The 115,343-nt window shown below is 62.4% G+C and carries 95 protein-coding genes and 2 tRNA genes; 54 read left to right on the top strand and 43 right to left on the bottom strand.

What is annotated here, in order from left to right:
• Positions 1-23: 23 nt before the first annotated feature.
• Positions 24-635, bottom strand: coding sequence for an HAD family phosphatase (locus tag X727_RS148310; RefSeq protein WP_023668391.1), 612 nt, complete (start codon positions 633-635; stop codon positions 24-26).
• A gap of 22 nt (positions 636-657) precedes the next feature.
• The gene (gene mutY, locus X727_RS148315) at positions 658-1,779 is read right to left on the bottom strand and encodes an A/G-specific adenine glycosylase (protein WP_023834463.1); all 1,122 of its coding nucleotides are present in this window, start codon (positions 1,777-1,779) and stop codon (positions 658-660) included.
• 50 nt (positions 1,780-1,829) lie between these two features.
• Between mutY and X727_RS148320 the strand changes: the two genes are divergently transcribed.
• The 4 genes from X727_RS148320 to X727_RS148340 all read left to right on the top strand — a co-directional run bounded on the left by X727_RS148320 (position 1,830) and on the right by X727_RS148340 (position 8,303).
• Entirely contained in the window at positions 1,830-2,336 is a 507-nt protein-coding gene (locus X727_RS148320; protein ID WP_023687168.1) for a DUF721 domain-containing protein, read from the top strand.
• A 167-nt stretch (positions 2,337-2,503) separates the two neighbouring features.
• Entirely contained in the window at positions 2,504-3,235 is a 732-nt protein-coding gene (locus X727_RS148325) for a DsbA family protein (RefSeq protein WP_023687169.1), read from the top strand.
• Positions 3,236-3,304: 69 nt separating this feature from the next.
• Positions 3,305-6,763 carry a chromosome segregation protein SMC gene (gene smc, locus X727_RS148330; RefSeq protein ID WP_023834462.1) on the top strand — a complete coding sequence of 1,153 codons (3,459 nt, stop codon included), beginning with the start codon at positions 3,305-3,307 and terminating at the stop codon, positions 6,761-6,763.
• Positions 6,764-7,994: 1,231 nt separating this feature from the next.
• On the top strand, positions 7,995-8,303 hold the full coding sequence (locus X727_RS148340; RefSeq protein ID WP_023670691.1) for a hypothetical protein: 309 nt from the start codon (positions 7,995-7,997) through the stop codon (positions 8,301-8,303).
• Positions 8,304-8,420: 117 nt separating this feature from the next.
• Here the strand turns inward: X727_RS148340 and X727_RS148345 are convergent.
• Positions 8,421-8,495: transfer RNA gene (locus tag X727_RS148345), tRNA-Gln, on the bottom strand.
• 110 nt (positions 8,496-8,605) lie between these two features.
• Complete coding sequence (locus X727_RS148350) at positions 8,606-8,950, bottom strand: VOC family protein (RefSeq protein WP_023687172.1); 345 nt, start codon at positions 8,948-8,950, stop codon at positions 8,606-8,608.
• 215 nt (positions 8,951-9,165) lie between these two features.
• Here X727_RS148350 and ppdK point away from each other — a divergent pair, with 215 nt between their 5' ends.
• From ppdK to X727_RS148365, 3 genes are all read left to right on the top strand, one after another.
• Positions 9,166-11,871: a pyruvate, phosphate dikinase gene (gene ppdK / locus X727_RS148355; RefSeq protein WP_023826758.1), complete on the top strand. Its 2,706-nt coding sequence runs from the start codon at positions 9,166-9,168 to the stop codon at positions 11,869-11,871.
• A 174-nt stretch (positions 11,872-12,045) separates the two neighbouring features.
• The gene (locus tag X727_RS148360) at positions 12,046-13,146 is read left to right on the top strand and encodes a glycosyltransferase family 9 protein (protein ID WP_023834461.1); all 1,101 of its coding nucleotides are present in this window, start codon (positions 12,046-12,048) and stop codon (positions 13,144-13,146) included.
• Positions 13,147-13,235: 89 nt separating this feature from the next.
• Positions 13,236-14,012, top strand: coding sequence for a polysaccharide deacetylase family protein (locus X727_RS148365; RefSeq protein ID WP_050590348.1), 777 nt, complete (start codon positions 13,236-13,238; stop codon positions 14,010-14,012).
• 165 nt (positions 14,013-14,177) lie between these two features.
• Here X727_RS148365 and X727_RS148370 read toward each other — a convergent pair whose 3' ends face one another.
• Together X727_RS148370 and X727_RS148375 are read right to left on the bottom strand one after the other, a co-directional pair.
• Positions 14,178-14,567 (bottom strand): DUF427 domain-containing protein, encoded by a 390-nt coding sequence (locus X727_RS148370; protein ID WP_023698131.1) that lies wholly within the window; start codon positions 14,565-14,567, stop codon positions 14,178-14,180.
• 160 nt (positions 14,568-14,727) lie between these two features.
• A complete protein-coding gene (locus tag X727_RS148375; RefSeq protein ID WP_023670697.1) occupies positions 14,728-15,087 on the bottom strand; it encodes a hypothetical protein in 360 nt (119 codons plus the stop codon).
• 312 nt (positions 15,088-15,399) lie between these two features.
• Between X727_RS148375 and X727_RS148380 the strand changes: the two genes are divergently transcribed.
• Together X727_RS148380 and X727_RS148385 are read left to right on the top strand one after the other, a co-directional pair.
• Entirely contained in the window at positions 15,400-17,028 is a 1,629-nt protein-coding gene (locus tag X727_RS148380; protein WP_023834460.1) for a fatty-acid--CoA ligase, read from the top strand.
• Positions 17,029-17,150: 122 nt separating this feature from the next.
• The gene (locus X727_RS148385; protein ID WP_023703206.1) at positions 17,151-17,933 is read left to right on the top strand and encodes a DUF1499 domain-containing protein; all 783 of its coding nucleotides are present in this window, start codon (positions 17,151-17,153) and stop codon (positions 17,931-17,933) included.
• 2 nt (positions 17,934-17,935) lie between these two features.
• Here X727_RS148385 and X727_RS148390 read toward each other — a convergent pair whose 3' ends face one another.
• Entirely contained in the window at positions 17,936-18,844 is a 909-nt protein-coding gene (locus tag X727_RS148390) for an MBL fold metallo-hydrolase (protein ID WP_023692735.1), read from the bottom strand.
• A 117-nt stretch (positions 18,845-18,961) separates the two neighbouring features.
• On the opposite strand from X727_RS148390, the gene X727_RS148395 reads away from it, so the two are divergent.
• The 9 genes from X727_RS148395 to X727_RS148425 all read left to right on the top strand — a co-directional run bounded on the left by X727_RS148395 (position 18,962) and on the right by X727_RS148425 (position 27,971).
• Positions 18,962-19,555 carry a biotin transporter BioY gene (locus tag X727_RS148395; protein WP_023703207.1) on the top strand — a complete coding sequence of 198 codons (594 nt, stop codon included), beginning with the start codon at positions 18,962-18,964 and terminating at the stop codon, positions 19,553-19,555.
• A 272-nt stretch (positions 19,556-19,827) separates the two neighbouring features.
• Entirely contained in the window at positions 19,828-20,709 is an 882-nt protein-coding gene (gene rfbA / locus X727_RS148400) for a glucose-1-phosphate thymidylyltransferase RfbA (RefSeq protein ID WP_023698135.1), read from the top strand.
• A 1-nt stretch (position 20,710) separates the two neighbouring features.
• Positions 20,711-21,265: a dTDP-4-dehydrorhamnose 3,5-epimerase gene (rfbC, locus tag X727_RS148405; protein ID WP_023670703.1), complete on the top strand. Its 555-nt coding sequence runs from the start codon at positions 20,711-20,713 to the stop codon at positions 21,263-21,265.
• Between the two features lie 25 nt (positions 21,266-21,290).
• Positions 21,291-22,385 (top strand): dTDP-glucose 4,6-dehydratase, encoded by a 1,095-nt coding sequence (gene rfbB, locus X727_RS148410; protein WP_023725246.1) that lies wholly within the window; start codon positions 21,291-21,293, stop codon positions 22,383-22,385.
• Entirely contained in the window at positions 22,382-23,290 is a 909-nt protein-coding gene (gene rfbD, locus X727_RS148415; RefSeq protein WP_023743690.1) for a dTDP-4-dehydrorhamnose reductase, read from the top strand. The genes rfbB and rfbD overlap by 4 nt, the downstream gene beginning before the upstream one ends.
• Positions 23,287-24,552 carry a class I SAM-dependent methyltransferase gene (locus X727_RS1000000168550; RefSeq protein WP_023834459.1) on the top strand — a complete coding sequence of 422 codons (1,266 nt, stop codon included), beginning with the start codon at positions 23,287-23,289 and terminating at the stop codon, positions 24,550-24,552. The genes rfbD and X727_RS1000000168550 overlap by 4 nt, the downstream gene beginning before the upstream one ends.
• Positions 24,553-24,556: 4 nt before the next feature.
• On the top strand, positions 24,557-25,564 hold the full coding sequence (locus X727_RS1000000166580) for a glycosyltransferase family 2 protein (protein WP_081726137.1): 1,008 nt from the start codon (positions 24,557-24,559) through the stop codon (positions 25,562-25,564).
• A gap of 14 nt (positions 25,565-25,578) precedes the next feature.
• The gene (locus X727_RS1000000166575) at positions 25,579-26,823 is read left to right on the top strand and encodes a glycosyltransferase family 4 protein (RefSeq protein ID WP_032889279.1); all 1,245 of its coding nucleotides are present in this window, start codon (positions 25,579-25,581) and stop codon (positions 26,821-26,823) included.
• Between the two features lie 125 nt (positions 26,824-26,948).
• Positions 26,949-27,971: a sulfotransferase family protein gene (locus tag X727_RS148425; protein ID WP_023743693.1), complete on the top strand. Its 1,023-nt coding sequence runs from the start codon at positions 26,949-26,951 to the stop codon at positions 27,969-27,971.
• A gap of 19 nt (positions 27,972-27,990) precedes the next feature.
• Here X727_RS148425 and X727_RS1000000165620 read toward each other — a convergent pair whose 3' ends face one another.
• From X727_RS1000000165620 to X727_RS148445, 4 genes are all read right to left on the bottom strand, one after another.
• On the bottom strand, positions 27,991-29,106 hold the full coding sequence (locus tag X727_RS1000000165620; RefSeq protein WP_050591296.1) for a class I SAM-dependent methyltransferase: 1,116 nt from the start codon (positions 29,104-29,106) through the stop codon (positions 27,991-27,993).
• Positions 29,107-29,206: 100 nt separating this feature from the next.
• Positions 29,207-30,133 (bottom strand): NAD-dependent epimerase/dehydratase family protein, encoded by a 927-nt coding sequence (locus tag X727_RS148435; RefSeq protein WP_023743695.1) that lies wholly within the window; start codon positions 30,131-30,133, stop codon positions 29,207-29,209.
• Between the two features lie 87 nt (positions 30,134-30,220).
• The gene (locus tag X727_RS148440; RefSeq protein ID WP_023743696.1) at positions 30,221-30,967 is read right to left on the bottom strand and encodes an ABC transporter ATP-binding protein; all 747 of its coding nucleotides are present in this window, start codon (positions 30,965-30,967) and stop codon (positions 30,221-30,223) included.
• Positions 30,968-30,976: 9 nt separating this feature from the next.
• Positions 30,977-31,768, bottom strand: coding sequence for an ABC transporter permease (locus X727_RS148445; RefSeq protein WP_023743697.1), 792 nt, complete (start codon positions 31,766-31,768; stop codon positions 30,977-30,979).
• A gap of 393 nt (positions 31,769-32,161) precedes the next feature.
• On the opposite strand from X727_RS148445, the gene X727_RS148450 reads away from it, so the two are divergent.
• From X727_RS148450 to X727_RS148460, 3 genes are all read left to right on the top strand, one after another.
• On the top strand, positions 32,162-34,150 hold the full coding sequence (locus tag X727_RS148450; protein ID WP_031204331.1) for a nucleoside-diphosphate sugar epimerase/dehydratase: 1,989 nt from the start codon (positions 32,162-32,164) through the stop codon (positions 34,148-34,150).
• A 138-nt stretch (positions 34,151-34,288) separates the two neighbouring features.
• Positions 34,289-35,221 carry a glycosyltransferase family 2 protein gene (locus X727_RS148455; RefSeq protein WP_023743699.1) on the top strand — a complete coding sequence of 311 codons (933 nt, stop codon included), beginning with the start codon at positions 34,289-34,291 and terminating at the stop codon, positions 35,219-35,221.
• A 17-nt stretch (positions 35,222-35,238) separates the two neighbouring features.
• Positions 35,239-35,778 (top strand): sugar transferase, encoded by a 540-nt coding sequence (locus X727_RS148460; protein ID WP_023670714.1) that lies wholly within the window; start codon positions 35,239-35,241, stop codon positions 35,776-35,778.
• Here X727_RS148460 and X727_RS148465 read toward each other — a convergent pair.
• On the bottom strand, positions 35,766-36,701 hold the full coding sequence (locus tag X727_RS148465) for an NAD-dependent epimerase/dehydratase family protein (RefSeq protein WP_023743700.1): 936 nt from the start codon (positions 36,699-36,701) through the stop codon (positions 35,766-35,768). The genes X727_RS148460 and X727_RS148465 overlap by 13 nt on opposite strands.
• Positions 36,698-37,990: an O-antigen ligase family protein gene (locus X727_RS148470; RefSeq protein ID WP_031198404.1), complete on the bottom strand. Its 1,293-nt coding sequence runs from the start codon at positions 37,988-37,990 to the stop codon at positions 36,698-36,700. The genes X727_RS148465 and X727_RS148470 overlap by 4 nt, the downstream gene beginning before the upstream one ends.
• Positions 37,991-38,404: 414 nt before the next feature.
• On the opposite strand from X727_RS148470, the gene cysD reads away from it, so the two are divergent.
• The 3 genes from cysD to cysQ are packed head-to-tail and all read left to right on the top strand — an operon-like array spanning position 38,405 to position 42,049.
• Positions 38,405-39,310 (top strand): sulfate adenylyltransferase subunit CysD, encoded by a 906-nt coding sequence (gene cysD / locus X727_RS148475; RefSeq protein ID WP_023670717.1) that lies wholly within the window; start codon positions 38,405-38,407, stop codon positions 39,308-39,310.
• Between the two features lie 2 nt (positions 39,311-39,312).
• Positions 39,313-41,250, top strand: coding sequence for a sulfate adenylyltransferase subunit CysN (gene cysN, locus X727_RS148480; RefSeq protein ID WP_023684584.1), 1,938 nt, complete (start codon positions 39,313-39,315; stop codon positions 41,248-41,250).
• A gap of 10 nt (positions 41,251-41,260) precedes the next feature.
• The gene (gene cysQ, locus X727_RS148485; protein ID WP_031196090.1) at positions 41,261-42,049 is read left to right on the top strand and encodes a 3'(2'),5'-bisphosphate nucleotidase CysQ; all 789 of its coding nucleotides are present in this window, start codon (positions 41,261-41,263) and stop codon (positions 42,047-42,049) included.
• A 1-nt stretch (position 42,050) separates the two neighbouring features.
• Here cysQ and X727_RS148490 read toward each other — a convergent pair whose 3' ends face one another.
• The 4 genes from X727_RS148490 to X727_RS148505 all read right to left on the bottom strand — a co-directional run bounded on the left by X727_RS148490 (position 42,051) and on the right by X727_RS148505 (position 46,083).
• Positions 42,051-43,193 (bottom strand): DegT/DnrJ/EryC1/StrS aminotransferase family protein, encoded by a 1,143-nt coding sequence (locus X727_RS148490; protein WP_023743701.1) that lies wholly within the window; start codon positions 43,191-43,193, stop codon positions 42,051-42,053.
• 296 nt (positions 43,194-43,489) lie between these two features.
• Positions 43,490-44,413 carry a carbohydrate kinase gene (locus X727_RS148495; RefSeq protein WP_023684582.1) on the bottom strand — a complete coding sequence of 308 codons (924 nt, stop codon included), beginning with the start codon at positions 44,411-44,413 and terminating at the stop codon, positions 43,490-43,492.
• Positions 44,410-44,856 carry an RbsD/FucU domain-containing protein gene (locus tag X727_RS148500; RefSeq protein WP_023684581.1) on the bottom strand — a complete coding sequence of 149 codons (447 nt, stop codon included), beginning with the start codon at positions 44,854-44,856 and terminating at the stop codon, positions 44,410-44,412. The genes X727_RS148495 and X727_RS148500 overlap by 4 nt, the downstream gene beginning before the upstream one ends.
• Positions 44,857-46,083, bottom strand: coding sequence for an ROK family transcriptional regulator (locus X727_RS148505; protein WP_023743702.1), 1,227 nt, complete (start codon positions 46,081-46,083; stop codon positions 44,857-44,859). It lies immediately after the preceding gene.
• 225 nt (positions 46,084-46,308) lie between these two features.
• Here X727_RS148505 and X727_RS148510 point away from each other — a divergent pair, with 225 nt between their 5' ends.
• The 14 genes from X727_RS148510 (at position 46,309) to X727_RS148575 (ending at position 68,361) form a co-directional block, all read left to right on the top strand.
• Positions 46,309-47,325 carry a sugar ABC transporter substrate-binding protein gene (locus tag X727_RS148510; protein WP_023670724.1) on the top strand — a complete coding sequence of 339 codons (1,017 nt, stop codon included), beginning with the start codon at positions 46,309-46,311 and terminating at the stop codon, positions 47,323-47,325.
• Positions 47,326-47,475: 150 nt separating this feature from the next.
• On the top strand, positions 47,476-48,537 hold the full coding sequence (locus X727_RS148515; protein ID WP_023670725.1) for an ABC transporter permease: 1,062 nt from the start codon (positions 47,476-47,478) through the stop codon (positions 48,535-48,537).
• Positions 48,534-49,316 (top strand): ATP-binding cassette domain-containing protein, encoded by a 783-nt coding sequence (locus tag X727_RS148520; protein WP_023670726.1) that lies wholly within the window; start codon positions 48,534-48,536, stop codon positions 49,314-49,316. Before X727_RS148515 ends, X727_RS148520 begins: the two co-directional genes overlap by 4 nt.
• Positions 49,317-49,456: 140 nt before the next feature.
• Positions 49,457-51,919 (top strand): glycogen/starch/alpha-glucan phosphorylase, encoded by a 2,463-nt coding sequence (locus X727_RS148525; RefSeq protein ID WP_023743703.1) that lies wholly within the window; start codon positions 49,457-49,459, stop codon positions 51,917-51,919.
• A gap of 71 nt (positions 51,920-51,990) precedes the next feature.
• Positions 51,991-54,204, top strand: a complete 2,214-nt coding sequence (gene glgB / locus X727_RS148530) for a 1,4-alpha-glucan branching protein GlgB (protein ID WP_023829104.1) — start codon at positions 51,991-51,993, stop codon at positions 54,202-54,204.
• Between the two features lie 59 nt (positions 54,205-54,263).
• A complete protein-coding gene (gene glgC, locus X727_RS148535) occupies positions 54,264-55,529 on the top strand; it encodes a glucose-1-phosphate adenylyltransferase (protein WP_023715696.1) in 1,266 nt (421 codons plus the stop codon).
• Between the two features lie 19 nt (positions 55,530-55,548).
• Entirely contained in the window at positions 55,549-56,994 is a 1,446-nt protein-coding gene (gene glgA / locus X727_RS148540) for a glycogen synthase GlgA (RefSeq protein WP_023684577.1), read from the top strand.
• A gap of 3 nt (positions 56,995-56,997) precedes the next feature.
• Positions 56,998-58,626 carry an alpha-D-glucose phosphate-specific phosphoglucomutase gene (locus tag X727_RS148545; protein WP_023834456.1) on the top strand — a complete coding sequence of 543 codons (1,629 nt, stop codon included), beginning with the start codon at positions 56,998-57,000 and terminating at the stop codon, positions 58,624-58,626.
• A 157-nt stretch (positions 58,627-58,783) separates the two neighbouring features.
• Entirely contained in the window at positions 58,784-60,784 is a 2,001-nt protein-coding gene (glgX, locus tag X727_RS148550) for a glycogen debranching protein GlgX (RefSeq protein WP_023834455.1), read from the top strand.
• Positions 60,784-62,433 (top strand): alpha-glucosidase family protein, encoded by a 1,650-nt coding sequence (locus X727_RS148555; RefSeq protein WP_023834454.1) that lies wholly within the window; start codon positions 60,784-60,786, stop codon positions 62,431-62,433. The genes glgX and X727_RS148555 overlap by 1 nt, the downstream gene beginning before the upstream one ends.
• Before the next feature lie 448 nt (positions 62,434-62,881).
• The gene (locus X727_RS148560; RefSeq protein ID WP_023834453.1) at positions 62,882-64,474 is read left to right on the top strand and encodes a peptide ABC transporter substrate-binding protein; all 1,593 of its coding nucleotides are present in this window, start codon (positions 62,882-62,884) and stop codon (positions 64,472-64,474) included.
• A gap of 174 nt (positions 64,475-64,648) precedes the next feature.
• On the top strand, positions 64,649-65,572 hold the full coding sequence (locus tag X727_RS148565; RefSeq protein ID WP_023684574.1) for an ABC transporter permease subunit: 924 nt from the start codon (positions 64,649-64,651) through the stop codon (positions 65,570-65,572).
• A gap of 9 nt (positions 65,573-65,581) precedes the next feature.
• Entirely contained in the window at positions 65,582-66,709 is a 1,128-nt protein-coding gene (locus tag X727_RS148570) for an ABC transporter permease subunit (RefSeq protein ID WP_023670736.1), read from the top strand.
• Positions 66,710-66,741: 32 nt separating this feature from the next.
• Positions 66,742-68,361, top strand: a complete 1,620-nt coding sequence (locus X727_RS148575) for an ABC transporter ATP-binding protein (protein ID WP_023684573.1) — start codon at positions 66,742-66,744, stop codon at positions 68,359-68,361.
• 41 nt (positions 68,362-68,402) lie between these two features.
• Here the strand turns inward: X727_RS148575 and X727_RS148580 are convergent, their stop codons facing one another.
• Together X727_RS148580 and X727_RS148585 are read right to left on the bottom strand one after the other, a co-directional pair.
• Positions 68,403-68,741 carry a hypothetical protein gene (locus X727_RS148580; RefSeq protein WP_023684572.1) on the bottom strand — a complete coding sequence of 113 codons (339 nt, stop codon included), beginning with the start codon at positions 68,739-68,741 and terminating at the stop codon, positions 68,403-68,405.
• A 168-nt stretch (positions 68,742-68,909) separates the two neighbouring features.
• Positions 68,910-68,986: transfer RNA gene (locus X727_RS148585), tRNA-Pro, on the bottom strand.
• Between the two features lie 200 nt (positions 68,987-69,186).
• Between X727_RS148585 and X727_RS148590 the strand changes: the two genes are divergently transcribed.
• Together X727_RS148590 and X727_RS148595 are read left to right on the top strand one after the other, a co-directional pair.
• The gene (locus tag X727_RS148590; RefSeq protein ID WP_023834452.1) at positions 69,187-70,707 is read left to right on the top strand and encodes a phosphomannomutase/phosphoglucomutase; all 1,521 of its coding nucleotides are present in this window, start codon (positions 69,187-69,189) and stop codon (positions 70,705-70,707) included.
• A gap of 11 nt (positions 70,708-70,718) precedes the next feature.
• A complete protein-coding gene (locus tag X727_RS148595; protein ID WP_023834451.1) occupies positions 70,719-72,956 on the top strand; it encodes a mannose-1-phosphate guanylyltransferase/mannose-6-phosphate isomerase in 2,238 nt (745 codons plus the stop codon).
• Between the two features lie 264 nt (positions 72,957-73,220).
• Here X727_RS148595 and betB read toward each other — a convergent pair whose 3' ends face one another.
• Genes betB through betI form a run of 5 tightly spaced genes read right to left on the bottom strand, consistent with a single transcriptional unit; the run spans position 73,221 to position 79,504 of the window.
• Complete coding sequence (gene betB, locus X727_RS148600; protein ID WP_023754821.1) at positions 73,221-74,684, bottom strand: betaine-aldehyde dehydrogenase; 1,464 nt, start codon at positions 74,682-74,684, stop codon at positions 73,221-73,223.
• A 34-nt stretch (positions 74,685-74,718) separates the two neighbouring features.
• Positions 74,719-76,371: a choline dehydrogenase gene (betA, locus tag X727_RS148605; protein ID WP_023743711.1), complete on the bottom strand. Its 1,653-nt coding sequence runs from the start codon at positions 76,369-76,371 to the stop codon at positions 74,719-74,721.
• 3 nt (positions 76,372-76,374) lie between these two features.
• Positions 76,375-77,379, bottom strand: coding sequence for a threonine/serine dehydratase (locus X727_RS148610; RefSeq protein ID WP_023754820.1), 1,005 nt, complete (start codon positions 77,377-77,379; stop codon positions 76,375-76,377).
• Positions 77,376-78,905, bottom strand: a complete 1,530-nt coding sequence (gene betC, locus X727_RS148615; RefSeq protein WP_023834450.1) for a choline-sulfatase — start codon at positions 78,903-78,905, stop codon at positions 77,376-77,378. The genes X727_RS148610 and betC overlap by 4 nt, the downstream gene beginning before the upstream one ends.
• Before the next feature lie 8 nt (positions 78,906-78,913).
• Positions 78,914-79,504, bottom strand: a complete 591-nt coding sequence (betI, locus tag X727_RS148620) for a transcriptional regulator BetI (RefSeq protein ID WP_023742680.1) — start codon at positions 79,502-79,504, stop codon at positions 78,914-78,916.
• 189 nt (positions 79,505-79,693) lie between these two features.
• Here betI and X727_RS148625 point away from each other — a divergent pair, with 189 nt between their 5' ends.
• A complete protein-coding gene (locus tag X727_RS148625) occupies positions 79,694-80,860 on the top strand; it encodes an acetyl-CoA acetyltransferase (protein WP_023834449.1) in 1,167 nt (388 codons plus the stop codon).
• A gap of 27 nt (positions 80,861-80,887) precedes the next feature.
• Positions 80,888-81,892, top strand: coding sequence for an asparaginase (locus X727_RS148630; RefSeq protein WP_023754817.1), 1,005 nt, complete (start codon positions 80,888-80,890; stop codon positions 81,890-81,892).
• Here the strand turns inward: X727_RS148630 and X727_RS148635 are convergent.
• Complete coding sequence (locus tag X727_RS148635; RefSeq protein WP_023834448.1) at positions 81,885-83,135, bottom strand: TIGR03808 family TAT-translocated repetitive protein; 1,251 nt, start codon at positions 83,133-83,135, stop codon at positions 81,885-81,887. The two genes, X727_RS148630 and X727_RS148635, sit on opposite strands and share 8 nt — an antisense overlap.
• A gap of 138 nt (positions 83,136-83,273) precedes the next feature.
• On the opposite strand from X727_RS148635, the gene greA reads away from it, so the two are divergent.
• Positions 83,274-83,747, top strand: coding sequence for a transcription elongation factor GreA (gene greA / locus X727_RS148640; RefSeq protein ID WP_023670749.1), 474 nt, complete (start codon positions 83,274-83,276; stop codon positions 83,745-83,747).
• A 7-nt stretch (positions 83,748-83,754) separates the two neighbouring features.
• Here the strand turns inward: greA and X727_RS148645 are convergent, their stop codons facing one another.
• From X727_RS148645 to X727_RS148655, 3 genes are all read right to left on the bottom strand, one after another.
• The gene (locus X727_RS148645; protein ID WP_023834447.1) at positions 83,755-83,991 is read right to left on the bottom strand and encodes an AbrB/MazE/SpoVT family DNA-binding domain-containing protein; all 237 of its coding nucleotides are present in this window, start codon (positions 83,989-83,991) and stop codon (positions 83,755-83,757) included.
• 64 nt (positions 83,992-84,055) lie between these two features.
• Positions 84,056-86,176 (bottom strand): methylmalonyl-CoA mutase, encoded by a 2,121-nt coding sequence (gene scpA, locus X727_RS148650; RefSeq protein ID WP_023834446.1) that lies wholly within the window; start codon positions 86,174-86,176, stop codon positions 84,056-84,058.
• Positions 86,173-87,615: a methylmalonyl-CoA mutase subunit beta gene (locus X727_RS148655; RefSeq protein WP_023834445.1), complete on the bottom strand. Its 1,443-nt coding sequence runs from the start codon at positions 87,613-87,615 to the stop codon at positions 86,173-86,175. The genes scpA and X727_RS148655 overlap by 4 nt, the downstream gene beginning before the upstream one ends.
• A 349-nt stretch (positions 87,616-87,964) precedes the next feature.
• Between X727_RS148655 and X727_RS148660 the strand changes: the two genes are divergently transcribed.
• Both X727_RS148660 and X727_RS148665 read left to right on the top strand, forming a co-directional pair.
• The gene (locus tag X727_RS148660) at positions 87,965-89,515 is read left to right on the top strand and encodes a helicase HerA-like C-terminal domain-containing protein (protein WP_023834444.1); all 1,551 of its coding nucleotides are present in this window, start codon (positions 87,965-87,967) and stop codon (positions 89,513-89,515) included.
• Positions 89,516-89,585: 70 nt separating this feature from the next.
• Complete coding sequence (locus X727_RS148665) at positions 89,586-90,455, top strand: aldose 1-epimerase (protein WP_023705454.1); 870 nt, start codon at positions 89,586-89,588, stop codon at positions 90,453-90,455.
• 4 nt (positions 90,456-90,459) lie between these two features.
• Here X727_RS148665 and X727_RS148670 read toward each other — a convergent pair whose 3' ends face one another.
• The 9 genes from X727_RS148670 to X727_RS148715 form a co-directional block, all read right to left on the bottom strand.
• Complete coding sequence (locus tag X727_RS148670; protein ID WP_023687219.1) at positions 90,460-90,936, bottom strand: DUF4189 domain-containing protein; 477 nt, start codon at positions 90,934-90,936, stop codon at positions 90,460-90,462.
• On the bottom strand, positions 90,933-91,628 hold the full coding sequence (locus X727_RS148675) for a hypothetical protein (RefSeq protein WP_023727661.1): 696 nt from the start codon (positions 91,626-91,628) through the stop codon (positions 90,933-90,935). The genes X727_RS148670 and X727_RS148675 overlap by 4 nt, the downstream gene beginning before the upstream one ends.
• A gap of 13 nt (positions 91,629-91,641) precedes the next feature.
• Positions 91,642-92,217, bottom strand: a complete 576-nt coding sequence (locus tag X727_RS148680; protein WP_023670757.1) for an invasion associated locus B family protein — start codon at positions 92,215-92,217, stop codon at positions 91,642-91,644.
• A 9-nt stretch (positions 92,218-92,226) separates the two neighbouring features.
• On the bottom strand, positions 92,227-96,948 hold the full coding sequence (locus X727_RS148685) for a YadA-like family protein (protein WP_023834443.1): 4,722 nt from the start codon (positions 96,946-96,948) through the stop codon (positions 92,227-92,229).
• A gap of 1 nt (position 96,949) precedes the next feature.
• Entirely contained in the window at positions 96,950-97,369 is a 420-nt protein-coding gene (locus tag X727_RS148690) for a hypothetical protein (RefSeq protein ID WP_023687221.1), read from the bottom strand.
• Positions 97,370-97,603: 234 nt separating this feature from the next.
• Entirely contained in the window at positions 97,604-98,539 is a 936-nt protein-coding gene (locus X727_RS148695) for an AraC family transcriptional regulator (RefSeq protein ID WP_348524528.1), read from the bottom strand.
• 809 nt (positions 98,540-99,348) lie between these two features.
• Complete coding sequence (locus X727_RS148705) at positions 99,349-99,549, bottom strand: hypothetical protein (protein WP_023684556.1); 201 nt, start codon at positions 99,547-99,549, stop codon at positions 99,349-99,351.
• Between the two features lie 292 nt (positions 99,550-99,841).
• Positions 99,842-100,651: a L,D-transpeptidase gene (locus X727_RS148710; protein ID WP_023834441.1), complete on the bottom strand. Its 810-nt coding sequence runs from the start codon at positions 100,649-100,651 to the stop codon at positions 99,842-99,844.
• Between the two features lie 175 nt (positions 100,652-100,826).
• On the bottom strand, positions 100,827-101,489 hold the full coding sequence (locus X727_RS148715; RefSeq protein ID WP_023834440.1) for a haloacid dehalogenase type II: 663 nt from the start codon (positions 101,487-101,489) through the stop codon (positions 100,827-100,829).
• A gap of 168 nt (positions 101,490-101,657) precedes the next feature.
• Between X727_RS148715 and X727_RS148720 the strand changes: the two genes are divergently transcribed.
• The 4 genes from X727_RS148720 (at position 101,658) to X727_RS148735 (ending at position 104,801) form a co-directional block, all read left to right on the top strand.
• A complete protein-coding gene (locus tag X727_RS148720; RefSeq protein ID WP_023673688.1) occupies positions 101,658-102,536 on the top strand; it encodes a branched-chain amino acid aminotransferase in 879 nt (292 codons plus the stop codon).
• A gap of 105 nt (positions 102,537-102,641) precedes the next feature.
• On the top strand, positions 102,642-103,244 hold the full coding sequence (locus tag X727_RS148725) for a superoxide dismutase (protein ID WP_023699276.1): 603 nt from the start codon (positions 102,642-102,644) through the stop codon (positions 103,242-103,244).
• 159 nt (positions 103,245-103,403) lie between these two features.
• A complete protein-coding gene (locus X727_RS148730) occupies positions 103,404-103,841 on the top strand; it encodes a cytochrome c (protein ID WP_023834439.1) in 438 nt (145 codons plus the stop codon).
• Between the two features lie 9 nt (positions 103,842-103,850).
• Positions 103,851-104,801 (top strand): cytochrome c, encoded by a 951-nt coding sequence (locus X727_RS148735; RefSeq protein ID WP_023834438.1) that lies wholly within the window; start codon positions 103,851-103,853, stop codon positions 104,799-104,801.
• A gap of 20 nt (positions 104,802-104,821) precedes the next feature.
• Here the strand turns inward: X727_RS148735 and X727_RS148740 are convergent, their stop codons facing one another.
• The 3 genes from X727_RS148740 to X727_RS148750 form a co-directional block, all read right to left on the bottom strand.
• The gene (locus X727_RS148740) at positions 104,822-105,211 is read right to left on the bottom strand and encodes an SET domain-containing protein-lysine N-methyltransferase (protein ID WP_023673684.1); all 390 of its coding nucleotides are present in this window, start codon (positions 105,209-105,211) and stop codon (positions 104,822-104,824) included.
• 146 nt (positions 105,212-105,357) lie between these two features.
• The gene (locus tag X727_RS148745) at positions 105,358-105,984 is read right to left on the bottom strand and encodes a LysE family translocator (protein ID WP_023673683.1); all 627 of its coding nucleotides are present in this window, start codon (positions 105,982-105,984) and stop codon (positions 105,358-105,360) included.
• Positions 105,981-108,128 carry a S9 family peptidase gene (locus X727_RS148750; RefSeq protein ID WP_023673682.1) on the bottom strand — a complete coding sequence of 716 codons (2,148 nt, stop codon included), beginning with the start codon at positions 108,126-108,128 and terminating at the stop codon, positions 105,981-105,983. The genes X727_RS148745 and X727_RS148750 overlap by 4 nt, the downstream gene beginning before the upstream one ends.
• 114 nt (positions 108,129-108,242) lie before the next feature.
• Between X727_RS148750 and X727_RS148755 the strand changes: the two genes are divergently transcribed.
• Together X727_RS148755 and X727_RS148760 are read left to right on the top strand one after the other, a co-directional pair.
• Entirely contained in the window at positions 108,243-108,617 is a 375-nt protein-coding gene (locus tag X727_RS148755) for an SH3 domain-containing protein (protein ID WP_023673681.1), read from the top strand.
• A 412-nt stretch (positions 108,618-109,029) separates the two neighbouring features.
• Positions 109,030-109,455, top strand: a complete 426-nt coding sequence (locus X727_RS148760; RefSeq protein WP_023673680.1) for a MucR family transcriptional regulator — start codon at positions 109,030-109,032, stop codon at positions 109,453-109,455.
• A 126-nt stretch (positions 109,456-109,581) separates the two neighbouring features.
• Here X727_RS148760 and X727_RS148765 read toward each other — a convergent pair whose 3' ends face one another.
• Together X727_RS148765 and X727_RS148770 are read right to left on the bottom strand one after the other, a co-directional pair.
• Positions 109,582-110,010, bottom strand: a complete 429-nt coding sequence (locus tag X727_RS148765) for a SufE family protein (RefSeq protein WP_023684547.1) — start codon at positions 110,008-110,010, stop codon at positions 109,582-109,584.
• A 117-nt stretch (positions 110,011-110,127) separates the two neighbouring features.
• Positions 110,128-110,496 carry a DUF5330 domain-containing protein gene (locus tag X727_RS148770; protein ID WP_023732038.1) on the bottom strand — a complete coding sequence of 123 codons (369 nt, stop codon included), beginning with the start codon at positions 110,494-110,496 and terminating at the stop codon, positions 110,128-110,130.
• A 532-nt stretch (positions 110,497-111,028) separates the two neighbouring features.
• Here X727_RS148770 and X727_RS148775 point away from each other — a divergent pair.
• The 3 genes from X727_RS148775 to X727_RS148785 all read left to right on the top strand — a co-directional run bounded on the left by X727_RS148775 (position 111,029) and on the right by X727_RS148785 (position 113,958).
• Positions 111,029-112,774, top strand: coding sequence for a HAMP domain-containing sensor histidine kinase (locus X727_RS148775; RefSeq protein WP_023732037.1), 1,746 nt, complete (start codon positions 111,029-111,031; stop codon positions 112,772-112,774).
• The gene (locus tag X727_RS148780; protein ID WP_023732036.1) at positions 112,749-113,537 is read left to right on the top strand and encodes a peptidoglycan-binding protein; all 789 of its coding nucleotides are present in this window, start codon (positions 112,749-112,751) and stop codon (positions 113,535-113,537) included. Before X727_RS148775 ends, X727_RS148780 begins: the two co-directional genes overlap by 26 nt.
• Positions 113,538-113,610: 73 nt before the next feature.
• The gene (locus X727_RS148785; RefSeq protein ID WP_023698568.1) at positions 113,611-113,958 is read left to right on the top strand and encodes a DUF1491 family protein; all 348 of its coding nucleotides are present in this window, start codon (positions 113,611-113,613) and stop codon (positions 113,956-113,958) included.
• On the opposite strand, the gene X727_RS148790 is transcribed toward X727_RS148785, so the two are convergent.
• Positions 113,945-114,955 (bottom strand): DUF2336 domain-containing protein, encoded by a 1,011-nt coding sequence (locus X727_RS148790; RefSeq protein ID WP_023732035.1) that lies wholly within the window; start codon positions 114,953-114,955, stop codon positions 113,945-113,947. The genes X727_RS148785 and X727_RS148790 overlap by 14 nt on opposite strands.
• Positions 114,956-115,343 lie beyond the last annotated feature (388 nt).

The raw sequence follows: 115,343 nt of genomic DNA, 5'->3' as shown, positions 1-115,343 counted from the left end.
CTACCTCGACCCCTCTGCGTAGCTCAGGTCGCGATGCCATACCGCTCAAGGTCCGCCTTGAGCGTTTTTGCATCTGTGAACAGCACAGCATTCCAGCCAGCCGCCCTGGCTCCGTCGACATTCCTGGGGCTGTCGTCGATGAACAGCGTGGCGGAGGGCTCCAGGCCGAACGCGACCACGTGATGGTCGTAGATGGCGCGGTCGGGCTTGATCTCACGGATATCGGCCGACACGGTCACGCCGCGCGGGCGGCTAAGGAAATCGAAGCGCAGTCTTGCCTCGGCAAGCGTGTCGGCGGCGAAGTTCGTCAGCATGGTCACGTCGCGGCCGCTCTCGATCAGGCCGAGCATGATGGCGACGCTGTCCTCATAGGCATGCGGCACCATGTCGTTCCAATAGCGCCGGAAATTGCGAATGTTTTCAGCATGATCCGGGTAATCCGCGATCAGCAGCGCTTCCGCCTCTTCCCACGTCCGGCCACGATCCTGCTCGATGTTCCAGTCATGCGTGCAGACATTGTCGAAGAACCACTTGCGCTCTTCGGCATCGGGAATGAGGCGGCTGAACGGAATGTTCGGATCGTAGTGGAGCAAGACGCGGCCGATGTCGAACACGATATGGCGGATTTCAGTCATTTCGGGCCTTTCAAAGCGAATGCTAGTCAATGGGGCGGTGCTTTTTGGTTGCGCCCGGTATCGCTGCTTCGATGACCTTTTTCATGACCGTCGGCAGCGCTTCTCCGGAAATGTCATGGGCCAGCGACCAGAAATGCCCTTCCGGCGCATCACTTTTCACTTGAGCGTGAAAGACTTCGAGTTCGAGCGCGAAATGGGTGAAGACATGCGCGATCTCTCCGGCGCGCCGCCAGTCCGCAGCGAAGGGCGCTGCCTCCGAAGTGGTTGCGCCGTCGATCCGCGCTGTCCAACCTGTGGTCGGCACCTCGGTCATGCCGCCGAGCAGGCCCTTGTCAGGCCGCTTGCGCAGCAGGATGGCGCCGTCGCCGCGCTCGACGACGAAGGCGGCACCCCGCCTGAGTGGTTTGTCAACCTTGGGCAGGCGGACCGGAAAGCGCTCGGGGTCGCCGGACAGGATGGCGCTGCAATCCTCGCGCACCGGGCACAGCATGCAGCGCGGCCGTCTTGGTGTGCAGATCGTAGCGCCCAAGTCCATCATCGCCTGGGCGAAGTCGCCCGGCCTTGTCTGCGGAACCAGTCTTTCGACGAGCGCGCGGATTTCAGGCTTTGCCTCGCTGAGCGGCGTTGCGATCGAATAGAGCCGCGAGATGACACGTTCGACATTGCCGTCGACGACCGCCGCCGGACGGTCGAAGGCGATCGCCGCGATCGCCGCCGCCGTATAGGCGCCGATCCCCGGCAATTCCCTCAATCCCGTTTCGTTGTCGGGAAAACGGCCGCCCTGGCTCGCAACCAGATCGGCGCAGGCCTTGAGGTTGCGCGCCCGTGAATAATAGCCGAGCCCGGCCCAGGCCTTCATCACATCCTCGGCCGGCGCAGCCGCCAGCGCCTTCACATCAGGCCATTTCTCGACAAAGGCGCGAAAATAGGATTTTACCGCTTCGACCGTGGTCTGCTGCAGCATCACTTCCGAAAGCCAGATGCGATAGGGGTCCGGCCGTGCACCGCCGGCCGCGGCGTGCGGCGTGATCCGCCACGGCAGTTCGCGATGGTGCGCGTCGTACCAGGCAAGCAGACGCGCGGCGATCTCTCCCGATAGAGTTGGTCCGGATGCGGCCTTGCGGGTCTGTTCGTGCAGTGCCATTGATCGCGGGCTGGCTCTAGGCTGGTGAGGAGCGTGGCTGGAGAACGTACATGGCAGGGAGAACGCCTTACGGCAATCCCGTTCCGGTGAGCGATCTCGCGACCGCGATCCTCGACCCCGTGCTGCGCAAGCGGGCCGGCATTTCGATCGGGCTGGTGCAGTCATGGGAAGAGATCGCCGGCCCCAGACTCGCCGGCCATTCGCGCCCCGAAAAAATCCAGTGGCCGCGCCGCATGCATGAGGACGATCCGTTCGAGCCGGCGGTGCTGGTCATCGCCTGCGAGGGCATGGCCGCGCTGCACCTACAGCACGAGACCGGCGAGATCATCAACCGCGTCAATGCCTTTCTCGGCTTCAACGCGATCGGCAGGATCCGGATCGTGCAAAAGCCGGTGCTGAGGGACAAAGCCCGGCCGAAACCGACGCCGAGAGCACTGACTTCTGTCGAAAAGGCCAAATTGTCCGATACCGTCGGCAAGATCGAGGATGAAGGCTTGCGCGCCTCGCTGGAGCGTCTTGGCGCCACAATTCTTGGCCAAAGGAAGCGGCCAAGGTAATCAACCGGTAATCAGTCGGTCATGAACGCGTCATCTATCTCGCGCATTCGTGATCCTGCATGTAGAGTTTGGCGATTGGAATGGGGACGGCGATGCCTTAATTCCCGCCAACTCTCGCCTTTTCTAGCCTTTGCGTTGCAAAATCAAACCACAGTCAGGTGATTCGCATGAACCGTAGCTTGTCCCGCAGAAACCTCCTGTCTTCGCTGGCCGTCATTCCGGCAGTGGCTATGCTCGCCGCATGCAGCGATTCAGGCGAGGATGCCAAAGCAGCGGATGTGAAGCCTGCGGCTCCCGCGGTGCCTGCTTCGACGCCTGCCACTCCGGCCGCCGTCAAGGTCCCGGAGTCTTCCGGCAATGTCGACATGGCCGAACTGCTGAAGCCCGGCGCTTTGCCCGACAAGCAGCTCGGCAAGGATGACGCCAAGGTCACCATCGTCGAATATGCGTCGATGACCTGCCCGCATTGTGCGCATTTCGCGGCGACCACCTTCCCTGAGTTGAAGACCAAATACATCGACACCGGCAAGGCGCGTTACATCCTGCGCGAATTCCCGTTCGATCCGAGCGCCGAGGCCGGTTTCATGCTGGCGCGCTGTTCGAAGGACAATTATTTCCCGATGGTCGACGTGCTGTTCAAGCAGCAGGCCAACTGGGTCGGCGTCAACAATACCAAGGATGCGCTGCTGCAGATCTCCAAGCTCGCCGGTTTTACACAGGAGTCCTTCGAGGCCTGCTTGACGGACCAGAAACTTCTGGACGATGTGAGATCGGTCCAGAAGCGCGGCGCCGATGAATTCAAGGTCGACTCGACACCGACCTTCTTCATCAACGGGAAAACCTACAAAGGTGCGATGTCGATTGAGGAAATATCGGCCATCATCGACCCTCTGCTCTGACGTCCAGGCGGCGCCGGAGCGACTGCGCTTTGGCGTCAGCGCACCTTTGTGCCTTCCAGGCAGGCGCGAATGAAGTTTTCGCGCCTTCGCCTCCTCGGCTTCAAGTCCTTCGTCGAACCCGGCGAGTTCGTCATCGAACGCGGCCTGACCGGCATTGTCGGGCCGAATGGCTGCGGCAAGTCGAACCTTGTCGAGGCGATGCGCTGGGTGATGGGCGAAAGCTCATACAAGAACATGCGCGCGTCCGGCATGGACGACGTGATCTTTTCCGGCTCGGGAACGCGCCCGGCCCGCAACACCGCCGAAGTCACGCTGTTCCTCGACAATAGCGACCGGACCGCGCCCGCCGCCTTCAACGACGCCGATGAATTGCAAGTGTCGCGCCGAATCGAGCGCGAAGCCGGCTCGCTCTACCGCATCAACGGCAAGGAAGCCCGCGCCAAGGACGTGCAGCTTCTGTTCGCCGACCAGTCGACCGGCGCGCGCTCGCCATCCATGGTCGGACAGGGCCGCATCGGCGAACTGATCCAGGCCAAGCCGCAGGCGCGCCGCGCGCTGCTCGAAGAAGCCGCCGGCATTTCCGGCCTGCACACCCGCCGTCACGAGGCCGAGCTTCGGCTGAAGGCGGCCGAACAGAATCTGGAACGGCTGGACGACGTCGTCGGCGAACTGGAAAGCCAGATCGAAAGCCTGAAGCGCCAGGCGCGCCAGGCATCGCGCTTCAAGAACCTGTCGGCCGATATCCGCAAGGCGGAAGCCACGCTCTTGCATCTGCGCTGGACCTTGGCCAAAACCCAGGAGGGCGATGCGCGGTCGGCATTGGCGGTTGCCACAGCTCTGGTCGGCGACCGCGCCGCCGCCCAGATGGCTGCCGCCCGTGAGCAAGGCATCGGTGCCCACCGGCTGCCCGATCTGCGCGATGCCGAGGCCGCCGCGGCTGCCGCCTTCCAGCGCCTGTCGATCGCCAAGGCGCAGATCGAGGAGGAGGCAGGCCGCATCCGCGCCCGCCAGGCCGAACTCGAGCGCCGGCTGCAGCAGCTCGACGGCGACATCGCCCGCGAGGAGCGCATGGTCCGCGACAATGCGGATATTCTTGAGCGCCTGCGCGAGGAAGAAGCCACGCTCAACTCAGACAATGCCGGCGCCGCCGAGCGCGAAGCCACGACGCGGGCCGCTTTCGAGCAGGCCGGCGCAACGCTTATAACAAGCGAAGCAAAGCTCGCGGCGCTGACCGCCGAACGAGCAGAGGCCGCCGCCTCGCGCAACCAGATCGAGCGCACGCTGCGCGACACCGCCGAACGCCGCGATCGCTTTGCCCGCCAGCTGGCCGATGTCGACCGCGAGCTATCGGAGATCGTCTCGAAAGTCGCCGGCCTGCCCGATCCCGCCGAGAAGCGCGCTTTGGTCGAGGACGCGCTCGCCCGGTTGGAGGAAGCCGAGGCCGGCGCCATTGCTGCCGAACAGGCGGTCGCCGAGGCGCGCGCCACCGAGAGTGCCGCCCGTCCGCCGCTGCAGGATGCCAGGGCCGAACTCGCCGGCATCGAGACCGAAGCCCGCACGCTGGCCAAGATCCTCAATGCCGCCAGCGGCGATCTTTTCCCGTCGGTACTGGAGCAACTCAGCGTCGAACGCGGCTATGAGACGGCCCTCGGTGCTGCGCTTGGCGAGGATCTCGACGTGCCGCTCGACCGCAGCGCGCCGGTGCATTGGGGCGAAAGCCAGGTTGAACCAGGCGATGCGGCTTTGCCGGAAGGCCTCAAGAGCCTCGCCAGCGTGGTGCGCGCGCCTTCGCAGCTTGCCCGCCGGTTGGCGCAGATCGGCATCGTCGATGCGGCGGACGGCAAACGCCTGCAGACGCTGCTTGCCCCCGGCCAGCGGCTGGTCAGCCGTGACGGCGCGCTGTGGCGTTGGGATGGCTTGACCGCCAGCGCCGATGCACCGACCGCGGCCGCGCAGAGGCTGGCGCAGAAGAACCGGCTGGCCGAGCTCGATGCCGAGGCGGTGCAGGCGACGCAGATGATGCGTGAGGCAGAGGCTGCCCTTGCCCAGGCCGAACAGGCGCTGCGTGAGGCGAGCGAGGCCGAACGCAACGCCCGCCAGGCCGGGCGCGATGCCCAGCACGGCCTGGACGCCGCCCGCAGCGCGCTGGCCGAGGCCGAAAAGGCCGGTGGCGAGCTGGCAAGCCGCCGCGCCGCCCTGGACGAGGCGCGCGCGCGAATCGTCGACAGCCATGAAGAAACGGCCGCCGCCTTCGCCGAGGCCGAAATGCTGCTGCAGGACGCCCCCGATCTCGGCGACCTGCAATTGCAGCTTGAACAATCCGCCGCCAATGTCAGCCGCGATCGCGCAACCTTGGCCGACGCGCGCGCCGTCCATGAAGGCCTGCGCCGCGAAGCCGAGGCGCGCACGCGCCGGCTCGACGCCATCGGCGCCGAGCGCAGCAACTGGTTGCAGCGGGCCGAAAACGCCTCGACGCAGATTGCCTCGCTGGGCGAGCGCAGGGCCGAGGCCGAGGCCGAGCGCGAAACGCTGGCCGACGCCCCCGACGAGATCGACGCCAGGCGGCGCGCGCTGCTGTCGCAGCTGACCGAGGCCGAGACCTTGCGCAAGGCGGCCGCCGACCGTTTGCAGGAGGCCGAGAACAAGCAGGCCGAGCTGGACAAGGCCGCCACCGCGGCCATCCAGTCGCTGGCCGATTCCCGCGAAACCCGCGTCCGCGCCGAAGAGCGATTGACCGCCGCCGATGAGCGCCGGCTCGAGGTCGAGGCGCGCATCCAGGAAACGCTGAACACGCCGCCGCATCTGGTCATTCGCCATACTGGCCTGGAAGCCGACAGCCCGATGCCGGAAATGGCCGAGATCGAGCGCCAGCTCGACCGGCTGAAGGTTGAGCGCGAGCGGCTCGGCGCCGTCAATCTGCGCGCCGAGGAAGAGCAGAAGGAATTGTCGGACCGGCTGGAGACCATCGTCTCCGAGCGCGAGGACATCATCGAGGCGATCCGCAAGCTCAGGCAAGCGATCCAGAGCCTGAACCGCGAAGGCCGCGAACGGCTGCTTGCCGCTTTCGAGGTGGTCAACGGCCATTTCCAGCGGCTGTTCTCGCATCTGTTCGGTGGCGGCACGGCCGAACTGCAGCTGATCGAATCCGACGACCCGCTCGAAGCCGGGCTCGAAATCCTGGCACGTCCGCCCGGCAAGAAGCCGCAGACCATGACGCTGCTGTCCGGCGGCGAGCAGGCACTGACGGCGATGTCGCTGATCTTTGCCGTGTTCCTGACCAATCCGGCGCCGATCTGCGTGCTCGACGAAGTCGACGCGCCGCTCGACGATCACAATGTCGAACGCTTCTGCAACCTTATGGACGAAATGGCCGCGACCACCGAGACGCGCTTCGTCATCATCACCCACAACCCGATCACGATGGCGCGCATGAACCGCCTGTTCGGCGTGACCATGGCCGAGCAGGGCGTCAGCCAACTGGTCTCGGTCGATCTGCAGGCCGCCGAGGCGATGCGCGAGGCGAGCTGACGCAGCATGCTTTGTTGATTTCGTCGGCGATGGCGTCGATCCGACTGTTGCAATAGGACCGTCGCCCTTGCGACCTGCTTGCGACGCGCATTCTGTAAGGTTCGAAGAGAAGGAATTTAAGCGCCACCTGAGAGCGAACGCCAAAGCCCACATGCAAAGCGCCCGGCCAACGCGAAAGCGATGCCTACAAGGCGCAGATGGCAATAGGCTCCGACCGCAATTCAGCTGCCACGTTTATCGGAAGCCCAGGAAGCTCAGTATCGCAATCACGATAACGACTGCTCCGATGAGCCAGATTATGTTGTTCACCGTATCTCTCCCGAACTAGTTGCTGGGAGTGAACTCGTAAGAGCCTACTAATGTTCCCGCATTTTCTGCATCGAAACAAAATGGCGGCCATCGCTTCGTCGATTGCCAGACCAAGGTCCGAACAGGGTATGACTGAAGTCCTGACGTCGGAGCCATAGGCCTGAAGGCGGGCAACCTATGCCCTCCCGATACATTGGAACCGGGCTGCCGAGCATGAGTCCCTTCATCGGTGGTCAATCGGGTGCCCGCCATTCCTGAGAGGTTAGCGGGCACCCGATTGTCGTGACACCGCCAACGGCGTGCGTTTCAATAGCGAGGCTAACAGTGACCTTTGTCCAGAGATCTGTGCGTGACGGCGCAACCCGACCCGCAAACGACAACGACAGTCCTGCGGAGGTTTCTTCCGTTCTTGACCTCATACCATCGGCTGACGACGACAAGGTCGCTGAGCTTGTCAGGCGAACAGAGCGCCTGGCAATCGCAGTGGTTATCGGAATCGCGGTTCTGCTGATCTTGGCGCCGGTGGTTTACCTTGCACTTTCTTACGGGATCTGAGACGGCCCGACTTAGGCGATCTAAGATGGCCTGATTGGTCTCGTAAATCTCACAAATTGTGCCGACGGTCTTCCTCGCAAGACGGGTGTTTCCCGTCACAGATCAGGAGATCGAACGCGACGACATAGAAGGGTCCTGTGCAGCGCTCCTTTGTCGAGTGGCGTAACCCTGGTGGTCGGCTTGAAAGAGCGCCTTTACCAGAAGTTGCCAACAGGAGCTGCTGTCGCAACTTCTTCTTTCGATACGCCGTGTTGCACGGGAGCAGCCGTCACTGATCGCGCCCGTGGACCGACGACGCTACTCGGAACCAAAGGGATGGGACGCGGTTATCCCCGCGAAGGGATAATTAGCAGGTGGAGATATTACAATGAAAACAATGATCGTGAGCGCCTTGGCGCTGTTCATTGCCATGCCGACGATAGCTCCGGCAGCCGAAGCTGACGTGGTCATCACGACCCACCATCGACATCATCACAGGAGCGTAAAGGTCATCAATGACCAGGGTCAACGCCTTCATCACCGCAGACACGGCACGGTTGCCTTCTACGACCACGGCCGCAGACATCATCGCCGGGATACGGTCATCGTGACCGGCTCGATCGAGCGCAGCCATCATCGCTATTATCGACATCATCGGCATCATCCCGTCGTCATCCAGGACGACAACGATTACTGATCCTCTCCGCACGGCCCCGGCTCTGTCAACGGAGTCGGGGTCGCGTGGGAGTCAGATAGCTCCTGACGGGAGCCATCGATAAGGTCGGTAAATCATTGATTCCAAAGGCATGTGATTTGGCTGGGGCGCCAGGATTCGAACCTGGGAATGTCGGTACCAAAAACCGATGCCTTACCACTTGGCGACGCCCCAGCAAGCGAGCTTTGCCCGTTGCGCGCGGCCTTATAAGACGAGCGGCACGAAAGCTCAATGCCGAGTTGGCCACTATGCAAAACTGATCCACCGCTTCGCGCGGGGAAGCGCTATTCGCCCCAGACCGCCAACTCGTTGCCGGCGGGATCGGTGAAATGGAACCGCCTGCCGCCCGGGAACGAGAATATCGGCTTGACGATCGTGCCGCCGGCGCTTTCGACAACGTCGAGGGTTGCTTCCAGATCCTGCGAATAGAGCACCGGCAATGGTTTCGCCGGAGCCTCGCCTGCATCGGCCTGGAAGCCGCCATCGAGCCCTTCGCCGAAGGCTGAATAGGTCGGCCCGTAATCGGTGAACGACCACGAGAAGGCGGCGCTGTAGAAAGCCTTGACGCTGTCCAGCGTCGCGCCGGTCGCGGGCAGTTCGAGATAGTCGAGTTTTCCGTTGAGTTTCATCACGCTGCTCCCAACTTGTTCCCTATATGTTCTATATCCTGGGCAGCGATCCGGCAAGTCTTTTCGACGCAGCTTTTGCTTAATCGATTGTAGTCGCCAGGCTTCGCTGCCACACCTTGCCTTTCGCACTGCAGCATAATAACGCTCGGGTCGGAACGCGGGGGAACCGGGTCTTGGCCCCGGTGTTCTATCTTCCGAGGACTTGGAGGGCGAGCATGACCAAATGGGTCTACACCTTCGGCGATGGCGCCGCGGAGGGACGTGCGGGCGACCGCAACCTTCTCGGCGGCAAAGGCGCCAATCTGGCCGAGATGTGCAGTCTTGGCCTGCCCGTGCCGCCGGGCTTCACCCTCACCACCGAAGTCTGCAACGCCTATTACGCCAATAGCAACAGCTATCCGGCCGCGTTGCAGGCCGATGTCGTCAAGGCGCTGGACCATATCGGGCAGCTGACGGGGCGCCGTTTCGGCGATCCGTCGAAGCTGCTTCTGGTCTCGGTCCGCTCCGGGGCCAGGGCCTCGATGCCGGGCATGATGGACACCGTGCTCAATCTCGGCCTCAATGACGAGACGGTCGAGGCGTTGGCAGCCGATTCCGGCGATGCCCGCTTTGCCTATGACAGCTACCGCCGCTTCATCCAGATGTATTCCGATGTCGTCATGGGTCTCGACCACGAAGTGTTCGAGGAAATCCTCGAGGACCAGAAGGCCAGCCTCGGCCACGAGCTCGACACCGAACTGACAGCGCAGGAATGGCAGAGCGTCATTGCCCTTTACAAGGCCAAGGTCGAGGAGGAGCTCGACAGGCCGTTTCCACAGGACCCGCACGAGCAGCTGTGGGGGGCGATCGGCGCGGTGTTTTCCAGCTGGATGAACAACCGCGCCATCACCTACCGGCGCCTGCACGACATCCCGGAAAGCTGGGGCACGGCGGTCAATGTCCAGGCCATGGTGTTCGGCAATATGGGCGAGACGTCAGCCACCGGCGTCGCCTTCACGCGCAACCCCTCGACCGGCGAAAAGATGCTCTACGGCGAGTTCCTGGTGAACGCGCAGGGCGAGGATGTCGTGGCCGGCATCCGCACGCCGCAGAACATCACCGAGGCGGCGCGCATCGCCGCTGGCTCCGACAAGCCGTCGCTGCAGAAACTGATGCCGGACGCGTTTCGCTCCTTCGTCGACATCTCCGACCGCCTGGAACAGCACTACCGCGATATGCAGGACCTCGAATTCACCATCGAGCGCGGCAAATTGTGGATGCTGCAGACGCGTTCCGGCAAACGCACCGCCAAGGCGGCGCTGAAGATCGCCGTCGAAATGGCGCGCGACAAGCTGATCACGACGGAGGAGGCGGTCGCCCGCATCGATCCGGCCTCGCTCGATCAGCTGTTGCATCCGACCATCGACCCCAAGGCCGCGCGCGATGTCATCGGCGTCGGCCTGCCGGCTTCTCCGGGCGCGGCGACCGGCGAGATTGTTTTCTCCTCGGGCGATGCCGAGGATCTGAAGACGCAAGGTCGCAAGGCAATCCTGGTGCGCATCGAAACCAGCCCCGAAGACATTCACGGCATGCATGCTTCGGAAGGCATCCTGACCACGCGCGGCGGCATGACCAGCCACGCCGCCGTGGTCGCGCGCGGCATGGGCAAGCCTTGCGTTTCGGGCGCCGGCTCGCTGCGTGTCGACTACAAGGCCGGCACGCTGATGTCGATGGGCCAGACCTTCCGCAAGGGCGACATCATCACCATCGATGGCAGCAACGGCCAGGTGCTGAAGGGCGCCGTGTCGATGCTGCAGCCGGAACTGTCGGGCGATTTCGCCGCCATCATGGAATGGGCCGATGCGGTGCGCCGCATGAAGGTGCGCACCAATGCCGAGACGCCGCTCGATGCGCGCATGGCGCGCTCCTTCGGCGCCGAAGGCATCGGCCTCTGCCGCACCGAGCACATGTTCTTCGACGGCGAGCGTATCGTCGCTATGCGCGAGATGATCCTGGCCGATACCGAGAAGGACCGCCGCACCGCGCTTGCCAAGCTGTTGCCGATGCAGCGCTCGGATTTCCTCGAACTGTTCGAGATCATGGCCGGCCTGCCGGTGACGATCCGGCTGCTCGATCCGCCGCTGCACGAATTCCTGCCCAAGACGGAAGCGGAGGTGGCGGAGGTCGCCGCCGCCATGAACGTCTCGCTCGACAAGCTCAGGCAGCGCACAGAAGCCCTGCACGAGTTCAACCCGATGCTCGGCCATCGCGGCTGCCGTCTCGCCGTCTCCTATCCCGAGATTGCCGAGATGCAGGCGCGCGCCATTTTCGAGGCAGCCGTCGAGGCCGGCAAGAAAGCCGGCGCGCTGGTCGTTCCCGAGATCATGGTGCCGCTGGTCGGCCTGGTGAAGGAGCTCGACTACGTCAAGGCGCGCATCGATGCGGTCGCCAAGGCTGTCATGGACGAGACCGGCGTCAAGATCGACTATCTCACCGGCACGATGATCGAGCTTCCGCGCGCGGCGATCCGCGCCCACGTCATCGCCGCTACGGCCGAGTTCTTCTCCTTCGGCACCAACGATCTCACCCAGACCACCTTCGGCATCTCGCGCGACGATGCGGCGTCCTTCCTCGAGACCTATCGGCAGAAAGGAATCATCGAGCAGGACCCGTTCGTCTCGCTCGACATCGAGGGTGTCGGCGAACTGGTGCGCATGGCTGCGCAAAAAGGCAGGGCGACGCGGCCCGACATCAAGCTCGGCATATGCGGCGAACATGGCGGCGATCCGGCCTCGATCCGCTTCTGCGAAGAGGTCGGCCTCGACTATGTATCGTGCTCTCCCTACCGGGTGCCGATCGCAAGATTGGCCGCAGCCCAAGCCGCGGTGCAGATTGCCAAAACAGCAGTGCCGCGCCCCAAAAAGAGCGCCGCGGCATCCTGATTTCGACACAGTCCTTTCGGTATCGATGAAACGGCCACCCCTGGGTGGCCGTTTAGCGCTAAGCTTACGATTTTGTAAGCAAATTCACGCTGATGTGCGCGCCCCAACACGCAATCCCGACATCGTTTCTGCCCAATTTCACGGCCCCCCAACCCGCCCGGTGCCGAGAAAAAGATGTTACAGATTTCGCCCAGACCCTTCCGCTCGATCCTGATTATCCAGACCAAGTTCATCGGCGATGTTGTTCTGTCCTCCACGCTCGCCAAGAACCTGCAGCTCGAATATCCCGGTGTCAGGATCGTCTTCCTCTGCGAGGCGAGCCTCGCCAGTTTCGTGACCGCCCACGGCATCGCCTCGGAAGTCGTGACCTTCCGCCGCGCCGCCATGCGCGGCACCCCGCTGGAGCGTGGACGCGAACTCTATTCGATGATCAGCCAGCTGCGCCAATTCCGTTTCGACCTGACCATCGACCTCACCGATTCAAAGACATCGCGGCTCATCGTCAGGTTCCTCAACGCCAGCACCCGCATCGGCTACAATCCTCCGGAAAGGCCGCTGCGCTGGCATGAGCGCCAGCCCGCCAATGTCTTTGCCGAGCCGTTCGGTTTTGGCGAACGTCACTATCTCTACCGCTACCTTTCGCCGCTCGAGCCGCTCGGCGTCGGCCTGCGCGTGCGGGTGCCGTCGATTCGGCCATTGCCGATGGAGACGGCGAGGGCCCAGGCATTGCTGGACAAACACCATTTGCGGCCAAACGGCTTTATCGCGGTGCATGCCGGCGCAAGTTTTCACGGCCGGCGCTGGCCGCATGAACGCTTTGCCGCCGTGATCGACACGATTTCGCGCGAAACCGGACTGGATTTCGTACTCGTCGGCGGCCCTGACGAGCGCAAGCCGGCCGAGCAGATCCTCGCCAGTGCCGCGTCGATCGTCAACCTCGTCGGCGCGCTGTCGCTGGAAACGCTGCTGGCGGTGTTGCAGCAGGCGCGGCTGTTTGTCGGCAATGAGAGCGGCCCCATGCACATGGCAGCAGCGGCCGGAACGCCGGTTGTCGGCCTGTTCGGCCTGACCAGCCCGGCCGTCTGGGGACCGGTCGGCGTGCCCAGCCTCGCCTTGCAGCCATCCATGCCGTGCAATTGCGTGGCGGGCAGCCTGTGCAATCCGCTCGATCCCAGCAAGGCCTGCTGCGTCTGGCGCCTTGAGGTCGAACCGGTCGTCGCGGCCGTGCGCGAAGTCCTCTCACGGACGCATGTGGAACTGGAACACGCCGTCTGACGGTGCGCGGCGGTCACATTGTCGGGATATCAGCTTTCTCACGGCCACTATCCCAATTTCCGCCTTGTTGCGGGTCCTGGGATGCGGCTATGACAGCGCCGATTCTCAGACAAGACAGGCATCCCTTGCAAAAGCTGTTTTGCGCCTTGGCGCTATCTATCCTGGCCGTGTCCTCGGCCCAGGCCGCGCCGCTTGTCGAGCCGACGCTGCATCTGAAGGCTGAGGATGGTGGCAGTGGCAATGTCGGCCGCGTCGCGCTTACGCTCGACGCCTGCGGCGGCCAGACCGATACGAGGATCCTGTCGGCGCTGGTGGAGAACCGGATTCCGGCGACGATCTTCGTCACCGGCATCTGGCTGAAGCGCAACGCCGCCGTCGTCGAGATCATGCGCGCGCATCCGGACCTGTTCGAACTGGAAAACCATGGCGGCCATCACATCCCGGCCGTCGACACGCCGCGCAAGATCTATGGCATCCGCAGCGCCGGCAGCCCGGAAGCGGTGCGGGCCGAAGTCGAATCGGGCGCCGCCGCTCTCGCTGGCACCGGCGAGCCGGCGCCGAAATGGTTTCGCGGCGCGACCGCCGAATACAGTCCGTCGGCCATCGCCATGATCCGCAGGCTCGGCTTCAAGATCGCCGGCTTTTCGATCAACGGCGATGGCGGCTCGTTGCTTGGTGCAAAAGAAACCGCCCGGCGCATCGCCGCCGCCAAGGATGGCGATGTCATCATCGCCCACATCAACCAGCCGACCCACGCCGCCGGCGAGGGCGTCGTGCAAGGTCTGCTCGCGCTGAAGGCCAAGGGGCTGATGTTCGTGCGGCTGGATGACGCCGACGGTGTCGGCAACGACGGGACGACTGATTAGGATTGGGCGGCGGCAGGCAGTTTCATCGCCTTTGGACTAACGTCGCCGACGTTTGAGATTAGCCGAGGCCTCCAAACGTCGTCATCCCAGGATGAAACAGGAGCGAAGCTCCGTCGCGAAGACCCTGGGATGAAGAAGCGAGCAACGGCGGCTTGAGTCGCTTGCTCAGGCCGGTGCTGCTTCGATAGTGACCCTGTTGGGATAAAACGCGCCGTGGTCGCGAATCTCAGCCATTTCGTCGAAGGGCTGCTCATAGCCCCACATCGCGTCCTTGCCGGTCTCACCGGCCGGCAGCACGCTCCAGTAGCTGGCGTCGCCCTTGTAGGGGCAGTGGGTCGACAGGGTGGTTTTGCCGAGCTGGGTGAAGTCGATGTCTTCGAAGGGGATGTAGAATGCCTGGGGGTAGGGCGGTTCGGACAGAAGCTTCGCCCGCGTCGATGAGGCGATCACCGTATCGCCGGCACGCACGACCACGGTACCGCGATAGGGTTCGACGGTGATGACCTTGCCGGGATTGCTCTGAAAGCCGGGGGCGGGGTTGGCGATCTGGTCCATGCGGGGTTCTCCTTCTTCGATTGGGAGCACAGTCCGATTGAGAGCGTGCGGGATTGCTTCCCATATCTCTAAAATGTGTCTGGAGAACCCGTTGCGCAAGCCTTTGCCAGTAGGCCAGAGCTGGCCTTCCGATCACTAAAAACGATCCCGCGTGGAATGCTCAGGCTGCGGTCTTGAACACGTCCATGAGGCCGGCATAGGCCGCGGCAATACCGGCTACCGGGTTGGTGCTTCTTGACGTCGTCTCGACCTTCAGTGGGCCGCCGCCTGTCGGCAAGGTGAGCAGCAGGAACTGGCGATTGCCGCCGTCGCCGATCGATGCGGCGGCGACATGCTGGCCTTCGCCTTCGTTCTGGACGCACATTTTGAACAGCAGCGTGCCGCCGACCGCCTCAAGGGCGCCGCCGACCACCTCGACAAATTCGTCTTCGGAGACCTTTTTGGCCTCCGGCACGAGATCGGCCAGACTTGCGGCAAGCGTGTCTTCAAGCTCTTTGTCGTCGAGTTGAATATCGTCCAACTGCACGTCTTGGGCCTCGCTGTCATCCAGCTGCCTGTCGTCGATCTGCCTGTCGTCGATCTGCCTGTCGTCGATCTGCTTGTCGTCGAGCTGCGTGTCCATGCGAACCTCTTTCAGTCGCCAATCCGCACCCCTACCCCGTTAACGAACCTTAACGTCGACGATGGCCGGATTGTGGCGGTTTTCCCCGCCTTTCGATCACTGCTTGCTTCAGCCGTTAACGGTTGGAGACGTCATGGCTGGACAATCCGTCCGTTCGTCCCACAATGGAACAAAAGACGGGAAAAACGAGGAAGCAATGGGAGGAACCAGATGCTCGGACTGATGCAGGAATGGCCGCTGCTCTGCCACAAGCTGATCGACAATGCCGAGCGGCAGCACGGGACGCGCGAGATCGTCTCGCGCTCGATCGAAGGTCCTGTCGTTCGCACCACCTATGCTGAAGTTCATCGCCGCGCGCTCAAGGTCGCTCAACGGTTGGAGCGCGATGGCTTTGTGCTCGGCGACCGCATCGCGACCCTGGCCTGGAACACGGCGCGCCACATAGAGGCCTGGTACGGCATCATGGGCATCGGCGCCATCTACCATACGCTTAACCCGCGTCTATTCCCCGAGCAGATCGTCTGGATCATGAACAATGCGCAGGATAGAGGGATCTTCGTCGACCTGACCTTCATGCCGCTGCTGGAAAAGATCGCCGGCGCGGTCAAATCGCTGAAAAAGGTGATCGTCCTGACCGACAAGGCGCATCTGCCTGAAACGACGCTGCCGAATGTGGTTGCCTATGAGGACTGGTTGAACGAGGCCGATGGCGACTTCGCCTGGAAGGTTTTCGGCGAAAACACCGCAGCCGGCATGTGCTACACCTCCGGGACGACGGGCGATCCCAAAGGCGTGCTCTACAGCCACCGCTCGAATGTGCTGCATGCCATGATCGCCGCCATGCCCGACGCCATGGGCCTCTCCGCGCGAGACACGATCCTCCCCGTTGTGCCGATGTTCCATGCCAATGCCTGGGGCCTTGGCCAGAGCGCCCCGATGATCGGCGCCAAGCTGGTCATGCCCGGTTGCAAGATGGACGGCGCCTCGATCTACGAACTGCTCGACACCGAGAAGGTGACCTTCAGCGCCGCCGTGCCGACCGTCTGGATGATGCTGCTGCAGCATCTGGAAGAGACCGGCAAGAAGCTTCCCTATCTCAGCAAAGTCGTCATCGGCGGCTCGTCCTGCCCGCGCGCCATCATCAGGAAATTCCAGGACAATTACGGTGTCGAAGTCATCCATGCCTGGGGCATGACCGAAATGTCACCGCTCGGCACGCTGTGCACCATGAAGCCGCAGTATCAAGCGCTCGAGGGCGAGGACCGGCTCGATATCCAGGGCAAGCAGGGCTACCCGCCCTTCGGGGTCGAGATGAAGGTGACGGATGACGACGACAAGGAACTGCCTTGGGACGGCAAGACCTTCGGCCGGCTGAAGGTGCGCGGTCCAGCCGTCGCCAGCGCCTATTATGGCGGCGTCGGAGCCGAGCAGTTCGACAAGGACGGCTGGTTCGACACTGGCGATGTCGCCCATATCGATTCCGGCGGCTACATGCAGATCACCGATCGCGCCAAGGACGTCATCAAGTCGGGCGGCGAGTGGATATCGACCATCGACCTGGAGAACCTCGCCGTCGGCCATCCCGATGTCGCCGAGGCCGCGGCGATCGGCGTCCATCATTCGAAATGGGGCGAGCGGCCCTTGCTGGTCGTGGTCGCCAAGCCCGGCAAGGAGCCGAGCAAGGCCGATATACTGGCGTTCATGGACGGCAAGGTGCCGAAATGGTGGATACCCGACGACGTCGCTTTCATCAGCGAAATCCCGCACACCGCCACCGGCAAGATCCAGAAGATCACCTTGCGCAAGCAGTTCAGCGACTACCGCCTGCCGACGGATTGACCGGGACCGTGCGTTTCCTTGACCTTCAAGCTACCGGCCGCAAAAACGTTAGGGCAGGGGATGTTCAATTTGAGCATCCTTTGCTCTAAGCGTCTGTGCGGGTTGGGGCGGTGCTGAAGACAATGGAAATTGACGAGCGGCAGACATCGAAGGCGGCCGGCTGGTCGCGGCGCACGGGCGCTTTTGCCCTGGTCCTGCTGCTCACCGTGCTGGCCGGCCATCATTTCGAACTGGTCGAAACGCCGGCCTTCCTGTGGGTGCTGGCGATCGTCGCCTTGCTTGCCGCGTTCGCTTTGCTGTTTGCCGGCCTCGCTTTGTCCCGGCTGTGGCATTTCGGTGACCGTGGCGGCCGCGACCTCTCGGTCGGCGCCCTGCTGGCGCTGCTGGTGCTGACGCCCTACGGCTTTGCCACCTATTTGGCGGCGACCACGCCGCCCCTGAGGGACATTTCGACGGACCTCGACAATCCGCCGGTGCTCGAGACCAGCGACCGCACCAAGGACATGAACGTGCTCGCGCCGCCAACGCCTGGCGAAGTGCGCCTGCAGGCCGACGCCTATCCGCTGGTCACCGGGCACAGCTACAATCTGCCGTTCGAAACCGTCGTCGACGCCGTTGAAACCGTGCTCGACCGCCGCGATTGGCAACTTACTGCGCCATATCCGGTGACGGACGGTCAAGACGAGGTGACGATATCGGCCGTTGCCCGGAGCTTCGTCGTAGGCCTGCCCGCCGACGTCGCCATCCGGGTCAGCAATGATGGCGACACCATCGTCGTCGACATGCGCTCAGCCTCCCGCTACGGCCGCTACGACCTCGGCGACAATGCGGCGCGCATCGTCGGGTTCCTCGCCGAACTCGACCAGGAGGTTGCAGGGCAGGTGGGTGCCGCGCCGGCTGAGTAGTTCTACCCCACCGGCACAAAAACGCCGTCGATGGCCGGGTCACCCTGGGTAGCAACCAGGCCGCGCGCCACCAGGTCCTCGAGATGGGCAAGCACCGACAGGCCGGCGGCGCCATGCAGGCGCGGGTCGGTGTCCCGGTAGATAGCCTTGACCATGTCCGGGATCGTCCGGTCGCTGTCGCGGATCCGTTCGAGGATCGCCCGTTCGCGCATCTTGCGATGGGTCTTGAGGCCGCGCATGAAGCTGCGCGGCGCGGTCACCGGGCCGCCATGGCCGGGCAGCAGCAGGCGATCGCCGCGCGCGATCAGCCTGTCGAGCGAGGCCATGTAGTCGGCCATCGCTCCGTCCGGCGGCGCCACGATCGATGTCGCCCACGCCATCACATGGTCGGCTGAAAACAGGATGCCGGTGCCTTCGAGCGCAAATGCCGCGTGATTGGCGGTGTGGCCCGGCGTCAGCACCGTCCGGATCGTCCAGTCATCGCCCTCGACCAGCGCATTGTCGGGCAACGCGATCTCCGGGACGAAAACCGTGTCGGCGCTGGCGTCGAGCGGGTTGATCTCGCCGATCCGCAGCGGCCTTGCCGGGCGGTGCGGGCCTTCGGCCAGTACAATAGCGCCGGTGTGCGCTTTCAGCCGGGCGGCCAGCGGAGAATGGTCGCGATGCGTGTGGCTGACGAAGATATGGCTGACCGGCCGGTTTGCGATCACCTTGAGCAGCGTCTGGAAATGCGCCTCGTCATCGGGGCCGGGATCGATCACCGCCAGCGTATCGCGCCCGACGATGTAGCTGTTGGTGCCGTGAAAGGTGAACGGGCTGGGGTTTTTGGCGGTGACGCGCAAGACGTCCGGCGCAACGGTGACGCCCTCGCCATATGCCGGATCGAAGCTGGTGTCGAATTTGAGCGCCATGGCGGTGTCGTTGAATCTCTGTTCAGGAAGACGGCAAAACTGATTGCCGCATAACACGGAAGCCAATATAGAAAAACGCAAGGCCGCGATCTGCGGCAATCCGGATTGGGGAAGACCATGGCACTTGCAACGACGATGCGCCCGCTTGTTTCTCTCGCTTTGCCCCAGGAGGGCGCGCAGCGCCTGGCAACCCAGCTTTTGCTGGCGATCGCCGGAACGCTGCTTTTGACCCTGTCGGCCAAGACGAAAGTCGTGCTCGGGCCGGTCGACATCTCGCTGCAGACGCTGGCCGTCCTGCTGATCGCCACTGCATTTGGCCTGCGGCTTGGCGTCGCTACCCTGCTTCTCTACATGGCCGAAGGCGCCATGGGCTTCCCGGTCTTCCAAAGCACGCCTGAAAAGGGCATCGGCATCGCCTACATGATCGGCGGCACCGGCGGTTATCTCGCCGGCTTCGTCGTCATGGCGGCCATTGTCGGCTGGGCCGCCGACCGCGGCTGGGACCGCCACCCGATCAAGTTGTTCAACGCCATGCTGGTCGCCGAAATCGTCATGATGGCCATGGGCTTTGCCTGGCTGGCCACCCTCATCGGCGCGGAAAAGGCGTGGCAGTTCGGCGTTTTGCCGTTCGTCCTCGGCGACCTGATCAAGGTTGCGCTCGCCGCCAGCCTGGTGCCGGCGGTATGGTCGCTGCTGCCCAAGCAGCCCTGAAACCGGACAAATGAATGAGCCGGCGGGTCCAAGGCCCGCCGGCTTTTTGTTGTCACGCGTCCGCCAGCCGATGGTGCAAGCCGGTTGCCAAATCGCCACGCCCATTTGCACCGTCAGCTTGTGCCTGGTCGGTCAAATTGCCGCGAGGCGGCAGATGCAGAGCAATTCTGGCGCCGATCCACGGCCGAGATTGAATTGACAAGCCATTGCGCGAAACCTAAGCACGGGCAACTTGATTTCGAGGCGGGGGCCGGTAATTCAAGGAGAGCTTGTTGAAGGGAATAATCCTTGCAGGAGGCAGCGGGACGCGTCTGTATCCCCTTACATTAGCGATCTCTAAGCAGATTCTGCCGATATACGACAAGCCGATGATTTTTTATCCGCTGAGCGTCTTGATGCTCGCCGGTATCCGCCAGATTTTGATCATTTCGACACCTCGCGACTTGCCGGTGTTTCGGGAGTTGCTGGGCGACGGTTCGGAATTCGGGGTCGAATTCTCCTATGCCGAGCAGGCGCAGCCCAACGGGCTTGCCGAGGCCTTCATCATCGGCCGCGACTTCATCGGCAAGGATAATGTGTCGATGATTCTCGGCGACAACATCTATTTCGGCGAGGGCCTGTCGCAGCTCTGCCGCACTGCTGCGCAGCGCCAAAGCGGCGCGTCGGTGTTCGCCTACCATGTCGAGGACCCGCAGCGCTACGGCGTGGTGTCGTTCGACAAGCTCAGCGGCACGGCTTTGACGATCGAGGAGAAGCCGCGGGAGCCGAAGTCCAACTGGGCGGTCACCGGCCTCTATTTCTACGACAATGAGGTCGTCGACATCGCGTCGACGATCAAGCCCTCGGCGCGCGGCGAACTCGAGATCACGGCGGTCAACAACGTCTATCTCGAGCGCGGGAAATTGCATGTGCATCAGCTCGGCCGCGGCTATGCCTGGCTCGACACCGGCACGCATGACAGCCTGCATGAAGCCTCTTCCTTCGTGCGCACGATCGAGCACCGCCAGGGGATCAAGGTCGCCTGTCCTGAAGAAATCGCTTTCGAGCAGGGCTGGCTGACCGCCGACAAGGTGCTTGAGCGCGCCACGCGCCTGGGCAAGAACGAATACGCCGCCTATCTGCGCCGGCGTGTCACCGAGCTGACGGAGACATAGGGTGCTGGAAGTCAGGCAGCTCGGTTTGGACGGCGTGCTGGAAATCGTGCCGAAGCGGCACGGCGATGCGCGCGGTTATTTCATCGAAACCTGGAATGCCGAGGCCTTTGCCGAGGCCGGCATCGATCTGCGTTTCGTCCAGGACAATCATTCCTATTCGGCTGCCGCAGGTGTCGTGCGGGGGCTTCACTATCAACTGCCTCCACACGCGCAGGACAAGCTGCTGCGCGTAATCAGAGGCCGCATTCTCGACGTGGCGGTCGACATCCGCCGCAGCTCGAAAACCTTCGGAAAATGGGTCGCGCTCGAAATATCGGCCGAGAGAGGCAACCAGATCCTCGTGCCGAAGGGTTTCGCGCACGGTTTCGTCACGCTCGTGCCGGACACCGAGGTTCTGTATAAGGTCACCGACACCTATTCGCCGGCGCATGATCGATCGATCCGTTTCGACGATCCTGATATCGGCATCGATTGGCCGTCGCCGGCCGGCGCCTTCGAGCTCTCGGCCAAGGACCTCAAGGCGTCGGCGCTTGCTGAGGCCGAGGTGTTCGCATGACGCGCGACGATGTGAGGAGAGCGCCATGAATTTTCTGGTGACAGGCGGTGCCGGCTTCATCGGCTCGGCCGTGTGCCGGCATTTGTGCGCCAATCCGGCCTACCATGTGACCAATCTCGACAAGCTCACCTATGCCGGCAATCTGGCCTCGCTGCGCACCATCGAGAATGCACACAACTACAAATTTGCGCAGGCCGACATCTGTGACGAGCGGGCGGTTCTCGACATCCTCCACCGCGACGAGATCGACGTCGTCATGAACCTCGCCGCCGAAAGCCATGTCGACCGCTCGATCGACGGACCCGGCGCCTTCATCGAGACCAACATCGTCGGTACCTACCGGGTGCTGAATTCGGCGCTCGAATATTGGCGCGGCCTTGACGAGGACAGGAAGGCGCGCTTCCGCTTCCACCATGTCTCGACCGACGAGGTGTTCGGCGATCTGCCCTTCGATGGCGGCATGTTCGTGGAGGAGACGCCTTACGCGCCATCCTCGCCCTATTCCGCCTCCAAGGCCGCATCCGACCATCTGGTGCGGGCCTGGTACGAGACGTACGGCCTGCCGGTCGTGCTCTCCAACTGTTCGAACAATTACGGGCCTTATCACTTCCCCGAAAAGCTGATCCCGCTGGTCATCCTCAACGCGCTCGACGAAAAGCCGCTGCCGGTCTACGGCGCTGGCGCCAATGTGCGCGACTGGCTGTTCGTCGAGGATCACGCCCGTGCTCTGGAACTGGTCGCCACAAAGGGCCAGCCCGGCGAAAGTTACAATGTCGGCGGCAATTCCGAGCGTACCAACCTTGGCGTCGTCGAGACGATTTGCGGCCTGCTCGACATCAGGCGTCCGCGCAGCGGCGGCAGGAGCTACCGCGATTTGATCAGCTTCGTCACCGATCGGCCCGGCCACGACCGCCGCTATGCAATCGATGCCTCCAAGATCGGCCGGGATCTCGGTTGGGCGCCGGCGGAGAGTTTCGACAGCGGCCTTGCAAGGACCGTCGACTGGTTCCTCGACAACAAATGGTGGTGGGGACCGATCCGCGAGCAGCGCTACGCCGGCGAGCGGCTGGGGCAAGTCCGGTCGCGCGGCCAGGTTGAAGGCAGGAAGGGCGCGGCGTGAGGCTGGTTGTCACCGGACGCGACGGTCAGGTCGCTGCCAGCCTGCTGGAGGCCGGGCAGAGGCGCGATGGCATCGAGGTCGTCACCCTTGGCCGCCCAGTGCTCGATCTGGCGCGGCCCGATACGGTGTTCGACGCACTCGCGGCAGCGCGGCCGGATATCGTGGTGTCGGCTGCCGCCTACACCGCCGTCGACCAGGCCGAGGACGAGCCCGATCTTGCCTTCGCTGTGAACGCCGTCGGCGCCGGCAAGGTCGCCGAGGCGGCCGCGAAGCTCGGCGTGCCCGTAATCCATCTGTCGACCGACTACGTCTTCGATGGCACCAAGGACGGCGCCTATGTCGAGACCGACGCCACCGCACCGCTCGGCGTCTACGGCGCCTCCAAGCTTGCCGGCGAGCTGGCCGTGGCCGCCGTCAATCCGCGCCATCTGATCCTGCGCACCGCCTGGGTCTACAGCCCGTTCGGCAAGAATTTCGTGAAAACCATGCTGCGGCTGGCCGGCGACCGCGACGAGATCGCCGTGGTCGCCGACCAATGGGGAAATCCGACATCCGCACTTGATATTGCCGACGCGATCCTGCATGCGGCGGCGGTGTTGCGCGGCGACGAGGCGTTTGACGGTTACGGCATCTATCATCTGGCCGGCACCGGGGGGATCAACTGGAGCGGCTTTGCCCGTCATATTTTGGAGACCAGCCGCGCTCATGGTGGTCCTTATGCGCGGGTAGGTAACGTCGAGACCAAGGACTACCCAACCAAGGCGTGTCGCCCTCGCAATTCGCGGCTGTCGACGGCCAAATTCTCTGCCGTGTTCGGATGGACGTCCCCGGAGTGGCCGGAAGCGACGGAAGTGGTGGCACACCGTCTCTTGAGCGGAGAGACGAAACTGGCATTGATAACATGAAAAAGTATCCATCACCTGACGCACTGCAGGACGCGAGGTCGACAAAGGGAAGAGATAAGTCACTTCGCAACATATACGAGGAGCATACCGGAAAAATATCGGACAAATGGTCGATTTATTTGGACGCATATGAAGATATATTTGCGGATTTCCGAAACAAGCCTGTTCGACTTCTGGAAATTGGCGTTCAGAACGGCGGTTCGCTGGAAATCTGGCGGCAGTATTTTCCGCAAGCGGAGCTTATTGTAGGCTGCGATATCAATGCGGCCAGTGGTAAGCTGACCTTCGATGATGAGAAGATCGCAGTTATCGTCGGCGATGCCAACACCGCCGACGTCGAACGCGACATTGTCGCCCAGACCGCAAAATTCGACATCATTATTGATGACGGCTCGCACCGATCCTCGGATATCATACGCTCTTTCGCCCGCTACTTCCCTCATCTTGCGGTGGGAGGCCTGTACGTAGCTGAAGATTTGCACTGCAGTTACTGGGGTAAGTATGAGGGCGGCCTATATGATCCTCTTTCCTCCATGTCATTTTTCAAACGTCTGCTTGACGTGGTCAACTATGAGCATTGGGGACTACACCACCTTCGTGTCGATGTACTGGCCGCGTTTTCTCAGAAGTACGACGCCGTGTTCGAGGAAACTTCCCTGGCTTCGATCCACTCCATCGGGTTCTTGAACTCGCTTTGCATCGTCGCCAAACGTCCGTCACAGGAAAATGTTCTGGGTCCCCGTCGTGTGGAAGGCCGGGTTGCACTTGTCGAGGGCAGCATGCTGGCCCTGAACGGTACGGTAAACATACCGATCGATGAGACCGGGAATCCATGGTCGTTGCGTCGTGCGACAATGGAAGAGGAGATTGAAACCAACCGGGAACTGGTCGAACACCAAATGGCTCGCATAGAGGCGCTCTCCAATGAGATCGCGCAGCGCGATGTCGAGATCGCGAATGAGATCGCGCAGCACGATGCCGAAATCGCGAGGCTGGCGGGCGAGAGCAAGGCTCATGAGGCTCTGGCCGGACAGTTGCTTGCCGAGCGGGAGCAAGCGCGCTCCGAGGAAAAGCGGCTGCGTAGCGTTCTCGATGCCGTTTATGCAAGCACCTCATGGCGCGTAGCCATGCCGATGAGAGCAGCAAAGCGCCTTTTGGTTGGCTTTGGAAAGGTCGGGCGAAAATTAACTCCCGGTGCACATCGGACCTCCAACTCTCCTGTTTCGCGGAATAGGACGAGCGACAATTCGAAAACCGGATGAGACCATGAGCGCCGATCCAAACAATAAACTTCGGGTATTTTCAGCAGCGAAGCCTTTAGTGTCCGTGATTATTCCTGTGAAGAACGGACTGCCGCAATTCAAGCGCGTCATCGAGATGGTTTCCAAACAGGAATTCGAACAGGGATTTGAGGTAATTGTTATCGACTCCGGCTCAAAGGACGGCTCTAAGCAATTGGTGCCGACCAACGACCCTAGATTCAAATTAATCGAGATAGAGCCTTGCTCGTTTGGGCACGGAAGGACAAGGAACCTTGGCGTTCGTGAAGCAAGGGGAGAATTCTGCGCTTTCCTAACACATGATGCTTGTCCCGCCAATTCTTTTTGGTTGAAGGAACTGGTGAGACCGCTCTTGGAGGATGATCAGGTTGCTGGTGTATTCGGTCGCCATGCAGCCTACGAGGACGCAACGCCGTTCACGGCTTGGGAGATCGACACTCATTTTTTGGGATTAAGAAATTGGCCGAAAGTCTGGATCAGCGACGCGAGATTGTATTCGAAAACGCAGGGCGTTCGACAGGTATTTCATTTCTATTCTGACAATTCATCCTGTTTACGCAAGTCTGTGTGGCAAGATTATCCTTATCCAGACGTTGATTTTGCAGAAGATCAACTATGGGCAAAGGTGGTAATTGAAGCCGGTTTTCGTAAGGCCTTTTCATGGGATTCGTTGGTGAACCATTCTCATGAATACTCTCTATGGCAAAGGGTGCAGCGAAGTTATGATGAAGCAAAGGCATTCAGAGAGCTGTTCGGATACAAGTTGTGCCCGACAGTGCGGTATTTGTTCGGGCAAGCTTTGAGAACCAGCGCGCGCGATGTTGCGCTCGCGTTTAAGAATGGTTGGGTAATTTCTCATCCCGTAGCTACTTTCAAGAAACCTCTAGATAATTTAGCGCGACAGGTCGGGTATTACATCGGGACCAATAGTTCTAAGTTTGCGAGAAAATACGGTAATGCGTTGTCCAGAGACAAGCAATTGCACGCTAGATAGGGGTCGTTTTGGATATGCTGTCATCAAATCTTTCAAAATTTGCAAGGACTGTACGGCGAGAGGGATGGCGGGTCGCGACACGCAAGGCTGTTTCTCGAGTGATTGCAACGATGCCGCCAGTCATTCAGGGCAAACAAGACGCTATTGGGCACTATGAATTTCTTCTGGGGGAGGAGCAGGGTTTCGGATTGAGGATCACCCATGAGAATACTCCGATCGGCTCGATGACGTGGGTAATCCCAGACTTCAATGCGTCTTCAGGTGGCCACATAAATATTGTTCGCATGATGCGACTTCTGAAAGATCGAGGGTTCCCCAACCAGCATGTCGTGGTTATGGAACCGCATCGATGGAATTCTGTGGAAGAAGCGCAAATGGCGTTCAACCAGGCTTTCGGAGATCACGGGATTACAATTTCGCTCGGCGTTCGCTCAATCGAGCCGTGCAATTATCTGGTTGCCACGGGCTGGCAGACCGCCTATTGGGTTTCCAAATTTCGCGACACAGAGCATAAATTATACTTTGTTCAAGATTTTGAACCAGAATTTTATGCGCATGGTAGCGAATATTCGTTTGCAGAGAATACCTATAAGCTTGGTATGACAGGTATTACTGCCGGGACATGGTTGGCAGAAAAACTTAGCCGAGAATATGGAATGACGACGTTTCCGTATTCGTTCGCTTGTGACCTCAGTCTTTATAATCCGCAAAGAAGACGTTCGGGCTCCGTAAGGCATATACTTTTCTATGCTAGGCCAGTCACCCCGAGACGTGGATTCGAAATGGGTCTTCTCGCTCTGAAGAAAGTCTGTGAGAGGCTTCCGGATGTTGCGGTGATCTTTGCAGGTTGGGATGTCGGAGCGTACGAGATTCCTTTTCATCATCTCAATGCAGGCACGGTTTCCATTGGAGAATTGCCGGACCTTTACTCACAATGCGACGTCGCCCTAATTCTCTCGGCAACCAATCTTTCGTTGCTCCCGCTTGAAGTCGCAGCTTGCGGCTGTCCTGTAGTGCTTAACAGAGGGCCTCAGTCTGAGTGGCTCATGTCCGATGAGGAGGCTGTATACTGCGATATGAGTGTGGATGGGATATCACAAGCCTTGATCAGGCTATTGGAAGACCCGGTCGGAGCAGCTAGGATTGCAGAAGCGGGCTTGAGACGCGCGAGGGCAGGCAGTTGGGATTCCGAGGCAGACAAGTTGGCGGCATTCCTCGAGTCCCTATCTAGGGAGGCCGTCCATGCGCGCCCCTCGTAACAAATCTGAGTGGAACTGTGCATCTTGGCTCGGTCTCGGTGGAGAGGAATTTGAGTGGGAACGATCTTGAAGATGCTTCCTATCACCGCTAGGAAGCCCCGCCTTCCCAGCGGAGACCACATTACATGATTGTCAAGCCCGGCTTCGACACTAATACCAAGACAATCGTGATCATTGGAGTGCAGCGCGGCGGGACATCGATGGTCGCTGGGATAGCGCGGGAGCTTGGGGTCAACCTTGGGCGGAACCTCGGCAACAACCATGAAGATCCAGAATTCATCACGGAAGACCTACAGGCGATCAAGAAGGTAGTCGCTCATCGTGACGCGAAGTACAATGTATGGGGCTGGAAGATGCCCCACTCTTCCGAGTATATCGTGCGGTTGCTGCCTCACCTTCGCAACCCATTCGTGATCGTTGTGTTCCGCAATCTGGCCGCGATAGCCGAGAGTCAGATGAAGCAATCGGATGTAAATTTTCGCGATGCATTCAGCTTCTCGGCAACACGCTTGGCGCAGGTAGCTTCTGCAACTCAAGAGATCGATTGTCCTCTCATGATCGTCAACTATGAGCGGGCGGTGCTGAAGCCCTCGAATTTATTAGATGAGTTGTGCGCCTTCCTCCATCTGCGGCCATCGGAGGACGAGCGCGAACGAGCTCTCGCGATGACCGACCCGCAGCGCGGCTACGTCAGAACCAAGAAGGAAGACTGGACGGCCCGGGTATCAAAGGCGGAGAGTTTCGATTTCGGATCAAAAGACGCGATTGAGGCCTTCCAGTGTAATGTAGGACTATCTCTGGTCGACAATTGGATCCAGAAGGATGGTGATCAACCGCACATCCTGTTCGAAGGCCTAGCAGGTTACAAGCGGGTATATCTATCGTTTGTAAGGCGCAGCGCTCCGGCCTTTATCGATCTATGTGTCAACACAGGCGACGGCTACACTGACGGCCTCACCGACAGGATTCAGCTATTCCACGGCGAGAACGTGATCACCATTGACGCGGAAAGTATCAATGGGATTGCGATCTATCCACAGTTTGACGGAGCCGCGTCAAACACGGGCCTTTTCAGGATAACCGTTGATAAGGCATCACCAAATCGCCATCGAGGCACCTCGCTTGGAAGCATATCCTTGGTTTCGTAGCACTCGCCTAATGGACGTTTCACGCTCTTTTTGAAAATACCGTCGTTGTGCCCCACGCGATTTCGAACTGCTTTTCAAGCGAGAGACGCGTAAGAGGGGGATCTTCATCTCTTTCAAACCGTTCAGCCAGCGAGAAAATCTCTCGCACCGGCATGTTCAGAAATTCCTCTCGCACTCCAGCATCAAGTCCCGAATGATAGACTCGAAGTATCTGATTTAATGTGTTTATTGGATGGTTCGAGCGGTGGATCGTTTGGCTCTCAACGTCGAGCTGCTCAAATAGCTTCGTTGCACCAGATCGAGTTGCATTAAAATAATGGGACGGATAACCGTGCTCCGCCTGTAAGAATGGGATCATCAGAAGAAGTTTGCCACCGGGCTTCAGCACCCGTACCAGTTCCCTTGCGCATTGGAAGGGGTCATCTACATGCTCGAGAACAGCCAGTGATAGTATCCCCGCGAACGAGTTATCCTTGAAGGGTAGAGATTGTCCTATCGCAAGGACGTCTGTGCTGGGATAGTCATAGATCTCTACGTTTATCACGTTTGGAACCGGGCGCTTTCTCAGGCCAGCCCCAGCATCTAGTGCAATGGCTCCACTAGGCAATCGCTTGAGGAATTCATGAATCATTCCGCCGTAGAAATGCGAAGAGACAGCATCAATTTTAGATTCGAGTTGTGGCGAAATGGGCCAGCCTTCCGGCAGCGCCGACGGTGCTACGCAGCCCTCGCATTGTTGCAAGTCACGGTTCAAGATTTGCTTCAAAATATCAAGCTTGGCAGCTTGATTGGCTCTGCAACTGTTAGCCAAAGCAATCGCCTCATCAGTTACGGCAACTGCCACGTCGGCTGCCCTCTCGCCCTCAGCCCTGAATATCAGGTCCAACGTTCCCGCTTTGTGTATCTCGTTTCGTACGAAATCCACGTAAAAAGTGAAGCCAACGCCCTGAGAAGGGTCAAGATCAGCCCTCCGGTACGTTGATAATCGAAATTTCCCTGTTCGACCGTCCAAGGTTTCATAGCCAATGGAAATTTCAGTACCAAACGGCTTCGCGATCCAACCGTTAACGGCGTCGATTGGATGTCGTAGAAGCCTATCTCTGGGCTGGTCAATTTCTACTCTGGTTAGGCCCATGAAAAAATTCCTATCGCTTCTTCAAGGAATGGAATGGCAGGCTAGAGACCGGTCTTCTTCTCAAGGGCTTTCTCGAAATACTGTGCGCGCAGCGACATTGTTATCGCCCCGTACCGCTCATGCTTGCTACTGTCTTGGCGATGCCCTCGTCAAAATCGGTTCGTGGTACCCACCCCAGAACGGAGCGCGCGCGCGAGACATCCAGACTGGCAATGTCAACGTCAGTGTTTCTGGCAGCAACGTATTCGCGCTCGAAACGGTGGCCCGTTGCTGATTCGACCGCGGCAATTATCTCGGTAACGGACCGAACCTGGCCACTGCCAATGTTCAGGATTAGGCGGGGGGTGCTCGGCAGCACAAGCGCGCTTTCTATCGCGTTGATGACATCCTCAACGTAGATATAGTCGCGACGCGCTTGGCCGTCGCCGAAAATTCGGACGGGTAGGCCTTTCTGCCAGTGGTCTAGGATGGCTGGGATCAGCCCTTGACCCTTGCGGAAGGCTTGCCCTGGACCAAAAGGATTGGCGACCCGCAGGATCACGTATTCCAGCCCTTCGAGATGTCCATGCATCTGAATGTATTTTTCCACGATGAGCTTGGTCAGTCCGTGTGAATTTATGGGGTTGGTAGCGCAGGTCTCCGGCGTAGGTATTGGCGCACCAGGGCCATAAACCGTGCCCCCAGATGAGAGAAACAAATAGCGTCTCACGCCAGCCCGCACACAGGTTTGCAGGAACTCTACATGGGGAATAACATTTTCCTGAATATCGGCGATGACGTGGTCGTTCTTGAGGCCGGGACTCGAGGTCGATATTAATTGCACAACAGAGTCGACGTCTTGCAGCGAAGAGGCCATTGCGATCGGATCACGCAGGTCGGCTTCAACAAAGTCAACCGACTTGTCAAAGGAGCGAAGGAATTCTGGGTCAAATCTTCTGGATACGGCACGAATTGCCACACCCTGTACCGCCAACCGCCGAACAAAATGACGGCCAATGAACCCGTTCGCACCGTAAACCCCAATCATGCCGCTCCAACACCTTTGCCGCAAAACCCTTTATTACTTTATCAAACTAATCCAGCCCGTCCCTGCCCCAACTCCAGCAACTTTCTGTCATGACACGACAATTTTTTCAGTTCCGGTGTGTTTGACCGGCCCTGCCGTTAGCGATTCCACGCGGCCGCTTTTGAGCGTCAGCTTTTTTGTGCACACTCTTTCGATGAGGCTCTCATTGTGGCTTGCCAGAACGATGATGCCAGCCTTTTCCGCCAATTCGTCCATGCGCCTTTGGGCCTTGTCTTGAAAAGAGGCATCACCGGCACCGATCCATTCGTCCATTAGCAGAATTTCGGGATCGAGCGCGGTTGCTGCCGAAAAGGCAAGCCGCGCGGCCATGCCCTGGCTGTAAGCCTTGAATGGCATGTCGATGAAGTCGCCGAGCTCGCTGAAAGCGATGATACTTTCCATCTTTTCCTCGATCTCGGCTTCTGTCCATCCGTTGATCAAGCCACGCAGAACGATGTTCCTGCGGCCTGTGGCTTCGCGGCGAAAGCCTATGTTGATGTTGAAAAGGGCGTCGACCTTGCCTTCTATGGCGATGTTCCCTCCGGATGGTTCATAGATTCCGTAGAGCACCTTGAGTAGTGTCGTCTTGCCCGCTCCATTTGGGCCGACCAAGCCTAATCGGTCGCCGGCCTTGAGCTGGAAACTGACGCCGTCGAGCGCCTGCACGAACTGGTTTCTGCCTGAACTCTCAATCCTGCCGCCTGGTCCGCCCATACGCCGATCCGGCGCGGAAAGCGTCAACTTTTCGTGCAGTTTGTAGACCAGACTGACGTTATCCAGCTTGATAGAAACCATCGAAAAAACTCAAATCAGGAAAACAACTTGCCTGCGATATCGGCCAAGCAGCAACAATGCAATCGCCCACATGAACAAGGAAATATAGACCGTTACGGCGAATGCGTGCATCGGAAACGCGCCGTTCGTGATCGGCTCGCGCACGATTTCCAGGAAATAGCTGAATGGATTCCAGTGGTAGGCGTATTTCTGTATGCCGTCCTGTCCGCTGTAGATCCAGAAGACAGGCGTAAAAAACATCCCGACTCGCATGATGTTGCCGACGATGAACTGGCTGTCGGGAAAAAATGCGCCGAGGAAGGCGAAGACCGTGATGACAGCTGGAGTGGCGAACAGGATCAGGAGTAGCCCTGCAAGCGACCATAGCCATGCGGGGGTAAGTCCCGAGCCGCTCAGGAGCAGAATCACGATGCAACCTGCGATCGCATAGCCCACGCGAATGACGGACTGAACCGTCATCCGCATCACGTACACAAACAGGGGCAGGGTCGTGCCCTCTATGAAGCTCTCCTCACGCTGGAAGAGGGAAACACTCAAGGAGATGATTTCCATCAGGTAGAACCAGACCATCAGGCCTATTGCGACATAGGCGGAATAGCCTGCGGCATCCTTACCGGCAGGCTGGAACACGAAAACGAATGTGCCGACGAACGCGATGTAATTGACCAGCAGCCAAAGCGGGCCAAGTGTCGTGCGTCTGTGCTGGTCGCCGATATCTTCGTGAGCAAGCGCAATCCAGACCCGATGCAGCCTCATAGCCTTGCTGATATCGTCGAGGGCGCCGTTCAGTGCCAAAATCATTGTTGGTGTCGCAATCCGTTCTTGGTCGCTTCGTATGTCCGATGGCCACATGAGGCGAGGGACATTTCATAGCCATTGCGACGAGCGTATGGCAAATGATTGCGGCTTAGTGAAGCCCAGCAATATCTTGAGCGCAACCATTAGCAATGTCTTTTGGACCTGTACAATTGTCCTGAAAGGCCACAGTTCAGCCAATTGCGATTGGTCCGGAACAGCCGCATTCACCTTTGATCACATATTCGTCAAAAACATCTGGCGATACCCCCGACTCCGCGCTATTGCGATAGCTGGGCAAGGGACTTGGAATTTGCAATCTGGAGTGGTGACGGATGATGTTCCATCCGGTGCCTGTCCGGTATTGATATACCCGCGCCTGGAGTTCAGTACTACCCAATGACATCATACGTACAAGCCGTATCGGGACTTCGGCCGAAGATGCGGCGCGCCATTATAATGATCCAGGACCTGGTCATGGTCTTGGTCGCGGTGGCGCTGAGTCTCGGGCTTTCGCAGTCGAGACTTTCATTCGATGCGCTCTCCTGGCCGGGCCTGGCGTGCTGGGTGAGCATTGTTCTTCTCAGCCATCTCTTGTTTCGCTATTGCGGCCTCTACAACACCGTGTGGCGTTTCGCCTCCACGCCGGACTTCTTCAACATCCTGAAGAGCTGCGCGATCCTGACCGTCACGCTCTATGTCGTCTCGCTGGCGGTCCGATGGTTTCAGCCGGTGACCGGCCTCAACGAGCGCCAGTTCATCGTCTTTTTCCTCGTCTCCTTCACCATCATATCGGCGCCTCGGCTCTATTACCGGTTCCTGCGCGACGGGGCGAGCTGGCGAATCCTGAGCCGCAACGCAAACAATGCGGCGATCAAACAAGCGCTGTTCGTCGGCAGGCTTGGCGAAGCAGACGTCATCATCCGCTTCACACGCACGGCCGAGCCGGCCGAATATTCCATCGCCGGCATCATGGCCATCGAGAACGGCGCGCCGTTGGGCACGCAGATACAGGGCGTTCCGGTGGTGGCCGTGCGGCCCCGCCTGGTCGAGGTCCTCGAAGAATATGCAAGAGGCACCAAAAGCCTCGACATGCTGATTTTCGGCAATGGCACCGAACGCGAGATCGAGGAATATTCGGAACTGGTCCGTGTCGCCCGTCACAGCGGTATCGCCGTCGTCCAATTCTCCGGCGTTTCGGAGCTCGGCCAAGGCGGAAAGCTGGTACTCGACGCTGTCGAGATGGAAACCATCCTGCGCCGCTCCACAGTTGCTTCCGATATTGAGCGGATCGGCGGCTTTATCGGTGGCAAGCGCGTCCTGGTCACCGGCGGCGCCGGCTCAATCGGTCGCATCCTGGTCAAGCGGTCGCTGGAACTTGGCGCCGAGGCGGTTCTGGTCGCCGATATCTCGGAGTTCGGTATTTTCCAGCTCGACCAGCAGGTTGACGAAAAGGACCATGTCCGGCTCAAGAGCCGCATCGTCGATGTCACAGACCGGCGCCAGATCACCCGCGTCGTCAGCGATTTCAAGCCCGACATCATCTTCCATGCCGCCGCGCTCAAACATGTGCCGCTGCTCGAGGAAAATTGGGAATCGGCGATCCAGACCAACATTTTGGGCACCCTCGTCTGCGCCGAGGTTGCCGCCAAATGCGGGGTGCCGCAGTTCCTGTTGATTTCCAGCGATAAGGCGGTCGATCCGACCTCGGTGCTCGGTATGACGAAACGCGCCGCCGAGCAGATCGTCTCTTCGCTGCACGAAACGCACGCCACCGGGCCCAGCGGCCGTCGCTCCGGCACCAAGTTCATCGCCGTGCGGTTCGGCAATGTCTTCGGCTCCAATGGCTCGGTCGCCACCATCTTCCAGGCGCAGATCGAGGCCGGCGGTCCGGTCACCATCACCGATCGCCGCATGACCCGCTACTTCATGACGGTGGCCGAAGCCGTCGACCTCGTCATCATGTCGGCGGCCGACGCCGAGCGGCGCCAGGGCAAGGACGACTACGCCATCTACATGCTCGACATGGGCAAGCCGGTGCCGATCCTCGAAGTCGCTGAAACCATGATCCGCATGGCCGGCAAAAGCCCCTACATCGACATTCCGATCCGTTTCACCGGGATCAGGCCGGGCGAGAAGCTTCACGAAGTGCTGCATGGCGGCAATGAGGAGATCGTCGCGCTGGATATCCCCAAGATCTTCGGCCTCAGGACCGATGTCGTGGGATGGCCCAAGGTCCAGGCGGCGCTGACATTGCTGCAGGCGGCCATGGGCGATCAGGACAAGGCCTCGGCGCTCGCCGTCATGGCCGGCCTCTATCAGGCGGAAGAGCCTCCAAGTGACGCACGCCGGGAAACCGTTGCGAAAACAGTCGGGCAAGCTGGTTAGAGCAATTCCAGGAAAAGTGTGGAGCGGTTTTCCGTCCGGGATTGCGTCAAAACAAAGAGCCTGTCCTGATCGACCGGGATTGGCTATTGAAACCGATCCGATGGCCGTTCCCAGGCGTTTGCAGATGATTTTGAACCAGTGAGCAGACAAGATCAGCGCGTGGCCGTGCTGCTGGGCACGAAAGATGGCGCGGCTTTCCTTGACGAGCAGCTCGCGTCGCTGGCTGCGCAATCGCATCCTGTTGTCGACCTCTGGGTTTCCGACGACGGTTCGACAGACGGCACTTCGGCCATTATCGGCGCCTGGCAGAGCCGCTGGTCCAAGGGCCGGTTGACCCTGTCGAATGGTCCTCGCCAAGGCTTTGCCGCCAATTTTCGCGCGATGATCATCGATCCGCGTATCGAGGCCGACTACTACGCCTTCTGCGACCAGGACGACATCTGGGAGCCGGACAGGCTGGAGAGCGCCATTGCCTGGATGCAATGGCACGATGCCGGAACGCCGCTGCTGTTTTGCTCCAGAACCGCGACCATGTCCGAAACCGGAGCAGCGCAAGGGTATTCGCCGCTGTTCCAGCATCCACCCGCATTTCGCAATGCGCTTGTGCAAAGCATTGCCGGCGGCAACACGATGATGATCAACCGCGCCGCGCGAAAGTTGCTGGCAAAGGCATCGGCAAGGACCGAGTTCGTCAGCCATGACTGGTGGACCTATCTGATCGTCACGGCTGCCGGCGGCATTGTCCGCTATGACCCGCGACCGCTGGTGCGCTACCGCCAGCATGAGGCAAACTTGGTCGGCGCCAACGTGTCGTGGAAGGCGAGGCTGTCGCGGCTGGGGCGCCTCTTCAGGGGCGAGTTCGCCGTCTGGACCGATCACAATCTGAGCGGCCTGGCGGTCAATCGCGACATCCTCACGAGGGATGCCGCCGCCTGCCTCGGCCTGTTCATCAGGGCGCGAAAGGGCGGTATCTTGCGACGCCTGCGCCTTCTCCGGAAAAGCGGCGTCTACCGGCAGACGCTGGCTGGTACACTTGGGCTCTATCTGGCCTTCATCTGGCGGCGGATCTAGAGCATGCAGACACGGCCATGAGGGAACCCAAGCGAGCTTTCGACCTGGCGGTGGCGGCGCTGCTGCTGCCACTGGCCTCGCCTTTCGTCCTGCTTGCCATGCTGGCAATCAGGACGACGTCGCCTGGACCGGCACTCTTCTCTCAAACCCGTGTCGGCCAGCACGGGGTGCCGTTTGCCTGCCACAAGCTGCGCACGATGGTTGTGGGAACGCCGTCTCTGCCCTCGCATCAGGCGCCGGCAATTTCCGTCACTGCCGTCGGCAAGGTGCTGCGGAAATTCAAGATCGACGAGCTGCCGCAGCTCTGGAACGTGCTCAAGGGTGAGATGAGCCTGGTTGGGCCGCGTCCATGCCTGCCCACGCAAACCGAATTGATCGAACGCCGCAGGCAATTGGGTGTGCTTGCCGCACTTCCGGGCATTACCGGGCTGGCACAGATGAAAGGCATCGACATGTCGGATCCGAAACTCTGCGCCGAAACGGATGCCGAATATCTCAGGGGGGCCTCGATCGGACTCGACGTCAAAATCCTGCTTGGCACAATCTACCGGACCTGACGGGCCTGTCGTGCAAGTTCCTCAATCCGGCCGAGCGTGTCGGTTTCCGGCATCCAGCCTTCCGAGATCAGCAGTGACGGGTCGCAAATCTGTGTCGCCATGGAAGCGTCGTACGCTGCTTTTCTGCCTAGCAGTGTGGCGAACAGCCTGAATGGCCAGGCCGGCACAGGAACGAGCCGGGTCGGAACGTCGTATCCGTGCCTGAATGCAGTCAAGATTTCGAACATCGCAACGGGGGAAGCATCGCCCAGGACATAGGTCGGGCGCGGTGGCGTGGGACGAGTCAAAAGATGCGCCACGGCGCCAGCCACCGCGTCGCGCGATATCAGCGAACGAACTGCGGTGAAAGCGCCTAAGGGCAATGGTAAGGCAATGGCGGCAGCCCGCATCATTCCACGCAGGTTTCCCTTCATGCCTTCGCCATAGACCGGCGGCAGGCGCAGCGCCGTGGCATCGGAGGGCCTGGACGCATAGGCTTCCAGTGTCTTGATCTCGCCTTCGCGTTTCGAGCGCCCGTAGGCGCATTGCGGGGCAGGGAGCGTCGCCTCGCTGATCGTTCCGCTGAAACCGGGACCGGCTACTGCCCGGATCGACGACAGATAGATGAAGCGCCCGCTTGTCCGCGAGGCGGCCGCGCGCGCCAGCTGCGCGGTCAGTGTCGCGTTGGCTGCCATGAAGTCGGCTTCGCTCGCCTTGCGGTCATTGTTGAGCGCCGCACAGTGGACGACATGGGTGACATCTCGCATCAGCGCCTGGAATGCCTGGGCCGGCGCATCGAATTCCGGCAACAAAACCGCATCGCTCACGGGATCGAGCCGTTCCGGGTGGCGCGATGCCATGCGCACCCCGAACCCGGCTTCGCGCAGCTGGTTGACGACCTGCCTGCCGATGAAACCCGTCGCGCCTGTGACCAGCACTTTCACGGCCGGCTTGCCTGGGGCGCCGGGGCCGGTGCCTGTTGTTCCGGCAGCATTTGTTGCCGGCCCGATGCAAGATATGTCCCGGACACCAGGAACACCATCAGTGTGGCATCGAGGATGTCGTGGCCGACCAGAATGCCGGTCAGGCCGCCGATGAGGTAGGTGATCGCAGTGACGACAATCATCGTGGCGCCGAACCGCTCGATCGCGTCCGTGCTGGTGCGCAGCACGATGGCCGCGTTTCTCGCGGCAACGAAGAACACAGCCGCGAGCGTTACGGCTCCAAGCAGCCCGGCCTCCACCAATGCAGTCAGGAAGCCATTGTGAAAATGGCTGAAGCCCGTGGACGGCATGTGGAACTGATTGTGGAATCCATCCTTTATCAGCTCACGGCTTGCAGCAATGCCGTGACCGAAAATCGGCATGTCGTGGAAGGCGCTCAGCCCAATCTGCCAAAGTGCTGCGCGCAAGCCGAGCGCGGTCGTGTGGTCGCCCTTCGTGGCGAGCGCATCCCAGTCGCTGAACAGGAAGGCCGCGCGCTCGGAAATGATGGGGAGACCAATGACCGCGATGACGATGCCGATCGCGCCCGCAATCAGCAAAAGCCGAATGGCGTTTCTGTTGTTGAGCTTGCGACGGTTGATCAGCAGGACCGCGATGCCGGCCACCAGCATCGCCAGCCAGATGATCCGCGACCCCGAATAGACAATGTCGACCGCGCCGGCCAGTGTCGCGCAGGCCAGCAACGCCCTGTTCTTTTCGACACCCGATAAGGCGCCTGCCAGGCACATCATCATGCTGAGGCAGGCGACGGTCGCGAACACGATCGGATTGCCGGCGCCGCCTTCGGCCCGTATGCCCAGCCCGTGATATTGCACGACCGCCAGCAGCAGGGCGCCAAAACAGGCGGCGGCGCTCGCCAGCACGACGATGCGCGTCAGCGTGGTTTTCTCGGTAATGCTCCAGGTCGCGTATGAGACAGGGAAAAACAGGAAGGTGATCAGCCCTGCCAGATGCGGCGCATCCCTGGCGATCGAATTGTTGACGATGGAGGCGAGCACGCTGGCTGCGCAATAGGCATAGATGGCCACCGTCATCGCGGTCATCGGCCGGTCGATGTTGAAACGCCGTCTTTTCAGCGCAAGCAGAAGCACCGACCACAGGCCGCCGCCATTGAACAAAAAGCTGACCGCCGATCCCAGTACCGGCGGGAAAAAGAAGCACAAAATGGAGAAGGTGACGTTGATCCGTGACGGCGAAACGTGCTGCTTGATGGCGGAGATCGGGGTCAATGCTCTGGTTCACAATGCGCTGGGTCGCGTGGCGACGGACAATGTTTGGCGGCGGCATTTGCGGCATGCCGCCCGGCGCAGGTTCAGGAGCCGGTATAGCGGCTGGGTGCGGTTTTCGAAAGTGCGACGAGGTCCGGCCGGCGTTTCTTTCGGTCCAGGCAAGATTTTTCCCGGCCTTTGAATGCTATCGCTCCGTCGGGCAGGAATTTTCGGATTCTAGGCTTTTCATGGAAAATTCGTTGCCGATCGGTGTGGCCGCCGGCCTTTCCAGCGTTGTTATATCAGGTGGCGATCTGCTAGAACGCCGGCACGAACCGATAGTGTCCAGCAGTGAAGCTTGAACCGGGCGGCTGAAAAGGACGCCCGATCCATCTGATGCAAGGTCTGGATTGCACGAGAGAACGCTCACAGTCCATGAACATCGCGCTTACGCACCTGCAGCGGCTCGAGGCCGAGTCCATCCACATCTTCCGTGAGGTTGCCGCCTCCTTCTCCAAGCCGGTGATGCTCTATTCCGTCGGCAAGGATTCCTCCGTGCTGATGCATCTGGCGATGAAGGCCTTCTATCCGGCCAAGCCGCCTTTCCCCTTCCTGCATGTCGACACCACCTGGAAGTTCCGCGAGATGATCGCCTTTCGCGACCAGATGGCGCAGAAGCTCGGCTTCGACCTGCTGGTCCACGTCAATGAAGACGGCGTGCGCGACGGTATCAACCCCTTTGACCATGGCTCGAACACCCACACCCATGTCATGAAGACGGTGGCGTTGCGCCAGGCGCTCGACAAATACGGCTTTGACGCTGCCTTCGGCGGGGCTCGGCGCGACGAGGAGAAGTCGCGCGCCAAGGAGCGCATCTTTTCCTTCCGCAACGCCCAGCATGTCTGGGACCCGAAGAACCAGCGGCCGGAGATGTGGAAGATCTTCAACACCCGCATCGCGCCGGGCGAATCGATCCGCGTGTTTCCGCTGTCGAACTGGACCGAGCTCGATATCTGGCAGTACATTCTGCAGGAAAACATCCCGATCGTGCCGCTCTATTTCGCCAAGGAGCGGCCGGTGGTCGAACGCGACGGCATGCTGATCATGAAGGATGACGATCGCATGCAATTGCGCCCCGGTGAGACGATGGAGAACCGTCTGGTGCGTTTCCGCACGCTCGGCTGTTATCCGCTGACCGGCGCCATCGAATCCGACGCGGACACGCTCGAAGCCATCGTCGGCGAGATGCTGACGGCGCGCACCTCCGAGCGCCAGGGCCGCCTCATCGACCGCGATGAAGCCGGCTCGATGGAAAAGAAGAAGCGCGAGGGATATTTCTGAGCATGCGCCATATCCTGGCCAAGAGCCTCGCTCCCACCGACGGCGTGCGCGAATACATGGCGGCGCAGGAGAAGAAGTCGCTGCTGCGCTTCCTCACCTGCGGCTCGGTCGACGACGGCAAGTCGACGCTGATCGGCCGTCTTCTGTCCGACACAAAGCAGATCTTCGAGGACCAGCTCGCCGCACTCGAGCGCGATTCCCGCAAGCACGGCACCACTGGCGACGACATCGACTTCGCGCTTCTGGTCGACGGCCTCGAGGCCGAGCGCGAGCAAGGCATCACCATCGACGTCGCCTACCGCTTCTTCGCCACGCCCAAGCGCAAGTTCATCGTCGCCGACACGCCCGGCCATGAACAGTACACCCGCAACATGGCGACCGGCGCATCGACTGCCGATCTCGCCATCGTGCTGATCGATGCGCGCCAGGCTGTGCTGCGCCAGACCCGGCGCCACTCGATCATCGCTTCGCTGCTCGGCATCCGCCATATCGTGCTTGCCGTCAACAAGATCGACCTCGTCGATTTCGACCAGGCGGTGTTCGACCGTATCGTCGAGGATTACCGGCAGTTCTCGCACGAGCTCGGCTTCCAGACGATCGTGCCGATCCCGATGTCGGCCCGCTATGGCGACAATGTCACCAGCCGCTCCGGCAAGACGGCGTGGTATTCCGGCCCGTCGCTGATCGAGCATCTCGAAACTATATCGGTCGACGAGGCCGCGGTCGAACTGCCGTTCCGGTTTCCGGTGCAGTATGTCAACCGGCCCAATCTCGACTTCCGCGGCTTTGCCGGCACCATCGCGTCCGGCTCCGTCGCGCAGGGCGACGAGGTGGTGGTCGCCAAATCCGGCAAGGCCTCGCGGGTCAAGCGCATCGTCGCGCAAGGCGGCGATCTTGCCCAGGCGGTGGCCGGCCAGGCCATCACCCTTGTGCTCGATGACGAGGTCGAGGTCTCCAGAGGCAACATGCTGGTGTCGCCGGCGGCACGGCCGCAGGTCGCCGACCAGTTCGCCGCCAACATCGTCTGGTTCGACGAGGCAGCGCTGCTGCCGGGACGCTCCTATATACTGCGCACCGAGACCGACCAGACCAGCGCCACCGTCACCGACCTGAAATACCGCGTCAACGTCAACGACTTCGCTCGCGAGGCGGCGAAGTCGCTCGAGATGAACGAAGTCGGCATCTGCAACATCTCGACCCGGGCGCCGATCGCCTTCGACACCTTCGCCGACAACCGCGATACCGGCGCCTTCATCCTGATCGACCGCATCACCAATGCCACGGTCGGCGCCGGCATGATCCTGCATACCTTGCGCCGCGCCGAAAACATCCACTGGCAGTCGCTCGATGTCGGCAAGCGTGGCCGTTCCGACTTGAAGAGCCAGCGTCCCGCCGTGTTCTGGTTCACCGGCCTTTCCGGTTCGGGCAAGTCGACCATCGCCAACCTGCTCGAGAAGAAGCTGTTCGCTTCCGGGCGCCACACCTACATTCTCGACGGCGACAATGTCCGCCACGGCCTCAACCGCGATCTCGGCTTCACCGACGCCGATCGGGTCGAAAACATCCGCCGTGTCGCCGAAGTGGCAAAGCTGATGGCCGATGCCGGGCTGATCGTCATCGTCTCCTTCATTTCCCCCTTCAGCGCCGAGCGGCGCATGGCCAGGGAGTTGATGGCCGACGGCGAGTTCGTCGAAGTGTTCGTCGATACGCCGTTCGAGGAATGCGCCCGACGCGACCCGAAAGGCCTTTACGCACGGGCGCTGAATGGCGAGATCAAGAACTTCACCGGCGTCGATTCCCCGTATGAAGCTCCCGAAAATCCCGAAATCCATCTCAAGACACTCGGCAAGACGGCCGAGGAGATGGTAGAGGCTCTGGAACACTGGCTGAATGAGCGCGACATTGCCGAAGACCAATATGACAGCGGCGGCGGCATCTGACGACGAAGTGATGCTCGACGTGTTCGAGCGCCTGGCGCTCGAAGCCGGACGCGAGGTGATGCGGGTCTTCAAGGCCGGCTGCGCGGTCGACAGCAAGTCGGACTCCTCGCCGGTCACGGAAGCCGACCGCGAGAGCGAGACGATCATCCTCGCCGGCCTGCGTGCGGCCTATCCCGATATTCCCTGCGTGGCCGAGGAAGAGGTCGCCGAAGGCATTGTGCCGCCCGATCTGGATGGCGCCTTCTTCCTGATCGATCCGCTCGATGGAACGAAGGAATTCGTCAACCGCCGGACCGATTTCACCGTCAACATCGCGCTTGTCCGGCACGGCGTGCCGGAGATCGGCGTCGTCTTCGCACCGTGCAGCGGGCGGTTCTTCTCTGGACGGCCGGGCTGGGCCGAAGCAATCGAGGTCGATGGCGACTTCCGTATCGTCGGCCGCCGGCGGATTTCGGTTAGGAGGGCGGTCACGCCGCTGGCGGTCGTTGCCAGCCGCTCGCACAACACCCCGGAGACCGAAGCCTTCATCAAGGATCTCGGCGCCGCCGAGATCGTCTCGGTCGGCTCATCGCTGAAATTCTGCCTGCTCGCCGCAGCCGAAGCCGACATCTATCCGCGCTTCGGCCGCACCATGGAATGGGACACGGCGGCCGGCGACGCCGTACTGCGCGCCGCCGGCGGCATGACGCGCACGCTGGACGGCGAGCCGCTCACCTATGGCAAGCGCAAACAGAGCGACGACGAGGATTTCGCCAACCCGCATTTTATTGCGAGCGGGAAGGCGGCGGACGCGGCGTAACTTACGCCGCCGCTACATGCGCCGAGTTCGAGCCAATGTAGTTGCGGATCGTCTCGATGATGCGGTCCTGGTCGGCTTCGCTGAGATAGGGATGCATCGGCAGGCACAGGATGCGCTTCGGCAGTTCCTCCGAAACCGCAAGCCCGGTCGGCGTGCGCGGATAGTCGCGATAGGCGACCTGCTCGTGCAGCGGCTTCACATAATAGATCACCGAAGGGATGCCCTTTTCGCCGAGATGCGCCCTCAACCCGTCGCGCTTCGGCGTCTCGATGGCGTATTGCGCCCAGGCCGAGCGGCCACCGCCCAGATTGCGTGACGCCTTGACGATGTCGCCGAGACCTTCGGCGTAGCGCTTGGCCACGACCTGGCGGGCGACCATCTCGTCTTCGAGGATGGCGAGTTTCTCGATCAGGATCGCCGCCTGGATGGTGTCGAGGCGTGAATTGATGCCGACGCGGACATTGTCATACTGCGTCCCGCCCTTACCGTGGAACGCAAACGAGCGCAGCTGGTCGGCCAGCGCGTCGTCATTGGTGAACATCGCGCCGCCATCGCCGTAGCAGCCCAGCGGCTTGGCCGGATAAAAGCTGGTCGAGCCGACATGGCCGAAGGCGCCGCACATTGTGCCGTCGGCCGAACCGCCGATCGACTGCGCCGCATCCTCGATCACCAGCAGCCCTTCGCGCCTGGCAATCGCCATGATCGCCTCGTAGTTGGCGGCAAGCCCAAACAAGTCGACGGGAATGATCGCCTTCGGCTTCAGCCGGCCTTCCTTCTTGATCATGGCGATCGCCGCCTCGAGGCTGGCGATGTCGATGTTGTAGGTCTCGGCCTCGACATCGACGAACACTGGTTCGGCCTTGGCAAGCGCCACCACTTCCGCCGTCGCGGCAAAGGTGAAGCTCGGCACGAACACCGCGTCGCCGGGGCTGATACCGGCGGCAAACAGCGGCAACAGCAGCGCGTCGGTGCCGTTGGCGCAGGCCACGACATGCTTGGTGCCGATATAGGCTGCGAGCTTGTTTTCGAATTCGGTGACTTGCGGTCCGAGGATATAGCGGCCTTCCTCGACGACATTGTCGATCGCGGCCTTCAGCCGGTCGCGGATACGTTCGCGCTGCGCGCCAAGATCGATGAACTGCATGTCGGCCTCAAAACGGTGTGGTGCGGGCTGCCCCGGGGACAATGACACGCACAGAAACAACAACTTAACCGGGCCGCTGGTACCAGAGTTGGGCCGGTCTAGAAAGCCGGACCGGCCGCGGGACGGGTTGTCTAGGTGTCGCAGCCTGTTACTTCAGGCTTTCCCTGCATTGCCGCAAGATGCCGGAAATCCGGGCTTCGCCGCCTATTAATCCGGCTGATCAGTCCGTCTTTCCGGCTCGCGGAAACATAAAGTGATCGGCTGCTTGCAGCGGCTGGCGGCGGACTAAGCGTGGATCAGGCGATTTCGTGCCGCCAGGGCGGGTTGGCGCCGGCCCGCGACACGGTCACCGCCGCCGCTTTGGCGCCGAGCGCCAGCGCCTGACGGATGGCGTCCTCCGAAAGGCCGCCGATCCCGGCCTTGGTGAGCAGGCCTTGCTCGTGCAGCGAGGCCAGAATGCCGGCATTGAAAGTGTCGCCGGCGCCGACCGTGTCGACCACCTCCACCTTATGCGGCATCACCGTGACCTTGTGTTCCCTGCTGTAGCCGACGGCACCTTCGCTGCCGTGGGTAACGACGATCAGCTTCGGGCCGCGATCCAGCCAGTTGCGGATGACGTCCTCATGCGAGCCGGCCTCGCCGAACCAGTGCAGATCCTCATCCGATAGCTTCACGATGTCGGCCATCGCCATCATCGAGCGGATGCGCCGGAGGTGCTTGGCTTTGTCGGGGATGAAGTTCGGCCGGATGTTGGGGTCGAGCATCATGACGCGGCGTTCGTGCTCGCGTTTCATGAATTCTTCGTAGGCAGCACCCGCCGGGTCCGAAATCAGGCTGATGGCGCCAAACAGCATGGCTTCGATCTCGGCGCCCAGTTTCGGCAGATCCTCTGTCGTCAGCATGCGCCCGGCGGTGTTTTCGTCGTAGAAAGTGTAGGTCGCCTGGCCGTTGGTGAGCCGCACGAAGGCGAGCGTGGTCGGGCGAGGGGAGGTGTGCGCATAGGTGGAGCTGACCTTGCTTGCGCCGAGCGCCTCGCGGAACTGGCCGCCGAACAGATCCGACGACAGGCCGGAAAAGAAGCCGGCGGGCGCGCCGAGGCGGCCAAGCGCGATCGCCGTGTTGAACACCGCGCCGCCGACATAGGGCGCAAAGGCCGGCTCGCCCTGTGTCGTGGTGCGCGGCAGCATGTCGATCAGGGCTTCGCCGCAGCAGAGGATCATGATTTCTTGTTCTCCGGCGGATAGATCACGCCCTTGCGGATGATGATGTTGGCGTAGAGCCGGGGTTCGCTGGTCCCGACGATCGCATATGCCGACCGGACGCGTGCATAGAAGTCGGCGCCCGCCAGCGCAACCACCTTGCGGCCCGGCGCGCGCCTGGTGCAGATCGTTTCGATTTCATGGTGGACCGGATCGGCGACCGAGGGATCGCCTTTTACCGAGGCACGAAACAGCGCTTCCGGCACGAAGTCGTCCACCGGCAGCACGCTCAAAATGGCGTCAAGCACCGGTATGAGGTGAAGACCGTCGGCGCGGATCAGCCTGTTTGCCTGTTCTTCCGCCGGATAGTTGCCGTCGACAAGCGCGATCTCGTCGCCATGGCCCATGGCGCGCAATGTCGCCAGAAGCTCCGGACCGAGCAGCGACGGAATACCGATCAGCATTCAGGTGCTCCGGGAAATGGTGTTCGAACCGATGAGGAAGCGTTCGGACAGCGGCAGGCTGGCGCCGCCCAGCGCCCGGGCATGGATGCCGACGGTGCCTTCGCGCACCACCGGAAGCTTCAGGCCTTCGCCGTCAATGGTGCCGATCGCCTGCCTGACGGCATCGACGAGCCGGCGGCGTACGGCGAGCGGCATCCAGCCATCGATCACCGCGGCCTCGAAATCGATCACCGAGGACGCCGCGACAATGGCGTAGGCAAGCGCCTGCGAGGCGGTGGCAATCCAGTCGTCCAGATCGGCGCCGATCTCGCCCCATTCCTGCGGCGAGGTCCAGAGATAGGAGCCGTCAATGCCGCGTGCGTTAAGCGCCTTTTCCAGCATGGCGATCGAGGCGACGTCGATGAGCTGCGTCGGCTTGCCGTCTGGTCCCGGCACCGGCATCGAACCCAGCGCCCCGGCATTGCCTGTCGGTCCGCCAAAAAGCCGGCCATTGAGCACGATGCCGCCGCCGGCAAAGGCGCCGATGTAGAAATAGACGAAGTCGCGCGCGCCGCCGGTCTGGCCGAACACCAGTTCGGCGCCGCAGGCCGACGTCGCGTCATTCTGCAGATAGACCGGGAATTCGCATTGCGCCTGGATATCGGAGCGAATGTCGCGATGGCGCCATTCGTCCATGATGTCGCGTGGCGCGCCGGCGGTGTCGGCCCAGTTCCACAGTTCGAACGGCATGGCGATGCCGAGCCCGGCAATGCGCTTGTCCTGCGCAGGTGTCAGTTCGGCGCGCATCGTCGTCATGCCTGATGTCACGAACTCCACCGTCTCGCGCGGCGCCGGATAGCGGTAGGAGTGCTGCAGCATGGAACGCACAGTTCCGAGGAAATCGATCAGCACCAGTTCGGCGCTGCGGCGGCCGATCTTGAGGCCGATGAAGAAGGCGCCTTCGGGGTTCAGCGCCATCGGGATGGAGGGCTGGCCGATCTTGCCGCGCAACGGCGCCTGGCGCAGCAGCAGGCTGTCTTCCTCCAGTTCGCGCATGATGACCGAGACGGTCTGCGCTGAAAGCCCGGTCATGCGCGCAATGTCTGATTTGGCCAAGCTGCCGTGCTGGCGAACCAACGACAGCACCAGCCGCTCATTGTGGTCGCGCATGCCGCTCTGGTTGGTGCCACGGTGGAGACGGCTGGCGGCCGCCTCGGGCGAACCGTGCCTCGCAATGCCGGTCTCCACCCTTGTTCCTTCCCTTGGTTTATTCTTACTGCTTTTGCGGCAGAATGAGTGAACCGCGCAAAGCTGTCAATAATAAATAAGAGTGATTTAATTATTGACAGGCGGCTCCCGCTGGTGTCATTTGAGGGCGCGTCCACACTGGGAGAACTTCAGTGGATGCGCTCGAGATGCCGGTTGGCGGCATCCGCATAGTTCCATGGGAGGAAGATCGTGACCAAAGCATTATTGAAGTCCACCGTGTTCGCCGCGGCGGGCCTCGGCCTGATGGCGTTTGCTTCGACAGCATCGGCCGCCGGCGTCGGCGCCTGCCTGATCACCAAGACCGACACCAACCCCTTCTTCGTCAAGATGAAGGAGGGCGCGACCGCCAAGGCCAAGGAACTTGGCGTCGACCTCAAGACCTATGCCGGCAAGATCGACGGCGACAGCGAGAGCCAGGTGGCGGCGATCGAAAGCTGCATCGCCGACGGCGCCAAGGGCATCCTGATCACCGCGTCCGACACCAAGGGCATCGTGCCGACGGTGAAGAAGGCGCGTGACGCCGGCCTGCTGGTGATCGCGCTCGATACCCCGCTGGACCCGATCGATGCCGCCGACGCGACCTTCGCGACGGACAATCTGGAAGCCGGCAAGCTGATCGGCGCCTGGGCAGCCGCGACCCTCGGCGACAAGGCCAAGGACGCCAAGATCGGTTTCCTCGACCTGACCCCCTCACAGCCGACCGTGGATGTGCTGCGCGACCAGGGCTTCATGATGGGCTTCGGCATCGACGTGAAGGATCCCAACAAGATCGGCGATGAGGACGATGCCCGCATCGTCGGCCACGACGTCACCAACGGCAATGAAGAAGGCGGCCGCAAGGCGATGGAAAACCTTCTGCAGAAGGACAACTCCATCACCGTCATCCACACCATCAACGAGCCCGCCGCTGTCGGCGCCTACCAGGCGCTCAAGGCGGTCGGTCTCGAAAGCCAGGTGCTGATCGTCTCGGTCGATGGCGGCTGCCCCGGCGTGAAGTCGGTGACCGAAGGCGTCATTGGCGCCACCTCGCAGCAATACCCGCTGCAGATGGCGGCACTCGGCATCGAGGCGATCGCCGCCTTCGCCAAGGACGGCGCCAAGCCGAAGCCGACCGAAGGCAAGAACTTCTTCGACACCGGCGTCAACCTCGTCACCGACAAGCCGGCCAATGGCGTGAAGTCGATCGACACCAAGGAAGGCCTCGCCAAGTGCTGGGGCTGATGGCTGTCTGACAGCCAGCGACAAGCTGACGGCCGGGGGCTTGATCCCCGGCCGCTTCGGGTGGACGATGCGTCACGCGAATAATCCCGGCAGCAGACCGGACAGGCGCGAGCGGGTCTCGGCATGGAGCTGAAGCCCAGGGGAGGAAACATGGCTCAAGCACAGGAATTCGAGAAGGTTCTCTCGAGCAGCGACACAAGCGTTGCCGCCTTTGACGAGCACAAATCGGCCGTCAAGCGCATCCAGCATTTCCTGCACTCCACGCCGGCGGCGGTGCCGCTGATTGTGCTGGTCCTGTCGATCGTAATTTTCGGCATCGCCATTGGCGGGCGTTTCTTCTCATCCTATACGCTGACGCTGATCCTGCAGCAGATCGCCATCGTCGGCATCCTCGGTGCCGCGCAGACACTGGTCATCCTGACCGCCGGCATCGACCTGTCGATCGGCGTGATCATGGTGATTTCAGCCGTGATCATGGGCAATTGCGCGGTCAGCTACGGCATGCCGGCCGTGCTCGCAGTGCCCATCGGGCTTGCCGCCGGCGCAGCCTGCGGCCTGCTCAACGGTTTGCTGGTCGCCTACATGAAGCTGCCGCCGTTCATCGTCACGCTCGGCACCTGGAACATCGTCATGGCGACGAACTTCATCTATTCGGCCAACGAGACGATCCGCGATACCGATGTCGACGCCCAGGCGCCGCTGCTGCATCTCTTTGCCCTGAGTTTCAAGATCGGCACGGCGGTGCTGACACTGGGCGTCATCGCCACGGTCGTGCTCGTTTTGATCCTCTGGTACGTGCTCAATCACACCGCCTGGGGCCGCCATGTCTACGCCGTTGGCGATGATCAGGAGGCGGCGAAGCTGTCTGGTATCCAGACCAAGAAAGTGTTGATGACGGTCTACACCCTTGCCGGGTTGATCGCCGCTTTCGCTGCCTGGGTTTCCATCGGCCGCAACGGCTCGATCTCGCCGTCAGCCGCCGTCACCGACTACAACCTGCAGGCGATAACCGCGACGGTGATCGGCGGCATTTCACTGTTCGGCGGGCGCGGCTCAATTCTGGGCACCCTTTTCGGCGCGATGATCGTCGGCGTCGTCTCGATGGGCCTCAACATGCTGGGCGCCGATCCGCAATGGAAGGTGCTGCTCACCGGTGTGCTGATCATCGGCGCCGTGGCGATCGACCAATGGATCAGAAAGGTTTCGGCATGACCGTGGAACCCATCCTCACCGCGCGCGGCCTGATCAAGCGCTATGGCCGTGTCACCGCCCTCGACAATGCCGACTTCGACCTCTACCCCGGCGAAATCCTGGCCGTCATCGGAGACAATGGCGCCGGCAAATCATCGCTGATCAAGGCGATTTCCGGCGCCGCCGTGCCCGACGAAGGCGAGATCCGTCTTGAAGGCAAGGCTGTCGCTTTTAAATCGCCCATGGAGGCGCGCGAGGCGGGCATCGAGACGGTCTACCAAAACCTGGCTTTGTCGCCGGCCCTGTCGATCGCCGACAACATGTTCCTCGGCCGCGAGATCCGCAAACCCGGCTTCCTCGGCGACTGGCTTCGTATGCTCGACCGGCCCGCAATGGAAAAGCGCGCCCGCGACAAACTCACCGAGCTTGGGCTGATGACCATCCAGAACATCAGCCAGGCGGTGGAAACGCTGTCCGGCGGCCAGCGCCAGGGCGTTGCGGTGGCGCGCGCCGCCGCTTTCGGCAGCCGCGTGGTGATCATGGACGAACCGACTGCGGCACTCGGCGTCAAGGAGAGCCGCCGCGTGCTGGAACTGATCCTCGACGTCAAGAAGCGAGGCCTGCCGATCGTGCTGATCTCGCACAACATGCCGCATGTCTTCGAGGTTGCCGACCGCATCCATATCCATCGGCTCGGCCGCCGCCTATGCGTCATCGATCCCAAGCAATATACCATGTCCGACGCCGTCGCCTTCATGACCGGAGCGAAGGTTCCGCCGGAGGCTGCACTCGCTGCCTGATCCGCTCGACGGATAAATTGCCGCAGGGGAACTGGCGGCATGCTGGTCTAAATCGATTGAACGTATGTTGCGATGCACTAGGATAGGCTGGGACTGAGAGCGAAAGCCGGTATGATCGCAGCACGATCACGAGAGGCAGTATGACGCGAACAATGACAGCCAAAGCCCCCGATCTCGAAATACCCGATCCCAAGACGCTGGCCGACGAAGTCTTGCTGGCTCTCAAATACCGGGTCGGCAAAGGCACCTCCGTTGCCACGCAATATGATTGGCTGACAGCCTCGATCAAGGTCGTGCGCGACCGCATCGTCGATCACTGGATGCAGGCGACGCAGGAGGCCTACGCCCAGCAGGAAAAGCGCGTCTATTACCTGTCGCTCGAATTCCTCATCGGCCGGCTGATGCGCGATGCCTTCTCCAATCTAGGCCTGATGGACAATATGCGAGAAGCGCTCAAGTCGCTGGGCGTCGACCTCGACCTCATCGCCGGGCTCGAACCGGATGCGGCGCTCGGCAATGGCGGTCTCGGCCGGCTCGCCGCCTGCTTCATGGAAAGCATGGCGACCGTCGACATTCCCGCGCATGGCTACGGCATTCGCTACGCCAACGGCATGTTCCGCCAGGAGATCCATGATGGCTGGCAGGTCGAACTGCCCGAAACCTGGCTCGACCACGGCAACCCTTGGGAGTTTGAGCGGCGGGAGCGTGCCTTCGAGGTCGGCTTCGGCGGCTCGGTGGAATCGATCACCTCCAAGGATGGCCGGCTCGAGCGTCACGTCTGGAAGCCGACCGAGCATGTCCAGGCCGTCGCCTACGACACGCCGGTGGTTGGCTGGCGCGCCAACCGCGTCAACACGCTGCGGCTTTGGTCCGGCATGCCGGTCGATCCGATCCTGCTCGACAAGTTCAACGCCGGCGACCACATCGGCGCGCTGGCCGAAAGCAACAAGGCCGATGCCTTGTCGCGCGTGCTTTACCCCGCCGATTCCCACAAGGCCGGCCAGGAACTGCGGCTGCGGCAGGAATATTTCTTCTCCACCGCGTCGCTGCAGGACATCGTCCAGCGCCATCTCAGCCAGTATGGCGATCTCGCCTCGCTGCCCGACAAGGCGGCGATCCATCTCAATGACACCCATCCGGCGATCGCCGTGCCGGAGCTGATGCGCCTGCTGATGGACGTCCATGGCATGGATTTCGACCAGGCCTGGGATATTACCAAGCGCACCTTCGGCTACACCAACCACACGCTGCTGCCAGAGGCGCTGGAAAGCTGGCCGGTGCCGCTGTTCGAGCGGCTTTTGCCGCGCCACATGCAGATCGTCTACGCCATCAATGCGCAGGTTTTGCTTGAGGCCCGCGCCACCAACCAGTTTTCCAATGAGCAGATCAGCCGCATCTCGCTGATCCAGGAAAATGGCGACCGCCGCGTGCGCATGGGTAACCTGGCCTTTGTCGGCTCGCACTCGATCAATGGCGTGTCGGCGTTGCACACCGAACTGATGAAGGAGACGGTGTTTGCCGATCTCCACAAGCTCTATCCCGAGCGCATCAACAACAAGACCAACGGCATCACCCCACGCCGCTGGCTGATCCAGTGCAATCCAGGCCTCACCGCGCTCACCCGCGCGGCGATCGGGGACCGTTTCCTCGACGACATCGACGCCATCAAGGGGCTCGAAGCCTTTGCCGGTGACGCCGCCTTCCGCGACAAGTTCGCCGCCGTCAAGCGCTCCAACAAGGTCAAGCTCGCCAATCTGGTCGCCGACCGGCTCGGCATCAAGCTCGACCCGTCGGCGCTGTTCGACATCCAGGTCAAGCGCATCCACGAATACAAGCGCCAGCTGCTCAACATCCTGGAAGCGATCGCGCTCTACGATCAGATCCGCTCGCATCCCGAGCAGGACTGGATGCCACGTGTGAAATTCTTTGGTGGCAAAGCGGCGCCCAGCTACCACAATGCCAAGCTGATCATCAAACTGGCCAACGACGTCGCCAAGGTCATCAACAGCGACCCGTCGGTGCGCGGTCTGCTGAAAGTGGTGTTCGTGCCGAACTACAATGTCAGCCTGGCCGAGGTGATGATGCCGGCCGCCGACCTGTCCGAGCAGATTTCGACTGCCGGCATGGAGGCGTCGGGCACCGGCAACATGAAGTTCGCGCTGAACGGCGCCTTGACCATCGGCACGCTCGACGGCGCCAATGTCGAGATCAAGGAATGCGTCGGCGACGACAACATCTTCATCTTCGGCCTGAGCACGGCGGAAGTCGCCGAGCGGCGCAGCAATGGCTACAACCCGCGCGCCGTGATCGAGGGCTCCCCTGAATTGGCGCAGGCTGTTGCCGCAGTATCGTCGGGCGTGTTCTCGCCCGACCAGCCGGATCGCTACCGCGAGCTGGTCGACGGCCTCTACAACAGCGATTGGTTCATGGTGGCGGCGGATTTCGACGCCTATGCCGCCGCCCAGCGCGATGTCGACGCCGTCTGGCGCAACAGCCCCGACTGGTACGCGCGTGCGATCCGCAACGTTGCCCGCGTCGGCTGGTTCTCTTCCGATCGCACGATCCGCCAATATGCGAAAGAAATCTGGAACGTGCCCGCCTGATATGATTGCATGAGGCCACGAGCAACGGGTCTTGTGCACAAGAACTGGTTCCCAGGGAGGGACACCGCCTGATGAAGAAACCGCGCGCGACCGCGACGACGAGCGGGTCGGACGGGCTGGCGTCAGCCGGCGATGTCGCCGCAATTGTTGCAGGCACGCATGGTGATCCCTTCGCAGTGCTGGGTGTGCATGAAGCCGACAAGGGCCTGGTTGCCCGCTGCTTCGTCCCCAATGCCGAGTTCGTCACCGCCTATACGCTGACCGGCAAGAACGCCGGCGAACTCACGCGGCGCGACGACGCCGGTTTCTTCGAAGGCAGACTGTCGATCAAGAAGCGTCAGCCGCTGCGCTATCACGCCAAAAATGCCGGCGGCGACTGGTGGCTGACCGATCCCTATTCCTTCGGCCCGGTGCTCGGCCCGATGGACGACTACTATATCGCGCAAGGGTCGCACCTCAGGCTGTTCGACAAGCTCGGCGCCCATCTCCTCGACCATGAAGGCGCGTCGGGCGTCCATTTCGCCGTCTGGGCGCCCAATGCAAGGCGCGTCTCCGTGGTCGGCGACTTCAACGAATGGGACGGCCGCCGTCATACGATGCGCGACCGCCGCGACACCGGCATCTGGGAGCTGTTCATTCCCGATATCGGCGCCGGCCACCCCTATAAATACGAGATCATTGCCCCGGACGGCGTGCGCCTGCCGCTCAAGGCCGATCCGTTCGCCTTCAAGTCGGAATTGCGCCCGGCCACAGCCTCAGTGACGGCGGTGCCGCCGGCGCATGAATGGGGCGACGAGGCGCATCGCAATTACTGGCGAAAGGCCGATCCCCGGCGCGAAGCCATATCGATCTACGAGGTCCATGCCGGTTCGTGGCAGCAGCACGATGATGGCAGCTTCCTGTCATGGGACGAACTCGCCAACCAGCTTATCCCCTATGCTGTCGAGACCGGCTTCACCCACATCGAGTTCCTGCCGATCTCCGAACATCCCTATGACCCGTCATGGGGTTATCAGACAACCGGACTTTATGCCCCCTCGGCGCGCTTCGGCGACCCCGACGGCTTCGCCCGTTTCGTCGACGGTGCGCACCGCGCCGGCGTCGGCGTCATCCTCGACTGGGTGCCGGCGCATTTCCCGGTCGACGCGCATGGCCTGGCCAATTTCGACGGCACAGCACTTTATGAGCATGCCGACCCGCGCAAGGGTTTTCATCCCGACTGGAACACCGCGATCTACAATTTCGGCCGCCGCGAGGTGGTGTCGTTCCTGGTCAACAATGCGCTGTTCTGGGCCGAGAAATACCATGTCGACGGTTTGCGCGTGGATGCAGTGGCCTCGATGCTCTACCTCGATTATTCGCGCAAGGCTGGCGAATGGATCCCCAACGAGAAAGGCGGCCGCGAAAACCTCGAAGCGGTGTCCTTCCTGCAGAAGATGAACAAGGAGGTCTACGGCCACCATCCCGGCGTGATGACCATCGCCGAGGAATCGACCTCATGGCCGAAGGTCTCGGCGCCGGTGCATGAAGGCGGGCTGGGCTTCGGCTTCAAATGGAACATGGGCTTCATGCACGACACGCTGGAGTATTTCGCCAGGGAGCCGATCTTCCGCAAGCACCACCACAACGACCTGACGTTCGGCCTGACCTACGCCTTTTCCGAGAATTTCGTGCTGCCGCTGTCCCATGACGAGGTCGTGCACGGCAAGGGCACGCTGCTCGGCAAGATGGCCGGCGACGACTGGCAGAAGTTCGCGACATTGCGCGCCTTTTACGCCTTCATGTGGGGGTATCCCGGCAAGAAGCTGTTGTTCATGGGCCAGGAATTCGCCCAGCGCCGCGAGTGGAGCGAGGCGCGCGCGCTCGACTGGAACCTGCTCGACTTCCACCCGCATCGCGGCGTCTGGCAGACGGTGCGCGACCTCAACTATCTCTATCGCTCGCGCCCGGCGCTGCATGCACGCGACTGCGAGCCGGACGGCTTCTCCTGGCTGATCGTCGACGACAAGGAAAACTCGGTCTTCGCCTGGCTGCGCAGCGCGCCCGGCGGCAACCCGATCGCCGTCATTTCCAACTTCACGCCAGTGCCGCGCGACAATTATCGCGTGCCATTGCCCAAGGTCGGCAAATGGCGCGAAATCATCAACACCGACGCTTCGGACTACGGTGGTTCGGGCAAGGGCAATGGCGGTGTGGTCGAAGCCAGGGCGGAAGGAGGAGGCATTTCGGCAACGATGCTTTTGCCGCCGCTGTCGACGATCATGCTTGAACTCGTTGCGGACTAGGTCCGTCGACTCGTTGCGGACCGGGCGATGCTCCAGACTGGTAATTTGGGAGGGTAAAAATGGCAGACTTGAAGAGAACCCAGCCGCTGGCGCGCGATGCCATGGCCTATGTGCTGGCCGGCGGCCGCGGCAGCCGGCTCAAGGAATTGACCGACCGCAGGGCCAAGCCGGCTGTCTATTTCGGCGGCAAGACGCGCATCATCGATTTCGCGCTGTCCAATGCGCTGAATTCCGGCATCCGCCGCCTCGGTGTCGCCACCCAGTACAAGGCGCATTCGCTGATCCGCCACCTGCAGCGCGGCTGGAACTTCCTGCGGCCGGAGCGGAACGAAAGCTTCGACATCCTGCCGGCCTCCCAGCGTGTCTCAGAAACGCAGTGGTATGAAGGCACGGCCGACGCCGTCTACCAGAACATCGACATCATCGAGGCCTATGGCCCCGAATACATGGTCATCCTGGCCGGCGACCACATCTACAAGATGGACTACGAGCTGATGCTGCGCCAGCACGTCGATGCCAATGCCGATGTCACTGTCGGTTGCCTTGAAGTGCCGCGCTTGGAAGCGACCGGCTTCGGTGTCATGCATGTCGACGGCAAGGACAACATCATCGCCTTCGTCGAAAAGCCCGCCGACCCGCCCGGCATTCCCGACAAGCCGGAATTCGCGCTGGCCTCGATGGGCATCTATGTCTTCAAGACCAAGTTCCTGATGGAACAGCTGCGCCGCGATGCGGCCGAGCCAGGCTCCAGCCGCGACTTCGGCAAGGACATCATCCCCTACATCGTCCAGCATGGTAAGGCGATCGCGCATCGCTTCGCCAAATCCTGCGTGCGCTCGACTGCCGAGAACGAGGCCTACTGGCGCGATGTCGGCACGGTCGACGCCTACTGGGAAGCCAATATCGACCTGACCGATATTACCCCCGAACTCGACCTCTACGACCGTGACTGGCCGATCTGGACCTATGCCGAATTGAAGCCGCCGGCAAAGTTCGTGCATGACGAGGATGGCCGGCGTGGTTCGGCCGTCTCCTCGCTGGTCTCAGGCGATTGCATCGTCTCGGGTGCTTCGCTGAAGCGCAGCCTGATCTTCACCGGCGCGCGCATCAACTCCTATTCGACGCTGGAAGAGGTCGTCATGCTGCCCGACGTTCATGTCGGCCGGAACGCAAAGTTGAAGCGCGTCGTCATCGACCACGGTGTAAGGATACCGGAAGGGCTGGTGGTTGGCGAAGACCCTGTTCTCGACGCCAAGCGTTTCCGGGTTTCGGAAAAGGGCATCTGCCTGGTCACGCAGGACATGATCGACAAGCTGAAGCTGTAAGACGGGGTACCATAAACGCATGCAGGTTCTGTCGGTCACGCCCGAGATATTTCCGCTGATCAAGACCGGCGGACTTGCCGACGTGACCGGCGCATTGCCGATCGCGCTGGCCGCCAAGGGCGTGACCATGCGCACGCTCATCCCCGGCTTTCCCCAGGTGATGGACGCCTTCAAGAAAAAGAAGGCTGTCTACCAATACCCGCTGCTGCAGGGCGGCAAGGCTTCGGTCCATGCCGTCAAGATCGCCGGGCTCGACCTGTTCGTGCTCGACGCGCCGCATCTCTACGACCGTCCCGGCGGCCCTTACGGCAATGCGGCCGGCGCCGATTGGCCCGACAATTGGCGGCGTTTTGCTGCGCTGAGCCAGGTCGGTGGCGATATCGCCGGCGGCGCCATTTCCGGCTACCAGCCGGATCTCGTCCACGCCCATGACTGGCAGTCGGCGATGACGCTGGCCTATATGCGCTACGGCAAGGCGGTCGGCGTACCGTCGCTGATCACCGTGCACAATCTTGCCTTCCAGGGTCAGTTCGGCGCCGGCATTTTTGGCGAGCTCGGCTTGCCGGCCGCGGCGATGGCGCTTGACGGCGTCGAATATTATGGCGGCGTCGGCTTCCTCAAGGCCGGCCTGCAGGCGGCCTGGGCGATCACCACGGTGAGCCCCACCTATGCCCAGGAAATCCGCTCGCCGGAATTCGGCATGGGCCTCGACGGCCTCATCAACATGCGCTCTTCCGACCTCTACGGCATCGTCAACGGCATCGACACCGACATCTGGAACCCGCAGACCGACAAGCATCTGGTGTCGGCCTACTCCGCCGCGACGCTGAAGGCTCGCCTTCCCAACCGGGCGGTTGTCGAGGACCGCTTCAGCCTCGAGCGCGACGACAGTCCGATCGTCTGCGTCGTCAGCCGGCTGACCTGGCAGAAGGGCATGGACATACTGGCGGCTGTGGTCGACGGCGTCGTCGCCACCGGCGCGCGGCTGGCGATCCTTGGCTCAGGCGACGCCGGCCTGGAAGGCGCGCTGCTGGCTGCAACCGCCCGCCATCGCGGCCGTGTCGGCGTCGTCGTCGGCTATGACGAGGGGCTTTCCCACACCATGCAGGGCGGCTGCGACGCCATCGTCATCCCATCGCGCTTCGAGCCTTGCGGGCTGACCCAGCTTTACGGCCTGCGCTATGGCTGCGTGCCGGTCGTCGCCCGCACCGGCGGCCTTGCCGACACCATTATCGACGCCAATGAAGCAGCGATCTCGGCAGGTGTCGCCACCGGGTTCCAGTTCGCGCCCAATAGTGGCGGCGCCATGCTGCACGCCATCCGCCGGCTGGTCGATGCGCATTCGAGCCCGGCCGTCTGGGAACAGATCCAGCGCCAGGGCATGAAGGCCGATGTCTCCTGGGACAAGAGCGCCGACAAATACGTTGAACTCTACCGCCTGCTGCTTTCGAAAAGGGTTGCCTGAAGCATGATCCGGACCGTCGCCACCAAACCCTATCTCGACCAGAAACCCGGCACGTCCGGCCTGCGCAAGAAGGTGCCTGTCTTTCAGCAGGAGCACTATGCCGAGAACTTCATCCAGTCGATCTTCGACGCGCTGGAGGGCTTTGAGGGCAAGACGCTGGTGATCGGCGGCGACGGCCGCTTCTACAACCGCGAGGTCATCCAGAAGGCCATCGCCATGGCGGCGGCCAACGGCTTCGGCAAGGTGATGGTCGGGCAGGGCGGCATATTGTCGACGCCGGCGGCGTCGCATGTCATCCGCAAATACAAGACCTTCGGCGGCATCATCCTGTCGGCCAGTCACAATCCGGGCGGCCCGCACGAGGATTTCGGCATCAAGTACAATGCCGGCAATGGCGGCCCGGCGCCGGAAAAGCTGACCGACGCGATCTTCGAAAAGACCAAGACGATTTCGAGCTTCAAGACTGCCGACATCGACCAGATCGACATGGACAAGATCGGCACGGTGACCGCCGGCGGCATGGCGGTCGAGATTATCGACCCGGTCACCGACTATGCCGAATTGATGGAGAGCCTGTTCGACTTCGACGCCATCCGCGCCAATTTCAAATACGGCTTCCGCATGCGCTTCGACGCCATGCATGCGGTCACAGGCCCGTATGCCAAGGAAATCCTCGAGCGCCGGCTCGGCGCGGAGAATGGCACCTGCCGCAACTACAAGCCGCTGCCGGATTTTGGCGGCCATCACCCGGATCCGAACCTGGTCCACGCCAAGCATCTCTATGACGAGATGATGGGACCGGATGCGCCCGATTTCGGCGCCGCTTCCGACGGCGACGGTGACCGCAATCTCATCATCGGCAAGGGCATTTTCGTCACCCCGTCGGATTCGGTGGCCATGCTTGCCGCCAATGCGCAATTGGCGCCGGGCTACAAGGACGGCCTCAAAGGCATCGCCCGCTCGATGCCGACCAGCGGCGCTGCCGACCGCGTCGCCGAACAGCTCGGCATCGGCATCTACGAAACGCCGACCGGTTGGAAGTTCTTCGGCAATCTGCTCGATGCCGGCATGGCAACGATCTGCGGCGAGGAAAGCGCCGGAACCGGCTCGAACCATGTCCGTGAAAAGGACGGGCTGTGGGCGGTGCTGTTGTGGCTGAACATCCTGGCCGTGCGCGGCGAAAGCTGCAAGGACGTCGTCACCGAACATTGGGCGACCTACGGCCGCAATTACTATTCACGTCATGACTATGAGGAGGTCGAAACCGAGCGCGCCAACGCCCTGGTCGACGAGTTGCGCGCGAAGCTCGCTTCGCTGCCCGGCACCAGCGTGCGCGGCCTGAAGATCGCCAATGCTGACGACTTCGCCTATCACGATCCCGTCGACGGTTCGGTGAGCAAGAACCAGGGCATCCGCATCCTGTTCGAAGGCGGCTCGCGTGTCGTGTTTCGTTTGTCCGGCACCGGCACGTCGGGTGCTACGCTGCGCGTCTACATCGAGCGCTACGAGCCGGACAGAGCGCGGCATGATCTCGACACGCAAGAGGCGCTCGCTGACCTGATCGCGGCTGCCGATGATATCGCCGGGATCAAGAGCCACACCGGGCGCAACAAGCCGAGCGTGATTACTTGAGGGTGGTGACGTCTTTACCCTCCCCCTTGTGGGGAGGGTCGATCCGCGCAGCGGATCGGGTTGGGGGTGCTCGTAAAGCGCTTTCCCCGCGCCGACCCCCACCCCGCTCACTTCGTTCGCGACCCTCCCCACAAGGGGGAGAGTGGAGGATGCGCCGATGACCCAGCTCGGCGCAACCGTCACTCCCGAAGGCATCCGCTTCGCCGCCTGGTCGTCATCCGCGCGGCGCCTGTGGGTGTCGATCTTCGACGACACCGGCGCCCGTGAAATCGACCGGCTCGAACTTCAGCCGGAAAGCGAGGGCGTCCATGCGCTGTTCGTCGCCGGCCTTGCCGCGGGTACGCGCTACGGCTTTCGCGCCGACGGCGAATATGCGCCGGAGCGCGGGCTGTGGTTCGATCCCGACAAGCTGCTCACCGATCCCTACGCCGTCGAGATCGACCGGCCCTACCAGCATCATTGGCGGCTTGCCGCCCGGCGCAACGAAGGCACCGATACCGCGCCGCTGATGCCGAAGACCGTCGCCCGCGCGCTGCCCAAGCCGCTGCCGGCCAAGGCGCCTTTGTTCCAGCCGGGCGGTCTGATCTACGAACTCAATGTCCGTTCCTTCACCAGACTGCATCCGGACGTGCCCCAAGCGCAGCGCGGCACCATTGCGGCACTTGCGCATCCGGCCATCCTCGAACACCTCAGAAAGATCGGCGTCTCCGCCGTTGAGCTGATGCCCGTGACGGCATGGATCGATGAGCGCCATTTGCCGCCGCTCGGCCTCAGCAACGCATGGGGCTACAACCCAGTCACCTTCATGGCGCTCGACCCGCGCCTGGCGCCCGGCGGCCTCGCCGAGTTGCGCGATACTGTGAGGGTGCTGCGCAGGGCTGGCATTGGCACCATCCTCGATCTCGTCTTCAATCATACCGGCGAAAGTGACCGGCTCGGGCCGACGCTGTCGCTGCGCGGCCTCGACAATCAAGCCTACTACCGCAGCGAGCCGGACGGCAGGTTGGCCAACGATACCGGCACCGGCAATACCATTGCCTGCGACCATCCGGTCGTTCGCGACATGGTACTCGACACGCTGCGCCATTTCGTCCGCCATGCCGGCGTCGACGGTTTCCGCTTCGACCTGACGCCGGTCCTCGGCCGCGTCGCTGGCGTATTCGATCCGGCGGCCCCGTTGCTCGATACCATCGCAACCGATCCCATCCTTGCCGATAGGGTGCTGATCGCCGAGCCGTGGGACATCGGCCCGAATGGCTATCAGCTCGGCAATTTCCGGCCGCCATACCTGGAATGGAACGACCGCTACCGCGACGACGTCAGGCGCTTCTGGCGCGGCGATGCCGGCGCGGTCGGTGCGCTGGCGACAAGGCTCGCCGGCTCCTCCGATGTGTTCGGCAGGGAGGGCCAATCCGCCAGCCGCACGGTCAACTTCATCGCCGCGCACGATGGCATGACGCTGGCCGATATCGTCGCTTATGAAGCCAAGCACAACCAGGCCAATGGCGAGAAGAACCGCGACGGCCACAATGAGAACCTGTCCTGGAACAACGGCGTCGAGGGCGAAACCTCGGACAAGGCGATTGCCGAGGCCCGTTCCCATGATCGCTTCGCGCTGCTCGCCACTCTATTTGCCTCGCGCGGCACCATCATGCTGACGGCGGGCGATGAATTCGGCCGCACGCAAGGGGGCAACAACAACGCCTATGCGCAGGACAACGCCATCACCTGGCTCGACTGGGCCGGGCGCGACGTCGGGCTGGAAGCCCATGTGTCGGCGCTCGCAGCTCTGCGCGGCGCGGTGCCGGCGCTTTCCGATACGCGCTTCCTGACCGGAGAGCCGCCGGCCGGTTCTGAAACGCCCGACGTCGCCTGGCTGACCGAGACCGGCGCGCTGCTCAGCGAAGCCGACTGGAACGATGGCTCGCGCCATCGCCTCGTCATGCTGCTCGGCGATGGCGGGGAAGGCCGCCTGGCTGTGATCGTCAATGGCGATCGCCGCCAATGCGTCTTCACGCTGCCCGCGCGGCAAGGGTTTGAATGGCAGCCGGCTGTTGAAGCGCAAGCGGTCGACCTCGCGCGGCCGCTGCCCGGCCGCAGTGTCAGTTTCATGATCGAGCGCCGGACCGCAAAGGCCCGCGCCAGGAAGGGTCCGTAATGGCCGACGACAATGCCCAGCCGGGACCCGAACAGAGCGCCGACTGGTGGCGCGGCTGCGTCATCTACCAGATCTATCCTCGCTCCTTCCAGGACACCACCGGCGACGGCAGCGGCGACCTCTCAGGCATCACCTCACGGCTGGCGCACGTCGCCTCGCTCGGCGTCGACGCCGTCTGGCTGTCGCCCTTCTTCAAATCGCCAATGGCCGATATGGGCTACGACGTCTCCGACTATCAGGCGGTCGATCCGATGTTCGGCACGCTCGACGACTTTGACGCGCTGGTTGCCGAGGCGCACAGGCTCGGCCTGAAGGTGATCATCGATCAGGTGTTGTCGCACTCCTCCGACAAGCACGAATGGTTTGTAGAGAGCCGTGCCAGCAAGGATAATCCCAAGGCTGACTGGTATGTCTGGGCCGACACCAGGCCGGACGGCAACGCGCCCAACAACTGGCTGTCGGTCTTCGGCGGCCCGGCCTGGGAGTGGGACGCGACCCGCCGGCAATACTACATGCACAATTTCCTCGCCTCGCAGCCGGACCTCAACTTCCACAATCCTGAGGTTCAAGACGCGTTGTTGCAGACGGTGCGGTTCTGGCTCGAGCGCGGCGTCGACGGCTTCCGCCTGGATACGGTCAACTACTATGTCCACGACCGCTGGCTGCGCAGCAACCCGCCGCTGGCGTCGAGCGTCGCCGGCACCAACGGCGAAACCAACACCTATCTCTTCCAGGAGCACCTGTTCGACAAGACGCAACCGGAAAACCTCGATTTCCTCAGGCGCTTCCGCGCTTTGCTCGACGAATATGACGGCCGCGCCAGTGTCGGCGAGGTCGGCGACGAAGGCCGCTCGCTGCAGACGCTGGCCGCCTACACATCCGGCGGCGACAAGCTCAACATGTGCTACACCTTCGACCTGCTCGGCCCGCAATTCTCAGCCGCCCATGTGCGCGGCTGCGTCGAGGCCTTCGAGGCAGCCGTCGCCGACGGCTGGGTCTGCTGGGCGTTCTCCAACCACGATGTCGTGCGCCATGTCAGCCGCTGGACGCGGCCGGGCGGCGATCCAGATGCGGTGGCGACATTCGCTATCGCTTTGCTCTCCTGCCTGCGGGGCTCGATCTGTCTCTACCAAGGCGAAGAGCTTGGGCTGGAGGAGGCGGAACTGACCTTCGAGGATCTGCGCGATCCCGTCGGCATCCGTTTCTGGCCGGGGGTCAAAGGCAGGGACGGCTGCCGCACACCGATGGTCTGGGAGGCGGGCGCCGACAATGCCGGTTTTTCCTCGGGAAAACCCTGGCTGCCGGTGCCGGAAAGCCACCGCGCTCGGGCGGTCGATATCCAGAACGCCGACGACAAGTCCGTGCTCGCCGGCTACCGGACGATGCTCGCCTTGCGCAAGGCGCATCCGGCGCTGGTCAAGGGCCCGATCCGCTTTCTCGATACCGACGGCGATGTCCTTGCCTTCATCCGGCAGGGCGAGGACGAGATATTGCTCTGCGTCTTCAATTTCGCCGACAAGCCGGCCGACTGGCGACTGCCGCCGGATCTCCAGCCTGTCGAGGCGATCGCTCTGGGTGGCGGTGCCGTCCTGCAGGAGGAGGGGCTGTCGCTGCCGGCCCTGGGCTGGTTTGTCGGCAAGGTAGGCTGATCTTTCAGGGACGCCGTCCGGCTTCAAAAAAGATCGTGTCCGCATGCAACCGTGCCGAGTGATCCGCGCAACGTCACCGGCGCCACGTTTTTCATTTTCGGGCTTCTTCGGTACTTTCGTCGAGCTTGGCCACGACGGCATTCCTGAAATGTTTCCAGGTGGTTGCGCTAATGACAACTGCTGAGGGCAAAAGGCAAAATTACAGGACAACCTCAAGCTGCACCCAATTGAACCTGGTAATATAGATTAGCTATGGCTGGTTTAGGGTGAGGATGCTCACTTAGCGTCAAGCAAGACTCGGTTGAAATAGCATTTCCGTCTGTCTAGTCTCCTGCCACCAGCTGCCGGAACGGGAACCGGCGGCGCGCTCGAAGGGGCCAGAAATCGGTTCCGGGGCGTCAACACTCGTAAGGCGCAGCCGATGGGCAGCGCCACAGGGAGAGACTTCATGCTGAAAAATATGCTGAAGGCGACGCTTGTCGCCGCGACCATGACCTTTGCCGCAGGCACGTTCCTGACGCCGGCCCTTGCCGAGACCGTCTATAACAGAGGCAGCGCCGCCGAAGCGGAGACGGTCGATCCGCACAAGACCTCGACCGTCTACGAAGCCGATATCATACGCGACCTGTTCCAGGGACTGGTCATGCACGATCAGAAGACGAACCTCATCCCGGGCGCCGCCGAAAGCTGGACGGTATCGGATGACGGCACCGTCTACACCTTCAAGCTGCGCAAGGACGGCTTGTGGTCGGATGGCAGCCCGGTGACGGCTGACGATTTCGTCTATTCCTTCCGTAGGCTGGAGGATCCGGCGACCGCCGCCGAATACGCTTCCATGCTCTATCCCGTGAAGAACGCCGAGGAAGTCAACACCAAGAAAGGCAAGCCCGAGGACATGGGCGTCAAGGCGATCGACGCCAACACCCTGGAAGTGACGCTGAAGGCGCCGACGCCATACTTCCTGGAGATGCTGACCCACCAGGCTACCTATCCGGTCAACAAGGCCTCGATCGACAAGCTCGGCGCCGACTGGATCAAGGCGGGCAATCTCGTTTCGAACGGCCCCTATACACTGGCCGAGTGGATTCCCAACGACCACATGAAGCTGGTCAAGAATCCGAAATTCTGGGATGCCGCGACCGTCAAGATGGACGTCGTCAACTACATCCCGACCGAAGACCGCTCTTCGGCGATGAAGCGCTTCGAGGCAGGCGAACTCGACAGCTACGGCGACCTGCCGACCGAACAGCTCGCTGACCTCAAGACCAAGTTCGGCGATCAGGTCCGCGTCGGACCGTATCTCGGCACCTATTATTACGCGATCAAGACCGACAAGGCGCCCTGGGACAATGTCGAGCTGCGCAACGCCATCTCGATGGCTATCGACCGCGACTTCCTGGCCGAAAAGGTCTGGCAGAATTCCATGCTGCCTGGCTATTCGATGGTGCCTCCGGGCATCGCCGGCTACACGCCGGCAATGGCCAAATACGCCGACATGCCGCAGATCGACCGCGAGGACGCCGCCAAGAAGATCCTTGAGAAACTCGGCTATACGCCCGAGCATCCGCTGAAGATGGAGATCCGCTACAACACCTCGGAAAACCACAAGAACACCGCGGTTGCCATCCAGGAACAGTTGAAGCCGCTTGGCGTCGAGATCACGCTGCTCAACACCGATACCAAGACCCACTATTCCTTCCTCGAGCAGAAGGGCAACTACGACGTGGCGCGTGCCGCCTGGATCGCCGACTACAAGGATCCCGAGACCTTCCTCGGCATCACCCGCAAGGCCAGCGGCAACAACTATTCGAACTACGTCAGCCCGGCATATGAGGCGGCCATGGACAAGGCCGCGGCTGCCGGCGGCAAGCCGGAAGAGCGCATGAAGGACCTCACCGAGGCCGAGCGCATCCTTGTCGATGACGTCGGCAACATTCCGCTTCTCTACTACAGCTTCCACGATATCGTTTCCTCGAAGCTGCATGGCTTCGATGACAATGTGATGGACATCCATCCGTCCCGCTTCGTCTCCAAGGACTGATAATCATCCTTGACTGGACCGCCGCGCCCCATTTGGGCGCGGCGGACTGGTCGGTCATCGCACCGGTCCGAAAGTCGTGGTCGATTTTCGGCAAGCCCGGTGCGAAGATTTGGCGCCGGAGCGTGGCAATGCGTCCGCATGGACGTATGTCGCTCTGGCCGAAGCGGGGCGCCGATGCTGCGATACATCTTACGGCGGCTTCTGACCGCCATTCCGACGCTGTTCGTCATCGTGACCATGGCGTTCTTCCTGATACGCGTCGCACCGGGCGGCCCCTTCAATCAGGAGCGGGGCCTCAGTCCCGAGATCAGGGCCAATCTGGAAGCACAGTTCGGCCTCGACGATCCGCTCTGGCTGCAATATGCCCACTATCTCGGCAATCTTCTGCGCGGCAATTTCGGGCCGAGCTACAATTTGCCTGACTTCACCGTCACCGAACTGTTTGCCAAGGGGCTGCCGATATCGGTCCAGCTCGGCACCTCGGCGCTGATCCTGGCGCTGCTGCTTGGTTCGGTGCTCGGCACCATCGCCGCGCTCAACCAGAACAAGCTTGGCGACTATACGGTGATTGCGCTGGCGACCGCCGGCAGCACTATCCCCACCTTCGTCATCGCTCCTGTGATTCAGCTGGTGTTCGGATTGACCTGGAAGCTGTTGCCGATCGGCGGCTGGGGTGATGGCGCATTAATCAACAAGATCGGCCCGGTGCTGACGCTGGCCTTGCCGCAGATCGCCATCGTTGCCCGCCTGATGCGCGGGTCGATGATCGAGAGCTTGCGTTCGCATCATATCCGAACGGCGCGTGCGCTCGGCCTCTCCGACTGGTCGGTGGTGGTCAAGCACGCGCTGCGCGGCGCCATCCTGCCGATCGTTTCCTTCACCGGCCCCGCAGCCGCGGCGCTGCTCACCGGTTCGGTCATCGTCGAGACCATCTTCTCCATTCCCGGTGTCGGCCGCTATTTCGTCGATGCCGCGCTCAACCGCGACTACACGCTGGTGATGGGGACCGTGGTGGTGATCGCGCTCTTCACCATCGTCTTCAACCTGATCGTCGACGTCATGTACGCGGTCGTCGACCCGAGGGTACGCTATGACTGAGGGTGCGCTATGACTGACATCACAGCCGCCGCCGCTCCGCCGGCCGTCGTCGGCCGCTCGCTCTGGGGCGACGCATGGGCGCGCCTCAAAGCCAACCGCGCCGCCATGTTCAGCCTCTATTACCTGGCCTTCATTGGCGTCATCAGCATCTTCGGCCCCTGGTTCGTGCCGCATCAGTACACCACCATCTATGCCGACTATGTGCGCACGCCGCCAAGCTTTTCAGCCTATCCGAAGCCCGACATGATCGAGACGGCGCTCAAGGATGCCATCAAGCGCATGCGCGTCGACATCAAGGAGTGGAAACTGGACGGCAGTCGCGTCACCGTCACCGTCACCTCGACCAAACCGATCGACGACCGCAACATCCGCTATCTTGACCGCTCCGATGCCTTCGACGATACCAAGATAGAGAGCAAATCGGCCGACGGGCTCGAATTGACTATGACTGCGTCGGTCAAACAGCAGTACTTCCTGTTCGGCACCGACAACACCGGTCGCGATCTTCTCTCGCGAACGCTGATGGCAGGGCGCATCTCGCTGGCCATCGGCCTGCTTGCCGGCATTGTCGCGGTGGTCATCGGCGTCCTCTACGGGGCGGCGGCCGGCTTTTCCGGCGGCAAGATCGACGAGGTGATGATGCGCATCGTCGACGTGCTCTATTCCTTGCCCTTCATTTTCTTCGTCATCATGCTGGTGGTGTTCTTCGGCCGCAACTTCGTGCTGATGTTCCTGGCGGTGGGAGCGGTGCTGTGGCTCGACATGGCGCGCATCGTGCGCGGCCAGGCGCTGTCGATCCGGCGGCAGGAGTATGTCCAGGCGGCCGAAGCCATGGGCGTCGGCCAGCGCGGCATCCTGCTGCGCCATGTCATCCCCAATCTGCTCGGACCAGTGGTGATCTACATGACGCTGCTGGTGCCGCAGGTCATCATCCTGGAAAGCTTTCTGTCCTTCCTCGGCCTTGGCGTGCAGGAACCGATGACCAGCTGGGGCGTGCTCATCTCCGTCGGCGCCAAGAACATCGGCACCGCCAACTGGCTGCTTTTGTTCCCCGCCTTCTTCCTCGTGTCGACGCTGTTTGCGCTGAACTTCGTCGGCGACGGCCTGCGCGATGCGCTCGATCCGAGAGACCGATAATATGGGGACCAAATAAAATGGGGACCGTTGCGATGGAAACGCCCGAAACGATCCTCAGCGTCAAGGACCTTCGCGTCCGTTTCCGCACGCTCGACGGCGCGGTCGAAGCGGTCAAGGGCATCAACATCCACGTCAAGGCAGGGGAAACCGTTGCCGTGGTCGGCGAATCCGGATCCGGCAAGAGCCAGACCATGATGGCGGCGATGAGCCTGCTGGCGTCCAATGGCGAGGCGACGGGTCACGTCGATTATCGCGGCCGCAACCTTTTGACCATGAGCAAGCCCGACCTCAACAAGGTGCGCGGCGCCAAGATCAGCATGATCTTCCAGGAGCCGATGACCTCGCTCGATCCACTCTATTCGATCGGCAACCAGCTTATCGAACCGATCCGCAAGCACCGGGGGCTGAACGCAGCCGAGGCACGGAACGAGGCGCTCAAGTTGCTCAGGCTGGTGCATATCCCCGATCCCGAGCGGCGGATGAAATCCTATCCGCACGAAATGTCGGGTGGCCAGCGCCAGCGCGTCATGATCGCCATGGCATTGGCCAACGACCCCGACATCCTGATCGCCGACGAGCCGACGACGGCGCTCGACGTCACCATCCAGGCGCAGATCCTGGTGCTGCTCGCCGAATTGCAGCGCAAGCTCGGCATGGCCATCGTCTTTATCACCCACGATCTCGGCATCGTCCGGCGCTTTGCCGACCGCGTCTATGTCATGCGCTATGGCGAGGTGGTCGAGGAAGGCGAAGCGGAAGCACTTTTCGCCAACCCGCAGCATGCCTATACCAAAATGCTGCTGGCCGCCGAACCGACCGGCACCAAGGCGGCGCCGCCGCCCAGCGCTCCTGTGCTGCTGGAGGGCCGCAATGTCGAAGTGACCTTCAAGATCGGCGGCGGCTTCCTTGCCGGCGAACCGCTGCTGCTACGCGCCGTCGATCACATTTCGATCCGGCTGAAGCGCAACCAGACCATCGGTATCGTCGGCGAGTCCGGTTCGGGAAAATCGACGCTCGGCCGCGCACTTCTGCGCCTGTTGCCCAGCGACGGTGTCATCCGCTTCGGCGACCGCGACATCTCCACCGCCGACCGCCAGGCGATGCGGCCGCTGCGTCGTGAGATGCAACTCGTCTTCCAGGATCCGTTCGGCTCGCTGTCGCCGCGCATGACCGTCGGCCAGATCATCACCGAAGGGCTTCTGGTGCATGAGCCGAACCTGTCAGGCAAGCAACGCGATCAGCGCGCCGTCGAGGCCTTGCTCGAGGTCGGCCTCGATCCCAACGCACGCAACCGCTACCCGCACGAATTCTCCGGCGGCCAACGCCAGCGCATCGCCATCGCGCGTGCCGTGATCCTGAAGCCCAAACTGGTGGTGCTGGACGAGCCGACTTCGGCGCTCGACCGCTCGGTGCAGAAGCAGATCGTCGAATTGCTGCGCAAGCTGCAGGCCGACCACGAACTATCCTACCTCTTCATCAGCCACGATCTCTCCGTGGTGCGCGCCATGGCCGACTACATCATCGTCATGAGGCAGGGCAAGATCGTCGAGGAAGGCCCGACCGAACAGATATTCAGCAACCCGCAGGCCGCCTACACCCAGACGCTGATGGCTGCGGCGATCGATGTCACGCGCTTCCGGCTGAGTGCTTAAGGCGTGACGTTGAGCAGATAGTCAGGGTAGGGCCAGTTCGCTTAGCCCGCTGACCTGGGACATCTGTTGGCTCTTGTCGCGACAATGGCCTCTTGCCGCTGCTTCAGCAGTTCGATTCTGGCCGTCTCACGCTTGGCCACTGCGCTCTTCACGCGCGTGCCGCCGAGCAGCCAGTTCGGCACGCTGGTGTTGGCGACCTTGCCGCGGGTGATGGCGGTTTGCGAGATGTCGCGCGCGGTATCGCCTACGGCGGTGTTGAGCTCGGCGCATGTCATGCTGTCGTATTTCGCCGGGTTCACCGCGCTGCCCAGCGATGAGCAGCCTGCCGCCAGGGACAAAGCGAGCAGCGCTGACAGCCGGCTTGAAATCAACAAATTCATCTTCCGCAAACCTCGTTCCGGCCGCTGTCTCGGCGGCATTCCTATTATCGAGGTAGCGCGGAAGGTTGTCGCGTCAAAACACCATGCTGACAGCGACGCCGACGCGGCCGGTTTGCATCAAGCTATCTTGTGGGTCGGGAGAACAAACACCTAAGTGTCTGTTTTTTCTGGTCGGAGTGGCAGGATTTGAACCTGCGACCCCCTCGTCCCGAACGAGGTGCGCTACCAGGCTGCGCTACACTCCGTGACCAGACCGCGGGCTTATAGCTGCCGCATACCGTTCCTGCAAGCGGCAATGGCAGCGCTTCTGTCGCATTTCGTTGGCTTTCGTTGGGCATCGCCGCAAAGCTTGGCTTTCCCTCCCGGGATAAACCCGGCTTAAAGCCTTGTGTGCTAAGTCGCAGCCCCGATAGATCGTGTTTTCGCCATCTGGAGCTTTGCTGCCTTGCCCCTGAAAATCGTAGGCGACGCCCGGCCCAACAGCTTCGAATTCGAAACCGAAGCGCTGATCAAGGCGTCCGGCTTTCGCGAATACGACGCGCGCTGGTGGTTTGGCCATGCCGGTTCGACGCAACCGCCGGACCTGAACCTGATCGGCGTCCAAGCGTTGGGCATGGGCCTGGGCACTTTGATCCGCCGTCTTGGCGCGGGTCCCGACATCGTCACCGGGCATGATTTCCGTTCCTATTCGCTTGCCATCAAGCTGGCGCTGGTTTCCGGCCTGATGGCTGCGGGCGCAAAGGTGAAAGACATTGGCCTGGCGCTGTCGCCCATGGCCTATTTCGCCCAGTTCGCGCTCGACGCGCCTTCCGTCGCCATGGTCACCGCATCGCACAACGAGAATGGCTGGACCGGAGTCAAGATGGGTGCGGCGAGGCCGCTCACCTTCGGACCGGAGGAGATGAGCGCCCTGAAACAGATCGTGCTGTCGGGCGATTTCGATCTTGCCGGCGGTGGCTGCTACGAATTCGTCTCCGGTTTTCGCGAGACCTATCTCGACGATCTGGTGAGCGACAAGCGCATCGCGCGAAAGCTGAAAGTCGTGGCCGCTTGCGGCAACGGCACTGCCGGCGCCTTCGCGCCACAGGCGCTGGAGCGCATCGGCTGCGAGGTGATCCCGCTCGATGTCGAGCTCGACCACAGTTTTCCGCGCTATAACCCGAACCCGGAAGACATGCAGATGCTGCATGCCATCAGGGACAAAGTGCTGGAAACAGGTGCTGATGTCGGGCTGGGCTTCGACGGCGACGGCGACCGTTGCGGCGTGGTCGACAATGAGGGCAACGAGATTTTTGCCGACAAGGTCGGCGTCATGCTCGCGCGGGACATATCAACCCAATACCCCGGCTCGACCTTCGTCGTCGATGTCAAGTCGACCGGCCTGTTCAACACCGACAGCGTCCTGCGCGCCAACGGCGCGAAGACAGATTACTGGAAGACCGGCCATTCCTACATCAAGCGCCGCGTCGCCGAGCTTGGCGCCGTCGCCGGCTTCGAGAAGTCGGGCCATTTCTTCTTCAATCCGCCGATCGGCCGCGGCTATGATGACGGTCTCATCACGGCAATAGCCATTTGTGAGATGCTCGTCCGCAACCCCATAAGTTCGATGGCCGATCTCTATCGCGCGCTGCCGCTGACCTTCGGCACGCCGACCATGTCGCCGCATTGCGCCGATGACGTGAAATACGGCGTGGTCGGTCGGGTGGTGGCGGACTTCCAGGCGATACAGCGCGCCGGCAAGGCTTTTGCCGGCCAGAAGATCGCCGAGCTGATCACCGTCAACGGCGTGCGCATCGTGGCCGAAGATGGCACCTGGGGCGTGGTACGGGCGTCGTCGAACAAGCCGGAGCTTGTCGTGGTTGTCGAAAGCCCGGTATCGTCCGACCGCCGCCGGCAGATGTTCGAGGCGGTCGACGCCGTGCTGCGCCGCAGCCCCGAAGTCGGCGCTTACAACCAGACGTTCTGATTGGACCTTTCATGACCGAGCGCATCGTCAGTTTTGTCATGAGCGGCGGTGTCGGTTCGCGGCTGTGGCCGCTGTCACGCGAGGACAACCCGAAACAGTTCCACGATCTTTCCGGCGACGGCTCGATGCTGGCCAAGACACTGCGCCGGCTGACGGCGCGGCCGGAGGGCGAAACGCCGATCTTCCTGATCGCCGCCGAGCGCCATGCCGAGCGCGTGCATGCCGACCTTGCCGGCCTCGACCTCGCCGGCGGTGGCCCGCTGTTCGAGCCGACCGGGCGCAACACGGCTGCCGCCGTGGCGCTGGCCGCGCTGCGCACATTGTCGGAGTTCGGCGACAGCCTGGTGCTGGTGGTGCCGTCAGACCACGAAATCGCCACGCCCAAGCAGTTCTGGCAGAGCGTCGAGGCGGGCAGCCAGGCAGCGCTTGCCGGCCGTCTGGTGGTGTTCGGCATCAAGCCGACGCAGCCCGAGACCGGCTATGGGTATATCGAAGTCGCAGCCGAAAGCGGCGGCGTCTTCGACGTGTCGCGCTTCGTCGAAAAGCCCGACCTCGCCACTGCGCAGAGCTATCTCAGTGCGGGCACCTTCTACTGGAACACCGGCATTTTCCTATTTCGCGCCGGCGCCATGCGCGACGCATTTGCGGCCTTCCAGCCCGACATCTGGCAGGCCACCGAAGCGGCCTACAAGGCAGCAACGAGCGACCTGTCCGGCCTCTATATGCCGCTCGACCTCTACGCCGCCATCCCGTCGAACTCGATCGACTACGCCATCATGGAACGGGCCAAGGACATCGCCATGGTGCCGGCCGGCTTCCGCTGGAACGACCTCGGCTCCTGGCAGTCGCTGCTTGATGTCGGCCCTGCCGACGCCAAGGGCAATGTCGTCGTCGGCGATGTCGTCGCCATCGATTGCGAGAACTCCTACATCCGCAGCGACGGCCGGCTTTTGTCGGCGATCGGCATGAAGGATGTCGCCATCGTCTCGACCGCGGACGCCACCTTCGTTGCCCCGGTCAGCCACAGCCAGCACGTCAAGAAGATCGTCGAGCAGCTGGAGAAATCGGGACGGCTGGAAACCAGGTTTACGCCGGCACACGACCGCGTCATCGAGAGCGGCGCCTGGCGTCGGCGCGTGCATCACTGGCTGTTCGAGGAGACCTTGCCGCTGTGGTCGACTTCAGGCGTCGATGAGCGTCATGGCGGCTTCCACGAGGCGCTCGGCTTCGACGGCGAGGCGCTGTTGAAGCCCAAGCGCATGCGCACGACGGCGAGGCAAGTCTACGCCTTCGCCGTTGCCAAGGCCCGCGGCTGGGACGGTCCTGCCGATCGCCTGATCGCCCATGGCATCGCCTTCATGGCCGGCAAGGGCCGCACGGACCGGGGCGGCTGGGTGCGCACGCTCAATGTCGACGGCTCCGTCGCCGACCCAACCGAGGATGCCTACGACCATTCCTGCGTGCTGCTGGCGCTGGCGCACGCGCATATGTGCGGCGATCCGGATGCGCTGCGGCTGGGCCAGGAGACCTTCGTGTTTCTCGACGCGCATCTCGAGGACAGCCGCATGACCGGCTTTCTCGAGACATCCGACGGCGAGGGCGAGCGGCGCTCCAACCCGCATATGCATCTGCTCGAGGCCTTCCTCGCCTGGTATGAGGCGACCGGCGACCGCACCTATCTGCGCCGCGCCGCGCGCATCATCGACCTTTTCCGCAGTCATTTCTTCGATGCCGAGAGCTGGACGCTGGGCGAATATTTCGACGCCGGGTGGAAGCCGGCCGCCGGCGAGAAGGGCACATGGACCGAGCCCGGCCATCATTTCGAATGGGCCTCGCTGCTCACCGATTTCGTCGCCCGCAGCGGTCAGGGCGAGTTGAGCAATTTTGCCCGCAAGCTCTACGCCTCGGCCATCGCCAACGGCCTCAACCGCGCCACCGGCCTTGCCTATGGCGCCGTCTCAAGACAAGGCCTGCCGCTCGACCTTGTATCGCGCAGCTGGCCACAGGCCGAAGCGATCAAGGCGGCGATCGCGCTTGACGGGCCTGGTGGCCCCGACCTCAAGCCGGAGATCGAGGCGCGCGTCGGCCGCCTGTTCCGCTGGCACATCGATCCGGCCCCGCTCGGCCTGTGGATTGACCGCATCGACGAACGCGGCCGCTCCTTGGCATCGGACGTGCCGGCCAGCATCTTCTATCATCTGGTCTGCGCGCTGACGCAGTATCTTGATGGGACAGCGCAGAAGGGGTGAAGCGTTGGAGCTGCCAATCTCCCCCCTTGCGGGGGAGATGCCTGGCAAGGCAGAGGGGGTGCTGTCCCGCCGACGTCTCCGCTACTCGAAGATCAGACCAAAGGTTGGCGATCCGTCACACCCCCCTCTGGCCTGCCGGCCATCTCCCCCGCAAGGGGGGAGATCAGCTGTCACTTCGCTTTCAACCCTCAATACGGGCNCCTCTGGCCTGCCGGCCATCTCCCCCGCAAGGGGGGAGATCAGCTGTCACTTCGCTTTCAACCCTCAATACGGGCTCGCCACGTCCCCGGTCTCGACATACACCGCCTTCAGCTGCGAATAGAGCGCTAAAGCCGCCAGCGAGTTCTCGCGCCCGATGCCGGATTGCTTCACCCCGCCAAACGGAATTTCCACCGGCGTCAGATTGTAGGCGTTTATCCAGCAGGTGCCGGCCTGCAGTTCGGCGATCACCCTATGAGCGCGCTGCAGGTCGCGGGTGAAGACGCCGGCGGCGAGGCCGAATTCGGTGTCGTTGGCGCGGTCGATCACCTCGTCCTCGCCGTCGAACTTCAGCACGCTCATCACCGGCCCGAAAATCTCCTCGCGCGCAATGCGCATCGTATCGGTGACACCGGTGAACACCGTCGGCTCGACAAAGAAGCCGCCATCGAACCCTTGCAGCGACGGCACGTTGCCACCGCAGGCGAGCGTTGCTCCATCCTGCCTGCCGGCCGCGATGTAGGAAACGACCTTCTCCTGCTGCGCCTTGTTGACCAGCGGCCCCATCTGCGTCTCAGGATCGAGCGGATCGCCGATGCGGATCTTTTTCGTCCGCTCGACCAGCCGGTCGACGAAGCGGTCATGGATGCCGCTTTGTACGAAAACACGCGTGCCGTTGGAGCAGATCTGCCCGGTCGAATAGAAATTGCCGAGCATGGCGCCGCCGATGGCGTTTTCGAGATCGGCATCGTCGAAGACGATCAGCGGCGACTTGCCGCCGAGCTCCATCGTGGCGTGCTTCATCTTCGAACCGGCGAGCGACAGCACCTTGCGGCCGGTCGGCACCGAGCCGGTCACCGAAACCTTGGCAACGACATCGTGGCCGACGAGGCCGGCGCCGACATCGCCATAGCCTTGCACCACGTTGAACAGCCCGTCGGGCAGGCCCGCCTCTGAGTAGATCTCGGCCAGCGCCAGCGCCGACAGCGGCGTGTTCTCCGAAGGCTTGAATACCATGGCGTTGCCCATGGCGAGCGCCGGGGCGGATTTCCAGCCGGCGATCTGGATCGGATAGTTCCAGGCGCCGATGCCGACGCACACACCGAGCGCCTCGCGGCGCGTATAGGCAAAAGGTCCACCAAGATCGATCGCCTCGCCGTTGAAGACGGCAACCGCGCCGCCGAAATATTCGAGGCAGTCGGCAGCCGACGGCGCATCCGCCACCAGCGTTTCCTGGATCGCCTTGCCGGTGTCGAGCGTCTCGATCCGCGCCAGATCTGCGTTGCGCGCGCGCAAAATGTCGGCGGCGCGGCGCAGGATGCGGCCACGCTCGACCGGCTTCATCCGCGCCCAGGCCGGTTGTGCGGCCCGCGCAGCTTCGATGGCGAGTTCCAGCACGTTCGGCGTCGCCGAATGCAAGGTGGCGATGATCTCGCCGGTCGCCGGATAGATCACCGGCAGCGGCGCGCCGCCTTCGTCCTCGATGTAGCGGCCGTTGACATAGTGCGATGCCGTTGGCTGGGCGCGCATATGAATTCTCCAATGGTCTTGGCCGGACAATGCCCTATCGATCCGCCACCTGCCAGCGCGGATTGATCCAGGGTTCCTGGTTGGATGGCGCCAGCGGCGTGCGGCCGAGAATGTGGTCGGAGGCCTTCTCGCCGGTCATGATCGACGGCGCGTTGAGGTTGCCGTTGGTCACCCGCGGGAAGATCGAGGAGTCGGCGACGCGCAGGCCGTCGACGCCGATGACCCGGCACTCCGGATCGACCACGCTCATGATGTCGTCGGCGCGGCCCATCTTGCACGTGCCGCACGGGTGGTAGGCACTCTCGGCATGATCGCGGATGAAGGCGTCGAGATCCTCGTCCGACTGGACGTGCGAACCCGGCGAGATTTCCTTGCCGCGAAAGCCGTCAAAAGCCTTCTGGCCGAAGATCTCGCGGGTCAGCCGGATGCAGTGGCGGAACTCGGTCCAGTCGTCTGGATGCGACATGTAGTTGAAGCGGATGACCGGCGTCGCTTTCGGGTCGGGCGAGCGCAGCGTCACCGAACCGCGCGACTTCGACCGCATCGGCCCGACATGCGCCTGGAAGCCATGCGCCTTCGCCGCCGCCTTGCCGTCATAGCGCACCGCCGCCGGGATGAAGTGGTACTGGATATCGGGGTAGTCGACACCGGCCTGCGAGCGTACGAAGGCCGCGGCCTCGAAATGGTTGGTGGCGCCGAGGCCGGTCTTGAAGAACAGCCACTGCGCCCCGATCAGCGTCTTGGAGAATGGGTTGAGAACCGAATTCAGCGTGATCGGCTGGGTCGATTCCTGCTGGATGTAGAGCTCCATATGATCCTGCAGATTGCGGCCGACACCGGGCCGGTCGGCCACGACTTGGATGCCGTTCTCCGTGAGATGCGCGGCCGGGCCGATACCGGATAGCATCAGGATCTTGGGCGAATTGATCGACGATGCGGCGACGATCACCTCACGTCGTGCCTTAACGACCTGAATCTGTTTGTGAGCTTCGATCTCGACTCCGACGGCACGCTGATTCTCGATGATCACCCGGCGGGCGAAGCCTCTGATCACGCTGACATTTTGCCGCTTGAGCGCCGGCTTCAGATAGGCTGACGCCGCCGACCAGCGGCGGCCGCCGCGAATGGTTTGCTCCATCGGTCCGAAGCCTTCCTGCTTCGAGCCATTGTAGTCGTCGGTCAGTTCGAACCCGGCTTGGCGGCCGGCCTCGACAAAGGCGCCGTAGAGCGGATTCTTGCGCGGGCCACGCTGGACGTGCAGCGGGCCGCCGTGGCCGCGCCAGCCGTCCTCGCCGCCGTCACTGTCCTCCATGCGCTTGAAATAGGGCAGCACGTCGGCGAAGCCCCAGCCGGCCGCCCCCTGTTCGGCCCAGTGGTCGAAGTCGCGTGCGTGGCCCCTGACATAGACCATGCCGTTGATCGAGGACGAGCCGCCGATCACCTTGCCGCGTGGCGTCGCCAGCACGCGGCCGCCGAGATGCGGCTCCGGTTCGCTGGCAAAGCCCCAGTCGTAAAGGCTCATGTTGAGCGGGATCGACAGCGCCGACGGCATCTGGATCAGCGGCCCGATGTCGGTGCCGCCGAACTCGATGACGATCACCGAATGCTTGCCGTCTTCCGACAGTCGGTAGGCCATGGCCGAGCCGGCCGAGCCGGAGCCGATGATGACGAAGTCTGCTTCAAGCATGGTTCACATGCGCCCATCGTTCATATGCGAAATAAAATCGGCGAGCGAGACATTGCCGCCGGTAGCCATGACCAGGACCGTTTTACCCGCCACATCCACCTTGCCGCCGAGCAGCGCCGCCAGAGAGGCGGCGCCTGACGGCTCGAGCACCAGCTTCATCCGTTCGAAGGCGATCTTCATTGCCCGCCTAACCGATTGGTCGTCGACGGTGATGCCGCGCACGCCGGCGGTCTTGACCGCCGCGAACGGCGCGTCGCCCGGCCGCCGCGACATCAGCCCGTCGCAAATCGATTTCGGCGCGATCGGCATGGTCTCGATGGCGCCATGCGCTAGCGATGCACCCATGCCGTTGAAGCCTTCCGGCTCGACGCCGATGATCTCGGTTGCTGGCGACAGATAGTGGAAGGCGAGCGACATGCCGCCGATCAGTCCGCCGCCGCCGACTGAGCAGAACAGAAGGTCGGCACTGGCGTCCTTTGCCTCGAGTTGTTCGAGCGCTTCGAGCCCGGCGCCGGCCTGGCCGGCAACGATCTCCGGATCGTCGAATGGATGCAGCAACGCCAGCCCTTCGGTCTCGGCAATCTCGCGGGCCTTGGCGGCTGCGACCTCTTCACGGGCGCGCTCGCCATGATCGGTCAGCACGACGCGCGCGCCATAACCTGCGGTCGCATCGCGCTTGGCGGCCGGCGCGTCGATCGGCATGACGATGGTGACGGGAATGCCGAGCGCCTGGCCGGCAGCCGCCAACCCTTGCGCGAAATTGCCGGAGGAGTAGGCGACGACGCCTTTTCTGGCCTCATCCGGCGACAGCCGCTTCAACCGCCAATAGGCCCCGCGCACCTTGAACGATCCCGCCCATTGCAGCGATTCCGGTTTGATGAAGACGCGGGCCGCACCCGTCTCCTTGGCCAAGGCTGTCGATTCCAGCAAAGGCGTGATCTGCGTCGCCTTCGACGTCACGGCATAGGCCTGTCTGAGGTGCTCGAGGGAGGGGACAATTGTCATCATTCGCCTCGCGGAAAGCGTTTCTGTTCCTCGAGATTGTCGAGGTTCATGTGGTTGCGCATGTAGCGTTCCGACGCCTTCTGCAGTGGCTGGAACTCCCAGGGGTAATGCGTGCCGTTGCGCAGCGCGGGATAAACCACCCAGCGCCGCGCCTGGCTGACGCGCACCGCGGCATCGAAGGCCGCCATGTCCCAGCGCGCCCGCACTGCTCCTGTGAAGGCGGCCACCAGATCGGCATGCGCCGGATCGGCGGCAAGATTGGTGCGTTCTTGCGGATCGGCTTCGAGATCGAACAGAAGCGGCGGGTCGATCTCGCAATGGATGAATTTGTAGCGGCCGTCGCGGATCGCCACCAACGGCGCGTTGGAGCCCTCGGCGGCATATTCCATCAGCACCGGCGCGGTGCGCTGTCCGCCATCAAGCAACGGCAGCAGCGACTGGCCATCGGTCCACGGTGCGATCGCGGAGATGTCGATGCCGGCGAGATCGCACAATGTCGGCGTCACGTCGAGGTTGGAGACCGGCGCCTCGATCAGCCCTGCAGGAATGCCTTTGCCGGCGATCATCAAAGGTACTCGCGCCGAGCCCTCGAAAAAATTCATCTTGAACCACAGGCCGCGCTCGCCAAGCATGTCGCCATGGTCGGAGCAGAACAGGATGATGGTGTCGTCCAGCATGCGCGTTCGCTCCAGCACTGACATCAACTCGCCGACCTTGTCGTCGAGATAGGAGATGTTGGCGTAGTAGCCGCGCCGCGAGCGGCGGATCTGCTCCGGCGTGATGTTGAAACTGTCGTAGTCGCTGGCCCGGTAAAGCCGTTGCGAATGCGGGTCCTGATGGGCATAGGGGATGAATCCCACCTCCGGCTCAAGCGCCGGACAGTCTTCATAGAGATCCCAATATTGCCGCCGTGCGACATAGGGGTCGTGCGGGTGGGTGAAGGAAACCGTCAGGCACCAGGGCCGGCTGGCCTCGTCCTCGGAGGTGCGGGCAAGATCGTAGAGTTTTTGCACCGCGTGGAAGGCGACCTCGTCGTCATACTCCATCTGGTTGGTGATCTCGGCAACGCCGGCGCCGGTGACCGAGCCCAGATTGTGATACCACCAGTCGATGCGCTCGCCGGGCTTGCGGTAATCCGGCGTCCAGCCGAAATCGGCGGGATAGATGTCGGTGGTCAGCCGCTCCTCGAAACCGTGCAACTGGTCCGGCCCGACGAAATGCATCTTGCCCGACAGGCAGGTGTAGTAGCCGGCGCTGCGCAGATGATGCGCATAGGTCGGGATCGAGGAAGCGAATTCGGCGGCGTTGTCATAGACCTGGGTGCGCGACGGCAATTGCCCGCTCATGAAAGCGGCGCGGCCCGGCGCGCAAAGCGGCGAGGCCGTGTAGTTGTTGCCGAAGCGCGCCGAGCGTGCGGCCAGCGCCTTGAGATGCGGCACATGCAGGAAGTCCGCCGGCCCGTCCGCAAACAGCGTGCCGTTGAGCTGATCGACCATGACGATCAGGATGTTGGGTCGCCTTGATATCACTGAGGCTGTCACTGTGTCTGTCGCCCGCCGAGTTTGATTTCGAGATAATCTTCGACCAGCGCGATCGCGGTTTGAGCATCCGGCACGCCGTCCTTCAGCGCGCGCCTGATGTACAGCCCGTCGATCATCGCCGCGACCGCTTCCGCCGCGCGGTCGGCCTCGTTGCGCGGCAGTATGCCGGTCAGTCCGCTCATCAGGTTCGAGTGCAGCCGCCGCGCATAGACCCTGAGCAGCCGGCGCAGGGCCGATGATTTCTGTGCCTCGACATAAAAGGCGAGCCAGGCCGCGATGGTTTCCGGCCGGAACTGGATGTCGGAGAAGTTGACGGCGACCACCGCCGAGACGCGTTCGCGCGGCGAGCCGGCGGATTGCAGGGCGCGCCGCATGTCGATGGTCAGCTCGGCCAGTATGTGCCGCATCGTCGCCAGAAGGAGCTCGTCCTTGGCGCCGAAATAATGATGGGCGAGGGCTGAGGATACACCGGCACGGCCGGCGATCTCCGACATGGTCACATCAAGCGAGCCGCGCTCGCCGATCGCCGAGATCGTCGCGTCGATGAGCGCCTTGCGGCGCAACGGTTCCATTCCGACTTTCGGCATTGGGGAGATCCAGATCAAAACAGAGATTATTTTTTATTGACGGATCAATCAATAAAAAACTCGCGCTCGGATCAACCGATCGTGTCGCTCTGGCCCATCCCTTGGACTGGAAAACGGTTCACTGTTGAACAATATTAGAGGCTGATGCCGCGCTATGACATGTTAGGCTTGCGGCGAACGGAGGTTGCCATGACCGGATGCATCGTCGGCTGGGCGCATTCGCGCTTCGGCAAGCTTGAAGGCGAGACGCTCGAGGGCCTGATCACAAAGGTCGCGGTCGACGCGCTCGACCATGCCGGCATTGGCCCGGACGAGGTCGACGAGATCGTGCTCGGCCATTTCAACGCCGGCTTCTCCCCTCAGGATTTTACCGCCAGCCTGGTGCTGCAGGCCGATGACCGGCTGCGCTTCAAGCCGGCGACGCGGGTCGAGAACGCCTGCGCCACGGGTTCGGCAGCGGTCCGCCAAGGCATCCGCGCCATCGACGCCAATGCCGCCCGCATCGTGCTGGTGGTCGGTGCCGAGCAGATGACGACGACGCCCGGCCCCGAGATCGGCAAGAACCTGCTCAAGGCTTCCTATCTGCCGGAAGAGGGCGACACGCCGGCCGGTTTTGCCGGCGTCTTCGGCAAGATCGCACAGGCCTATTTCCAGCGTTATGGCGACCAGTCGGATGCGCTGGCGATGATCGCCGCCAAGAACCACAAGAACGGCGTCGACAATCCGTACGCGCAGATGCGCAAGGATTTCGGCTACGAATTCTGCCGCCAGGAAAGCGAGAAGAACCCCTTTGTGGCCGGTCCGCTGAAGCGCACCGACTGCTCCCTGGTTTCCGACGGCGCCGCCGCCCTTGTGCTGACCGACACCTCGACGGCGTTGAAGATGCGCCGCGCCGTCGCCTTCCGCGCCAACGAGCATGTCCAGGATTTCCTGCCGATGTCGAAGCGTGACATCCTGTCCTTCGAAGGCTGCGAGCAGGCCTGGAACCAGGCTTTGAAGAAGGCCGGCGTGACGCTCGACGACCTCTCCTTCGTCGAGACGCATGACTGCTTCACCATTGCCGAGCTGATCGAATATGAGGCGATGGGCCTAGCCAAGCCGGGCGAGGGCGGCAGGCTGGCGCTAGACGGCACGACTGCAAAAGACGGCAGGCTGCCGGTCAACCCTTCGGGCGGGCTGAAGGCCAAGGGCCATCCGATCGGCGCCACCGGTGTGTCGATGCATGTGCTGACCGCCATGCAGTTGACCGGCGAAGCAGGCGGCATCCAGGTGCCGGACGCAAAGCTTGGCGGCATCTTCAACATGGGTGGCGCTGCCGTCGCCAACTACGTTTCCATCCTCGACCGGATCAGGTAGAAGCGGCCCGTATTTTTCGGGGTGGTGATGACAAATCCGGTTCTGGTCGAAGTCTTGCGCGGCGCGATCGTCGAGAGCGCCCATCGCGGCGCTGTCGCAATCTTTGACGGTGACGGCAAGCCTGTCCTGGAGATCGGCGATACGGCGCGGCCGGTGTTTCCGCGCTCGGCGGTCAAGGCGATCCAGGCGCTGCCGCTGGTCGAAACGGGTGCCGCCGATGCCTATGGCTTCGGCGACCGCGAACTGGCGCTGGCCTGCGCTTCACATTCAGGCGAACCCGCGCATGTCGAACTGGCGCAGGCGATGCTGGCCAAGGCCGACCTCGACAAGTCGGCGCTGGAATGCGGCGCGCATTGGCCGTCGAGCCACGACGCGACGATCGCACTGGCCCGCACAGGCGTCTCGCCGAACGCACTGCACAACAATTGCTCGGGCAAGCATTCCGGATTTCTCTGCACCTGCGTGCACTCAGGGATTGCCCACCAAGGCTACGTCAAGGCAGGCCATGGTTTGCAGGAGATGGTGCGCGACGCCATGCAGGCGGTGACCGGCGCTGCCCACGATGCGGATCACCGGGCAACCGATGGCTGCTCGATCCCCACCTATGCCGTGCCGCTGAAAAGTTTTGCCCTTGGCTTTGCCCGCATGGCTACGGGCAGGAGCTTTGGCCCTGAGCGTGCCAAGGCGGCCAAACGCCTGCTGTCTGCCTGCATGGCCGAGCCTTTCCTGGTCGCCGGCACCGGCAAGGCCGATGTGGCGCTGATGCAGGCCGCGCCCGGCCGCATCTTCGTCAAGACGGGCGCCGAAGGCGTCTATTGCGCTGCCGTTCCGGAGCTTGGCCTCGGCATCGCGCTGAAATGTGATGACGGCGCCGGCCGCGCCGCCGAGGTGATGATTGCTGCTGTGCTGGCAAAACTTCTCAGCGCCGACGGCGCACTGGCGGCGAACCTTCTGGAGCGGGCCAATCCGCCGATCGAAAGCCGCATCGGCGCCAAGGTCGGCTCGCTGCGGCCGACGACGACGCTCAGCTGACCCTGTTTCGCTCGACCGTCAGGTGCGCATAGCCGCTATCGCTCGACCGCGCGAGGTCGCCGGTCGCCCGTTCGGCCCAGCGCTGGCCGATGATGGCGCCGTTCTCGGCGCCGTCGACGACGTTGTCGGAGATGATGGCGTTCCCAGCGCCCTCGACCACAGTGACGGCGATGCCGGTTCCGGCCTGACGAATGATGTTTCCCGTCGCCACAACATTGCGCATATAGGCGCCCCAGCCGATCTGCATGCCGTAGAGCGGCGCGTTCTCGATGACATTGCCCGAGACGGTGGTGTCGGCCTCGACGCTGATACCGACGCCGAAGCCCGGCGCGTCGGCGGGGTAGGGGCCGGTGGTCGAGAGGTTGCGCACGATGTTGTTCGAGCAGACACCCATACGGCCGCCCTCGTTGAAATTGACGATCGAGATGCCGTTAGCGGCACCATCGACGATGTTGTTGCCGATGATGGCGCCTTCGAAGGAGAATTCGGAATAGAGCGCGGTTTCGCCCGACCGCGAGCAGGTGTTCCCGGTCATCTGCAGATTGCTTGAACTGTTGGCGCGGATCGCCGAGAAGGCGCAGTCCGAGACGATGTTGCCGGTGACGGAGACATTGCCGGCACGGAATGCGTTGATGCCATTGCCGTTCTGCCCGGTGCCGCCGCTGCGCGCGCCGATCCGCTGCACGCGGTTGCCGCTGACGATCGTGCCGTCCTCGGCCTGCTGCCAGCGATGGACAAGAATGCCGCCATTGCCGCAGTCGGATACGGCATTATCGGATATCGCCAGGCCAGCGGCCTCGACGGAGTAGATGCCGGCGTCCGCAGCCCCCGAAATCTCGGAGCGCTCGACGCGGCCCGACGCATGCTCCAGCGCCAGCCCATGCTTGCAGCTGCCGGTGATCGTGCAATTGTCGATGACGAGATGGGCGACGCGGCGCAGGTCGAGCAGGCCTTGCGCATCGTCGGCCAACCCGCCGTTGGCGCCGTCGAAGACCAATGCGGTGAACTCTATATGCTCGGCCTGTTCGGCCGTCAGCAAATGGCCATTGCCGCCATAGAGGATGCGCGAGGCNTCAGACGTGTGCTCTTCCGATCTCTGGTCGTCCGGTGCGTCCGGCTCCACGCCAAGCTCGGCGGCGTTGATCGAGCCGCGCACCGCCGTTTTCGCCAAGGCGTTGCCCACCGAAAGGCCGAGCACGGCAAAGCCGGCCGTCCCCTGCAGAAGCGTTCGTCTGTTCAACATCGGCACATCCCTTGCGATCATCCGGCTGATCGCAGGAATTGGGCCAGCCGCATAGGTCTCCGCTCGGCCATAGTCCGGCCAATGACCTGGTCCGGCAAGTGGCTTGTGCAGTCACGGAAGCGGGCCTAAGTTTATCCGATGAGCAGAGCTTTTACCCGCGAGGAAGACAGCGAAAACGCCATTGCCGGCATCGGCGAGCGGCCGATCAGCCAACACCGCAATCTGGTGACGGAGCGCGGCCTGGCGATGATCGAGGACAATCTGGCCGATCTGCGCGACATTTTGGCGAAAGCCGAGCGAAAAGCCGATCGCGAGCGCATTGCCGTCGTCTCGCGCGACCTGCGCTACTGGACAGCGCGCCGCGAAAGCGCCGAGCTTTCCGTGCCGGAACCGGGCAGCGACCAGGTGCGCTTCGGCATGGGTGTCACGCTGGAAAGCGATGACGGCAAGAAAGTGCACTGGAAGATCGTCGGCGAGGACGAGGCCGACCCCTCAAAGGGCAGCATCTCACACGTCTCGCCAATGGCCGTGGCGCTGTTCGGCAAGAAGGTCGGCGACGTCGCAAGCGTCAACGGCAAGGAATGGGAAATCGTCAAGCTGTCGGACGCCTGACGCCAGCTCACCCTATTTGCACAGCCAGCTTTCGCAACGCGGGCTCATACTTGTCCATGACACCGCGAGCAGCAAGCATTTCCCGTTCGACGTCGTCACACGGCACCGGCCTTAGGATGATGCCGTCGTCGGTTTCGATGATCTGGAGTTCATCGCCCACCTGCAGGCCCAAGCTGTCGAGCGTTTCCCGCGGCAGGATTACAACGCCCGATCCGTCCTCAAGTCCGTGAATGATGGTGTTCATAGCTATACCATAGGTTGCGCCCGATATTGTAACGCAACTTTGATAAGCAGTGCAACTGTTTCAATCAGCCCGCCAGCAGCCGGTCCAGCAACCGATCCGCAGCCTCCGGGATAACCGTCCCTGGCGGGAAGATTTCCGCGGCACCCGCTTCCAGCATTGCGCCGTAATCCTGCGGCGGGATGACGCCGCCGGCGACGATCAGCATGTCGCTGCGGCCGAGCTTCTTCAGCGCGTCGCGTAGTTCGGGGATCAGCGTCAGGTGCCCCGCCGCCAGCGATGAGGCGCCGATGACATGGACGTCCTGCGCCACCGCCAGCCTGGCGATCTCGTCGGGTGTCTGGAACATCGCGCCGACCGTGACGTCGAAGCCGAGATCGGCGAAGGCCGTGGCGATCACCTTCTGGCCACGGTCGTGGCCGTCCTGTCCCATCTTTGCGACCAGGATGCGCGGCTTGCCGCCGGACTTCTTCTCGAAAGCTTCGAGCTTCTCCAGCAATCGGTCGACCGTCAGATTGTCGCCAAGCGCATTGCGATAAACGCCGGAGATCGTTTGCACCGAGGCGACGTGACGGCCAAAGACCTTTTCGAGCGCCAGCGAGATCTCGCCGACCGTGGCATTGGCGCGCGCGGCGCGGATGGCAAATTCCAGCAGGTTTTCGTTACCCTGCGCAGCGCGGGTCAGCGCATCGAGCGCGCTCTCGACCGCGCCGACATTGCGCGTGCCTTTCAGGTTCTGCAGCTTCGACAATTGCCGGGCCTTGACCTCGGCATTGTCGATCTTCAGCACGTCGACGTCGATGTCGTTCTCGGGGCGATGCGCGTTTACGCCAACCAGTATCTGCTCGCCGGAATCGATACGCGCCTGCGTGCGCGCCGCCGCTTCCTCGATGCGCAGTTTTGGAATGCCCTGTTCGGTTGCCGCCGCCATGCCGCCAAGCGCCTCGACCTCTTCGATATGGGCGAGCGCACGCGCCGCCAGATCGTGCGTCAGCCGTTCGATATAGGCCGAGCCGCCCCACGGATCGATGATGCGGGTGGTGCCGGATTCCTTTTGCAGGATCAGCTGCGTGTTGCGGGCGATGCGGGCCGAGTGGTCGGTCGGCAGCGCCATCGCCTCGTCGAACGAGTTGGTGTGCAGCGACTGGGTATGTCCCTGCGTCGCCGCCATCGCCTCGATCATGGTGCGGGTGATGTTGTTGTAGGGGTCCTGCGCCGTCAGCGACCAGCCGGAGGTCTGGCAATGGGTGCGCAGCGACAGCGAGCGTTCATCCTTCGGTGCAAAATTCTTCTGCATCAGGGTCGCCCACAGCAGGCGCGCCGCGCGGAGCTTGGCGATCTCCATGAAGAAGTTCATGCCGACCGCCCAGAAGAAGGAAAGCCGCGGGGCGAAACGGTCGATATCGAGCCCGGCGGCGACGCCGGCGCGGGCATATTCGATGCCGTCGGCGATGGTGTAGGCGAGCTCCAGGTCCGCGGTCGCGCCGGCCTCCTGCATGTGATAGCCGGAGATCGAGATCGAATTGAACTTCGGCATGTGCTGGGAGGTATAGGAGAAGATGTCAGACACGATCCGCATCGAGGGCTTCGGCGGATAGATGTAGGTGTTGCGGACCATGAACTCCTTCAGAATGTCGTTCTGAATGGTGCCGGCGAGATCCTTCTGAGCAACGCCCTGTTCTTCGGCCGCGACGATATAGAGCGCCATGATCGGCAGCACCGCGCCGTTCATGGTCATCGACACCGTCATCTCGCCCAGCGGAATGCCGTCGAACAATTGCCGCATGTCGAGGATGGAATCGATGGCCACGCCCGCCATGCCGACATCGCCGGCAACGCGCGGATGGTCGCTGTCATAGCCGCGATGGGTGGGCAGATCGAAAGCGACCGAAAGGCCCTTTTGGCCGGCGGCGAGATTGCGCCGGTAGAAGGCGTTGGATTCCTCGGCCGTCGAGAAGCCGGCATATTGCCGGATCGTCCACGGCTGCTGGACATACATGGTCGGGTAGGGACCGCGCACGAAGGGCGGCATTCCCGGATAGGTGTCGAGATGCGGCAGCCCCTTGAGATCGCCCTGGCTGTAGAGATGCTTGACGGCAATACCTTCCGGCGTCAGCCGCTGGCCCTTGACCTCGACCGGCGCGCGCCGTGGCGCCGACCAGCCAATGTGGCTGAAATCCGGGATCACTGTGCGGCTCCGATTGCCTGGTCGATGCGGACCGGAAACAGCGCCTCGCACACCGCCACGCCCTCTGTGAAAGGCGGCCGCCGCTCAGCCGCCAGCGTCTCGACCGGGGCATCGTTTTTCAGCGGGTAAAGCGTGGTGCCGATGATTGCCCGTTCACCCGACCGGTAGGCCTCGGCGCGGCGCTCGGATGCTGCCTTGACGCGCTTCTGGATATGCCCTTGCTGCAGGCTTGCCAGAACGCCGCCTTCCGCTTCGATCCGCTGGAACTCTTCCCACGCCGCTTCGCACAGGCCCAGGGTCAGCGCCTCGACTGCGCCCGACCCAAATGCTGGGTCGGCGACATGGTCGATATGGCTTTCATTGGCCATGATCAACTGCGCATTGCGGGCGATGCGGCGGGCAAAGCCGGCCGGCAGCCCGAGGGCGATGGTGTGTGGCAGGATGGAGATCGAGTCCGCGCCGCCTGCTGCCGCTGCAAAGCTAGCGATGGTGGTGCGCAGGATGTTGGTTTCGGGATCCGCCGCCGTCATCATGCGGAACGACGTCTCGGCATGGATGTTGGCTGTCGATGCCGGGATGGAACAGGTTTCCTGGATGCGCGCCCACAGCCTGCGCAAGGCCCGGACCTTGGCCATCGACAGGAACTGGTCCTGGTCGACGCTCAGCGCAAAGCCGATATGGGGAGCGGCATAGACAAGCGGCTGGCGCGCATCCTCGAACATCCTGAGGTATGACACGGCGGAAGCGAGCATGGTGCCGAGTTCCTGCGCTTCCGTGGCGCCGGCATTGTGGAACACCCGCCCGTCGGCCTCCAGCAGCACACCCGGCACGCCCAGCGAGAAGAAATGCGCCAGCGATTGCGGCATCGATGCCTGCAACGCCTCGATCGACATGCGCAGCCGGCCGGTTCCGGCAAAGATTGCCGCCGGGTCGATGCCGAAGGAGAGGTTCAGCTTTGCCGGGTCGGAGCGGCGCTTGCTCAGGAACGCCACCAGCCAGTCGGCGACGGCACGGCTCCAGGGATGGGCGTCGATGCGGATCTGCGTGCGGTTGAGCGGTACGCCATCCAGCACCGTTTCCAGCGCCTGCGCCGTCCTCGGCAGGCCATAGCCGAACGCATTCGGAGCACCTTCGAAGACAAGCGACAATCCCGTCGCGCCTTGTGCCACATCGTCCAGGGCCTGCGCCTTGGCGCGGCCGATATCGGGATCGTCAATGCGCTGGCTGACGATCCAGGGCAATTTGGGGTTGGCGCGCACAAGCGGCTCGGCGCCGCCAGCGCGATCGTAGAGCGGTTCGATGCGAATCTGATCGTCGGTATGCGAGACTAGTTTTTCCTCGAAGGAGGCGCCGGCGAGCGCCTTTTCGGCCAAGGCCAGCCAACGCTGGCGCTCGACGTCAGCGGGTTCGACACTCCTGGTCAAGGCTCCGGCGCCCATCCATGCTCCTCGTTTTTATGCGGCCGCACCAGCGTCAGCCGTCCAGTCTACGGTTCCCTGCCAGATATCGCAATGCAATGCGCTTGCGCGGTTGGGATTCGCTTCCCTGACATAGGGCAGCCTGCGTGGACGAACCATGGAACGATTGCCAAACAGCGGCAAAATCCGCAAGTTCCAAAAACCGATTTGGAGGATTGGTTCAATTTAGACGATTGGCCCAATCTGGATGAATAGCCAACTGGATGGATAGCCCGATTGGAGAATAGCATTGTCGCTGCGCAATGGCCTGACTATACCCTGCGGCACGGCCACAGGCTTTTAACACATCAGTTTGCGGAGACATGGTCATATGGCTGACGACACCAGCATTTTCCTCGGCGCCAGCCGCAAGCCCGACGACAGCTATCAGCGCGCCGAACAGCTCTTGCTGCAATATGGGAACCGCCATGGCCTGATCACCGGCGCCACCGGCACCGGCAAGACAGTCAGCCTGCAGATCCTGGCCGAGGGGTTTTCCAATGCCGGCGTGCCTGTGTTCTGCGCCGATATCAAGGGCGACCTGTCCGGCATTGCCATGATGGGCAAGGCGCAGGATTTCCTGGTCAAGCGGGCCGAGCAGGTCAAGCTCGACCCTTACGACTTCCAGGAATTCCCGGTCATCTTCTGGGACCTGTTCGGCGAGCAGGGCCATCCGATCCGCGCCACCGTCTCGGAAATGGGGCCGCTGCTTCTGTCGCGGCTGATGAACCTCTCCGAAGCGCAGGAAGGCATCATGAACATCGCCTTCCGCATCGCCGATGAGGATGGCCTGCTGCTGCTCGACATGAAGGATCTGCAAGCACTGCTGGCCAACATCGCAGCGCGCGCCGACGAGATCAGCTCGCGCTACGGCAATGTCACCAAGCCGTCGGTCGGCGCAATCCAGCGCACGCTTCTCGTGCTGGAACAGCAGGGCGCGGCGCATTTCTTCGGCGAACCGGCTTTGCGCATCGCCGACATCATGCGCACCACCCGCGACGGCCGCGGCGCCATCAGCGTGCTCGCTGCCGACAGGCTGATGATGAACCCCAGGCTCTACGCCACCTTCCTGCTCTGGCTGATGTCGGAACTGTTCGAGGAATTGCCCGAGGTCGGCGATCCCGACAGGCCGAAGCTGGTGTTCTTCTTCGACGAGGCGCATCTGCTTTTCGACGAGGCGCCGAAGGTGCTGATCGACCGCGTCGAGCAGGTGGTTCGCTTGATCCGCTCCAAGGGCGTCGGCGTCTATTTCGTTACGCAGAACCCCTTGGATATCCCTGAAAAGGTTCTCGCCCAGCTCGGCAACCGTGTGCAGCACGCGCTGCGCGCCTATACGCCGCGTGAGCAGCAGGCGGTCAAGACCGCCGCCGACACCTTCCGGCCCAATCCCGATTTCGACTGCGCCACCGCCACCACCCAGCTCGGCACCGGCGAGGCGCTGGTCTCGACGCTGGAGGTCAAGGGCGTGCCGTCCATGGTGCAGCGGACATTGATCCGGCCGCCGTCGTCCAGGCTTGGCCCGATCACGGCGGACGAGCGCCGCAAGCTGATCGACCAGAGCCCGGTCGCCGGCCAGTACGACCAGACCATCGATCGCGAATCGGCCTTCGAGATGCTGCAGAAGAAAGCCGTGGGCGCGCAGGAGGCGGAAGAACAGGCACAGCCGGCCGACAGCGGCCGCTCGCGCTGGACCATCCCCGGCTTCGGCAATGACGATTCGCCGCCACCGCAATCCGGTGGCCGGCGCGTGCCGGCGCCGCGCCCGTCCAACCGCCAGACGGTGGCCGAAGCCGCGATCAAAGCTGTCGTGCGTTCGGTCGGCTCGTCGGTCGGCCGCGCGATCGTGCGCGGGATTCTGGGCAGCCTGTCCAGGGGGCGGTGAAAAGTGTCAGCCAGCCCGCCTCGGACATGATCAGCGGCCAAAATATCGCTATTGACGGCGGTTGGTAGGGATGGCCGGCCTCCTGGAACTGCGCGACGACCGCGCCCGTCTGGTCCTGGCGCCGCAAAAGGGCGCAGCGATCGCCCGCTTCGACGCACTGGTCTGCGGCGCAACGGTGCCGCTGCTCCGCCCCGACGATGGCACCGGCGCCTCCGGCTGCCAGCTTCTGGTTCCCTGGTCGAACCGCATCTCAGGCGGCGGTTTCGCCTTCGACGGCCGCTTCCATGCGATCGAGCCGAACGTGCCGGGGGAGGCCTTTCCAATCCATGGCGACGGCTTCCAGAGGGAGTGGCGGATTGCCAGCCACAGCGCCACCGAGGCAGAACTGGTCCTCGACGCCGGTGAAATCGGCCCCTACCGATATACGGCGCGGGTCGCCTATGCGCTGCATGACGGGGCCTTGGATGCCACGCTCACGGTGGAGAATCGCACCGGCATTCGCCTGCCTTACGGGCTCGGCTTTCATCCGTGGTTCCCGCGCAGCGCCGGAACGACGCTCGAGGCGAAGGCGGCGCGGGTCTGGCTGGAGGACAAGCATCATCTGCCGGTCGGCGTGGCGCCGGTGGCCGATTACCCCGCGTGGAATTTCTCGAACGCCTCCCTGTTGCCGCGAAGCTGGGTCAACAACGCCTTCGACGGCTGGGACCGCCGCGCCAGGATCACCCGGCCCGAGGACAGGATCGCCATCTCGCTCACCGCCTCGCCATTGCTCGACGTCTTCATCCTCTATTCGCCGTCGCAGGATGCCGATTTCTTCTGCTTCGAGCCGGTGTCGCATACCGTCGATGCGCATCACGGCAAAGGGCTGACCCCGCTTGAGCACGGCGCTACGCTGAGTGCAAACATGCGCCTCGATTGGCGTTCCGCTGCTTCGCTCTGATGCGTCATGTGCACACCCACTCGCGGATCTTGCATTTTTGTCCGTTCCGCTCGCACGCCTGCAGTGTCAGGTCTTCGGCATCCCGGCGTGTTTGCGCCGTCTCGGCGCCCCAACTGGTCAGCCGCCCTTCCGGCTTCTCGCCTACGGCGAGGGCGCCGCAATGCTTGTAGGGAAAGCCGGTATTGTCGTCATCGTCCCAATGGCGATGATTGCGGAATACGCTGACCACGGCGCAGCTGCCGCCGCCGGCGTTCTGGCAATGCTTCAGCGCGATGTCCATCGCCTCCTGCCGCTTGTCGGCGCCCCAAAAGAAGCCGTGCTTCTCGTCGGGGCTCGAATAGGCGATCGCCGCCCAGATGCCTCTCTCCTCCTGGGCCGGCGGCTCGGGCACGTCCGCCGCCGGGGCTAGGTCCGCCGCGCCCAGCCGCCCGGCGCAAAGCAACAGCATGCCGATCGCCGCAATGGCGGAATTCACCCTCATTGTACGCCTCCTTGTTTACCTGCTGCCGAGGCCACGGAAATGACGACGCAGCTGTTGCCGGTTGGCAGCAGCATCGCGTTGCCCCCTCCATTGGCCAGTTCATAGACGCTGATTTGTCCAAGATTGTTGGCGAGCTTGCTGTCTTTCGGAAGCAGGGCCGGAACATCGGCGCAATTGGCCGCGAATGGCGCCACCCTGACCATCGTACCTTCGCAAACGGATGCGGTGGGTGCCGCGAACACCAGGCCTGCCGCCGGGCCGCTGTAGCCCTGTGTAGCGTAGTTCATGCCGACCAAGGCTTCCACGAGGTGTTTGTCGGGGGCCTCGTTGTTCCAGATCGACTGGACGCTGTACGTCGTGCCGGTCGTCAGCATCTGCCCAAGGGCTGGGAAAATGTTGGAACAAGACTGCAAGCCTGCCTCTTTGGCGTGTTGCAGAAATGGCGTCTCGGCCAGGGCCGGATTGGGCTGGTTGGTCTCCGCGACCGCCGGCTGCGGCAATAAATTGTGGAGCAGGTCGTAGCGCATGGCCGCGAAGCCGGCCGTGGCGACGACGGCAATGGCGAGCAACGAGAAGACAGCGGTCCTCGCGCGGTTTCGTTGCGGTCTGCTCCGGTCTTCGATGCCGACCCGGACAGCATCCTTTCCCTGGTTGCGGGACATTATCCGGTCATGGATCGATTGCTGGTTCATCGCGATTGCCTCGTCAATTGATCGCCGCAACGGCCGCGGCCAAGCCCTTGAGGGTCGCGGTTACGTTGATCGTCCTGCCATCCGTGGTCGGGAAGGAGATGACGGATGCCGCGGCCTTCGAAATCTGTTCGCGCATGATCGGACCAACCGGCAGCATGCCGACGCAGACGGCCTGATTGCATCCGTCGAGTTGAATTTTTATCGGCTCCTTGCGCCCCTCGAATGTCAGCGAGACAGGAGCGTCGCTCTTGGCGATCGGCGGGGCGCGCAAGATCATGTAGGGGTTGCCTTCCTTGGTGGCGGCAAGCGACCAGCTGAACGCAACCTGTCCTGCCTGGTCCTCGATGATCTGGGTGACATTGCAGACCTTTTGGCGCGCCTTCAGGTTCTCGTCGCAGATCAGCGTCCAGTTCTCGAACGGACGGGTGGTCCGTTGATATTCGCCAAGCTTCGCATCCGCAGGGATCGCTACGTCGGAAGGTTTTACCCTGTAGCCGGAAGGGATTGCTTCCTGCCCGGCCGCTAACGGGCCGGACAGGAGCATTGACGTCATGGATATCGCGACAGCAAGGACTGCCTGCCTGATCATGGCCGGGCTCTAGTTCAGCGTAAGGCTGACGCCCGCGCCGACACCCCAGTGTCCGCCTGCCGTCGTACCGGACAGGTTCGCTCGAACACGTCCTTCCTCGCTGGTGTAGCCGGCGCCGAAGGCCAGGGCGCCTTCACCGCGCCAATAGCCTCCGCCGGCGGCCACGCTCAGCTTGCCGGGACGATCGTCGTAGCGCAGCGAGCCGGCCGCCAAGCCGATTGCCGCAGCCTGGCGCGCCTCGCCCCTGACCTCTCCCATGTCCATGTTGAGCTGGCTGAGTTTGGAGTCCGCATACGCATTGGCTTGCTGCAGCGTGGTGGCCGCCACCTGGTTGGTGTAGTTCTTCGAATTGTCCAGGTTGAGTGCTAACCCGCTGTTGAACTGCTGAACATTGACCGCATCGGTGTTGGCAACGCCCGGCCCGACATTGTGGATGACCACCGGCGTGTTGGGATCGCCGCCGGCAAGGGTAATCGAGTTGGACTTGTTGCCGTTCCCGTCCTTGTCGTACTGGACGGCGAACTGGTTGAGGTCGCCGACGCTACCCTGCATGGCTTCGACCGCCTGGTTGGTGGCGAAGAGCTGGCTGCCGTTGATGGCGTCGGTGGAGGTGCCGCTGATCCGGCCCGCCGCGACATTGGTGACGGTGCGCTCGTTGCCGACGGTGCCGACGCTGACCGTGCTCGTCGGAGCTGTTCCGGCGAAGGTATAGGCAACGCCGTTGATCGTGGTGCCGGTGGTGGCGACCGCCGCCGCCGTCGTCGAGCCCGCGCCGAGCGCGACGCTGCCCGGCTCGTTGGCCTTTGCGCCGGCGCCGAGCGCCACCGCCTGCGCTCCGTTGGTGGTCGCGTTGGTACCGAGGGCGATGCTGTCGGCCTGGTTGACCGTCGAATTCTGGCCGATCGCGATGCCTCCCGGCGCCGTCTGCTGCACGATGGCGCCATTGCCGATGCCGATGCCGTTGTCGCCATTGACGGTGGTGCGCGGACCGACCGCAACCGAATCGACGCCGACCGCAAGCGAATCCGCGGCCGTCGAATTGGCGTGGAAGTACAGGCTCCCCGTCACCGCGAACGAGCTCAGCGCGCCCTTCAACTGGCGAAGCGTGACCGCGTCCTGGTCCTGCGTGCCGTCGGCCACGTTGATGATCTGGCGGTAGGAGGTGGAGGTGCCGACCGAGACGGCGCCGAGCAGGCTCATGTCCGCGGTGTTGTAGGGAATGAGGCCGGTGCCGGAGAGGATCGATCCCGATACGGGTGCGACCGCCCGATCCGAAACCGAGCCGGCGCCGAGCGCCACGCCGCCGATGACGCTGGCCTGGGTGTCGCGGCCGAGCGCCAGCGTATTGTCGGCGCTCGCGGTCGCCTGGTAGCCCAGGGCGGAAGAGCCGATCCCTTGCGCGAAGGAGTCCGCGACGGCAAGCGTCCTGTCGTTGGTGCGCACATAGCGTATGCCGTCGCCATTGGCGTCGGTGTAGGCCAGCGAGGTGTCGCCGGTAATATTGCTGATCGAATTGCCGAGATTGGTGATGTCAGCAGTATTGGCAGCGATATCGGTGGTGTTCTGCGTCACCTGCTGGTTGGTCGCAAACAGCTGCGAGCCGTTGACCGCATCGGTCGAGGAGTTGCTCAACTGCCCGGCCGCGACGTTCTGGATCTGGCGTTCGGCGCCCACCGAGCCGACCGAGAATGCACCCGCGGGCGTCGCGCCGGCGAAGGTGTAGGCAACGCCGCCGATCGTGGTGCCGCCGACCGCCGTGGTCGCGGTCGACACCGCATTCGCGCCGATCGCCACGTCGCCGGCATTGTTGGCCACAGCATTCGGGCCGATGGCAACGGAATCCGTCCCCAGCGCCTGCGAATCCGCCAGCGTCGAATTGGCGTGGAAATACTTGATGCCGCCGCCCGTGCTGATGCTGTTGATCGTGTTGCCGAGATTGGTGATGTCGGCGGTGTTGGCGGCGATGTCGGTCGTATTCTGCGTCACCTGCTGGTTGGTGGCGAAGAGCTGCGAGCCGTTGATCGCGTCGGTCGACGAATTGCTGAGCCGGCCCGCCGCGACATTGGTGATGGTGCGTTCCGCGCCGACCGCGCCGACGCTGACGGTGCTTGCCGGCGTCGTGCCGGCGAAGTTGTAGGCGACGCCGCCGATCGTCGTGCCGGCGGTGCCGACCGCCGCGGCGGTTACCGAGCCCGAGCCGAGCGCCACGTCGCCGGCGTTGCTGGCATTGGCGAGGGCGCCCAGCGCGATTGCATTCTGGGCGCCGGCATTCGCTCCTACGCCGAGAGCGGTCGCTTGAAAGGCGGTTGCAAACGCGTTCTGGCCGATCGCGGTGCTGGACGTGGCTGTGGCATTGGCGTTGGCACCGACGGCGGTGCTGTATTGGCCCGAGGCCTTGGAGATGTATCCCATCGCCGTTGCGTCAAGCGCCGATGCGACGGCGCCGCTGCCGAAGGCCGAGGCGTTGGCGTCGGAGGCGCTCGAATTGGTGCCGGCCGCGATGGCGTTTGTCCCCGTCGCGGTCGCGACTGGTCCGATAGCAACGGAGTCCGTGCCCGTTGCGGACGAGTCCGCCGCCGTCGAATTGGCGTGGAAATACTTGATGCCGCCACCGGTGCTGATGCTGTTGATCGTGTTGCCGAGATTGGTGATGTCGGCGGTGTTGGCGGCGATCGCCGCCGTGTTCTGCGTCACCTGCTGGTTGGTCGCAAACAGCTGCGAGCCGTTGATCGCGTCGGTCGACGAGTTGCTGAGCCGGCCCGCCGCGACATTGGTGATGGTCCGCTCCGCGCCGAGCGCGCCGACGCTGACAGTGCTCGTCGGCGTCGTGCCGGCGAAGCTGTAGGCCGTGCCGCCGATCGTCGCGCCGCTGGTGCCGACCGCCGTCGCGGTCACCGAGCCCGAACCGAGCGCTACGTCGCCGGAGCTTGCCGTCGCCGTCGCGCCGTTGCCCAGCGCGACATTGCCGGCAAGGCCGGCTGCACCCGCCGTCGAGCCATTGCCCAGCGCCACGGAGCCTTGCCCGACGGCCTTGTTGTTGTTGCCGATGGCAACCGCGCCTGCGGCCTGGTTTGCGGCTGTGGCGGTTGCCGTGCCGTCGCTGTTGGCGATGTTGTTGGCGCCGCCGGTGAAGGCGCCGGTGCCGCTGGCATAGCTCGGATCGCCGATGGAGACCGCGCCGTTGCCGTAAGCCGTGTTGCCCGAACCGATGGAGACGGCCTTGCCGCCGGTTGCCACCGCATTGGTGCCCATGGCGACCGCTTCGGCCGAATCCGCCTTGGCGTTGTTGCCCACGGCGATGGCGCTCGTGGCGCTGGCGGTGGAGAGGGCGCCCAGCGCAACCGCATTCTGGGCGCCGGCATTCGCTCCTACGCCGAAAGCGGATGCTTGAACGCCGGTTGCAAACGCGTTCTGGCCGATCGCCGTGCTGGACGTGGCGGTGGCGTTTGCGTTGGCGCCGACGGCGGTGCTGTATTGGCCCGAGGCCTTGGATATGTACCCCATCGCCGTTGCGTCAAGCGCCGATGCGATGGCCTCACGTCCTACGGCAGCGGAATCGGCGCCGCTGGCGACAGTTCCCCAGCCTACGGCGGTCGCATAGTTGTTGCTGGCCGTGGAACTGGTGCCTAGAGCAGTGGCATTCCCTCCCGAAGCGACGGACAACGTGCCCAAGGCGTTGGAGCCGGCTCCAGTGGCATTAGCCTGAACGCCGAGTGCAACGGAATTGACACCGCTCGAGATCGTGCCTTGGCCCAACGCCATCGCGCCACCCGCTCCTGTAGCCTTCGCATTCAGGCCAATGGCAACCGCGTATTGCGCCGACGAAACGGACGAACGTCCCATCGCAATGGCATCGACCTGGGATGCTGTCACATCTGTGCCTATGCCGACCGCGCCTTGGGCCAGCGCTCCCGTTCCGGCCGCGGTACGCGAGCCGAGATAGACGGAGTTTATCGCCGTAGCAGTCGACTGGAATCCGATGGCGACGGCATTCTGGTTGCTTGCGACAGCGCTGTTACCTTGGGCAATCGAATCCACGCCGGATGCCGTTGCCCCGAACCCGAGCGCGGTGGCGCGCAATCCGGTCGCCCGGGTAACAGGGCCGATCGCGGTCGAGTTGACTCCGTCGGCACGCGCATTATTGCCAAAAGCGGCCGCGCTTGTGGTTGCAACCGAATTGACGCCAATAGCGCTTGCTGCGTCCCCGTTGGCCTTGGCGTTCCCGCCCACGGCGAGGGCATTGACGCCGGTTGCGCCTGCGAAGACACCTATGCCTATGGAATTGAGGCCATTGACACCCATCGCATAGCCGATGGCGATCGTGCCGTCGCCCGTTGCACTGTTGGAACTGCCCAACGCCACGCTGTTATTGCCATTCGTCGCGGCGCCGTTACCGATGGCGACGGCGTTGCCGCCGGTCGCCGAACCGCCGCCAGCCTGATATTGTGCCTGGGCCGGTGTGGCGAGGCCGAGCGCGGCGAGCGCGGCCAGGCCGCCGAGCATGCTGGCCGGGCTCACACCACAGGCCAGAGCCGAACGCACGCTGGTGCCGCTTCCCAATGTTCCCAGACCCATATTCTTGCGACCGAATCCAAGAACCCGGTGAGCCATGCGCAGCACCGCCATCAGGCGGCGCCGCACCGAGCGGCTGTCGGCCGCACCCGCGATCCAGTTTCCGACAAAGCTTGAAGAAAGTTCGATCCTTCTCCGCCCCTCGACGCGTTTGGTCATGCTAGTTTTTCCTCGCAATTGCCGAGGCGCTCTGATGTGCCGCACCATTCGCCTCGGTGGCCAAAAAATCTTCGAAATTGCGCGTCTTCTCCCGCAACGAGAGACCGACCTTCGCGCCTTGTTTTTCAATCAGCTGATAGGCGCTCGCGACCCATGGCTGCGTCGGTTCTGGAACCGTATGCAGTGCAGCCTCCGTCCGTTCCGGCGGCAGGCTTACCGCCACCAGCGCGCGGCAGAGATCGAAATGAAATCCCGGATCGCCTTCACCACAAGCCGGAGAGGTCAGTCCAAGCACGAAACAGGCCAGGAGATGGTCGAGTTCCGCAGCGCTGATCCGGCTGGCGTATTGGCGTTGCAGTGCAGCCCAGGCCGCTTCGGCCTTAGGCGCGAAGACCTCGATTTCCGCGAATTGAATGTCCATGGGACAATCCGACATGCTGTATCATCTGGTTGCTCCCCCCGCCCCAAATGACTTCCATCGCGACCATGAGCACATTCGCGGTGCAGGTATTTTGGAATAATCCGGAATCTTTGTAGGAAAATCCGGTATTTGGTCCCTGCGCGACAACTGTGACTGCTCTGCCACACAACCTTCGACTATACTGAAGATCAATCGAGGTATCGCCGCGGACAATCATGCGCGCCGCAACAGTCGTTAACGTTGCAGCTTCACCTGCTTGGGGGTTCTGTTCCGGTATCTGGACATGGTGACTGTCAAGTGGCTCTGGTCCGAGAATCCACTGAGATGAGCGACTTCCGCAATCGACAGGTCGCTCTCGATGAGAAGTTTTTCGGCGAAATCGAGACGCAGCCGCAGCAGGTATTTGTGCGGCGGCTCGCCAAAGGTCTTGGTGAATGCCAGGATGAAATGGCTCGGCGAAAGGCCACAGAGTGCGGCCAACTCGGCCACCGCGATCTTGCTGGAAAAACTTACCTCCAGGAATTCGCGCACCCGCCGGGCGCTGCGGTTCGACAGACCGCCCTTTGGGGCTTGTGGCAACTTTCGCGCTCCTGCGTAGTTCCGAAGCAAATGGACGCCGAACATGGTGACCAACGAATCGACATAGAACTCGTTTGGAGTTTCCCGATCCGTCAGTTCCGCCTTCAGCAACTGCGCGAGTTGCAGCGCTTGGAAGTCGACGGTCCCGAACGGCGGCGGCTGAAGCTCGGCATGGCCGGTGTCGAATTCACGCGTTGCCAGCTCGAAGAGACTCTCGGGGGTGAGCGCCACGATTGCGCTTTCCGTGGTGGATGACCGGGTCACCTTGCCGCCGAGGTCGGCTGGGACGATCATGATCATGCCGACGTCGCCGTCGTATTCGTGGACTTTGTCGCTGCCCAGCGATGCCGCAATCCCTGGTGAGGGTGTAAGCAGAACCGAAGCGAAATGTTCCGCCGCTTTGAATGTGTGTGATCCCGGCCCATGAACGACATGAGCCGCGCCGCCTCGAAACGTGACCAGGTAGCGCCCCGCGCTTTCCGGAATTCCGTCGAAGATGCGACGATCCGCGCGCCGCCGCTCTGTCCCGGCGCTTTCCTGGACGTTGCCTCTATGTTGCATCTTCGTCTCTGCCACTGCTGCGCCGATCAATCCAATCCTGTGCTGTATCGAGGCGCCCAGAATTCACGTTTGCTCCTGGGCGTTCCTTCGAATCTTACAGATGCTGCTTTATATTGCAAAGAAGAATTTGAGCTCAAGCGAAATTTTACCAGGATTTTGACTATAAATTTACAGGTTTGAATTTTTAGCCAAGGCTACCTGACTATTTTCCGATCTTATCTTACCATTTTTAGCCTAGTTATTGTGCATAGTGCGCCGTCACAATCCAGCGTTGTATTCTGAATATAGATCGCGCGGCCATTGACAGAGCTGGTCGACTATCTGTCATCGCCACGGACGATCCAGCAGCAGTTATCGCCCGAACCATGGCTTCTTTCCCTTGTGCTTCTTCATGGCGGTGGCCAAATGGCCTTGATCCGAAAATCCCGCGAGGTAGGCGACTTCGGCGATGGCGACCCTCCGGGAGCGATCCAGGGCTGCGGACAGAGCATATCCCGCTCCCCCGCATGGTTGCTCTTCTGGGATTGGCATTTTCGGGGATTGTGTCGAGGGCGTGCCGATCGACCCGATCGGCGCCTGCGCTGCGTTCCTGAACCTCGCCCGCATTTTTCATTCAGCCTTGCCTCAGCCGCTTTGCCAGCCCATCGAAATTCCGTGCCGTGCAAACAGCCAACCCGGAAATCCGGACGGTAATTTGTATCCCCCATAGTCCTGCCCAAAGGCAGCGTAGCGCATCCCGCGGATAGAAAAAACATTGTAGGTGAAGAAAAAAGTTCGCGCGAGAAAAACATGGCCTGGCTTGGCCGGCGCTACGGAATTATCCGGCTCACGCAGGCCTGCTAAAGATCGCCTCGGCGTTTCTCGTACAGATCCCAGGACAGCTCGACCATGGCCAGAAGAACGTCTTCCTGGCTCCACCCGGCGGCAACCGCCGCCTCGACAATTCCGCGGACGAGCGGCAGCAATTGCCGCTCGCATTCGGCCGACAGGTTGGCCTCGGCGCCGTCGGCAGGCGGACTATCGAAATCAAATCCCACCATCGGCGTTCCCCCGCCATCAATGATCTAATGAAATGTATGTCTCTGCAATCATACTCCCGTCTAATATACATCAATCGGTAACGAAACACAGCAGCGTCGAGATTGACAGGGCATGGCCGCCCCGATTGCAGCGGCTCCATGGTTCGTCTGGACGTCTTTTTTGGCCTCCTGTTGCCGGCATTGCATATCTTGGATGCGAACCCCAGGCATTCGCGTAAAGCTATCGGAATCCTGGCGGGGGTTTGCCGCATGGAGCGGCGAACCTGCCGCTTCATGACATCGATGAAGTCGATCAGGTCACCGGGCCGAGCAGGACCGAGCCATCCGGCACCCCGCCATCGATCGGGATGGCTCTGCGGTTTGCGCCCGCCGCCATCGGCTGGCCGATGTCGGACGTCACGATGACCGGGCTCTTCGACGGCACGCGGTCGTAGAGGTCGATGATGTCCTGATTTATCAGGCGCACGCAGCCTGACGAGACGGATTTGCCGATCGAGTTCCATTCCGGCGAGCCATGCAGGCGGTAGAGCGTGTCGACGTTGTCGTGGAACAGGTAGAGCGCGCGGGCGCCGAGCGGGTTCTTGAGGCCGCCGGGCATGCCGCCGTTCTTGGCGCTGTATTCTTCCAGTTCAGGCTGGCGGGCAACCATCTCATCGGGCGGCGTCCATTTCGGCCATTTCTGCTTCCACTGGACGACGGCGTCTCCCGACCATTCGAAGCCGGCGCGGCCGAGGCCGACGCCGTAACGGATCGCCTGGCCGCCTTCGCGCACCAGATACAGGAAATGGTTGGTCGTATCGACGATGATGGTGCCTGGCCGCTGGCCGGTCGGATCGGGAACGATCTGGCGCAGGAACTGCGGGTCCATCTTCTTGATCGGGATGGCCGGGAGCTCGAACCCGCTGTCGGAAATCGGGCCGTACATCGTCGCATAGTCGCCGAGCGGCGGCTCGTCATAGGTCGGCGGTGGCGGTTCGACCGGCGCCGGCGTCGGTCCGGTGGTGGTGCAGGCGGAGACCGCAATCGAAGCGGCGCCAAGGGCTGCAGCATTCAGAAAGCCGCGACGGCTCAGGCGATAGGGGTCGATTCCGGTCTTCAACATGGTTGCCTTTTTTAAGTCTCGAATCGCAAGAAAGCGTGAATGCCTTCAAGCGGCGCAGTGGTCGGCCTCCCCCAATGCCTGACGCGATAGGCGGTTCCGATTCTGGCCTGAGGGTGGACAAACAAAGGCGAAGCTGTGACCGCCCTGCCACTGTTGCTCGAAGGCAACAGAGTGATCAGCCGCCGGTCAGCAGGCCTTCAAGCGACGGCAGGATCAGCGCCGGCGGGAAATCCCGGTATTCCTCGGGCTGGTTGGCGCGGTTGATCCAGACGGTGCGAAAGCCGAATTTGGTGGCGCCGGCGATGTCCCAGCGGTTGGACGACTGGAACGAGACGGCGCCCGGATAGAGCCGCCAGCCCGTCGCCACCATGTCGTAGGTCGACGGGTCGGTCTTGAAGCGCCTGACGGCGTCGACCGAAAAGATATCGTCCAGCACCTGGTCGAGGGCGGCCGACTTGACCGCCGCTTCCAGCATCTCGGGCGAGCCGTTGGACAGGATCGCGAGCTTGGCGCCGGATGCTTTCAGCGCCTTGAGCACGGCCGGCACTTCCGGATAGCAGTCGAGCCGCCAATAGGCTTCGAGCAGCTTGGCCTTCAGTCCCTTGTCGGCGGAGGGAACCTTGAGCAGGGCGAAATCGAGCGCCTGTTCGGTGAGCTGCCAGAAATCGGCATAGCCGCCCATCAGCGTGCGCACCCAGGAATATTCCAGCTGCTTGGCGCGCCAGATTTCCGAAAGCAGCGGGCCGTCGGGGCCGATCTCGCCGTCGTGACGGCGCACGGCGGCGTGCACGTCGAACAACGTGCCATAGGCGTCGAAAACGTAAGCCGCGTAATGCATGGCGACAGTTTTGAGGGCAGGCGGCGCAAGGTGCAAGCATCGATTGTAGTCTTGATCGCTTTCTTGGGGCGCTCTGGCCTCAACAAAAACCGCTCCATGCCGGTTGACGGCGCCGGTCAAAGCATCTTCCAATGCTTGGCACAGGCAGCTTTGAAGCGGAACCGAACAATGACACTGGCGACTGCGGCGCTATCGGCGACATGGACCTTCGTCGACGGCGACTGGTACGAAGGCAACGTCGCCATTCTGGGTCCGCGCAGCCACGCCATGTGGCTCGGCACCAGCGTCTTCGACGGCGCCCGCTGGTTCGAAGGCGTCGCCCCCGATCTCGAGCTGCATGCCGCTAGGGTGAACGCATCGGCGACCGCGCTCGGCCTCGCGCCGTCGATGAGCGCCGATGAGATTGTTGGACTGACCTGGGACGGGCTGAAGAAGTTCGACGGCAAGACAGCGGTCTACATCAGGCCGATGTACTGGGCCGAGCATGGCGGCTACATGGGCGTGCCGGCCGATCCGGCCTCGACCCGTTTCTGCCTCTGCCTTTACGAATCGCCGATGATCTCGCCGACCGGCTTTTCGATCACCGTGTCGCCGTTCCGGCGGCCGACCATCGAGACCATGCCGACCAATGCCAAGGCCGGCTGCCTCTATCCCAACAATGGCCGCGCCATTCTCGAAGCCAAGGGACGCGGCTTCGACAATGCGCTGGTGCTGGACATGCTGGGCAATGTCGCCGAGACCGGAACCTCGAACATCTTCCTGGTCAAGGACAGCCACGTGTTGACGCCGGCGCCCAACGGCACCTTCCTGTCCGGCATCACCCGCTCGCGCACCATGACGCTGCTTGGCGATTACGGCTTCAAGACCACGGAGAAGATGCTGTCGGTGCGCGACTTTCTCGAAGCCGACGAGATATTTTCGACCGGAAATCATTCCAAGGTCGTGCCGATCACCCGCATCGAGGACCGCGATCTGCAGCCCGGGCCGGTGGCCAAGAAAGCGCGCGACCTTTATTGGGAATGGGCGCATTCGACTTCCGCCGGTTGAGCCGCTAAAAGGCAATTGGCGCTTCATTCCGGAGTTGTTCCAGATCAATGCAGCCCTATCTTAATCCGGTATCCGCACCGGATTTTTCCATGAGGAGTATGACCGATGGCTTTTGAATTGCCCGCCTTGCCCTACGACTACGAGGCCTTGCAGCCTTACATGTCGAAGGAGACGCTGGAGTATCACCACGACAAGCACCACAAGGCTTATGTCGACAACGGCAACAAGCTGGCCGCCGAAGCGGGCCTTGGCGATCTGTCGGTCGAAGAGGTGGTCAAGCAGTCGTTCGGCAAGAATGCCGGCCTCTTCAACAACGCAGCCCAGCACTACAACCACATCCATTTCTGGAAGTGGATGAAGAAGGGCGGCGGCGGCAACCAGCTTCCGGGCGCCCTGCAGAAGGCTTTCGACGCCGACCTCGGCGGCTACGACAAGTTCAAGGCCGACTTCATCGCCGCCGGCACCACGCAGTTCGGTTCGGGCTGGGCCTGGGTCTCGGTCAAGGACGGCAAGCTGGCGATCTCCAAGACGCCGAACGGCGAGAACCCGCTCGTCCATGGCGCATCGCCGATCCTCGGCGTCGATGTCTGGGAACATTCCTATTACATCGACTACCGCAACGCGCGGCCGAAATATCTCGAGGCCTTCGTCGACAGCCTCATCAACTGGGACCATGTCCTTGAAATGTACGAAGAGGCGAAAGCCTGATCGACCCAGAGAAGCCCCGGTACTCCGGGGCTTTTCTTTCTCAGCTGAAGCAGCAGGCACACAAAATTCGGCAGAATCCGGCCGGCGGACAGGGAATAATCCCGGCCCGCCCTCCGTTAACGTTAGGTCGCGACCCCTCATCATCCTGGAGCCAATTGAATGAGAAAGCTTGTTATCGCCATCTCTATGCTCAGCCTCGCCGCCTCGGCGGCTTTTGCCGACCCGATCCTCGACCGACAGGGACTGATGAAGGAACGCGGCAAGATTGTCGGCGGCCTGTCGAAAATCGCCAAGGGCGAGGCAGACTTCGATGCCGCCGCCGTGCTGACGGCGCTGCAGGCGCTGCAAGTCAATGCCGAGAAGTTCGATGTCGACGCGCTGTTCCCGGCCGGCAGCGACAGCGGTGATACCACCGCCTCGCCCAAAATCTGGGAAGACATGGCGGGCTTCAAATCGACCGAGGACAAGTACGTCGCCGACGTCAAGGCCGCAGTCGCCGCCGCACCCGCCGATGTCGATGCGCTGAAGGCGCAGATCGATACGCTCGGCAGTGATTGCGGCACCTGCCACAAGACCTATCGGGTGAAGAAGAGCTGATCCCGGGCAATGCCCTTGTGGAAAAAATTTGTCGGCGCCGCCCTTGTCCTGGGCGTCGTCGGTGCCGGCGCCGGCTGGTTCCTGTCGGCGCCGGTCAAGCTCGACACTGGCACCCTGGCGCAGCTCGGCCCCGGCGACGCCGCCAGGGGGAAGCGCATTTTCAATGCCGGCGGCTGCACCTCCTGTCACGCCAAGCCGGGCTCGCAAGGCGACGGCCGTTTGCAACTGGTCGGCGGCCTCGAGCTCAAGACGCCGTTCGGCACCTTCGTGCCGCCCAACATCTCGCAGGATCCCAAGGACGGCATCGGCGCCTGGACGGTCGAGGACCTTGCCAACGCCATGCTGAAGGGCGTGTCGCCGTCGGGCGAGCATTTCTATCCGGCCTTCCCCTACACATCCTACGCCCGCATGAAGCCGGCTGATATTGCCGATCTCTATGCGTTCCTGAAGACGCTGCCGGCGGTCGCCGGCAAGGCGCCGGACAATTCCCTGAGTTTCCCCTTCAACATCCGCCGCGGCCTCGGCCTGTGGAAGCGGCTCTATCTCAGCAAAGAGCCGGTGATTGCCTTTGCCGATGGCACGCCTGATCCGGTACTCGCCGGCCGCTATCTGGTCGAGGGGCCTGGCCATTGCGGCGAATGCCACACGCCGCGCGACATCACCGGCGGCACCAGGAAGAGCCAGTGGCTGGCTGGCGCGGCGGCCGCCGAAGGCAGCGGCATCGTGCCGAACATCACATCGGGCGAAGGCGGGCTCGGTGACTGGTCGGAAGCCGACATCGCCAACTATCTCGAAACCGGTTTTACCCCTGATTTCGATTCGGTCGGCGGCGCCATGGTCGACGTGCAGCACAACATGGCCGAACTGCCGCCGGCAGATCGCGCGGCAATAGCCGCCTATCTCAAGGCGGTGCCGCCGCATCCCAACGGCTACCCGGTGCGCAGCAAGCCGGCCAAGTGATCCCGGCTACAGGTGGCGATCTACAGGTGGCGATCACCGAGGAAGTCGAAGCCCGTCTCGAAGAAATGACTGTAATTGCAGGTCAGTTCCTCGCCGGGTGCGATGTCGCGCAAGGCATAGGTTTCCTCGGGCGAGGAGACATCGCAATTCGGTTCGTCGTCATGGTTCATGTAGCGTGCGTCGTCGGCTTCGAAGACGATGTAGTTCGGATCCCGGCGGTCTGGATAGGAATAACGGTCGAGATAGTTCTTCACCGGGCCGCTCTCGCCTTCATAGGTCTCGACGTCGATGATCCGGTCGAATCTGGGGTCGAGCTTCCAGACCAGCGTGCCCTTGGCAATGTGGTTCCTGGCGAAAACCCCGATGCCCTGGATCGGTGATTTCTCGAGATAGGTGTCGACGAGCAACATAGTGGCCCCTTTGCGTATGTCATGGTCTGGAAGGTGGCGCGCATTGGGTAGCGCGCAGCCATTGCAAATGCGAGTGAAAATGAGCAGCCTGGAATTCAAAAAGTGACGACCGGCGCGCCTCGACGGGCGCGCCTTTCGCATCGACATCAGCGCTGCTGCAAGGCCAGACGGACGCCTAACGCGCAGTAGATGCCGCCAACCACCTTGCCTTGCAATTTCACCACCGACGGATTGCGGCGCAGGAACGTGCCGAGCCGGCCCGCACTCACGGCAAAGACGACTGTGCTGAAAAGGCCGAGCAGAACAAAGATTATGCCCAGCGTCATCAGCTGGAGCATCACCGATCCGTTTTCAGGCCGCACGAACTGGGGCAGGAAGGCAAGGAAGAAAAGCGCCGTCTTTGGATTAAGCACTTCGGTCAGGACAGCTTGACGAAACGCCTTGCTGGCGGAGATCGCGAGTGCACCGGCAGTAGGATCGGCCGGTATTTTCTCGATGATTGCGCGAATGCCGAGGTAAACGAGATACGCCGCGCCGATGTATTTTACGACGCTGAACAGCGTTGCCGAAGTGGCGATGATCGCCGAAATGCCGACCATCGCCATGATGGTATGGAACACATCGCCAGCCGCGACGCCCGCGCCCGTCGCGACGCCAACCCTGGTTCCGGAACTCGTCGCTCGCGCGACCGTCAAAAGCGTGGCTGGGCCTGGAATAAACACAAAGCCAAGCACAACCGCTATGTAAGCCGTCAAGGTGGATAGATCGATCATTGCGACGCCTCCGTTGCATTCTCAGCCTTGCCCGTAACCTCGGGTTCGGGCTTGGCCGTAACCTTGAGCGCGAAGGAGTAGGTATAGGCGATCTCCTCCAGCCTTGAAAAGCGGCCGGAGGCGCCGGCATGGCCGGAATCCATGTTGATCTTGAACAGCACCGGATTGTCGCCGCTCTTGCGCTCGCGCAGCCGCGCCACCCATTTGGCCGGCTCCCAATAGGTGACGCGCGGATCGGTGAGGCCGGCCAGCGCCAGGATCGGCGGATAGTCGTGATCGGCGACATTGTCATAGGGTGAGTAGGCGGCGATCGTTTGGTAATCTTCCGCCGACGCGATCGGGTTGCCCCATTCCGGCCACTCCGGCGGCGTCAGCGGCAAGCTTGCGTCGAGCATGGTGGTCAGCACGTCGACGAAGGGAACCTCGGCAACGATGGCGCCGAAATTTTGCGGCGCCATGTTGGCGATCGCACCCATCAACATGCCGCCGGCCGAGCCGCCTTGCGCGACGATGCGGTCGTGTTGGGTGTAACGCTCGGCGACGAGATGCTGCGCGACGGCGATGAAATCGGTGAACGTGTTCATCTTGTGCGCCCGCTTGCCGTCGTCATACCAGCCATAGCCCTTGTCCTTGCCGCCGCGGACATGGGCGATGGCAAAGACAAAGCCACGGTCGACCAGCGAGAACCAGTTGGTGTTGAACGCCGCCGGAATGGCAATGCCGTAAGAGCCGTAGCCGTAAAGCAGGCACGGTGCGGAGCCATCGAGCGGCGTGTCGCGGTGGTGCAGCAGCGAGACCGGCACCAGTTCGCCATCGGCGGCCGGCGCCATCAGCCGGCGCGTGACATAATGATCCGGATTGTGACCGGACGGCACTTCCTGGGTCTTCAGCAGCACACGCTCGCGGCTGCGCATATTGTAGTCGAAGACCTGCGCCGGGGTCGTCATCGACGAATAGGTGAAGCGCATGATCTCGGTGTCGTATTCATAGGACCCCGACAGGCCGAGCGAGAACGCCTCTTCGTCGAACGAGATCAGATGCTCCTCGCCGCTGCGGCGATCGCGAACGACGATGCGCGGCAGCCCTTCCTTGCGCTCGAGCCTGACCATATGATCCCTGAAGCCGACCACCGACAGGATCAGCCGGCCTGGCTCGTGCGCCACCAGCTCTTCCCAATTGGCGCGAACCGGGTCATTAGCCGGCGCCGTCATGATCTTGAAGTCCTTGGCGCCGTCGGCATTGGTGAGGATAAAGAAGATGTCGCCGCCTTCTTCCAGATCATATTGCAGGCCAGTCTCGCGCTTTGCCACCAGCTTTGGCTCGGCGAAAGGCTCATCGGCGCGCATCAGGTGATATTCCGAGGTTTCGTGATCGTTGATCCCGATCATGATCCATTCGTTGGAGCGCGTGCCGCCGACATCCATGAAGAAGCCGGGATCGGTTTCCTCATAAATCAGCCGGTCATTAAGGGGGCTGCCGCCGAGCGCGTGGAACAGCACCTTGGACGGGCGATGATTGTCGTCGAGCCTTGTGTAGAAGAAGCCGTCATCGGCGGCATTCCAGACGCCGCCACCACTGGTGGCCTCGATCTGGTCGCTCAGTTCCTTGCCGCTGGTGAGATCGCGCACGCGAAGTGTGAAGAATTCAGAGCCCTTGTCGTCGAACGCCCACAACAGCTTGCGGTGATCGGCCGAATGGTCGACGCCGCCGAGGCGGAAATAGGGCTTGCCCTCGGCTTCCGCGTCGCCATCGAGCAGGATCTGCTCATCGCCGCCATCGCGCGGCATGCGGAAATAGCGGGGCTGTTCGCCGCCAAGCTTGAAGGATGAGCCGTAAGCATAGGGGCCATCCTTCATCGGCACCGTCGAATCATCTTCCTTGATGCGCCCCTTCATCTCGCCGAACAGCTGCTTCCGAAGCTCTAGCGTATCGGCCATAAGCACTGCTTGATAGGCGTTTTCGGCTTCGAGATGGGCGCGGATGCGGCCCTCAAGCAGGGAAGGGTCCCTGAACATCGCCTGCCAGTTCTCGGCCCTCAGCCAGGCATAGTCATCTGTGCGGGTAATGCCGTGATGCGTGTCGAAGACGGGGTGTTTCTCGGGGCTCGGCGGGCTGGCGGTCGGAAAAGCTGAGGTCTTGGTCATTGCGTCTCACTGAAGAAATTACTTGAATGGCAAATGAACACGCCGATCAGCGCGGGTTCAAGGGCCGGGATGTATTGGTTGCGGCGGGCTCGGGAGATGAGCCAAAAGGAGAGGATGATGAATTTCCATATCAACACCGCTGCGGCTCTCGCCGTCGTCGCTTCGACCGTTCTGGCTTTCACCGGCCAGTCTCATGCAACCGCGTTCGCCGCTTGGCAAGTGGCTGGCGTGCCGTTCGGCGACACGCTCAACGTTCGCAAATATCCGTCCGGCACCTCGCGGAAGCAGGCCGCCTATCCTAACGGGACGATCCTGCAGATGACCGGCAAGTGCACCGGCGGCTTGAATCTTCTGGAGATCGCCGGCCAGCCGCACTGGAAACAGAAACAGGCAATTCGCTATCAATGGTGTCAAGTTTGGCACGACCCGGCGCAAAATGGTGGTTTTGTTAGTGGCTGGGTCTATGGAAAATACCTCACGCCGTATTGAATCCGGTCAGACCGAAGATCTTCTTCGGCGTGTTTCGCCAACGCTTTGCAACTTACAGTTTGGTACGAATCCGACAATCAGCCGCCCAAACCTCGAAGCATAGACCAAGCATCGCTGCCCACTTTATGAGTCCTTGCTGATTTAGCGGTGGTGTGACCTTACGTCATGCTAGTCCTGGTCCGACCAGAAAATATCGCGAAGTTACAGAGTGCACGAAAGATTGAAGCTGAAGAGCGACTATTCGATGAATATCGTTGAATATAGCGCAAGATGCGAATTGACTTACTTTGTCTGTGGGCTCATTAAGATGCCCGGACGCGAATCCATGAAGCTCTTCCCGCGTGAAATTCGCGCCATGCCCGATCTTCCAAAAAGGGCGCAAACAGAAACATCCTTCGTTGGGGCCTAAACCATGGATATCGTCGAAACACCTTCCAGAAATAGCGATGCGCTGATCGAGCTGACCGCCGATGTGGTGGCAGCCTATGTCAGCAACAATCCCGTGCCGGTCGGCGAATTGCCGAACCTTATCGCTGATGTCCATGCCGCTCTCGGGCGCGTGGGCGGAGCAAGCGAACAGCCTCCGGCCGACAAGCAGAAGCCTGCGGTAAACCCGAAGCGCTCTGTTCATGACGATTACATCGTCTGCCTTGAAGATGGCAAGAAGTTCAAGTCGCTGAAGCGCCACCTGATGACCCATTACGGTCTGACGCCCGATGAATACCGCGAGAAGTGGAATCTCGACGCCAGCTATCCGATGGTTGCCCCCAACTATGCCGCTGCCCGTTCGCAGCTGGCCAAGAAGATGGGCCTCGGCCGCAAACGCAAGGGGCGGTAACACCGGCTCCAATGGACAAGATCAACGGCGCCCCTTACGGCGCCGTTTTGTTTCTAGAACAATTCCAGGAAAACTGCCGAGCGCTTTCTCTTGGGAATTGCGTCGAAAGAAGAGAAGATAGAGCAATCAAGCAGTCTGCTTGAGAGCCATCTCGGCGTCGCGCTTGATGCGCTTGACCATTGAGCGCAGGCCATTGGCCCGCTGCGGCGACAGATGTTCGTCGAGGCCAAGCGACCTCAGCGTCGCCTCGGCGTCCGTTTCAAGGATCTGGCTGGCAGTCCGTCCCGAAAACAGCGCCAGCATGATGGCGACCAGACCGCGTACGATATGAGCGTCTGAATCGCCTGTGAAGGTGATGACCGGATCGGCGCCCGGCGCTCGGCTCGTGGTCAGCCAGACCTGGCTGACGCAGCCCGGCACCTTGTTGGCGGCGTTGCGTTCGGCGTCGGGAAATGGCGGCAGCGCTTCGCCGAGCTCGATCACATAGCGATAGCGGTCTTCCCACTCGTCGAGCAGGGAGAAGTCGTCGCGGATCGTCTGGATCGTCGTGGCCATTGCTCGGGATATAGTCATCCGCGGCTGCGGCGTCACGGAAAAAGAAGAAAAGCACCGCAGGCATCGAGAGGTCCGACCGGCCTGCGGTGTCGCTGTAGATACCAGCTGAAACGGTGTTTAGTTCTTCGCCACCAGCTTGGCAGGTATGTTGACTGTCGCCGGCAGCACGATGTCCTCGGCGACGCTGCCGGTGGCCAGCGATGTATCGGGCGAGGTCTCGGCGCTCTTGTCGTCCAGCATGGCGGCGGCGATCTTGGCGGTTTCCTTGGCCCGGGCGCTGATCGTATGCATCGCCGACTTGCCGGTTTCGCAGACGTCCGGCTTACGCTCGCAAATGCCGGCGATGTCGCCGACCGCTTCGCGCGCCGCAAAAAGCGCCTGGAACGGCCCGACGCTCTCGCGGCCATCCTCGTCGGGGCCGACGGTCAGCGGCAGCGCCAGCAACACCAGCGAAAACCAGAACGCCATTCTTATCAAAAAGCCCATCGATCTGCCCTCTCGTCCAATGACCGGATCATGCGTCCATGCGCAATGACCTCTTTATATCAGCGACAATGGCACATGAGGCGCAAAGGACGGCTTTCTTGCTCAGTGAAAATTTTCCTCAAATTTTAGGCAAATTCGAAGCGAGGCGTTTTGCAGTGCATTAGCCTCAAATGCCGCCAATTTTCTTAACCTTGCAGTAACCATCTAAGCGATTGTTGCGCATGGATATCTTCAGAAGAGCAGGCATGCCGGCTCAGGGTTTCGCAGCCACGGGCACGCCCTTTGCACATAACGCTCCGTTTACTATGGCTACAAATGGCGGTGCATTCCGGTGCCGGCGCTCCAATTTTTGCCGCAGCGCGCTCGTTGTTCCGGTCAGCCTTATTCATTCCTTAAACGCTGGATGCGAGTTTCAAACAAGCAAAAGCGACCTGCAACGCAGGGGCAGTCACGACCGGGTGCGAGTGCGTTGAGTTTGACAACTGCCAGATATATTGAACTGCCTGGCGCGCTGGCGGCCGGTTGCGAACGCATGGTCCATCCGGCCATCATCGGCCAGGGCGATCGCCTGCGCCAGCGCCGGTTCATCGGCATCATGCTTGCCGCTCCGTTCTTCGCCGCCGGTGCGGCGGTGACACTGGTCACCTCGGGCATGGGCGCCGCCGTCACCGTCGCAACCATTTTCGCCGCCTTCGGTCTTTGCTGGTTCGCCGCCTTGCTGGTGGCGGCGTCGGGCAAGATGACGCTGGCAGCCCAGGTTGCCCTTGCCGCCGGCGGTCTTGCGCTTGCCGGCGCCGTCGCGGCAGCAGGCGGCCTGGCGTCGCCGGTTGCGCTGCTGGCCCTGGCACTGCCATTCGAGGCCTGGTGGATCGGCGGTTCAAAGCGCGCGGCACTTTGGGGCGGCCTCTCGGCCTTGGCCGCAATGCTGCTGCAGCCCTTTGTCGCCTCTGTCGTCCCGCTCGGCGGGGCGCAAGTCGCGGCGTGGCACTGGCTGCTGCCGCTCGCCTGGGGCCTGACGCTGGTTCCCCGGCTCGCAGCCCTAGGCGATGCCGCACGCGCGCAGCCCGCGCTGCTTCCAAACGACCGCCTTGAAGACATGATCGACGCCGTTGTCCTGCATGTCGCCCGGCATGGCGAGGTCCTGGATGCCTCAGCCAAGGCGCGCACCATCCTGAAGCTGCCGCCGGAACTGCTTTTCGGCGCCGGGCTGTTCGACCGCATCCACCTGTCCGATCGCGTCGCTTATCTCAGCGCGCTTGCCGACATGCGCGATGGCGCCCTGGCGCGCCGGCTCGATCTTCGGGTAAGGCTGCCGCAGGACGGCAGCGCCTCGACGGCCGACAATTACCGGCCATTTCAGCTCGAACTGATGCGTGCCGAAGAGCAGCAGGAGACCTTCACTCTGCTGCTGCGCGAGAACGACGAGACTGCCGAATTGCGCGACGAGCTTGCTGCCGCCAATGAGGCCGCAGCGTCGGCCGAGGTGGCAAAGGGCCGCTTCCTGGCGGTCGTCAGCCATGAGCTTCGGACGCCGCTCAACGCCATCATCGGTTTTTCCGACATGCTGCTGCATGAGATGTTCGGCGGCTTCAAGGACCCGCGCCAGAAGGAGTATGTCGGCCTGGTGAAGGAGTCGGGCCAGCATCTGCTTGCCGTCGTCACCTCCATCCTTGATGTCTCGAGGATCGAGGCCGGCGCCTACGCGACCGAGCCCGAACCGTTCCGATTCATCGAAGCGGTCGAGATGTGCCAGTCGATGATGCAGCTGCAGGCGAATGCCAAGAACATCGGTCTCCAGGCGCAGATTGCGCCGGACGCCGGGGAGATCAATGCCGACCGTCGTGCCGTGCAGCAGATCCTGATCAACCTCGTCTCCAATGCGGTCAAGTTCACGCCCGATGGCGGCAATGTCGTCGTCGGCGCCAAGCGGATCGGCTCGCGGCTGCATTTCTGGGTCAGGGACACCGGCATCGGCATCGCCGAGGAAGATTTTGTCAATCTCGGCAAGCCGTTCATGCAGATCCAGAACGACTATACGCGCCGCTTCGAGGGCACCGGGCTCGGCCTGTCGCTGGTCAAGGGCCTGGTGGCGCTGCACGACGGCACGATGTCGATCGAAAGCATGCCGGGCGAGGGGACGACGGTCACGATCAGCCTGCCGGTGAACGGGCCGAAGAGGAGCGCGACCGAGAGGAACGGCGTGCTGCCGATGCCCGCGACCAGGACGAAAGGCGACGCGAAAGGGGACAGGAATGGCTCGCTCCGCAAAACAGCCTAAGGCGGTCAAGCGCCGCAGCGGCGCGTTCGAGGCCGGCGCGATTGCGCTGGGCGGCGCGATCTCGCGCAATCCGGTCCTGGTCGGCGGCTCGACCGCCTTCCTGGTGACGCTGTTCTACGTTTCCGCCAACGCGCTGTGGTACCAGCCGTTTCCGCATGCCGGCGCCTTCTTCGCCACCCGCAGCATCGAGGGTTTTCCGCACCCCGGCGCGGACGAACCCGAAACCACCATCAACATCCTGCGGCCCGGCCCGGCTCCGGTCAAAAGCGATCCGACCGTCGAGCAGGTCCAGGGCATCCTGAAGGATCTCGATTTCTACACGGGAACGGTCGACGGCATTTCCGGGCCGAATACCCAAAAGGCGATCCAGGCATACCAGCAGAAAGTTGGCCTGCCGGCCTCCGGTGAGATCGACGCCGTCCTGCTCGACCAGCTCGGCGCCAAGCAGACAACGGCTGGCATCCCGCATCCTGTGCCGAGGCCCGTGGATATGGCCGCCGCTCGAGTTGCCGCGCCCGAGGCCGCGCCTGCGCCCATCCCGGTTTCCGCGCCGGTATCCGCCCAGGCGCCCGATGCCCGCATCGTCAAGATCCAGGCCGGCCTGAAGGCATTCGGCAATGACGACATGCAGCTCGACGGCGTCGTCGGCGCCCGCACCAAGGCGGCGATCAAGGAATTCCAGTCGCTGTTCGGCCTGCCGGAAACGGGCGAGCCCGACGAGGTCGTCTACGTCAAGATGCGCGACATCGGCCTGACCAATTGAGTGGTCAAGACGACCGCTCGCGGATAGACGAAAATCCGGCTAAGACGCCGCGCATGTCCTCCGGAGCCTCGTCATGCGCGTAACCACCGAGTTTTGGGTGTCGGCCCTGCTGCGCCGTGTTTTCGGCGCCGGCGGCTTTGCGGCCGTCGTCAAGCGCGGCGCGACCGAGGCCGGCGCTGTCTTCGTGCTCTCCCGCGGCAGGCTGGGCGACGTCTCCCTGTTCGGCCCGGCGCCGCAGACGAGCTACGATTCGGACAAACCGGATGATCGCTTTTTCACGCTGCTAGGCGCCGGCGACGATGCCGCCGCGCTTGACGCCAGGCTTGAGCGGGAGAAAAAATTCGATCCCGACATCTGGGTGGTCGAGATCGAGGCCGGAACGGTTTCCGTCGAGGAGCTTCTCTCCGTCAAGACGCCTTGAGGCTGGCCCCTAAGCTGGCTTTGTCGACGTCCGGCGCTTGGTCGCCATTCGCGGCGACAGGGGTGTTGCCGCGCACCGCTCGCGACAATGTTTCGGCCTTCCAGCCGCGCACCTTGTCGAGCGCCGCCTCGTGGTGCAGCAGCCGGTAGCGGTCGAGGAAGATGCGGATCGCCTGCGGGTGCGGAAACTCCCGGGGGTAAACCGCGACCACGATCAGGAATGCCCTGTCCTCACTGAGGTCGAGCGCCCGCAGCGCGGCGAGCAGCGAGACATAGCTCGAATGCTCGGTCAGCGACCGCGCCGTCGAGAAGTCGATATCGAGCGCGTCGGCAAGCGCGGTCTGGAAGAAGGCGGCGTTGCCGGTCAGCGCCGTCTCGCGCAGTTTGCTGTAAGTTGCTGAGCCGACGAAGGGAGTGACCGATGTCGCCTCGCCCTCGGCGAGCATCATCGAGCGCAGGCGGCGCCTGGCGGTTTCGGCGGCGCTGCCGGGCAGTTTTGGTGCGCTGGGAGCGGCGGCAGCGGCTTCGGCGCCGTCGCCCGCCACGTCGGCGATCGGCTCGGGCTGCCGCACGCGCACCAGAGTCGGCTTTTCCAGCGCCTTGATCAACTGCGCGATGGTCGGGTTCAAATCCTTGCGGCGGGCAATGGCGCGCGCATGCGGCAGGCCGTGGCGGCCGATCAACGCGATCAGGTCGATGTCGCCCAGCGCCCGCGAACGGACCAGCAAGGGCGCGCAGACATCGACCGGCTCCTCGCAAAGCCGCCGCACCAGGGCGGCCGGCGCATATTCGCATTCGGACAGGGCGGCGGCGACATAGCGGCGCGATTCGACCGGCACGCTGTCGAACAGCGGCAGCGTCAGATCCTCGAGCTGGGCGATCTCGCGGCGCGACGGGCGGGTCAGCGAGCAGAACGCCGACACCGCGGCGCGAAACAGCCTTTCGGCTTTTCCCGATTCCGTCCGTATGGCGATTTGCCTGAAATCCGAAGCTGACACGGAAGATACGCCCGACACTCGACACAACCCGGACCATGCTCAACCGCAACTGTGTCGGTTTCGCGTGAGGCCTGGAACAAACATCAAATTAGCCGCGATCCGTTAGCGCTCCGTTAACCCTCTGCCGGCCTTAATCACATTTGGAGGCGTTGCGTTGTGCTCCGGGGCAACCGAGAGGAATACGCGAACCATGGGCATGGTACTGTCTTTCGTGCCGCGATCGGCACCAGTCAATCGAGCAGTTCAGGACACCGGTACGCCGGCGGCGGTGATCATTTTTCCCGGCGTCCGCTACGAGCATCCGCCATTGGCGGGCCAGGCGCGACCGGCGGACAAGCCGGGCACACCACGGACGCCTGTTCCGCACCACTGAGTTTGCTGGTCGTCG

This window comes from Mesorhizobium sp. L103C105A0 (assembly GCF_000502215.1).
Lineage (GTDB): Bacteria > Pseudomonadota > Alphaproteobacteria > Rhizobiales > Rhizobiaceae > Mesorhizobium.
The sequence above is the reverse complement of the archived record's forward strand: the minus strand, read 5'-3'. Positions and strand labels throughout refer to the sequence as shown.

Bases quoted from the DNA above. Each gene is read 5' to 3' on its own strand.
- X727_RS1000000168550 (WP_023834459.1), top strand. From the start codon at position 23,287: ATGAAAAAGTATCCATCACCTGACGCACTGCAGGACGCGAGGTCGACA.
- X727_RS148735 (WP_023834438.1), top strand. From the start codon at position 103,851: ATGCCCTTGTGGAAAAAATTTGTCGGCGCCGCCCTTGTCCTGGGCGTC.
- X727_RS148595 (WP_023834451.1), top strand. From the start codon at position 70,719: ATGACCGAGCGCATCGTCAGTTTTGTCATGAGCGGCGGTGTCGGTTCG.
- X727_RS148630 (WP_023754817.1), top strand. From the start codon at position 80,888: ATGACAAATCCGGTTCTGGTCGAAGTCTTGCGCGGCGCGATCGTCGAG.
- cysD (WP_023670717.1), top strand. From the start codon at position 38,405: ATGAACATCGCGCTTACGCACCTGCAGCGGCTCGAGGCCGAGTCCATC.
- X727_RS148425 (WP_023743693.1), top strand. From the start codon at position 26,949: ATGATTGTCAAGCCCGGCTTCGACACTAATACCAAGACAATCGTGATC.
- X727_RS148725 (WP_023699276.1), top strand. From the start codon at position 102,642: ATGGCTTTTGAATTGCCCGCCTTGCCCTACGACTACGAGGCCTTGCAG.
- X727_RS148440 (WP_023743696.1), bottom strand. From the start codon at position 30,967: ATGGTTTCTATCAAGCTGGATAACGTCAGTCTGGTCTACAAACTGCAC.
- X727_RS148740 (WP_023673684.1), bottom strand. From the start codon at position 105,211: ATGTTGCTCGTCGACACCTATCTCGAGAAATCACCGATCCAGGGCATC.
- X727_RS148680 (WP_023670757.1), bottom strand. From the start codon at position 92,217: ATGATCAGGCAGGCAGTCCTTGCTGTCGCGATATCCATGACGTCAATG.
- X727_RS148325 (WP_023687169.1), top strand. From the start codon at position 2,504: ATGAACCGTAGCTTGTCCCGCAGAAACCTCCTGTCTTCGCTGGCCGTC.
- X727_RS148310 (WP_023668391.1), bottom strand. From the start codon at position 635: ATGACTGAAATCCGCCATATCGTGTTCGACATCGGCCGCGTCTTGCTC.
- rfbB (WP_023725246.1), top strand. From the start codon at position 21,291: ATGAATTTTCTGGTGACAGGCGGTGCCGGCTTCATCGGCTCGGCCGTG.
- X727_RS148370 (WP_023698131.1), bottom strand. From the start codon at position 14,567: ATGGACCAGATCGCCAACCCCGCCCCCGGCTTTCAGAGCAATCCCGGC.
- glgX (WP_023834455.1), top strand. From the start codon at position 58,784: ATGACCCAGCTCGGCGCAACCGTCACTCCCGAAGGCATCCGCTTCGCC.
- X727_RS148645 (WP_023834447.1), bottom strand. From the start codon at position 83,991: ATGAACACCATCATTCACGGACTTGAGGACGGATCGGGCGTTGTAATC.
- X727_RS1000000166580 (WP_081726137.1), top strand. From the start codon at position 24,557: ATGAGCGCCGATCCAAACAATAAACTTCGGGTATTTTCAGCAGCGAAG.
- X727_RS148560 (WP_023834453.1), top strand. From the start codon at position 62,882: ATGCTGAAAAATATGCTGAAGGCGACGCTTGTCGCCGCGACCATGACC.
- X727_RS148460 (WP_023670714.1), top strand. From the start codon at position 35,239: ATGAGGGAACCCAAGCGAGCTTTCGACCTGGCGGTGGCGGCGCTGCTG.
- X727_RS148785 (WP_023698568.1), top strand. From the start codon at position 113,611: ATGCGCGTAACCACCGAGTTTTGGGTGTCGGCCCTGCTGCGCCGTGTT.
- X727_RS148690 (WP_023687221.1), bottom strand. From the start codon at position 97,369: ATGGACATTCAATTCGCGGAAATCGAGGTCTTCGCGCCTAAGGCCGAA.
- X727_RS148435 (WP_023743695.1), bottom strand. From the start codon at position 30,133: ATGATTGGGGTTTACGGTGCGAACGGGTTCATTGGCCGTCATTTTGTT.
- X727_RS1000000165620 (WP_050591296.1), bottom strand. From the start codon at position 29,106: ATGGGCCTAACCAGAGTAGAAATTGACCAGCCCAGAGATAGGCTTCTA.
- betB (WP_023754821.1), bottom strand. From the start codon at position 74,684: ATGCGCGCCCAGCCAACGGCATCGCACTATGTCAACGGCCGCTACATC.
- betA (WP_023743711.1), bottom strand. From the start codon at position 76,371: ATGCTTGAAGCAGACTTCGTCATCATCGGCTCCGGCTCGGCCGGCTCG.
- ppdK (WP_023826758.1), top strand. From the start codon at position 9,166: ATGACCAAATGGGTCTACACCTTCGGCGATGGCGCCGCGGAGGGACGT.
- betI (WP_023742680.1), bottom strand. From the start codon at position 79,504: ATGCCGAAAGTCGGAATGGAACCGTTGCGCCGCAAGGCGCTCATCGAC.
- X727_RS148750 (WP_023673682.1), bottom strand. From the start codon at position 108,128: ATGACCAAGACCTCAGCTTTTCCGACCGCCAGCCCGCCGAGCCCCGAG.
- X727_RS148380 (WP_023834460.1), top strand. From the start codon at position 15,400: ATGCTCGGACTGATGCAGGAATGGCCGCTGCTCTGCCACAAGCTGATC.
- X727_RS148395 (WP_023703207.1), top strand. From the start codon at position 18,962: ATGGCACTTGCAACGACGATGCGCCCGCTTGTTTCTCTCGCTTTGCCC.
- X727_RS148555 (WP_023834454.1), top strand. From the start codon at position 60,784: ATGGCCGACGACAATGCCCAGCCGGGACCCGAACAGAGCGCCGACTGG.
- X727_RS148710 (WP_023834441.1), bottom strand. From the start codon at position 100,651: ATGTTGAAGACCGGAATCGACCCCTATCGCCTGAGCCGTCGCGGCTTT.
- X727_RS148570 (WP_023670736.1), top strand. From the start codon at position 65,582: ATGACTGACATCACAGCCGCCGCCGCTCCGCCGGCCGTCGTCGGCCGC.
- cysQ (WP_031196090.1), top strand. From the start codon at position 41,261: ATGCTCGACGTGTTCGAGCGCCTGGCGCTCGAAGCCGGACGCGAGGTG.
- X727_RS148445 (WP_023743697.1), bottom strand. From the start codon at position 31,768: ATGATTTTGGCACTGAACGGCGCCCTCGACGATATCAGCAAGGCTATG.
- greA (WP_023670749.1), top strand. From the start codon at position 83,274: ATGAGCAGAGCTTTTACCCGCGAGGAAGACAGCGAAAACGCCATTGCC.
- X727_RS148765 (WP_023684547.1), bottom strand. From the start codon at position 110,010: ATGGCCACGACGATCCAGACGATCCGCGACGACTTCTCCCTGCTCGAC.
- glgA (WP_023684577.1), top strand. From the start codon at position 55,549: ATGCAGGTTCTGTCGGTCACGCCCGAGATATTTCCGCTGATCAAGACC.
- X727_RS148385 (WP_023703206.1), top strand. From the start codon at position 17,151: ATGGAAATTGACGAGCGGCAGACATCGAAGGCGGCCGGCTGGTCGCGG.
- X727_RS148780 (WP_023732036.1), top strand. From the start codon at position 112,749: ATGGCTCGCTCCGCAAAACAGCCTAAGGCGGTCAAGCGCCGCAGCGGC.
- X727_RS148730 (WP_023834439.1), top strand. From the start codon at position 103,404: ATGAGAAAGCTTGTTATCGCCATCTCTATGCTCAGCCTCGCCGCCTCG.
- mutY (WP_023834463.1), bottom strand. From the start codon at position 1,779: ATGGCACTGCACGAACAGACCCGCAAGGCCGCATCCGGACCAACTCTA.
- X727_RS148360 (WP_023834461.1), top strand. From the start codon at position 12,046: ATGTTACAGATTTCGCCCAGACCCTTCCGCTCGATCCTGATTATCCAG.
- X727_RS148760 (WP_023673680.1), top strand. From the start codon at position 109,030: ATGGATATCGTCGAAACACCTTCCAGAAATAGCGATGCGCTGATCGAG.
- X727_RS148670 (WP_023687219.1), bottom strand. From the start codon at position 90,936: ATGAGGGTGAATTCCGCCATTGCGGCGATCGGCATGCTGTTGCTTTGC.
- X727_RS148500 (WP_023684581.1), bottom strand. From the start codon at position 44,856: ATGCTGATCGGTATTCCGTCGCTGCTCGGTCCGGAGCTTCTGGCGACA.
- X727_RS148390 (WP_023692735.1), bottom strand. From the start codon at position 18,844: ATGGCGCTCAAATTCGACACCAGCTTCGATCCGGCATATGGCGAGGGC.
- X727_RS148655 (WP_023834445.1), bottom strand. From the start codon at position 87,615: ATGGGCGCCGGAGCCTTGACCAGGAGTGTCGAACCCGCTGACGTCGAG.
- X727_RS148320 (WP_023687168.1), top strand. From the start codon at position 1,830: ATGGCAGGGAGAACGCCTTACGGCAATCCCGTTCCGGTGAGCGATCTC.
- X727_RS1000000166575 (WP_032889279.1), top strand. From the start codon at position 25,579: ATGCTGTCATCAAATCTTTCAAAATTTGCAAGGACTGTACGGCGAGAG.
- X727_RS148660 (WP_023834444.1), top strand. From the start codon at position 87,965: ATGGCTGACGACACCAGCATTTTCCTCGGCGCCAGCCGCAAGCCCGAC.
- X727_RS148565 (WP_023684574.1), top strand. From the start codon at position 64,649: ATGCTGCGATACATCTTACGGCGGCTTCTGACCGCCATTCCGACGCTG.
- X727_RS148715 (WP_023834440.1), bottom strand. From the start codon at position 101,489: ATGCATTACGCGGCTTACGTTTTCGACGCCTATGGCACGTTGTTCGAC.
- X727_RS148685 (WP_023834443.1), bottom strand. From the start codon at position 96,948: ATGACCAAACGCGTCGAGGGGCGGAGAAGGATCGAACTTTCTTCAAGC.
- X727_RS148515 (WP_023670725.1), top strand. From the start codon at position 47,476: ATGGCTCAAGCACAGGAATTCGAGAAGGTTCTCTCGAGCAGCGACACA.
- X727_RS148575 (WP_023684573.1), top strand. From the start codon at position 66,742: ATGGAAACGCCCGAAACGATCCTCAGCGTCAAGGACCTTCGCGTCCGT.
- X727_RS148775 (WP_023732037.1), top strand. From the start codon at position 111,029: ATGGTCCATCCGGCCATCATCGGCCAGGGCGATCGCCTGCGCCAGCGC.
- X727_RS148580 (WP_023684572.1), bottom strand. From the start codon at position 68,741: ATGAATTTGTTGATTTCAAGCCGGCTGTCAGCGCTGCTCGCTTTGTCC.
- X727_RS148720 (WP_023673688.1), top strand. From the start codon at position 101,658: ATGACACTGGCGACTGCGGCGCTATCGGCGACATGGACCTTCGTCGAC.
- X727_RS148755 (WP_023673681.1), top strand. From the start codon at position 108,243: ATGATGAATTTCCATATCAACACCGCTGCGGCTCTCGCCGTCGTCGCT.
- X727_RS148745 (WP_023673683.1), bottom strand. From the start codon at position 105,984: ATGATCGATCTATCCACCTTGACGGCTTACATAGCGGTTGTGCTTGGC.
- X727_RS148495 (WP_023684582.1), bottom strand. From the start codon at position 44,413: ATGATCCTCTGCTGCGGCGAAGCCCTGATCGACATGCTGCCGCGCACC.
- X727_RS148350 (WP_023687172.1), bottom strand. From the start codon at position 8,950: ATGAAACTCAACGGAAAACTCGACTATCTCGAACTGCCCGCGACCGGC.
- X727_RS148490 (WP_023743701.1), bottom strand. From the start codon at position 43,193: ATGCAGTTCATCGATCTTGGCGCGCAGCGCGAACGTATCCGCGACCGG.
- X727_RS148520 (WP_023670726.1), top strand. From the start codon at position 48,534: ATGACCGTGGAACCCATCCTCACCGCGCGCGGCCTGATCAAGCGCTAT.
- X727_RS148365 (WP_050590348.1), top strand. From the start codon at position 13,236: ATGACAGCGCCGATTCTCAGACAAGACAGGCATCCCTTGCAAAAGCTG.
- X727_RS148450 (WP_031204331.1), top strand. From the start codon at position 32,162: ATGACATCATACGTACAAGCCGTATCGGGACTTCGGCCGAAGATGCGG.
- X727_RS148545 (WP_023834456.1), top strand. From the start codon at position 56,998: ATGATCCGGACCGTCGCCACCAAACCCTATCTCGACCAGAAACCCGGC.
- glgC (WP_023715696.1), top strand. From the start codon at position 54,264: ATGGCAGACTTGAAGAGAACCCAGCCGCTGGCGCGCGATGCCATGGCC.
- X727_RS148610 (WP_023754820.1), bottom strand. From the start codon at position 77,379: ATGATGACAATTGTCCCCTCCCTCGAGCACCTCAGACAGGCCTATGCC.
- glgB (WP_023829104.1), top strand. From the start codon at position 51,991: ATGAAGAAACCGCGCGCGACCGCGACGACGAGCGGGTCGGACGGGCTG.
- X727_RS148340 (WP_023670691.1), top strand. From the start codon at position 7,995: ATGAAAACAATGATCGTGAGCGCCTTGGCGCTGTTCATTGCCATGCCG.
- X727_RS148705 (WP_023684556.1), bottom strand. From the start codon at position 99,549: ATGGTGGGATTTGATTTCGATAGTCCGCCTGCCGACGGCGCCGAGGCC.
- X727_RS148665 (WP_023705454.1), top strand. From the start codon at position 89,586: ATGGCCGGCCTCCTGGAACTGCGCGACGACCGCGCCCGTCTGGTCCTG.
- X727_RS148625 (WP_023834449.1), top strand. From the start codon at position 79,694: ATGACCGGATGCATCGTCGGCTGGGCGCATTCGCGCTTCGGCAAGCTT.
- smc (WP_023834462.1), top strand. From the start codon at position 3,305: ATGAAGTTTTCGCGCCTTCGCCTCCTCGGCTTCAAGTCCTTCGTCGAA.
- X727_RS148770 (WP_023732038.1), bottom strand. From the start codon at position 110,496: ATGGGCTTTTTGATAAGAATGGCGTTCTGGTTTTCGCTGGTGTTGCTG.
- X727_RS148525 (WP_023743703.1), top strand. From the start codon at position 49,457: ATGACGCGAACAATGACAGCCAAAGCCCCCGATCTCGAAATACCCGAT.
- X727_RS148675 (WP_023727661.1), bottom strand. From the start codon at position 91,628: ATGAACCAGCAATCGATCCATGACCGGATAATGTCCCGCAACCAGGGA.
- cysN (WP_023684584.1), top strand. From the start codon at position 39,313: ATGCGCCATATCCTGGCCAAGAGCCTCGCTCCCACCGACGGCGTGCGC.